The 112,246-nt window shown below is 67.2% G+C and carries 106 protein-coding genes and 1 tRNA gene (2 of these 107 cut by a window edge); 34 read left to right on the top strand and 73 right to left on the bottom strand.

Annotated elements, in window-relative coordinates:
* Window positions 1-371: the 3' portion of a 3-keto-disaccharide hydrolase gene (locus tag PSQ40_RS01730; protein ID WP_273948266.1), read on the top strand. 226 nt of this gene lie to the left of the window's left edge; 371 of the gene's 597 nt are visible here — the last part of the coding sequence; its start codon lies beyond the left edge, outside the window; the stop codon is at window positions 369-371.
* A gap of 60 nt (window positions 372-431) precedes the next feature.
* On the opposite strand, the gene PSQ40_RS01725 is transcribed toward PSQ40_RS01730, so the two are convergent.
* Window positions 432-1,595: an acyl-CoA dehydrogenase family protein gene (locus tag PSQ40_RS01725; RefSeq protein ID WP_273948264.1), complete on the bottom strand. Its 1,164-nt coding sequence runs from the start codon at window positions 1,593-1,595 to the stop codon at window positions 432-434.
* A 225-nt stretch (window positions 1,596-1,820) separates the two neighbouring features.
* Window positions 1,821-4,115 carry a putative bifunctional diguanylate cyclase/phosphodiesterase gene (locus PSQ40_RS01720; protein WP_273948262.1) on the bottom strand — a complete coding sequence of 765 codons (2,295 nt, stop codon included), beginning with the start codon at window positions 4,113-4,115 and terminating at the stop codon, window positions 1,821-1,823.
* Between the two features lie 178 nt (window positions 4,116-4,293).
* On the opposite strand from PSQ40_RS01720, the gene PSQ40_RS01715 reads away from it, so the two are divergent.
* The 5 genes from PSQ40_RS01715 (at window position 4,294) to PSQ40_RS01695 (ending at window position 9,462) form a co-directional block, all read left to right on the top strand.
* Window positions 4,294-4,500 carry a putative motility protein gene (locus tag PSQ40_RS01715; RefSeq protein WP_273948261.1) on the top strand — a complete coding sequence of 69 codons (207 nt, stop codon included), beginning with the start codon at window positions 4,294-4,296 and terminating at the stop codon, window positions 4,498-4,500.
* Between the two features lie 253 nt (window positions 4,501-4,753).
* Window positions 4,754-5,959, top strand: coding sequence for an acetyl-CoA C-acetyltransferase (locus PSQ40_RS01710; RefSeq protein WP_273948259.1), 1,206 nt, complete (start codon window positions 4,754-4,756; stop codon window positions 5,957-5,959).
* Window positions 5,960-6,004: 45 nt separating this feature from the next.
* Window positions 6,005-8,146 (top strand): 3-hydroxyacyl-CoA dehydrogenase NAD-binding domain-containing protein, encoded by a 2,142-nt coding sequence (locus tag PSQ40_RS01705; RefSeq protein ID WP_273948258.1) that lies wholly within the window; start codon window positions 6,005-6,007, stop codon window positions 8,144-8,146.
* A gap of 96 nt (window positions 8,147-8,242) precedes the next feature.
* Window positions 8,243-8,860, top strand: a complete 618-nt coding sequence (locus tag PSQ40_RS01700) for a chromate transporter (protein ID WP_273948255.1) — start codon at window positions 8,243-8,245, stop codon at window positions 8,858-8,860.
* Window positions 8,857-9,462, top strand: coding sequence for a chromate transporter (locus tag PSQ40_RS01695; RefSeq protein ID WP_273948254.1), 606 nt, complete (start codon window positions 8,857-8,859; stop codon window positions 9,460-9,462). Before PSQ40_RS01700 ends, PSQ40_RS01695 begins: the two co-directional genes overlap by 4 nt.
* A gap of 182 nt (window positions 9,463-9,644) precedes the next feature.
* On the opposite strand, the gene PSQ40_RS01690 is transcribed toward PSQ40_RS01695, so the two are convergent.
* Window positions 9,645-10,565: a helix-turn-helix transcriptional regulator gene (locus PSQ40_RS01690; RefSeq protein WP_273948253.1), complete on the bottom strand. Its 921-nt coding sequence runs from the start codon at window positions 10,563-10,565 to the stop codon at window positions 9,645-9,647.
* Window positions 10,566-10,654: 89 nt separating this feature from the next.
* Between PSQ40_RS01690 and PSQ40_RS01685 the strand changes: the two genes are divergently transcribed.
* Together PSQ40_RS01685 and PSQ40_RS01680 are read left to right on the top strand one after the other, a co-directional pair.
* Window positions 10,655-11,122, top strand: coding sequence for a DUF3237 domain-containing protein (locus PSQ40_RS01685; RefSeq protein WP_273948252.1), 468 nt, complete (start codon window positions 10,655-10,657; stop codon window positions 11,120-11,122).
* Between the two features lie 46 nt (window positions 11,123-11,168).
* Window positions 11,169-12,182: a Bug family tripartite tricarboxylate transporter substrate binding protein gene (locus tag PSQ40_RS01680; protein ID WP_273948251.1), complete on the top strand. Its 1,014-nt coding sequence runs from the start codon at window positions 11,169-11,171 to the stop codon at window positions 12,180-12,182.
* Between the two features lie 82 nt (window positions 12,183-12,264).
* On the opposite strand, the gene PSQ40_RS01675 is transcribed toward PSQ40_RS01680, so the two are convergent.
* Window positions 12,265-12,435, bottom strand: a complete 171-nt coding sequence (locus tag PSQ40_RS01675) for an oxidoreductase-like domain-containing protein (protein ID WP_273948249.1) — start codon at window positions 12,433-12,435, stop codon at window positions 12,265-12,267.
* A 258-nt stretch (window positions 12,436-12,693) separates the two neighbouring features.
* Here PSQ40_RS01675 and PSQ40_RS01670 point away from each other — a divergent pair, with 258 nt between their 5' ends.
* Window positions 12,694-12,948 carry an HNH endonuclease gene (locus PSQ40_RS01670; RefSeq protein ID WP_273948248.1) on the top strand — a complete coding sequence of 85 codons (255 nt, stop codon included), beginning with the start codon at window positions 12,694-12,696 and terminating at the stop codon, window positions 12,946-12,948.
* 115 nt (window positions 12,949-13,063) lie between these two features.
* On the opposite strand, the gene PSQ40_RS01665 is transcribed toward PSQ40_RS01670, so the two are convergent.
* From PSQ40_RS01665 to PSQ40_RS01655, 3 genes are all read right to left on the bottom strand, one after another.
* Window positions 13,064-13,882, bottom strand: a complete 819-nt coding sequence (locus tag PSQ40_RS01665; protein WP_273948246.1) for an SIR2 family NAD-dependent protein deacylase — start codon at window positions 13,880-13,882, stop codon at window positions 13,064-13,066.
* Window positions 13,883-13,905: 23 nt separating this feature from the next.
* Window positions 13,906-14,640, bottom strand: coding sequence for a 23S rRNA (guanosine(2251)-2'-O)-methyltransferase RlmB (gene rlmB, locus PSQ40_RS01660; RefSeq protein WP_273948244.1), 735 nt, complete (start codon window positions 14,638-14,640; stop codon window positions 13,906-13,908).
* 82 nt (window positions 14,641-14,722) lie between these two features.
* Window positions 14,723-15,430 (bottom strand): ABC transporter ATP-binding protein, encoded by a 708-nt coding sequence (locus PSQ40_RS01655; protein WP_273948242.1) that lies wholly within the window; start codon window positions 15,428-15,430, stop codon window positions 14,723-14,725.
* Window positions 15,431-15,547: 117 nt separating this feature from the next.
* On the opposite strand from PSQ40_RS01655, the gene PSQ40_RS01650 reads away from it, so the two are divergent.
* The gene (locus PSQ40_RS01650) at window positions 15,548-16,132 is read left to right on the top strand and encodes an arylesterase (protein ID WP_273948241.1); all 585 of its coding nucleotides are present in this window, start codon (window positions 15,548-15,550) and stop codon (window positions 16,130-16,132) included.
* 124 nt (window positions 16,133-16,256) lie between these two features.
* On the opposite strand, the gene PSQ40_RS01645 is transcribed toward PSQ40_RS01650, so the two are convergent.
* The 3 genes from PSQ40_RS01645 to PSQ40_RS01635 all read right to left on the bottom strand — a co-directional run bounded on the left by PSQ40_RS01645 (window position 16,257) and on the right by PSQ40_RS01635 (window position 18,865).
* Complete coding sequence (locus tag PSQ40_RS01645) at window positions 16,257-16,466, bottom strand: hypothetical protein (RefSeq protein ID WP_273948240.1); 210 nt, start codon at window positions 16,464-16,466, stop codon at window positions 16,257-16,259.
* Window positions 16,467-16,518: 52 nt separating this feature from the next.
* Complete coding sequence (locus tag PSQ40_RS01640; protein ID WP_273948238.1) at window positions 16,519-17,451, bottom strand: DUF2189 domain-containing protein; 933 nt, start codon at window positions 17,449-17,451, stop codon at window positions 16,519-16,521.
* A 181-nt stretch (window positions 17,452-17,632) separates the two neighbouring features.
* Complete coding sequence (locus tag PSQ40_RS01635) at window positions 17,633-18,865, bottom strand: PLP-dependent transferase (RefSeq protein ID WP_273948237.1); 1,233 nt, start codon at window positions 18,863-18,865, stop codon at window positions 17,633-17,635.
* Between the two features lie 134 nt (window positions 18,866-18,999).
* Here PSQ40_RS01635 and PSQ40_RS01630 point away from each other — a divergent pair, with 134 nt between their 5' ends.
* From PSQ40_RS01630 to PSQ40_RS01620, 3 genes are all read left to right on the top strand, one after another.
* Window positions 19,000-20,667, top strand: coding sequence for a SulP family inorganic anion transporter (locus PSQ40_RS01630; protein ID WP_273948235.1), 1,668 nt, complete (start codon window positions 19,000-19,002; stop codon window positions 20,665-20,667).
* Window positions 20,668-20,751: 84 nt separating this feature from the next.
* Window positions 20,752-21,525, top strand: a complete 774-nt coding sequence (locus PSQ40_RS01625) for a GGDEF domain-containing protein (RefSeq protein WP_273948233.1) — start codon at window positions 20,752-20,754, stop codon at window positions 21,523-21,525.
* Window positions 21,526-21,529: 4 nt separating this feature from the next.
* Window positions 21,530-22,342: a MinD/ParA family protein gene (locus PSQ40_RS01620; RefSeq protein ID WP_273948232.1), complete on the top strand. Its 813-nt coding sequence runs from the start codon at window positions 21,530-21,532 to the stop codon at window positions 22,340-22,342.
* Between the two features lie 195 nt (window positions 22,343-22,537).
* On the opposite strand, the gene PSQ40_RS01615 is transcribed toward PSQ40_RS01620, so the two are convergent.
* From PSQ40_RS01615 to PSQ40_RS01520, 20 genes are all read right to left on the bottom strand, one after another.
* Window positions 22,538-23,062 (bottom strand): phosphoribosyltransferase, encoded by a 525-nt coding sequence (locus PSQ40_RS01615; protein ID WP_273948231.1) that lies wholly within the window; start codon window positions 23,060-23,062, stop codon window positions 22,538-22,540.
* 92 nt (window positions 23,063-23,154) lie between these two features.
* Entirely contained in the window at window positions 23,155-24,528 is a 1,374-nt protein-coding gene (locus tag PSQ40_RS01610; protein ID WP_273948230.1) for an adenylosuccinate synthase, read from the bottom strand.
* A 13-nt stretch (window positions 24,529-24,541) separates the two neighbouring features.
* Window positions 24,542-25,690 (bottom strand): ATP phosphoribosyltransferase regulatory subunit, encoded by a 1,149-nt coding sequence (locus PSQ40_RS01605; RefSeq protein WP_273948228.1) that lies wholly within the window; start codon window positions 25,688-25,690, stop codon window positions 24,542-24,544.
* A gap of 52 nt (window positions 25,691-25,742) precedes the next feature.
* The gene (locus PSQ40_RS01600; RefSeq protein WP_273948226.1) at window positions 25,743-25,931 is read right to left on the bottom strand and encodes a DUF2065 domain-containing protein; all 189 of its coding nucleotides are present in this window, start codon (window positions 25,929-25,931) and stop codon (window positions 25,743-25,745) included.
* 9 nt (window positions 25,932-25,940) lie between these two features.
* Window positions 25,941-26,852 (bottom strand): protease modulator HflC, encoded by a 912-nt coding sequence (hflC, locus tag PSQ40_RS01595; RefSeq protein WP_273948225.1) that lies wholly within the window; start codon window positions 26,850-26,852, stop codon window positions 25,941-25,943.
* A gap of 11 nt (window positions 26,853-26,863) precedes the next feature.
* Complete coding sequence (gene hflK, locus PSQ40_RS01590; protein ID WP_273948223.1) at window positions 26,864-28,207, bottom strand: FtsH protease activity modulator HflK; 1,344 nt, start codon at window positions 28,205-28,207, stop codon at window positions 26,864-26,866.
* A gap of 40 nt (window positions 28,208-28,247) precedes the next feature.
* Complete coding sequence (hflX, locus tag PSQ40_RS01585) at window positions 28,248-29,420, bottom strand: GTPase HflX (protein ID WP_273948222.1); 1,173 nt, start codon at window positions 29,418-29,420, stop codon at window positions 28,248-28,250.
* A 60-nt stretch (window positions 29,421-29,480) separates the two neighbouring features.
* Window positions 29,481-29,732, bottom strand: a complete 252-nt coding sequence (gene hfq, locus PSQ40_RS01580; RefSeq protein WP_273948221.1) for an RNA chaperone Hfq — start codon at window positions 29,730-29,732, stop codon at window positions 29,481-29,483.
* 183 nt (window positions 29,733-29,915) lie between these two features.
* A complete protein-coding gene (der, locus tag PSQ40_RS01575) occupies window positions 29,916-31,259 on the bottom strand; it encodes a ribosome biogenesis GTPase Der (protein WP_273948220.1) in 1,344 nt (447 codons plus the stop codon).
* Window positions 31,260-31,276: 17 nt separating this feature from the next.
* On the bottom strand, window positions 31,277-32,419 hold the full coding sequence (gene bamB / locus PSQ40_RS01570; protein WP_273948219.1) for an outer membrane protein assembly factor BamB: 1,143 nt from the start codon (window positions 32,417-32,419) through the stop codon (window positions 31,277-31,279).
* Complete coding sequence (locus PSQ40_RS01565) at window positions 32,419-33,099, bottom strand: YfgM family protein (RefSeq protein WP_273948218.1); 681 nt, start codon at window positions 33,097-33,099, stop codon at window positions 32,419-32,421. Before PSQ40_RS01565 ends, bamB begins: the two co-directional genes overlap by 1 nt.
* A 12-nt stretch (window positions 33,100-33,111) precedes the next feature.
* Complete coding sequence (gene hisS / locus PSQ40_RS01560; RefSeq protein WP_273948217.1) at window positions 33,112-34,449, bottom strand: histidine--tRNA ligase; 1,338 nt, start codon at window positions 34,447-34,449, stop codon at window positions 33,112-33,114.
* A 7-nt stretch (window positions 34,450-34,456) separates the two neighbouring features.
* Window positions 34,457-35,761: a flavodoxin-dependent (E)-4-hydroxy-3-methylbut-2-enyl-diphosphate synthase gene (gene ispG, locus PSQ40_RS01555; protein ID WP_273948216.1), complete on the bottom strand. Its 1,305-nt coding sequence runs from the start codon at window positions 35,759-35,761 to the stop codon at window positions 34,457-34,459.
* A 2-nt stretch (window positions 35,762-35,763) separates the two neighbouring features.
* Window positions 35,764-36,816 (bottom strand): helix-turn-helix domain-containing protein, encoded by a 1,053-nt coding sequence (locus PSQ40_RS01550; protein ID WP_273948215.1) that lies wholly within the window; start codon window positions 36,814-36,816, stop codon window positions 35,764-35,766.
* Between the two features lie 55 nt (window positions 36,817-36,871).
* Window positions 36,872-37,699 carry a type IV pilus biogenesis/stability protein PilW gene (gene pilW, locus PSQ40_RS01545; RefSeq protein WP_273948214.1) on the bottom strand — a complete coding sequence of 276 codons (828 nt, stop codon included), beginning with the start codon at window positions 37,697-37,699 and terminating at the stop codon, window positions 36,872-36,874.
* Complete coding sequence (rlmN, locus tag PSQ40_RS01540) at window positions 37,699-38,850, bottom strand: 23S rRNA (adenine(2503)-C(2))-methyltransferase RlmN (RefSeq protein WP_273948213.1); 1,152 nt, start codon at window positions 38,848-38,850, stop codon at window positions 37,699-37,701. Before rlmN ends, pilW begins: the two co-directional genes overlap by 1 nt.
* A 17-nt stretch (window positions 38,851-38,867) precedes the next feature.
* Window positions 38,868-39,293, bottom strand: coding sequence for a nucleoside-diphosphate kinase (gene ndk, locus PSQ40_RS01535; protein WP_273948211.1), 426 nt, complete (start codon window positions 39,291-39,293; stop codon window positions 38,868-38,870).
* 104 nt (window positions 39,294-39,397) lie between these two features.
* Complete coding sequence (locus PSQ40_RS01530) at window positions 39,398-40,807, bottom strand: pseudouridine synthase (protein WP_273948210.1); 1,410 nt, start codon at window positions 40,805-40,807, stop codon at window positions 39,398-39,400.
* Complete coding sequence (gene scpB, locus PSQ40_RS01525) at window positions 40,800-41,537, bottom strand: SMC-Scp complex subunit ScpB (RefSeq protein ID WP_273948207.1); 738 nt, start codon at window positions 41,535-41,537, stop codon at window positions 40,800-40,802. The genes PSQ40_RS01530 and scpB overlap by 8 nt, the downstream gene beginning before the upstream one ends.
* Before the next feature lie 141 nt (window positions 41,538-41,678).
* Window positions 41,679-42,692 (bottom strand): RluA family pseudouridine synthase, encoded by a 1,014-nt coding sequence (locus PSQ40_RS01520; RefSeq protein WP_273948819.1) that lies wholly within the window; start codon window positions 42,690-42,692, stop codon window positions 41,679-41,681.
* A gap of 94 nt (window positions 42,693-42,786) precedes the next feature.
* Here PSQ40_RS01520 and PSQ40_RS01515 point away from each other — a divergent pair, with 94 nt between their 5' ends.
* Window positions 42,787-43,605 (top strand): outer membrane protein assembly factor BamD, encoded by an 819-nt coding sequence (locus tag PSQ40_RS01515; RefSeq protein ID WP_273948206.1) that lies wholly within the window; start codon window positions 42,787-42,789, stop codon window positions 43,603-43,605.
* On the opposite strand, the gene PSQ40_RS01510 is transcribed toward PSQ40_RS01515, so the two are convergent.
* Window positions 43,565-45,640 (bottom strand): ATP-dependent DNA helicase, encoded by a 2,076-nt coding sequence (locus tag PSQ40_RS01510; protein WP_273948204.1) that lies wholly within the window; start codon window positions 45,638-45,640, stop codon window positions 43,565-43,567. The genes PSQ40_RS01515 and PSQ40_RS01510 overlap by 41 nt on opposite strands.
* A 157-nt stretch (window positions 45,641-45,797) precedes the next feature.
* Here PSQ40_RS01510 and PSQ40_RS01505 point away from each other — a divergent pair, with 157 nt between their 5' ends.
* Window positions 45,798-46,601: a PP2C family protein-serine/threonine phosphatase gene (locus PSQ40_RS01505; protein WP_273948202.1), complete on the top strand. Its 804-nt coding sequence runs from the start codon at window positions 45,798-45,800 to the stop codon at window positions 46,599-46,601.
* A 198-nt stretch (window positions 46,602-46,799) separates the two neighbouring features.
* Here the strand turns inward: PSQ40_RS01505 and PSQ40_RS01500 are convergent, their stop codons facing one another.
* From PSQ40_RS01500 to PSQ40_RS01375, 26 genes are all read right to left on the bottom strand, one after another.
* Entirely contained in the window at window positions 46,800-47,489 is a 690-nt protein-coding gene (locus tag PSQ40_RS01500) for a hypothetical protein (RefSeq protein WP_273948201.1), read from the bottom strand.
* The gene (zapE, locus tag PSQ40_RS01495) at window positions 47,486-48,595 is read right to left on the bottom strand and encodes a cell division protein ZapE (protein ID WP_273948199.1); all 1,110 of its coding nucleotides are present in this window, start codon (window positions 48,593-48,595) and stop codon (window positions 47,486-47,488) included. Before zapE ends, PSQ40_RS01500 begins: the two co-directional genes overlap by 4 nt.
* A gap of 5 nt (window positions 48,596-48,600) precedes the next feature.
* Window positions 48,601-50,028 (bottom strand): dihydrolipoyl dehydrogenase, encoded by a 1,428-nt coding sequence (lpdA, locus tag PSQ40_RS01490; RefSeq protein WP_273948198.1) that lies wholly within the window; start codon window positions 50,026-50,028, stop codon window positions 48,601-48,603.
* 117 nt (window positions 50,029-50,145) lie between these two features.
* Window positions 50,146-51,405, bottom strand: coding sequence for a 2-oxoglutarate dehydrogenase complex dihydrolipoyllysine-residue succinyltransferase (gene odhB, locus PSQ40_RS01485; RefSeq protein WP_273948197.1), 1,260 nt, complete (start codon window positions 51,403-51,405; stop codon window positions 50,146-50,148).
* A 48-nt stretch (window positions 51,406-51,453) separates the two neighbouring features.
* Window positions 51,454-54,330, bottom strand: a complete 2,877-nt coding sequence (locus tag PSQ40_RS01480) for a 2-oxoglutarate dehydrogenase E1 component (RefSeq protein WP_273948196.1) — start codon at window positions 54,328-54,330, stop codon at window positions 51,454-51,456.
* Window positions 54,331-54,648: 318 nt separating this feature from the next.
* Entirely contained in the window at window positions 54,649-55,917 is a 1,269-nt protein-coding gene (locus PSQ40_RS01475) for a GNAT family N-acetyltransferase (RefSeq protein WP_273948195.1), read from the bottom strand.
* Window positions 55,914-57,758, bottom strand: coding sequence for an alpha/beta hydrolase family protein (locus tag PSQ40_RS01470; RefSeq protein ID WP_273948193.1), 1,845 nt, complete (start codon window positions 57,756-57,758; stop codon window positions 55,914-55,916). Before PSQ40_RS01470 ends, PSQ40_RS01475 begins: the two co-directional genes overlap by 4 nt.
* Complete coding sequence (locus PSQ40_RS01465; RefSeq protein WP_273948190.1) at window positions 57,755-60,292, bottom strand: glycoside hydrolase family 2 protein; 2,538 nt, start codon at window positions 60,290-60,292, stop codon at window positions 57,755-57,757. Before PSQ40_RS01465 ends, PSQ40_RS01470 begins: the two co-directional genes overlap by 4 nt.
* A 3-nt stretch (window positions 60,293-60,295) precedes the next feature.
* Window positions 60,296-61,252 carry a DUF1839 family protein gene (locus PSQ40_RS01460; RefSeq protein ID WP_273948188.1) on the bottom strand — a complete coding sequence of 319 codons (957 nt, stop codon included), beginning with the start codon at window positions 61,250-61,252 and terminating at the stop codon, window positions 60,296-60,298.
* Complete coding sequence (locus PSQ40_RS01455; RefSeq protein WP_273948186.1) at window positions 61,252-62,163, bottom strand: amino acid--[acyl-carrier-protein] ligase; 912 nt, start codon at window positions 62,161-62,163, stop codon at window positions 61,252-61,254. The genes PSQ40_RS01460 and PSQ40_RS01455 overlap by 1 nt, the downstream gene beginning before the upstream one ends.
* A 1-nt stretch (window position 62,164) precedes the next feature.
* Window positions 62,165-63,373: an acyl-CoA dehydrogenase family protein gene (locus PSQ40_RS01450; RefSeq protein WP_273948184.1), complete on the bottom strand. Its 1,209-nt coding sequence runs from the start codon at window positions 63,371-63,373 to the stop codon at window positions 62,165-62,167.
* Window positions 63,370-63,621, bottom strand: a complete 252-nt coding sequence (locus PSQ40_RS01445) for an acyl carrier protein (RefSeq protein WP_273948183.1) — start codon at window positions 63,619-63,621, stop codon at window positions 63,370-63,372. Before PSQ40_RS01445 ends, PSQ40_RS01450 begins: the two co-directional genes overlap by 4 nt.
* Window positions 63,622-63,895: 274 nt before the next feature.
* Complete coding sequence (locus tag PSQ40_RS01440; RefSeq protein ID WP_273948182.1) at window positions 63,896-65,374, bottom strand: FAD-binding domain-containing protein; 1,479 nt, start codon at window positions 65,372-65,374, stop codon at window positions 63,896-63,898.
* A gap of 8 nt (window positions 65,375-65,382) precedes the next feature.
* On the bottom strand, window positions 65,383-66,585 hold the full coding sequence (locus PSQ40_RS01435; RefSeq protein ID WP_273948179.1) for an FAD-binding domain-containing protein: 1,203 nt from the start codon (window positions 66,583-66,585) through the stop codon (window positions 65,383-65,385).
* Window positions 66,582-66,746 (bottom strand): DUF2256 domain-containing protein, encoded by a 165-nt coding sequence (locus tag PSQ40_RS01430; RefSeq protein ID WP_273948178.1) that lies wholly within the window; start codon window positions 66,744-66,746, stop codon window positions 66,582-66,584. The genes PSQ40_RS01435 and PSQ40_RS01430 overlap by 4 nt, the downstream gene beginning before the upstream one ends.
* 299 nt (window positions 66,747-67,045) lie before the next feature.
* A tRNA-Pro gene (locus PSQ40_RS01425) sits at window positions 67,046-67,122 on the bottom strand.
* 26 nt (window positions 67,123-67,148) lie between these two features.
* Complete coding sequence (locus PSQ40_RS01420) at window positions 67,149-67,589, bottom strand: MerR family transcriptional regulator (RefSeq protein ID WP_273948176.1); 441 nt, start codon at window positions 67,587-67,589, stop codon at window positions 67,149-67,151.
* A 389-nt stretch (window positions 67,590-67,978) separates the two neighbouring features.
* Window positions 67,979-68,314, bottom strand: coding sequence for an integration host factor subunit alpha (locus PSQ40_RS01415; RefSeq protein WP_273948175.1), 336 nt, complete (start codon window positions 68,312-68,314; stop codon window positions 67,979-67,981).
* A gap of 16 nt (window positions 68,315-68,330) precedes the next feature.
* Window positions 68,331-70,766 (bottom strand): phenylalanine--tRNA ligase subunit beta, encoded by a 2,436-nt coding sequence (gene pheT / locus PSQ40_RS01410; RefSeq protein ID WP_273948174.1) that lies wholly within the window; start codon window positions 70,764-70,766, stop codon window positions 68,331-68,333.
* 81 nt (window positions 70,767-70,847) lie between these two features.
* The gene (pheS, locus tag PSQ40_RS01405; RefSeq protein WP_273948172.1) at window positions 70,848-71,900 is read right to left on the bottom strand and encodes a phenylalanine--tRNA ligase subunit alpha; all 1,053 of its coding nucleotides are present in this window, start codon (window positions 71,898-71,900) and stop codon (window positions 70,848-70,850) included.
* A gap of 104 nt (window positions 71,901-72,004) precedes the next feature.
* On the bottom strand, window positions 72,005-72,364 hold the full coding sequence (gene rplT / locus PSQ40_RS01400) for a 50S ribosomal protein L20 (RefSeq protein ID WP_027475500.1): 360 nt from the start codon (window positions 72,362-72,364) through the stop codon (window positions 72,005-72,007).
* A 26-nt stretch (window positions 72,365-72,390) separates the two neighbouring features.
* Entirely contained in the window at window positions 72,391-72,594 is a 204-nt protein-coding gene (gene rpmI / locus PSQ40_RS01395; RefSeq protein WP_027475501.1) for a 50S ribosomal protein L35, read from the bottom strand.
* A gap of 179 nt (window positions 72,595-72,773) precedes the next feature.
* Window positions 72,774-73,379, bottom strand: a complete 606-nt coding sequence (gene infC / locus PSQ40_RS01390; protein WP_273948818.1) for a translation initiation factor IF-3 — start codon at window positions 73,377-73,379, stop codon at window positions 72,774-72,776.
* Between the two features lie 75 nt (window positions 73,380-73,454).
* Window positions 73,455-75,362 (bottom strand): threonine--tRNA ligase, encoded by a 1,908-nt coding sequence (thrS, locus tag PSQ40_RS01385; protein WP_273948171.1) that lies wholly within the window; start codon window positions 75,360-75,362, stop codon window positions 73,455-73,457.
* Between the two features lie 299 nt (window positions 75,363-75,661).
* A complete protein-coding gene (gene aceA / locus PSQ40_RS01380) occupies window positions 75,662-76,981 on the bottom strand; it encodes an isocitrate lyase (RefSeq protein WP_273948168.1) in 1,320 nt (439 codons plus the stop codon).
* 281 nt (window positions 76,982-77,262) lie between these two features.
* Window positions 77,263-77,724 (bottom strand): gamma-glutamylcyclotransferase family protein, encoded by a 462-nt coding sequence (locus PSQ40_RS01375; RefSeq protein ID WP_337961812.1) that lies wholly within the window; start codon window positions 77,722-77,724, stop codon window positions 77,263-77,265.
* On the opposite strand from PSQ40_RS01375, the gene PSQ40_RS01370 reads away from it, so the two are divergent.
* A complete protein-coding gene (locus PSQ40_RS01370) occupies window positions 77,719-78,666 on the top strand; it encodes a DMT family transporter (protein ID WP_273948167.1) in 948 nt (315 codons plus the stop codon). The genes PSQ40_RS01375 and PSQ40_RS01370 overlap by 6 nt on opposite strands.
* 56 nt (window positions 78,667-78,722) lie before the next feature.
* Here the strand turns inward: PSQ40_RS01370 and rraA are convergent, their stop codons facing one another.
* A complete protein-coding gene (rraA, locus tag PSQ40_RS01365; protein ID WP_273948166.1) occupies window positions 78,723-79,229 on the bottom strand; it encodes a ribonuclease E activity regulator RraA in 507 nt (168 codons plus the stop codon).
* Between the two features lie 380 nt (window positions 79,230-79,609).
* Here rraA and PSQ40_RS01360 point away from each other — a divergent pair, with 380 nt between their 5' ends.
* The 5 genes from PSQ40_RS01360 to PSQ40_RS01340 all read left to right on the top strand — a co-directional run bounded on the left by PSQ40_RS01360 (window position 79,610) and on the right by PSQ40_RS01340 (window position 82,548).
* Window positions 79,610-80,044, top strand: a complete 435-nt coding sequence (locus tag PSQ40_RS01360) for an SWIB/MDM2 domain-containing protein (protein WP_273948164.1) — start codon at window positions 79,610-79,612, stop codon at window positions 80,042-80,044.
* 276 nt (window positions 80,045-80,320) lie between these two features.
* The gene (locus tag PSQ40_RS01355) at window positions 80,321-80,593 is read left to right on the top strand and encodes a (2Fe-2S)-binding protein (protein WP_273948162.1); all 273 of its coding nucleotides are present in this window, start codon (window positions 80,321-80,323) and stop codon (window positions 80,591-80,593) included.
* 105 nt (window positions 80,594-80,698) lie between these two features.
* Window positions 80,699-81,400: an energy transducer TonB gene (locus tag PSQ40_RS01350; protein ID WP_273948160.1), complete on the top strand. Its 702-nt coding sequence runs from the start codon at window positions 80,699-80,701 to the stop codon at window positions 81,398-81,400.
* Between the two features lie 15 nt (window positions 81,401-81,415).
* Window positions 81,416-82,135 (top strand): MotA/TolQ/ExbB proton channel family protein, encoded by a 720-nt coding sequence (locus PSQ40_RS01345; protein ID WP_273948158.1) that lies wholly within the window; start codon window positions 81,416-81,418, stop codon window positions 82,133-82,135.
* A 2-nt stretch (window positions 82,136-82,137) separates the two neighbouring features.
* Window positions 82,138-82,548, top strand: a complete 411-nt coding sequence (locus PSQ40_RS01340; protein WP_273948156.1) for an ExbD/TolR family protein — start codon at window positions 82,138-82,140, stop codon at window positions 82,546-82,548.
* A 113-nt stretch (window positions 82,549-82,661) separates the two neighbouring features.
* On the opposite strand, the gene PSQ40_RS01335 is transcribed toward PSQ40_RS01340, so the two are convergent.
* A complete protein-coding gene (locus tag PSQ40_RS01335; RefSeq protein WP_273948154.1) occupies window positions 82,662-83,069 on the bottom strand; it encodes a GlcG/HbpS family heme-binding protein in 408 nt (135 codons plus the stop codon).
* Between the two features lie 206 nt (window positions 83,070-83,275).
* Here PSQ40_RS01335 and PSQ40_RS01330 point away from each other — a divergent pair, with 206 nt between their 5' ends.
* Window positions 83,276-83,977 carry a Bax inhibitor-1/YccA family protein gene (locus PSQ40_RS01330; protein WP_273948152.1) on the top strand — a complete coding sequence of 234 codons (702 nt, stop codon included), beginning with the start codon at window positions 83,276-83,278 and terminating at the stop codon, window positions 83,975-83,977.
* A gap of 129 nt (window positions 83,978-84,106) precedes the next feature.
* Window positions 84,107-84,463, top strand: a complete 357-nt coding sequence (locus tag PSQ40_RS01325) for a hypothetical protein (protein ID WP_273948150.1) — start codon at window positions 84,107-84,109, stop codon at window positions 84,461-84,463.
* 180 nt (window positions 84,464-84,643) lie between these two features.
* Here PSQ40_RS01325 and rlmD read toward each other — a convergent pair whose 3' ends face one another.
* The 5 genes from rlmD to surE form a co-directional block, all read right to left on the bottom strand.
* Window positions 84,644-86,179, bottom strand: a complete 1,536-nt coding sequence (rlmD, locus tag PSQ40_RS01320) for a 23S rRNA (uracil(1939)-C(5))-methyltransferase RlmD (protein ID WP_273948148.1) — start codon at window positions 86,177-86,179, stop codon at window positions 84,644-84,646.
* A gap of 261 nt (window positions 86,180-86,440) precedes the next feature.
* Window positions 86,441-87,478, bottom strand: a complete 1,038-nt coding sequence (gene rpoS, locus PSQ40_RS01315; protein WP_273948146.1) for an RNA polymerase sigma factor RpoS — start codon at window positions 87,476-87,478, stop codon at window positions 86,441-86,443.
* A 21-nt stretch (window positions 87,479-87,499) separates the two neighbouring features.
* Entirely contained in the window at window positions 87,500-88,375 is an 876-nt protein-coding gene (locus PSQ40_RS01310; protein WP_273948144.1) for a peptidoglycan DD-metalloendopeptidase family protein, read from the bottom strand.
* Window positions 88,376-88,388: 13 nt separating this feature from the next.
* The gene (locus PSQ40_RS01305; protein WP_273948142.1) at window positions 88,389-89,222 is read right to left on the bottom strand and encodes a protein-L-isoaspartate(D-aspartate) O-methyltransferase; all 834 of its coding nucleotides are present in this window, start codon (window positions 89,220-89,222) and stop codon (window positions 88,389-88,391) included.
* Complete coding sequence (surE, locus tag PSQ40_RS01300; protein WP_273948140.1) at window positions 89,219-89,989, bottom strand: 5'/3'-nucleotidase SurE; 771 nt, start codon at window positions 89,987-89,989, stop codon at window positions 89,219-89,221. The genes PSQ40_RS01305 and surE overlap by 4 nt, the downstream gene beginning before the upstream one ends.
* Window positions 89,990-90,127: 138 nt before the next feature.
* Here surE and PSQ40_RS01295 point away from each other — a divergent pair, with 138 nt between their 5' ends.
* Window positions 90,128-91,117: an NADPH:quinone oxidoreductase family protein gene (locus PSQ40_RS01295; RefSeq protein ID WP_273948138.1), complete on the top strand. Its 990-nt coding sequence runs from the start codon at window positions 90,128-90,130 to the stop codon at window positions 91,115-91,117.
* 42 nt (window positions 91,118-91,159) lie between these two features.
* On the opposite strand, the gene PSQ40_RS01290 is transcribed toward PSQ40_RS01295, so the two are convergent.
* From PSQ40_RS01290 to PSQ40_RS01265, 6 genes are all read right to left on the bottom strand, one after another.
* On the bottom strand, window positions 91,160-93,817 hold the full coding sequence (locus PSQ40_RS01290) for a sensor domain-containing protein (RefSeq protein WP_273948136.1): 2,658 nt from the start codon (window positions 93,815-93,817) through the stop codon (window positions 91,160-91,162).
* Between the two features lie 110 nt (window positions 93,818-93,927).
* Window positions 93,928-95,235 carry a voltage-gated chloride channel family protein gene (locus PSQ40_RS01285; protein ID WP_273948134.1) on the bottom strand — a complete coding sequence of 436 codons (1,308 nt, stop codon included), beginning with the start codon at window positions 95,233-95,235 and terminating at the stop codon, window positions 93,928-93,930.
* Between the two features lie 136 nt (window positions 95,236-95,371).
* A complete protein-coding gene (locus tag PSQ40_RS01280; RefSeq protein WP_273948133.1) occupies window positions 95,372-96,775 on the bottom strand; it encodes a PepSY-associated TM helix domain-containing protein in 1,404 nt (467 codons plus the stop codon).
* A complete protein-coding gene (locus PSQ40_RS01275; protein WP_273948131.1) occupies window positions 96,775-98,862 on the bottom strand; it encodes a TonB-dependent receptor in 2,088 nt (695 codons plus the stop codon). The genes PSQ40_RS01280 and PSQ40_RS01275 overlap by 1 nt, the downstream gene beginning before the upstream one ends.
* Window positions 98,863-99,072: 210 nt before the next feature.
* Entirely contained in the window at window positions 99,073-99,453 is a 381-nt protein-coding gene (locus PSQ40_RS01270; protein WP_273948130.1) for a hypothetical protein, read from the bottom strand.
* 290 nt (window positions 99,454-99,743) lie between these two features.
* Window positions 99,744-101,717, bottom strand: a complete 1,974-nt coding sequence (locus tag PSQ40_RS01265; RefSeq protein WP_273948128.1) for a PhoX family protein — start codon at window positions 101,715-101,717, stop codon at window positions 99,744-99,746.
* Window positions 101,718-102,077: 360 nt separating this feature from the next.
* On the opposite strand from PSQ40_RS01265, the gene PSQ40_RS01260 reads away from it, so the two are divergent.
* Window positions 102,078-102,311, top strand: coding sequence for a hypothetical protein (locus tag PSQ40_RS01260; RefSeq protein ID WP_273948126.1), 234 nt, complete (start codon window positions 102,078-102,080; stop codon window positions 102,309-102,311).
* A 157-nt stretch (window positions 102,312-102,468) separates the two neighbouring features.
* Here PSQ40_RS01260 and PSQ40_RS01255 read toward each other — a convergent pair whose 3' ends face one another.
* On the bottom strand, window positions 102,469-103,260 hold the full coding sequence (locus PSQ40_RS01255) for an IclR family transcriptional regulator (RefSeq protein ID WP_273948124.1): 792 nt from the start codon (window positions 103,258-103,260) through the stop codon (window positions 102,469-102,471).
* Window positions 103,261-103,422: 162 nt separating this feature from the next.
* On the opposite strand from PSQ40_RS01255, the gene PSQ40_RS01250 reads away from it, so the two are divergent.
* The 3 genes from PSQ40_RS01250 to PSQ40_RS01240 all read left to right on the top strand — a co-directional run bounded on the left by PSQ40_RS01250 (window position 103,423) and on the right by PSQ40_RS01240 (window position 105,709).
* Window positions 103,423-103,878 (top strand): type II 3-dehydroquinate dehydratase, encoded by a 456-nt coding sequence (locus tag PSQ40_RS01250; RefSeq protein ID WP_273948122.1) that lies wholly within the window; start codon window positions 103,423-103,425, stop codon window positions 103,876-103,878.
* Window positions 103,879-103,946: 68 nt separating this feature from the next.
* Entirely contained in the window at window positions 103,947-104,627 is a 681-nt protein-coding gene (locus PSQ40_RS01245; RefSeq protein WP_273948121.1) for a hypothetical protein, read from the top strand.
* A gap of 71 nt (window positions 104,628-104,698) precedes the next feature.
* Window positions 104,699-105,709, top strand: coding sequence for a TRAP transporter substrate-binding protein (locus PSQ40_RS01240; protein WP_273948119.1), 1,011 nt, complete (start codon window positions 104,699-104,701; stop codon window positions 105,707-105,709).
* A gap of 151 nt (window positions 105,710-105,860) precedes the next feature.
* On the opposite strand, the gene icd is transcribed toward PSQ40_RS01240, so the two are convergent.
* Window positions 105,861-107,126 carry an NADP-dependent isocitrate dehydrogenase gene (gene icd / locus PSQ40_RS01235; RefSeq protein WP_273948117.1) on the bottom strand — a complete coding sequence of 422 codons (1,266 nt, stop codon included), beginning with the start codon at window positions 107,124-107,126 and terminating at the stop codon, window positions 105,861-105,863.
* Window positions 107,127-107,429: 303 nt separating this feature from the next.
* On the opposite strand from icd, the gene PSQ40_RS01230 reads away from it, so the two are divergent.
* The gene (locus tag PSQ40_RS01230; RefSeq protein WP_273948115.1) at window positions 107,430-107,909 is read left to right on the top strand and encodes a DUF192 domain-containing protein; all 480 of its coding nucleotides are present in this window, start codon (window positions 107,430-107,432) and stop codon (window positions 107,907-107,909) included.
* Between the two features lie 236 nt (window positions 107,910-108,145).
* On the opposite strand, the gene PSQ40_RS01225 is transcribed toward PSQ40_RS01230, so the two are convergent.
* Complete coding sequence (locus tag PSQ40_RS01225) at window positions 108,146-108,727, bottom strand: superoxide dismutase (RefSeq protein ID WP_273948114.1); 582 nt, start codon at window positions 108,725-108,727, stop codon at window positions 108,146-108,148.
* A 722-nt stretch (window positions 108,728-109,449) separates the two neighbouring features.
* On the opposite strand from PSQ40_RS01225, the gene PSQ40_RS01220 reads away from it, so the two are divergent.
* The 5 genes in view from PSQ40_RS01220 to kdsB are tightly spaced (at most 19 nt apart) and all read left to right on the top strand, a layout consistent with a single transcriptional unit that may run on beyond the window.
* On the top strand, window positions 109,450-110,085 hold the full coding sequence (locus tag PSQ40_RS01220) for a MotA/TolQ/ExbB proton channel family protein (protein ID WP_273948113.1): 636 nt from the start codon (window positions 109,450-109,452) through the stop codon (window positions 110,083-110,085).
* A 7-nt stretch (window positions 110,086-110,092) separates the two neighbouring features.
* Complete coding sequence (locus tag PSQ40_RS01215) at window positions 110,093-110,518, top strand: ExbD/TolR family protein (RefSeq protein ID WP_273948111.1); 426 nt, start codon at window positions 110,093-110,095, stop codon at window positions 110,516-110,518.
* 19 nt (window positions 110,519-110,537) lie between these two features.
* Window positions 110,538-111,605, top strand: coding sequence for a tetraacyldisaccharide 4'-kinase (gene lpxK, locus PSQ40_RS01210; RefSeq protein ID WP_273948109.1), 1,068 nt, complete (start codon window positions 110,538-110,540; stop codon window positions 111,603-111,605).
* Window positions 111,586-111,768 (top strand): Trm112 family protein, encoded by a 183-nt coding sequence (locus PSQ40_RS01205; protein WP_273948107.1) that lies wholly within the window; start codon window positions 111,586-111,588, stop codon window positions 111,766-111,768. Before lpxK ends, PSQ40_RS01205 begins: the two co-directional genes overlap by 20 nt.
* Window positions 111,765-112,246 carry the 5' portion of a 3-deoxy-manno-octulosonate cytidylyltransferase gene (gene kdsB / locus PSQ40_RS01200; RefSeq protein ID WP_273948104.1) on the top strand. The gene runs 298 nt beyond the window's last position, so 482 of the gene's 780 nt are visible here — the first part of the coding sequence; it begins with the start codon at window positions 111,765-111,767; its stop codon lies off the right edge, out of view. The genes PSQ40_RS01205 and kdsB overlap by 4 nt, the downstream gene beginning before the upstream one ends.

Genomic DNA, 112,246 nt, shown 5'->3' with positions numbered 1-112,246 from the left:
ACCGGGACTTTGTGATCCGCGCCGAGGTGTGGGTCAGCGACGACGCCAACAGCGGCATCTTCTTCCGCTGCGCCGAGCCCAAGAACATCAACGACAAGACCTGCTACGAAGCCAACTTCTTCGACCAGCGCCCCGACCCCAGCTACGGCACCGGGGCCATCGTCAATGTGGCCAAGGTCAACCCGATGCCCAAAGCCGGTGGCCGCTGGAACACCATGGTGGTGACGGCCAAGGGCCCGCAGCTGACCGTGGTGCTGAACGGGCAGACCACCGCCGATGTGCAGGATCGCCAGCTCAGCCAAGGCCCCATCGCCTTGCAATGGGGCCGCGGCACGGTGAAGTTCCGCAAAGTCGAGATTCAACGCCTCTGAACCCGGTCGGCGCCTGGCCGTCCGCGGTCAGGCGCCGTGCTCAGGTCGCGCGACCCGGCCTCAGCGCCCGCCAAGGCCCATGGCGCGGGAAATGACCTCTTTCATGATCTCGTTGGTGCCGCCGTAGATGCGCTGCACCCGCGCGTCGGCGTAGGCACGCGTGATCGGGTACTCCCACATGTAGCCATAGCCGCCGTGCAGTTGCACGCACTCGTCCATGACCTTGCACTGCAGGTCCGAGCACCAGTACTTGGCCATGCTGGCGGTGGCGGTGTCCAGCGTCCCGGCCTCGAGCAACTCCACGCATTTGTCGACAAACACCTGGGCCACCTGCACTTCGGTCTGCAATTCCGCCAGGGTGTAGCGGGTGTTCTGAAACGCCGCCACGCTCTGGCCAAACACCTGGCGTTGCTTGACGTAATCGAGCGTCCAGCCGATCGCGGCCTGGGCTGCGGCCACCGCACCGATGGCGATTTGCAGGCGCTCCCAGGGCAGTTGCTCCATCAGGCAGATGAAGCCCCGGTTCAGCTGGGCCTCGCCACCGAGCAGGCTGTCCGCCGGCAGGCGCACGTTGTTGAAGAACAGCTCCGAGGTGTCCTGGGCCTTCATGCCGAGTTTCTTGAGGCGCTGGCCTTTGTCGAAGCCGGGCATGCCGCGCTCGACCAGGAACAGGCTGGTGCCCTTGGCCCCCGCTGCGGGCTGGGTCTTGGCCACCACGATCACCAGATCGGCATGCCAGCCATTGGTGATGAAGGTCTTGCTGCCGTTGAGCAGGTAGCTGCCGTCGTCCTGCCGCAGCGCGGTGGTCTTGATGCCTTGCAGGTCGCTGCCCGCAGCCGGCTCGCTCATGGCGATGGCGCCCACCATCTCGCCGCGCGCCAGCCGAGGCAGGTAATGCTGCTTCTGGGCTTCGGTGCCGTAATGCAGCAAGTAAGGCGCGACGATCTCGCTGTGCAGCCCAAAGCCAATGCCGCTGTAACCGCCCGCAGACAGCACCTCCATCTGGGCCACCGAGTACAGGCGGTCGGCCCCGGCGCCGCCGTAGGCCTCGGGCAACGACATGCACAGAAAACCGTTCTCGCCCGCCCGGCGCCAGACCTCGCGATCGACGTAGCCCTGCTCTTCCCAGGCGGCGTGGTGGGGGGCGATCTCCTGCGTGCAAAAGCGCCGGAAACTGTCGCGGAAAGCCTCGTGCTCGGGGCTGAAAAGGGTGCGTTCAATCATGGTTTTGTCTCCTGTTGAGGCGGCGGCGGAGCCCGCGCCAAAGGCTTGGGTCTATTTTTAAAAAGCAAATGCTTTTCTAAATTATGCCAAGCCTCGGCCCGGCTGGGTTGCCCGCGCCCGCGCCCGCCCCGGCGGGCGGCGGCGGGCGGCGGCGGGCGGCGGCGGGCGGCGGCGGGCGGCGGGCGGCGGCGGGACTCGGCCCGCCCAGTCTGCGCGCGCCCGGGTTCAGTGACGGGGCGTTGGGTTCAACCCAGCCAGCCACTGGTCTGCGGGCTGCGGCCGCCCCAGCCAGTAGCCCTGGTAGAGGACCGAGGGCAGGCGCTGCCCCATGAAATCGGCCTGGGCCTGCGTCTCCACGCCTTCGGCCACCACGCGAAGGCGCAGCCGCTCGGCCACCAGCAAGATGCTGTCGACCAGCGAGGCGTCGTCCGGGCTGTCGGGCGCGCACTGCACAAAGCTCTTGTCGATCTTCAGTTCATGGATCGGCAAGCGCTTGAGGTAGGCCAACGAGGAATAGCCGGTGCCAAAGTCATCGAGCGAAAACTCGATGCCCAGCGCCGCCAACTGGCGCATCTTGGCCACCGCGTCTTCGAAGTCGCCAATCACCACGCCCTCGGTGACCTCGAGCGTCAGCTGGGCCGGGTTGACACCGGTGTCACGCAGACAGGCCTGCAGGTGCTCCACAAAGCCGGGCCGGGCAAACTGGCGCGGGCTGAGATTGACCGACAGGCGAAAGCCCGGCAGGTCCGGGGCATGGCGGGCCAACCACTGGCAAGCCCGCAGCAGCACCCAGTCGCCCACGGCGACGATGAGGCCCGACTCCTCGGCCACGGGGATGAACTCGCCCGGCGGCACCAAGCCGCGCTGTGGGTGCTGCCAGCGCACCAGCACCTCGGCGCCGCACAGGGTGCCCTGGGTGTTGACCTGGGACTGCAGGTAGATCACCAGCTCGTCGCCGGCCACCGCCTGGCGCAGTTCGCGCTCCAGCACGAAACGGCGCTCGGCGGCCTCGGCCATGCCGGGCTCGTAAAAGCGGCTGTGCCCCGGGCCACGCGCCCGGGCGTCGTGCAGCGCGGTGCCGCACCGGCGCAGGCCGTCCTGGGGCGCGTCGTCACCGCGCTGCGGGTAGAGGGTGATGCCCAGGCAGCAGGCCACGCGGCAGCTGTCCTCGGACGCCCCACCCTCCGCCGCGGCCGCCCCCTCGCCCAGTGACAGCGGCTCTTGCAGCGCCGCGTGCAGGCGCTCGGCAAAGGCCAGTGCACGCGCGGCCGCCACGGTCTCGTCGCGCTCCTGTCCGGGCAGCAGGATGGCAAACTCGTCGGCGCCCAAGCGGTAGGTGCGGCCGCCCTCGGGCAGGCCCTGGCCCAGGCGCTGCGCCACCGCGCGCAACAGGCGGTCACCCACCTCCTGGCCTCGCGCCTCGTTGAAGGTGCGAAAGCGCGCCAGGTTGAGCTGCAGCAGCGCCTGCGGTGGGGTGTCGCGCCAACTCAGCATCTGCAGCCGTTCCAGCAAGGCGGCGCGGTTGGGCAGACCGGTGAGGCTGTCGAAATAGGCCAGGCGGTGGATCTCGGCCGCGGCGCGGCGGCGCTCGGTGATGTCGTGCTTGATCTCCACCCAGTGCGTGACCGCGCCATCGGGCTGGCGGATCGGCGCCACCACCAGCCATTCCACACAGCTTTGCCCGTCGCGGCGGCGGCGCGACAGCTCACCGCTCCAGCCTTCGCCCTGCAAGCGGGCCTGCTGCAGTTCGCCTTGCTGCTGCGCACTCAAACCCAGGGTGGACAGTTCGCCCGACAAGCGCCCCAGCGCCTCACCGGGGCTCAGGCCCAGGCTGCGCTCCAGGGCCGGGTTGGCGTACTCGATGCGCTGGGCCAGGTCGGTGATGACGATGCATTCGGGGCTCTGTTCGACCGCCAGTTGCAGCTTGCGCAACTCCCGCTCGCGGCCGGCCAGGTCGGCCGCGATGCGCTGGGCCTCGCGCAACTGCCCCAGGTAACTGCGCCGCGACATCAGCGTCATGTAGGCCGTCAGGCTCAGGATGCCGGCCAGGTAGATGCCGTAGGCGACACGGTTCTCAAAGTGGGCCGGTGGGATCAGGTCCTGGGTGTCGCCCCACAGCAAGCCAACGAACAGCACGGAGGTACAAGCCGTCAGCGCCAGGGTGGCCCGCGTGCCCAGCACCCAGCCCGCAAACACCACCATCACCAGAAAATTGAGCAGGTTGGGCCCGCGCACCCCGCCGTTGTTGACGGTGACCAGGGTGGCCAGCACCCACATGCCCCACACCACGGTGCGCGCTGCAAACACCACCCGCCCGCGCGCCACCCCCCAGACCGTGACCGCCCCCAGCAGCACCGCGCCCACATGCAGCCACACATGCAGCCAGGGCACGTCGTCCTGGGCCAACAGGGCCAGCAGGATGCCGAACGCCACCACCAGCACCGTCCACCCGGCCGTCTTGACCAGGGCGATCAGCGTGACATCGTCGTCCATCGGGCGCGGAAACAGCGCATCGGGCATGGTCGCTCACTGAAGCCGTAAAGCCCCATGCTAGCGCCACTGTTTCGAGATGTGAATATCCAAAGTGCTAGTGCTGGTCCGGGCCGTGTGTTGTGTCGCAAAGCGCCAAATAATTTCCCACGAGGCGCGCGAGTCCGCTAAAGTGCGGCCCATCTGCCCCCGCCGCCCTGGAGCCACCATGAACATCAGCAGCACCCCCGCCGTGCAGTCCGCCACCGCCGCCACCCAAAGTGGCAGCCCGGACGCCGTCAATGTCCTGGTGCTGCGCAAGGCGCTGGACACCCAGGCCAGCGCGGCGGCGGACCTGATCCAAAGCCTGCCCCAGGTGCCCCCTGCCCTGGCCACGTCGGGCTCGCTGGGCACCCAGCTCAACACCTACGCCTGACAGGGCCCCGGCGCTCAGTCAGCACCAAGCCGCCCCACCCGCCGTCCCAAGCCCCCGCCCGCGCGCCGCGCCGGCGGGTTTTTTTGCGCCCGGCGCCAGCGCCCGGGCCCCTGATCGTGTCGCCCGGGGGGCCGCATCGGGGGCTGTCTCGATTTTTACAGAGCAAATGCTTTTCAAAATATATACTGCGCAGGCAAACCGGCGCTGCAGCGTCCCCGGGCGCCCGGCCGCCCCACCCAGTTGGAGACTTGTCATGACCGAAGCCTATGTGTTCGACGCCCTTCGCACGCCCCGCGGCAAGGGCAAAAAGGAGGGAAGCCTGCACGAGGTCAAGCCCATCAACCTGCTGGCGGGCCTGCTGCGAGACCTGCAAGCCCGCCATGGCTTTGACACCGCGCGGGTCGACGATGTGGTGATGGGCATCGTGTCGCCGATTGGCGAGCAGGGCTCGGTGCTGCCCAAGGTGGCGGCGCTCAAAGCCGGTTGGGACTTCCGCTGCGCCGGCGTGCAGGTGAACCGTTTTTGTGCCTCGGGCCTCGAGGCCGTCAACCTGGCCGCGCAAAAAGTGCGCTCGGGCTGGGAGGACCTGGTGGTGGCGGGTGGTGTCGAGAGCATGAGCCGCGTGCCCATTGGCTCGGACGGGGGCGCCTGGGCCCAGGACCCTGAGACCAACTCAGCCACCCTGTTCGTGCCCCAGGGCATTGGTGCCGACCTGATCGCCACCCTGGACGGTTACAGCCGCCAGGACGTCGACGCCTTCGCCCTGACGTCGCAGCGCCGTGCCAGCTCGGCGCAGGCCGCGGGCTACTTTGCGCGCTCGGTGGTGCCAGTGCGCGACGCGCTGGGCCAAACCATCCTGGCGCAGGACGAGTTCATCAAGCCGCACACCACGATGGAGGGCCTGGCAGCCCTCAAGCCCTCGTTCGAGCAACTCGGCGCCATGGGTTTCGACGCGGTCGCCCTGCAACGCTACCCACAGGTGGAACGCATCCACCATGTGCACCATGCGGGCAACGCCTCGGGCATCGTGGATGGCGCGGCAGCGGTGTTGATCGGGTCCGATGCCGCAGCGCGCGAGCATGGCCTGACCCCGCGCGCGCGCATTGTCGCCACCGCGCTGAGCGGCGCCGACCCCACCATCATGCTGACCGGGCCCGTGCCCGCCACGCTGAAGGCCCTGGCGCGGGCCGGCCTCGGCGTGCACGACATCGATCTGTTTGAAGTCAACGAGGCCTTTGCCGCCGTGCCCATGCGCTTCATGAAGGAGTTGGGCGTGCCGCACGACAAGGTCAACGTCAACGGTGGTGCCATCGCCATGGGCCACCCGCTGGGTGCCACGGGCGCCATGATCCTGGGCACCCTGATCGACGAGCTCGAGCGCCGGCAGCTGCGCTACGGCCTGGCCACGCTGTGCGTCGGCGGCGGCATGGGCATTGCCACCATCGTCGAGCGCCTCTGAACCGCCACGCGCCCGCCCTCCCCCCAGAACGACGGAGACATTGCCTTGAACACCATTCGCTACGAACTCGCCGACGGCATCGCCACCCTGACCTTTGACGAGCCCGGCTCGGCCGTCAACACCATGTGCCAGGCCTGGCAGCAGGACCTCACCGAGGTCACCGCACGCGTGCTGGCCGACCGCACCCAACTCAAGGGCCTGATCCTCGCGTCGGCCAAAACCACGTTCTTTGCCGGGGCCGACCTCAAGGCCACCATGCGCCTGCAGCCCGAGGACGCCCAGCGCGTGTTTGCCGACATCGAGCAAACCAAAAAGAACTTCCGCACCCTCGAGACCCTGGGCATCCCGGTGGTCAGCTGCCTCAACGGCACGGCGCTGGGCGGCGGCTGGGAGGTGGCGCTGATCGGTCACCACCGCATCGCGGTGGACCACCCGAAGATCCAGTTTGGTCTGCCCGAGGTGACGCTGGGCTTGATCCCTGGCGCCAGCGGCATCACCAAAATGACGCGCCTGCTGGGCCTCATGGGCGCCCAGCCCTACCTGCTCGAGGGCAAGCTGTTCAACCCGCGCCAGGCACTCGAACTGCAGCTGGTGCACGCCCTGGTCAACCGCCCCGAAGACCTGCGCCCGGCCGCGCTGGCCTGGATCGCCAGCCACCCCGAGTCGCGCCAACCCTGGGACGACAAGCACTACAAGATCCCCGGGGGCACCCCCAGCCACCCGAAGATCGCCAGCGCCCTGACCGTGGCGCCCGCGGTGCTCAAGAAGACCACGCGCGGCCTCTACCCCGCACCGGAAGCGGCGCTGGCCGCGATGGTCGAAGGCGCCCAGGTCGACTTTGACACCGCCCTGCGCATCGAAAGCCGTTACCTGGCCCAGCTGATCGTCAGCCCGGTGGCCAAGAACATGATCAACACCTTCTTCCACAACCTCAACGCCATCAAGAGCGGCCAATCCCGCCCGGGCACCAGCCCGCGCTACCAGCCGCAAAAAGTGGGCGTGCTGGGGGCCGGCATGATGGGCGCCGGCATCGCCTACGTGCAGGCCAGCCGGGGCATCCAGACCGTGCTAAAGGACGTCAGCCTGGAGCGGGCCGAGGCGGGCAAGGGCTACAGCCGACAGCTGACCCAGGCCAAGGTCGAGCAAGGCAAGCTCAGCGCCGAAGCGCAGCAAGCGCTGCTGGACCGCATCGAAACCACCGACCAGAGCGCCGCCTTGCAAGGCTGTGACCTGATCATCGAGGCGGTGTTCGAGAACCGCGAGCTCAAGGCCCAGGTGACCCAGGAGGCCGAGCCGCAACTGGCGCCCGACGGCTTCTGGGCCAGCAACACCTCGACCCTGCCCATCAGTGGCCTGGCCCAGGCCAGCGCCCGGCCCGAGCGCTTTGTCGGGATTCACTTTTTCAGCCCGGTCGACAAAATGAAACTGGTCGAGATCATCCGCGGCCAGCAAACCGACGACGCCACCGTGGCGCGCGCCTACGACTACGTGCAGGCGCTGGGCAAGGTGCCGATCGTGGTCAACGACGCTCGGGGTTTCTACACCAGCCGCACCTTTGGCACCTACGTCATGGAAGGCGCGGCCCTGCTGGGCGAAGGGGTCCCGGCGCCCGTGATCGAGAACGCGGCCATGCAGGCCGGCATGCCGGTCGGCCCGCTCGCGGTGCTCGACGAAACCGCCTTGAGCCTGAGTGTGCACGTGCTGGAGCAAACCCGGGCCGACCTGGCGGCCCTGGGCCAAACCTACACCGCCAGCCCCGGCGAGTTGCTGGTCGAACGCATGGTCAAGGAACTCAAACGCCCCGGCCGGGCCGGTGGCGGCGGCTTCTACGACTACCCCGCCGGCCAGAAAAAGCGGCTCTGGCCCGAACTGCGCCTGCTGTTTGAAAAGCCCGACCAGCCCTGGGACCTGCAGGACATCAAGGACCGCCTGCTCTACCGCCAGGCCATCGAGACCGCACGCTGCCTGGCCGAGAGGGTGCTGACCAGCGTGCACGACGGCAACGTGGGCTCGATCTTCGGCATCGGCTTCCCCGCCTGGACCGGGGGGGCGCTGCAGTTCATTTACGGCATGGGTCTGCCCGCGTTCCTGCAGCGCGCCGAACAACTCGCGCAGCGCTTTGGCCCGGGCTTCGCCGTCGACGCCACCACGCGCGCAGCCCTCGAGGCCCACCGCCCGGTGTACTGAGCCCACGCCAGTCGCGCCGCCAGGGGCCGCGAAAACGGCCCCTTTTTTGCGGGTGCCCAGCCCCGAGCGCGGCGTTGGCATGGCGATAATCGGACCATGTCCACGCCCCGTCCCCAGCCCGAGCGGCCCAGCGAGCCCTGCGCGGCGGCCGCTGCTGCGCCGCGCCCGCAACCCCGCTCGTTGAGCGACCTGTTTTTCTCGTTCAGCATCCTGGCCCTGCAGGGCTTTGGTGGCGTGCTGGCAGTGGTGCAGCGCGAGCTGGTCGAGAAAAAGCAGTGGATGACCAACGAGGAATTCGCCGAAGAATGGGCGGTGGCGCAGATCATGCCCGGCCCCAATGTGGTGAACCTGTCGGTCATGATTGGCGAGCGCTATTTCGGCTGGCGTGGCGCCGTGGCCGCGCTGGCAGGCATGCTGACCTTCCCGACCCTGGTGGTGCTGGGGGCTGCGCTGTTCTATGCCCAACACGCCCAGGACCCCCACCTGGCCGGCGCCCTGCGCGGCATGGCGGCCGTGGCCGCAGGCATGGTCGGCGCCACCGCCCTCAAACTGGCCGCCCCCCTGCGCAAACACCCCCTGGGGCAGGCCTTGTGCGCCCTGTTGGCGGCCCTGTGCTTTGGCATGGTGGGCCTGATGCACTGGCCCCTGGGCTGGGTGATTCCGGGCCTGGGTCTGGTGGCCTGCGCCCTGACCTGGCGAAAGATCGCGCCATGACCTTGCACCTGAGCGCACTCGATTGGCTGCACCTGATGCTGCATTACATGGCGCTGTCGCTGCTGGCGGTGGGCGGCGCCATCACCCTGGTGCCGGACATGCACCGCTACCTGGTGTTGCAACAGCGCTGGCTGACCGAAGCCCAGTTCAACGCCTCGATCGCCATCGCCCAGGCCGCGCCGGGTCCGAATGTGCTGTTCATCGGGCTGATGGGCTGGAACGTGGGCCTGAACGCCGCCGGCGCCAGCAGCGCAGGGGGCCTGAGCACCCAGGGCGCCGTGCTGGGCCTGCTGGGCATGGGCCTGACCCTGTTTGGCATGTTGCTGCCCAGCACCGTGCTGACCTGGCTGGCGACCCGCTGGGCCGCCCGCAACCGCGGCCTGCGCAGTGTGCGCGCCTTCAAGCAAGGCATGGCGCCCTTGGTGGTGGGCCTGCTGCTGGCCACGGCCTGGACCCTGGGCAGCGCCAGCGGCGACCCGGCCCAGGACGGGCGGCTCTGGGCCCTCAGCGGCGTGGCGGGCCTGGTGGTGTGGCGCACGCGCATCCACCTGCTGTGGCTGCTGGCCGTTGGGGCCGTGCTGGGCGCATTCGGCTGGGTCTGAGGCGCACGGGCGGGTCGGCTGCGGGGGGCGCAGCGAAGCGACCGTCCGCGGGAGCGGGCCCCCTGGTCTGACGCCAGAGCGCGCCGCCGGGGGCACGGAAGCCGCGCTCCTGGTGCACGCAAGACCGCCGTTGGTGAGGCGTCCAAGTGAAGGGACGACGCAGACCGCGCTTGGCCCCGCCCTCAGGTGGGGCGCTGCAACACACGCGCAAACAACTCGTTGCGGAAATGGATGCCCAGGCGCGCAAAAGCGCGGTTGCGGTAGGTTTTGACGGTGGGCAGGCTCAGGCCCAGGTCGGCAGCGATGCCTTCCTGGGTCAAGCCTTGCAGCAGGCGCTCGCAGACCTCGAGTTCGCGCGCGGTCAGGCTGGCGCACAGGCCCCGCAAACGCTGCCGCAACTCGGCCGGCCCCACGGCACCGGCCACGGCCCCGGTGCTGGGGTCGGCCGGCTGGGGCCCGGAGCTCGGCGCAGCGGCCCAGGGCTCGGCCGCCCGCTGGGCCACCTGCAGGTGCTTGCGCACCAGGGCCAGCAAGGCCGGTGACAAGGCCTCGAAGTCGCCCACCTGGGCGTCGGTGAAGGCCCGCTGGTGCTGGTGGCGGTAGAAGTTGACGGCGAACAGGTGGTCAGGCCCCTCGGTCTGCACAATCGACAAGCGCTCGGCCACACCATGGGCCTCGTAGATGCAGGCGCGGTGTTCCTGGGCCACCTCCCGCGCGGTGATGTGGCACAGCTGCAGGCTGCCCGGTGGCGCCGCGGGTGAGTCAGCGTGCAGGCTGCGGTCCACGCGGTAGGGGCCGGCCAGGTACGCCTGCCAGCAGTCGCGTGTGGTGTCGGGCACCCCGTGGCTGCCCGACATGAACAGCGCCGGTCGGCACCCCAGGCCCGTGCGGTAGACCGCCCAGGACGCCGCCGGCAGCACAGGTCCCAGGCTGCGCAACAGGTCGGCCTGGAAGTCGGGCTCGCCCAGGTGGTCAATGGCCTCAGCCAGCACACCCCCCGCCGCGGCCAGCGCGGACGCGCCGCCCCCCGCACCGGCGTGGCCCGTCCGGGCGCCCGCCAGCGCCCCACGCCCTTCGGCCCCAGGGGGAACCCACTTTCTCATCGGCTGTACTCCATGGCTGTCATCTTCAGGGATGACAGCCCCCGGGCGCCACGGGACTTACGCTAGGGCTCCCTGCCCTCGGAGAGCCCATGCCCGATTTCGCCCAGCCTTCTTTTCGCCCCTTTGCCGACCTGCAGGTGCAGGTGGGTGCCCCCCAGGAAGTGGGCGCCACCCCGCGCGGCCGGCGGCGCGTGATCCCCATCCTGGGCGGCCAGGTGCAGGGCCCGGGCTGGACCGCCCGCGTGCTGCCCGGGGGCGCCGACTTTCAGCTGCTGGTCAGCGACACCCTGGCCGAACTGGACGCCCGCTATGTGCTGGAGACCGACGCCGGTGAGCTGATCTACGTGCAGAACCACGCCCTGCGCAGCGGCCCGCCCGAGGCCATGGCCCGCCTGGTGCGCGGCGAACCCGTTGACCCGGCGCTGATCTACTTCCGCTGCAGCCCCCGCTTTGAGACCGCCGCCCCGGCGCTGCAATGGATCACCGAGCGCCTGTTCATCGGCGTGGGCCAGCGCGAGCCCAGCCAGGTGCTGATGCGTTTCCACGAGCTGCTTTGAACGCCGCAGCACCGCTTGATTTGCCCCTAGAACCCAAGGAGACACCATGACCTCGAACCTGCCCAAGCCCCTGCGCCGTCACACCCTGGCCCTCGCTCTGATCGGTAGCACCCTCAGCGCCCTGAGCCTGGGCGCGCAGGCCCAGACCGCGCCCGCCCCCTACCCCAACAAGCCGGTGCGCATCATCGTGGGCTTTCCGGCCGGCACCGGGCCCGACATCGTGGCGCGCCAACTGGCGCAAAAGCTGTCGGAGGCCTGGGGCAATGCGGGCGTGGTGGTCGACAACAAACCCGGTGCCGGTGGCCTGATCGCCGCGGGCGAAGCGGCACGCGCCCCCGCCGACGGCTACACCCTGATGCTGGCGGAGACCGGCCAAATGAGCATTGCCCCCAACAGCTACAGCAAGCTGCCTTACGACCCGGCCAAGGACTTTGCACCGGTCAGCCAGGTGGTGACCGCCGACTTCGTGCTGCTGGTCAACCCGCAGAAAGTGCCGTCTCGCAACGCGCGCGAATTCGTTGAGTGGACCCGCAGCCAGAAAGGCATGTTCATGGCGACCTTTGGCGCGGGCACACCGGGCCACTTTGGCGCCTTCATGTTCGGTGACGCCGTCGGCATCAAACCCGAGGCCGTGCACTACAAGAACACCACCGACGCACTCGGCGGCCTGTTCGGCGGCGACGTCCAGGGCGTGTTCGCCAGCGTGGGCCTGGCCGCGCCGAACGTGAAAGCCGGCAAGCTGGTCGCCTTGGGCAGCACCGGCGGCACCCGCACCCAGGCGCTGCCCGACGTGCCCACGCTGCGCGAGCAGGGTTACAGCAGCCTGGAGTTCAACTCCTGGTTCGGCATCGTGGCCCCGGCCAAGACGCCCCCCGAACTGCTGGCCCGCCTGAACGCCGACATCACCAAGGCGGTGCGCTCGCCCGATGGCAAGCAAAAGCTCGAGGACGCGGGCTTCAAGGTCACCGGCACCAGCCGCGAGGAGTTCGCGCGCATCATCGCCGCCGACACCGTGACTTGGGGCAAGGCCGTGGCCGCCACAGGCTTCAAGGCCGACTGAGGCCGCGCAGCGCCCCGGCCGCCGGGAAGCGGCGCCCCGCCCGGGCGCTTGATCACGCCATGCCCCCGCGGCCTGTCGGCGGTCAGGCGGCGGGCTGCCGCGCGCGCCAGGCCCGCAAGGCCTGGCGGTACTCGTCCATGGCCAGGTCGTGCAGGTCCACCACACAGGGGTCGCAGCCATTGCCGCAGCAACTGTCCAAGTCCAAGGGCGGGGGCGGTTGGGGTGGGGGATCGGTGTCGAGGAGGTCGCTCATGGCGCCGCATTGTCGCGCACCGCCAAAGCCCGCAAAGGACTCGGTGCCTTGCCGGGCCCCGGCCCCGAGCCGCCTGGGCGTGATGCGGTTCAGGCCCAACCCTCGCCGAGCTGGCCCGGCGGGTCGCCCGACACGGCCCCCGGTTCGGCAGCCCCTGCCCCGCCGCGGTTCGAAAGCGGCCCCCGCGCATCCACTATGCTTGGCACCTGGCTGGCCCGCGCCAGCCCCTGTCACCCCGATTCCACGCCGACCTGACCGATGAGCAGCCTGAGCCTCGCCCGCGAAAAAATCTACCGAACCGTGGCCCGTCAACTGCACGGCCAGGTGCCCTGCTGGGTCTGTGGTGAGCATGTGCCCCACGCCGAAGCGACCCTGGAGCACATCCGACCGCGCGCCGAAGGCGGCAGCGGGCACCAGGACAACCTGGCGATCAGCCACGCACGCTGCAACCACCAGCGGCACCACCTCAGCGCCCGGACCTCAGCCCCCAACGCCAGCGCGCCGACCGACTGACACGCCGATTCCGCAGCGGCTGCGCCGCGGCCTCCGGTGGCACCACGCCGGGCTGACGCCGAGCCACCAACGGCCACGCCCCGGCCGCCCCCGGGCCGGGTTGGCCAGGCCGCGCTCAAAGCCCGTCGAGCAGGGCCGGCAGGCCCGCGGCCGCCCCCGCGTGCAGGCACAGCGATGCCAAGGGGTCCAGCTCGGTGGGCTGCGGGTTGAGCACCACCACCCGGGCACCGGCGCTGTGCGCCAGCAGCACCAGGCCGGCGGCGGGGTGCACGGCACCGGCCGTGCCCACCACCAGCATCAGGTCGCAGCGTTGGGCCGCTTGTTCGGCCTCGCGCAACACGGCCTCAGGCAAGGGCTCGCCAAACCACACCACCCCAGGGCGCACCCACACGCCACAGTCGGGACAGCGGGGAACGCTGTCCAGCACCGCGGGATCCGCCGCTCCCCCCCACTGCCGGGCCACCGAATCGGCCGAGCGTTCGGCCCCGGGGCAGGCCGGCGCATGGGGCGACAGCCAGCGGTTGCGCATGAGTTCGCCATGCAAGGCCAACACGCCAGGGCTGCCGGCCTGCTGGTGCAGGCCGTCCACGTTTTGGGTGATGAGGGTCAGGCGCCCCGGGTGGCGCTGTGCAAAGTCGGCCAGGGCCCGGTGTCCCGCATTGGGCTGGGCCCGGGCCACGCCTTCCCGGCGCTGTTGGTACCAGGACCAGACCAGGGCCGGGTCGGCCCTGAAGCCCTGCTCGGTCGCCAGCTGCTGGGGGTCGTGACGCGACCACCAGCCGGTCAACGCGTCGCGGAAAGTGGGCACACCAGATTCGGCACTGGCCCCGGCCCCGGTCAGCACCGCGACGCGTTGCGCCTCGGCCAACCAGGTCCGGGCCAGGGCCCACAGCAGCGGATCACCCGGCAGCGGGTGGGCGGGGGTGTCGGGCATGGCCTGGCGTCCGAGGGGGCCGGTCAGCTGCGCTGACGCAGGGCCTCGTACAGGCACACGCCGCTGGCGACCGACACGTTGAGGCTCTCCACCGCGCCCGCCATCGGGATGCTGACCAGCTCGTCGCAGGTCTTGCGGGTCAGCTGGCGCATGCCGTCGCCCTCGGCGCCCAGCACCAGGGCGGTGGGGCCTTTGAGGTCGACCTGGTAGAGGGTCTTGGGGGCGTCACCGCTGGTGCCGATGCACCAGATGTTGCGCTCCTTGAGCTCGCCCAGCGTGCGGGCCAGGTTGGTGACCATGAAATACGGCATGGTCTCGGCGGCCCCGCTGGCCACCTTGGCCACCGTGGCATTGATGCCCGCCGCGTGGTCCTTGGGGGCGATCACGGCATGGGCGCCAGCGCCATCGGCCACCCGCAGGCAGGCGCCGAGGTTGTGCGGGTCGGTGATGCCATCCAGCACCAGCAGCAGCGGCGGGCCCTTCACCTGGTCCAGCAGGTCGTCCAGGGACTTGACCTGGGCGGTGGGTTCGACGCGGGCGGCCACCCCCTGGTGGCCATGGCTGCCGGCGAGCTTGGCCAGGCGCAGGCCGTCGGCCTCGATCAGGCGCACACCGGCTTCGCGCACGCGCTCCAGGAACTGGCGCATGCGCGCATCGCGGCGCGTGGGCTCGAAATAGATTTCGATGATGGTCTGGGGCGCGGTCTTGAGCCGCACGCCCACGGCATGGAAGCCGAACAGCACTTTGGGGGATGACATCACCCGATTATCGGGCATCCGCCTGGGGCCCCTGCCCCAGCGCCGGGCTGGCCCCTCCCGGGCAAGCCGCTGGGGTCACGCCTCAGAGGCTGTCGCCCAGGCCACTTTCGGCGCGGACCTGCCCCGCCTCGATCACGATGCGGTGCTCGCAACGCGCCGCGATACCGCGGTCGTGGGTGACCAACACCAGGGTGGTGCCGAACTCGCGGTTGAGTTCGAACATCAGCGACATGATGTTGTCGCCGGTGGCAAAGTCCAGACTGCCCGTGGGTTCGTCGGCCAGCAGCAAGGCGGGTTGCACCACAAAGGCCCGTGCCAGGGCCACGCGCTGCTGCTCACCGCCCGACAGCACGCGCGGGTAATGGCCCAGGCGTTGCCCCAGGCCGACCCGCTTCAGCATCTCGGTGGCGGCCTGACGCGCGTCGCGGCGGCCCGACAGCTCGAGCGGCAGCATGACGTTCTCCAACGCGCTGAGGTTGCCCATCAGCTGGAAGCTCTGGAACACAAACCCCACCTGGCGCGCGCGCAAGGCGGCCCGCGCGTCCTCGTCGAGCGCAAACAGGTCCACGCCCCCCAGGTGCACCGTGCCCTGGGTGGGAGTGTCCAGGCCCGCCATGATGGACAGCAAGGTACTTTTGCCCGAGCCCGAGGCGCCCACGATGGCCGCGGTTTCCCGCGCCGCCAGCCGGAAATCGATATCGCGCAAAATGTCCAGCGTGCCGGTGGAATCGGTGACCGACTTGAACACATGGTCCACCGAGATGATCGCGGGCGTGAGGGATTCGGACATGAAAGGCTTTGCGTTTTGAAGCAGTTGAATGATCAAGAAAATCCGGGGCCCCGCTGGGGCCACCGCCGCCACTTTATCCGCAGCGGCTTGCTTGGCATCGTTGCAGGGTCATGTGGCATGGCTGTGAAGGCCCAGACACCGGGCCGCCGCACCGTGCTGGTGGTCGGTGACTCGATGAGTGCCGAGTATGGCCTGCGCCGCGGCAGCGGCTGGGTGGCCTTGCTGGCCCAGAAGGTCAGCAGCGAGGCCCCGCGCTTCGAGGTGCAGAACGCCAGCATCAGTGGCGACACCACCTCGGGCGGGCGCTCGCGGCTGCCGGCCCTGCTGAACCAGCACAAGCCGCAGGTGGTGGTGATCGAGTTGGGCGGCAATGACGCCCTGCGCGGGCTGCCGCTGAAGATGACCGAGGACAACCTGACGCAGATGGTGCAGGCCAGCCAGGCGGTGGGGGCCAAGGTGCTGCTGGTGGGCATGCAGGTGCCCCCGAACTACGGCGCCGCTTACAGCGAGGACTTCAGCCGCACGTTTGCGCGCGTAGCCACGGCCCAAAAAACCGCGCTGGTGCCGTTCTTGTTGAAGGGGGTGGCCGATGGTCCGGATGCGATGCGCCTGTTCCAGGCCGACCGCATCCACCCGACCGAGGCGGCCCAGGCGCAAATGCTGGCCAATGTGTGGCCCGAGTTGAAACGCCTGCTCAAGTGAGGTCATCGCCCGGGGGCCTGGGCCTGTTCGGCGCCAGGGCCGCCGCGGCGGGGGCCGCCAGCACGGCGCGTACTGCTTGTGCAGCTTGTGCGAGGCGAGGCGAGGCGCGGCGCGGCTGCAGACCTCAGGCCGTGGCCTGAGGCGGGGGCGGCAGGTCGCCCTGCGGAGCGGCATCAGCGGGGCGGTCGTCCGGGGCCAACGACCCGTCCTGCGAGTCCAGGAACTCCCCACCAGGCGCCTTCCGATCCGCTTTGGCTTTCAGTTTCTCTTCTTTTTTTCGTTTCTTCGCCAGTTCCTTCTGACGCTTTTCGTAGCCATAGTTCGGTGTTGCCAAGTTGGGTTCTCCTTATCCAGTTGAAGTCCACTGTAACACCCGGTCTCTTTTTTCAGCCCAGGGGCTCGCTGGGCGGGGCCACTGGTGCAGCGGCTTCAGGGGCGGGCCACAGCACGGCCCCCCGGTAGGCGTGCCAGCTGGCGTGCCCCAGCCAGGGCCCCAACAGCACCAAACCCAGTCCCCAAGGCCACAGGGCCAAAGCGACCAGCACGGTGATGATCGCCGCCCACAAGAGCATCACCCCGGTGTGGCCCAACACCACCCGCAGGCTGGTGATGGCGGCGGTGATGGCATCGGTGTCGCGGTCCAGGATCATGGGGATCGACACCACGGCGATCGAGTACACCAGGCTCGCAAAGAGGCCCCCCACCACGGTGTAGACGGCCACGAACTCCCAGTTCTCGGGGTTGAAGACGGCCTGGATCACCCCGGTGGTCGACGGCATGCCCGTGTTGAAGAACACCGCAAACACCACCAGGGAGGCGCGGCCCCAGATCAGCTCCAGCACCAGCAGCACCAGGACCAGCATCGCCATGCTGCCCATGTGGCGGTCCCAGCAGACCAGCGACAGCCCCAGCTCGGGCTTCTGGCCCCGCTCACGTCGGCGGCTCGCGTCGTAGAGGCCCATCGCTAAAAACGGGCCCAGCAGCAGGCAGCCCGAGGCGATGGACATGGTGTATTCGGGGTTGCTGCGGAACACCCAGCCCAGCAGCAGGGCCATGCCCCAGAAGCAAACGCCGTAAAACAGCGCCAGACCCGGGGCGGCCATCAGGTCGGCGCCCCCCCGCGCCAGCCAGCGCCAGGGGTCGGCGAAGGTAAGAGGCGCCAAGCGCAGCCGATTGGCCTCGGCACTGTCGGGGGCCCGGTCCGCCGCCGGGCTGCCTGGGGCCGCCGCGTTGGCTGAGGGCGTGGGGCCTGGGTCAACCGATGCGGCCGGCTTCACCGGCTGAACCGAACCGGGGACTTGTGCAAGAGGAGCTGCCATGGGGTGCCTGTGCCTTTGCGCAGTGGTGGGGACCGAAGAAGCCCCCACAGGCTAACCCCAGCCCCGCCTGGCGGGTACTCAGGAAACTACCAAGCCCCCCGCCAGGGCCCGCAACGGTCGCTGCGTGGGACCGGACGGTCAGTGCCCCCCCTGCCCAGCGGCGCTGAGGCCCCGCGCGGGATCAGAGCGCAGGCAAGGCGTGGGCCAGGGCCTGGGCCAAATCGGCCTGCAGGTCAGCGACCGCCTCGAGACCGACCGAGAAACGCACCAGGTGCCCCGGCTGCAGGTGCGGGGTGGGCTGCTGCCGCATGCTGGCCAGGTCATAGGGCACCACCAGGCTGATCGGCCCGCCCCAGCTGTAGCCCAGCTTGAACAACTGCAGGGCGTCGCAGAAAGCGTCCACCTGGGCCGGGCTGTAGCGCGGATCCAGCAGCACGCTGAACAAGCCCGCGGCGGCCCCGGTGCCGCCCTCCACGTGGCCGCACAGTGCCTGCCAATGGGCATGCCCCGGCGCACCGGGCAAGGCAGGGTGCAGCACCTGCACCACCTCCGAACGCTGCTGCAGCCAGCGCGCCAGCGTGCGCGCCGCCTGGTCATGGGCCCGGTACCGCAGCGCGATGCTGGGCAGCGAACGCAGCACGGTTTCGACGTCGTTGGCCCCCACCCCCAGGCCCAGCCGCATGTGGCAGCCTTTCAGGCGCAGGTGCAAGGCCTCGTCGCGGGTGATGACGCTGCCCATCAGCACGTCGCCGCCCCCACTGGGGTACTTGGTCAGGGCGTGGGCGCTGATGTCCACGCCCCAGCCCTCGCCCAAATCGAACGGGTTGAAGGCCAGGCCGGCGCCCCAGGTGTTGTCCAGCGCCACCAGGGCCCCGTGTTCGCGGCAGACCCGGGTCAGGGCCGGCAGGTCGGGGAACTCCATCGTGACCGAGCCCGGGGCTTCGAGCCACACCAGGCGGGTGCGCGGGCCCAGGCGGCGGGCCAGGTCGTCCACCGACAACGGGTCGTACCACTGGTGGGTGATGCCCCAGCGCGCCAGTTCGCCCTCGGCCAGGGCCTTGTTGGGGCCGTAGGCGTTGTCGGGCATCAGCACCTCGTCGCCCGTCTTGAGCAAGGCCAACGCCACATTGGCCAGCGCGGCCAGGCCGCTGGGCACCAGCAGGCACTGCAGGCCGCCTTCGAGGTGGCACAGGCGCTCTTCCAGCGTGAACGTGGTGGGCGTGCCGTGCAGGCCATAGGTGTAGCCCTGGCGGCTGCGCCAGTCGCGCGAGCGCATGGCCGCCGTGTTGGCAAACACGACCGTGGAGGCCTTGTGCACCGCTGGCTGGGGGGCCTGGAAGCCCGGGGGCGGCTGGTAGGGGTGGTGGATCAGCTCGGTGAGCGGCTGGCGCGGGGTCGGTTGGGGCTCGTTCATGGCCCAATGGTATCGCCGCCCCGGCCCCGTGCGCCCCCAAACCAAGCCCCGCGGCCGGGGGGCGGACAGGCACCGCACTTTGGCGTCAAAATCCAGGGCACCCCCGCCGCCCCGCCGCGCCACCGGACTCTGCTTTGAAAAACGACCGCCTGCACCGCCTGTTCCCTTTTCTCAACTGGCCCCGCCCGTCCAAAAGCCTGCTGCTCAATGAATTCGCGGCCGGCATGACGGTGGGCCTGATGCTGCTGCCACAGGGCGTGGCCTACGCGGCGCTCGCCGGGATGCCCTTGATCACTGGCATCTATGCCTCGATCGTGCCCGCCGTGGTGGCGGTGCTGTGGAGTTCATCGACCCGGCTGGGCGTGGGCCCGACGGCGCTGAGCAGCCTGTTGATCGGGGCCTCGCTGTCGGGCCTGGCCGAGCCCGGCAGCGACACCTGGGTCTCGCTGGCGGTGTGGCTGGCCCTGTTCTCGGGTGGGCTGCAACTGCTGCTGGGCCTGGGGCGCTTTGGCTGGCTGCTGAACCTGGTCAGCTCGCCCGTGCTGTCGGGCTTCACCCAGGCCGCGGCGCTGCTGATCTTGGGCTCACAGATGCGGGCCCTGACCGGGCTGCGCGCCGACGCCACCGACTGGCTGTCGCTGCCGTCCCACGACCTGACGGCGCTCGGGTTTGGCCTGGGCTCCCTCGCCCTGCTGCTGGCCGCCAAACGCTGGGTGCCGCGCTGGCCGGCCGCCATCATGGTGGTGGCCGCGGCCGGCGCGCTGAGCGCCTGGACCGGCTTCGCCGACCAGGGCGGGGCCGTGGTCGGCGCCCTGCCCGCCGGCCTGCCCCATTTCTACTGGCCCGACAGCCTGCCGCTGAACGCCTTTGGGCAGTTGGTGATGCCGGCGTTGGTCATCACCCTGATCAGCTTCCTGGAAACCGCCTCCAGCGCCAAGGTCGAAAACCAGCGCGGCGGCACCCAGTGGAACGAGAACCAGGACCTGATTGGCCAGGGCCTGGCCAAGATCGCCTCGGGCCTCAGCGGCTCCTTTCCGATCAGCGCCTCGTTTTCGCGCTCGGCCGTCAACCTGTACGCAGGGGCCAAAACCGGCTGGGCCACCCTGTTCTCCGTGCTGCTGGTGGTGGTGGTGCTGCTGTTCCTGACCCCCTACATGTTCCATGTACCGCAGGCGGTGCTGGCGGCCATCGTGGTGGCTGCGGTGCTCAACCTGATCAAACCACTGCAACTGCTGGGGCTGTGGAAGATCTCGCGCGTGGAGGCCATCACGGCCTTTGCCACCTTTGGCCTGACGCTGCTGACGGCGCCCCAGCTTTATTGGGGCGTGCTGGCCGGTCTGGTGGCCAGCCTGACCCATTTTCTGTACCAGCGCCTGCACCCCCGCATCATCGAGGTCGGCCTGCACCCCGACGGCAGCCTGCGCGACCGCCACCTTTGGCAGCTGCCCCTGCTGGCCCCCAAGGTGCTGGCCTTGCGCATGGACGCCGAGCTGGACTTTGCCTCCGCCAGCACGCTGGAGCGCCACCTGGTGGACCAGCTGAGCCAGCGACCGGACACACAAGCCGTCTGCCTGTTCGCCCAACCCATCAACCGCATCGATGTGACCGGGGTTGAAGCCTTCCAGCAGATCACCCAGATGTTGCGGGAGCGCAGCATTCCGCTGTTCATCAGCGGGCTGAAGTTGCCCGTGGACACCGTGCTGCGCCGCGCGGGCTGCCTGCAGGAAAGCCCCTGGTTGTTCACAGCCCGCACCGATGTGGAAACTTTGGCCTTGTTGAAGAATTTCACAATTCAACGGTAAAGGCGGGCAGAAGGCCGGCTTTTCTCGGCGGAGCAAGACAAACGGTACTGTTAAACTCGCCCAAACTCTTGCCCCAGACCCTTCGTGTCCTCTTCCCCGGCCTCTGCAACGATCGAACTGAGCAAACTGCGCCTCGATACCGCACAGGCCCTGTTGGCCCAGGACGAGGAACACGCGCTCCCTGAAGCTGACTCGCCCACCGGCTACCTGCAGAACCTGATTGACGGTTTGTGTGAGCTGTCCCTCAAAGACCCACTGACGGGGCTGGCCAACCGGCGACAGTTCCGCGCGGTGCTGGAGCGCGAGGTGGACCGCGTCACGCGCACCGGCGAATCGGCCTTGCTGCTGATGCTGGACATCGACCACTTCAAGGCCGTCAACGACAACCATGGCCACCCCGCGGGTGACTTGGTGCTGCAAGCGGTGGCCCAAACCCTGGCCGGCTGTGTGCGTCCCATGGACACCCTGGCCCGCTACGGGGGCGAAGAGTTCGCTGTCGTCCTGCCAGGTTGCCAAGCGGCGTTTGGCGAGGCGGTCGCAGAACGGATTCGCAGCATCGTCGAAAGCACGCCGATCACGATTGAACCGGGGCTGCAGATTCATGTGACGGTGAGCATCGGAGGCTCCTTCACCCTGCCCTGGGTCAAGGCCAGCATCCCGGCCTGGATCGACCGGGCCGATCACCAGTTGTACCGTGCCAAGTCCGAGGGTCGAAACCGGGTCTGCCTCGACTTCCCCCCCGACAGCACGGTCAGTGCCGAGGAGAAAGGCTTGTTGTTCAACCACCTGCCCGACCCCGTCACCGACGACATGGACCCCTACCTCAGCGACCCGGCCGACAGCGCCAACCGAAAGTGAATAGATGAGCGAAGCGCTGAAACCCACCCTCCACCCGGCCGCCGTCTCGGCCAAGGTCATGGCCATCACCAGTGGCAAAGGCGGCGTCGGTAAAACCTTTGTGGCGGCCAACCTGGCGGCGGCGCTGACGCGCCGTGGTCAGCGCGTGCTGGTGCTCGACGCCGACCTGGGCCTGGCCAACCTAGACGTGGTGCTGAACCTGCACCCCAAGGTCACGCTGCACGATGTCTTCACCGGCAAGGCCACCGTGGACCAGGCCATCGTGAAGGCGCCAGGCGGCTTCTCGGTGCTGCTCGCGGGCTCGGGCATGGTCGAGTATTCGCGCCTCACCCCCGAGGTGCGGGATGAGTTCGTGCGGGTGCTCAAGGGCCTGCTGCCACGGTTTGATGTGGTGCTGCTGGACACCGGCGCAGGCATCTCGGACGTGGTGCTGTTCGCCATCTCGCTGGCCGGCGAAGTGCTGATCGTGGCCACCCCGGAGCCCACCTCGCTGACCGATGCTTACGCGGCCATCAAGGTGCTGTCGATGCAGCAAAAGCGCCGCCATGTGCGCATGATCATCAACCAGACCGTGCGCCCCGGCGACGGCCGCGCCATCACGGGTCAGCTGCAGCAGGTGCTGGACCGTTTTGTCAGCACCGACACGGGCCGCCCGGTGCGCCTGATCCACCTGGGCGACATCCCGGCCGACCCGTCGGTGCGCGACGCTGTCATGCGGCGCCAGCTGCTGTCGCTGCACAACCCCAACAGCCCGGCCGCGCTGGCGATTGCCCAGCTGGCCAACAAGATCGACGAAACCGTGCTGATGCAGGGCTGAGCCCGGCCCCCCAGGGGCACTGAAGCGCCGACAAAAAAGCCCTGCTGGCGAACGCCAACAGGGCTTTTTTGATGCGGGCTTGTGGGCCATGCCTGGCGGCGGCTCAGCGCGCGTCCGGGTGGCTTCAGGGGCGGCTGAATCGCCCGATCATGGCGACCCGGCCGCCAGGGCCAAAGCAGGGACTGGCGGGCGCGCTCAGATCTTCCACTTCTCCAGCAGCTTCTCGGGGCGCAGGCTGTCGTAGCTCTCGAAGGGCTGGTGGATCCAGGGGTTGGTCGGCAGGTATTCCACCGAGTAGTCGGGGCTGAAAATCGAGACCTGCTTGGTCCAGATGACCGCGCTGCGCAGCTCGGTGATCGGGCTGTAGTTGGTCTTCAGCATGTTGATCACGGCGTTCAGGGTGTGGCCCGAATCCGCCAGGTCATCGACCAGCAGCACGCGGCCGGCGATCTCCCCCTTGGGGGTGGTGATGAAGCGGGCGATGTCGAGGTGGCCCTGCACCGTGCCGGCTTCGGCGCGGTAGGAGCTGGTCGACATGATGGCCAGGGGCTTGTCGAAAATGCGGCTCAGGATGTCGCCGGGGCGCATGCCGCCACGGGCCAGACACAGGATGGTGTCAAACTGCCAGCCCGACTGGTGGATCTTGATGGCCAGTTTTTCAATGAGGCTGTGGTACTCGTCGTAGCTCACGTACAGGTGTTTGCCGTCTTCGGTCAGCATCGGATAGCTCCTGGGTGGGTCACCAAAAAAGCCCGCTGCGCCAGGGCAGCGGGCTCATTATTGTTGAAATTGTCGGGAAAAGTAAAAACCAATCAGGCCAGGTATGGGTGGCGCATCATGATGGTGTGGTCGCGGTCCGGGCTGGTCGAGATGACGTGGATGGGCACCCCGGTCACTTGCTCGATGCGCTGCAGGTACAGGCGCGCGTTGACCGGCAACTTGTCGTAGTCGGTCACGCCCACGGTGCTGTCGGTCCAGCCTTCGATGGTTTCGTAGATCGGCTTGCAACGGGCGATGTCGTCTGCGCCCATCGGCAGTATGTCGATCACTTCGCCGTCGAGTTCATAGCCGGTGCACAGCTTGAGTTCCGACAGGCCGTCGAGCACGTCGAGCTTGGTGATGCACAGGCCCGTCAGGCCGTTGACTTGCGCACTGCGCTTGAGCAGCGCGGCGTCGAACCAACCGCAACGGCGGCTGCGACCCGTGGTCACGCCCTTCTCGGCGCCGATGGTGCTCATGTGCCAGCCCGGCGTGCCTTCTTTTTCCCACTCGAGTTCGGTCGGGAACGGACCACCGCCCACGCGGGTGCAGTAGGCCTTGGTGATGCCCAGGATGTAGTGCAGCATGCCCGGGCCCACGCCCGAACCCGCAGCGGCGTTGCCCGCCACGCAGTTGCTCGAGGTGACGTACGGGTAGGTGCCGTGGTCCACGTCCAGCAGCGTGCCCTGTGCGCCTTCGAACAGCAGGTTGGCGCCCTTTTGGTGCGCGTCATTGAGTTCACGCGAGACGTCGGCCATCATGGGCTTGAGCAGCTCGGCGTGGCGCATGGCTTCGTCAAACACCGGCTGGAACTGCACCTCGCCGTCCACGATGTAGGGCTTGAGCGCGTCGCCAAACACAAACTTACCCGACCCCAGGAAGGTGGTCAGAACGTGGTTGTGCAAGGCCAGCAGCTCGCGCAGCTTGGCGGCAAAGCGCTCGGGGTACTTGAGGTCTTGCACGCGCAGGGCGCGGCGCGCGATCTTGTCTTCGTAAGCCGGGCCGATGCCGCGGCCGGTGGTGCCGATCTTCTCGGTGCCGCCTTGTTCGCGGGCCGCCTCGCGGGCCACGTCCAGCGCAGCATGGAACGGCAGGATCAGCGGGCAAGCCTCGCTGATGCGCAGGCGCGAGCGCACTTCAACACCGGCCTTCTCAAGGCCTTCGATTTCTTCGAACAGCTTGGCCGCCGACAGCACCACACCGTTGCCGATGTAGCACTTGACGCCGGGACGCATGATGCCGCTGGGGATCAGGTGCAGGGCGGTCTTGACGCCATTGATCACCAAGGTGTGGCCCGCGTTGTGGCCGCCCTGGAAGCGGACCACGCCCTGGGCGCTTTCGGTCAGCCAGTCCACGAGCTTGCCCTTGCCTTCGTCGCCCCATTGGGTACCGACGACCACCACATTACGACCGCTTGTCTTATTCATCACTGTATCTATATCAAAGGGATTTCACGACCCACTGGCCGGCACTGGAAACCAGTTGGCGATCGCAATGGAACTCATCGACTTCACTCTCATGGCCAGGCAGGACACAGACCACGGTTTCGCCTTGCTCACGCAAGGCGGCGACCGCCGCGCGCAAGGCCGGATCCAGGCCCCAGGGCGCGCGGATGGCGGCCTTGAGGGCACGCGGCGCCACCACCCCGACCAGCTCGCGCAGGTCCAGGCTGAAGCCCGCCGCGGGGCGGTTGCGGCCAAACACCGCCCCCACCTCGTCGTAGCGACCACCGCGCACCAGGGCATCGCTGGCACCGGGCACGAAGATCGAGAAACGGGCGCCGCTGTAGTAAGCGTAGCCTCGCATGTCGGCCAGATCGAAAGTGACGTTGACGTCACCGAGCTGGGCGGCCAGCCAGCGCAATTGCGCCAGCGCCGCCAGCAAATCGGGGTGGGCCGCGAACACGCGCTGGGCCTCGTCGAGCACCGACGCATCGCCATACAGACCCGGCAGGGCCTGCAGCAGCTCGCGCACCGGCTGGGGCAGCGCGGCGGTGATCTGACGCAGCTCGCTGCCCGCCTTGGCCGCCAAGGCCTGTTGCAGGTCGTGCAGGCGCGCGGGCTCGATCGCCAGGCCGTTGAGGATGCCGCGCAGGATGCGCGCATCGGCCAGGTCGACGCTGACCCCGTTCACACGGGCGGCATGCAGGCACTGCAATGCCAGCTGCACCGCTTCGAGGTCGGCCTCGGGGCCGGCATGGCCGTAGATTTCGGCGCCAAACTGAAGCGGCTCGCGGGTCGCATGCGGGCGGTCCGGGCGCGTGTGCAACACCGGCCCGCAGTAGCACAGGCGGGTCACGCCTTGGCGGTTCAGCAGGTGGGCATCGATGCGGGCCACCTGGGAGGTGGTGTCCGCGCGCAGACCCATGGTGCGGCCTGAGAGCTGATCCACCAACTTGAAGGTCAGCAGGTCAAGCGCTTCGCCGGTACCGGTCAGCAGCGATTCAAGGTGCTCGAGCAGGGGCGGCATGACCAGCTCATAGCCGTGGCCGCGCGCCGTGTCGAGCAGGGCGCGGCGCAGTTCTTCGATGTGCCGGGCCTCAGAGGGCAGGACATCGGCAATGTGATCCGGCAGGACCCAAGCAGACATGGATGAAGGGGGGCTGTTAAAAACGCGATTTTACAGATGTTGGCGGGACCACTCAGAAGAGGGTCCACACCAGGGCCAAACCAGCGAGGATGCTGAGCAGGCCCACGAAGCGAATCTGGCCGTCTTGCAGCTGCAAAAGACGGCTGAAGGTCTGGCGCCAGCCGCCCGGTGAGATGAAGGGGAACAGCCCCTCAATCACCAGGACGAAGGCCAGGGCCAGCCACAGGGCATCCAGCGCCAAAACGGGGACTCACTTCTTGGCGGCTGCGGCGGCCGCTGCACCGCTGGCACCGCCGCGGAAGACCCGGAAGAACTCGGAGCTGGCGGGATCCACCACGACCACATCGCTCTTCTTGTTGAGCGTGGCCTTGTAGGCGTCGAGGCTGCGGTAGAACTGCGCGAAGGCCGGGTCCTTGCCAAAGGCTTCGGCGTAGATGCGGGCCGCCTCGGCATCGCCCTCACCCTTGATCTGCTGGGCTTCGCGGTAGGCGTTGGCGATGGTGACTTCACGCTGGCGATCGGCATCGGCGCGGATCTTTTCGCCCTCGGCGCCCCCGGTGGAGCGCAGTTCATTGGCCACGCGCTTGCGCTCGGCTTCCATGCGGCGGTACACCGATTCGGTGATCGCATCCACATAGTCCACGCGCGTGATGCGCACGTCGACCACGTCCACCCCCCAGGGCTTGGCGCCCTTGACCACGGCCAGCACTTCACGGCGCACGTCGGTCATCAGGGCATCGCGCTTGAGCGACAGCAGCTCTTTCACGGTGCGCTTGTTGACTTCTTCCTGGAAGGCGTTGCGCACCACTCGGTTCAGCTGGTTGGCACCAGCGCTTTCGTCCAGACCCACGTTGCGGATGTACTCGCTCGGGTCGGTGATGCGCCAGCGCACGTACCAGTCGATCACCACGCGCTGCTTCTCAGCGGTCAGCATGGGCTCGATGTCGTTGCCGTCCAGCGTCAGCAGGCGCTTGTCGATGTAGGACACGTTCTGGAACGGCGGCGGCAGCTTGAAGTTCAGGCCGGGCTCGGTGATGACTTCCTTGATCTGACCCAAGGCATAGACCACGCCAAACTGGCGCTGGTCCACCACGAACAGGGTGGAGCTGGCCAGGGCCAGCAGCACCAGCAGGGAGGAAATGAAAAATCCGATTCGATTCACGAAGCTACTCCCTAGCGCGAGTCACGATCACGCGAGCGGCCGTTGTCACGGGCCCGGGCGTCGCTGGAAAAATTGGAAGGACCCGTCGCCGGCGTTTGCGCTGCGGGCACGGTCGCGGCAGGCGCCGCGTCAGCCGGTGCGCCGGTGGCCGGCATCTGCAGCAGCTTGTCCAGCGGCATGTAGAGCATGCTGCCCCCCTGGCGGGACTCGATCAGCACCTTGCTGACGTTGCCGTAGATCTGCTGCATGGTGTCGATGTACATGCGGTCGCGGGTCACCTGCGGCGCCTTCTGGTACTCGGCCAGCACCGACTTGAAGCGCTGGGCATCACCCTGGGCCTGTGCCACGATGCGGGCCTTGTAGGCGTCGGCTTCTTCCTTGAGGCGCGAGGCCGAACCGACCGCGCGCGGCACCACGTCGTTGGCGTAGGCCTGCGCTTCGTTCTTGGCGCGCTCGCGTTCCTGACCGGCCTTGAGCACATCGTCAAAAGCCGACTGCACTTGCTCGGGCGGACGCACGCCGCCTTGCTGCAGGTTGATGCCCACGACCTCGACGCCCACCTTGTAGCGGTCGAGGATGCTTTGCATCAGGGTGCGCACGCGCGGTGCGATCTGGTCGCGCTCGTCGGCCAGGGCCGTGTCCATGCGCATCTTGCCCACCACCTCGCGCACCGCCGTCTCGGCGGCCTGCACCACGGCCTCGCCGGGGTTCTTGGATTCGAACAGCCAGGCACGGGCATCGTTCAGGCGGTACTGCACCGCGAACTTGATCTCGACGATGTTCTCGTCCTCGGTCAGCATCGCCGACTCGCGCAGACCGGTGCTCTTGATCACCGTGTCACGGCCGACGTCAACCGAGCGGATCTGGGTCACAAACACCAGCTCATGGCGCTGGATCGGGTACGGCAGGCGCCAGTTGAAACCCGCCCCCACGGTCGACTTGTAGCGACCGAACTGGGTGATCACGGCCTGCTGGCCTTCTTGCACGATGAAGAAACCCGTGCCCAGCCAGATCAGCAGGGCCACCGCGGCCACCAGGCCCAGGCCCAGGCCGGCGTTCTTGAAGTCGGGCTGGTACCCGCCGCCCGAACCGTTGCTGCCCGAGCCACCGCCCTGACCGCCGCCATTGCCACCAAAGAGCTTGCCCAACTTGCGGTTGAGGTCACGCCACAACTCGTCCAGGTCAGGCGGCTGAGCGCCCTGCCCTTTGCGGGGATCCTGGGGGTCTTTTTCAGGCCGCCCCCGATCGCCAGACGAATCGTCACCGCGCCCCCAGCGGGGATCGTTGAGATTGAACATCCCCCTGATACGGCCAGACACCGATGTCCAGCCCAAGGCCTTGGTATTGAAGTTCATTAGCGTTGCTCTTTTCTTGTTCGTTCCCGATTGTGCCCAATCAGAAGGGGACCGGGGCCAATTCCGGTCCAGGGTCTCCGGGTTCTCCAGGCTGAGCGTGGGCCAGGGCCAACGCTGCCAGTTGTTGTCGCAGGACGGGCAAGCCTTTGCCGCTGCGCGCACTCAGAAACACCCGCGTCACCTGCCGTCCTTCGAGCTCAAAAGTGTCTTGAAGGTTCAACGGTTGTTGTTCGGCCTCGATCGCGTCGAGCTTGTTGAAGACCAGCAGCTGCGGCACGTCCGCCGCCCCGATCTCGGCCAACACCCGCTGCACTTCCTGCAGCTGTTCGGGGTAGTCGGGGTTGGCGGCATCGACCACGTGCAGCAGCAGGTCGGCATCGGCCGCCTCCTGCAGCGTGGCCTGGAAGGCATCGATCAGACCGTGCGGCAGGTCGCGGATGAACCCCACGGTGTCGGACAGCGACACCGAGCGCCCGGCCTCCCCCAGGTAGAGCTGGCGGGTTGTTGTGTCGAGCGTGGCAAACAGCTGGTCGGCCGCATAGGCACGGGCCTTGACCAGTGCATTGAACAAGGTCGATTTGCCCGCGTTGGTGTAGCCCACCAGGGAGATGTTGAAGGTGTCGCGGCGCTCGCGCTGGCGGCGCTGGGTGTTGCGCTGGCGCTTGACCTTCTCGAGCCGCTCCTTGGTGCGCTTGATGGCCTCACCAATCATGCGGCGGTCCAGTTCGATCTGGGTTTCGCCAGGGCCGCCCCGGGTGCCAATGCCCCCGCGCTGCCGCTCCAAGTGGGACCAACGGCGGACCAGGCGGGTGCTGATGTACTGCAGCCGGGCCAGTTCGACCTGCAACTTGCCCTCGAAGCTGCGCGCGCGCTGGGCAAAGATCTCGAGGATGAGCAAGGTCCGGTCGTTGACCGGCAAGCCGAGGTGACGCTCCAGGTTGCGCTGTTGCGCGGGGCTCAGGGATTGGTCAAACAGCACCTCGACGGCGCCGTGCTGCTCGGCCATGAAACGGATCTCATCGGCCTTGCCGCTGCCCACGAACAGCGCGGCATCGGGTGCGCGGCGCTTGCAGGTGATGCGGGCCACGGGCGCCAAGCCCGCGGTCTGGGCCAGCAAGCCCAATTCTTCGAGGTCCGCATCAAAATGGGGACCACCCAGGTCCACCCCCACAAGGATGACCGGGGTGGGTGCTGGTGAATTCTTGTCAGTCAAATGAACGTAGCCTGTAAAAAAGCCGGCCGCCCCCCTCGCGGGGGACGGCCGGCTTCCGGTTCACTGAGCGGCTGCGGAGTCTGCAGCTTCGGCAGTGGAGAAGTTCACAGCACGACCCGGCACGATGGTCGAGATGGCATGCTTGTAAACCATTTGGGTCACGGTGTTGCGCAGCAACACCACGTACTGGTCGAACGACTCGATCTGACCTTGAAGCTTGATGCCGTTGACGAGGTAAATCGACACCGGCACATGCTCGCGGCGCAGTGCGTTCAGGAATGGGTCTTGAAGAAGCTGCCCTTTGTTGCTCACGATATTCTCCGTGTTCAAGATGTTGTTGGAAAGCGCCACCTTACCACAGGCCTTGACCCGCACAAGACACAAGGCTTATTTAGACCCACGCCAGGCCCCCAAGCGGGGGCTCGCCAGGTCCGCCGCCTGGCGGCGGGGGTTGGGCATGCACCACGGCGCAGCAGCGCGCGCCGCCCGGGGAGCTCAGTCGCCGTCTTTGTCGGCGTAGGGGTTGGCCGAGGTCTTGAGCTCGATGCGCAGCGGGGTGCCGACCAGGTTGAACTCCTTGCGGAATCGCCCTTCCAGGAAGCGCTTGTACGCCTCGGTGACGTGTTCCAGCGAATTGCCGTGGATCACGATCACCGGCGGGTTCATGCCGCCCTGGTGCGCGTAGCGCAGCTTGGGGCGGTACATGCCGGTCTTCTTGGGGGTCTGGAACTGCACGGCTTCCAGCAGCAGGCGCGTCAGCACCGGCGTGGGCATCTTGCAGGTGGCCGCCTTGTGGGCCTGCGCGATGGCCGACCACAGGGGCCCCAGGCCCTGGCGCTTGCGCGCCGAGATGTAGTGCAGGGAAGCGAACTTCAGGAAGGACAGGCGGGTTTCGATGGAACGCTCAACCAACTGGCGCTGGTACTCGTCCACCGCGTCCCATTTGTTGATGGCGATCACCACCGCCCGGCCGCTTTCCAGGATGTAGCCCGCGATGTGGGCGTCCTGGTCGGTCACGCCCTGGGTGGCGTCCAGCAGCAGCAGCACGACATGGGCCGACTCGATCGCTTGCAGGGTCTTGACGACCGAGAACTTCTCAATCGCTTCAAACACCTTGCCCTTGCGGCGCAAGCCTGCGGTGTCGACCAGCTCATAGCGCTGGCCCTGGCGCTCGAACGGCACCGAGATGGCATCGCGCGTGGTACCCGGCATGTCAAAGGCCACCAGGCGCTCTTCACCGAGCCAGGTGTTGATCAGGGTCGACTTGCCCACGTTGGGGCGGCCGGCCACGGCCAGCTTGATGACACCGGCATCGGCGTCTTCGGCATCGTCATCGGGGTCGGGCAGGTGCAAGGGCTCGAGGGCCAGCTCCACCAAACCGCGGATGCCCTGGCCGTGCGCGGCCGACACGGGGTAGACCTCGCCCAGACCCAGCTCATAGAACTCGGAGAGCTGAACGCCCTCTTTCATGCCTTCGGCCTTGTTGGCCACCAGCACGCAGGGCTTGCCCAGGCGGCGCAGGTAGTTGGCGATGTCGTGGTCCTGCGCCGACAGGCCGGCGCGCGCATCCACCACAAAGACCACCACGTCGGCTTCGGCGACGGCCTGCTGGGTTTGCTTGGCCATCTCCTTGTAGATGCCACTGGTGGCGTCGGGTTCGAAGCCCCCGGTGTCGATCACGATGTACTCGTGCTTGCCCTGGCGACCATTGCCATAGTGGCGGTCGCGGGTCAGACCGGCAAAGTCCGCGACGATGGCGTCACGGGTTTTGGTCAGTCGGTTGAATAACGTGGACTTGCCAACGTTGGGGCGCCCTACGAGCGCAATCACTGGTTTCATGAAGCATCACCGCCGCATCATTCCGGACGGAATGCAAACACGCCACCCTTGCGGGTGACGACAATCAAAACCCCATCCGCCAACACCGGCGCCACCATGATGGGCGAGCCGTCGGTGCTCAAGCGGTTGAGGGAACTACCATCCTCACGGGACAGCAAATGGACCCAACCGGTGTCATCGCCAATGGCGATCGACCGACCCAGCAACAAGGGGGCCGTCAGGCGGCGGTACTGCAGCCGGTCGCTGGACCACAGCCGCTCACCATCGGCACGGCGCCAGGCCACCAAGCGGCCATCGGCCTCGGTGCTGAACACCGTGGCGGCATCGCCGTGGACCCCGGCAAAGCCGTTGGACGGCTTGGTCCAGGTGACCGTGCCGCGGTTGGCCTGCACGCAACCCAGAGCCGCCTGGAAAGCCCGGGCACAGACGGAATCGTCCACCCGGCTCACGCGGCCCACCAGGTCCACCAGGCGCTCCACGTCATTGGTGCCGCGCGGGGTCGCCAGGGGCGCTTCCCAGCGGATGCTCCCATTGGCCGGGTTGAGGCCGGTCAGTCGCGCCGACAGGCCCACCACCAGGGTGTCGCGCACCGCGAGCAACACGCCGGGCTGCTGCAGCACCAGCGCTTCACCCGGGCGTTGCTGGCTCCAGAGCTTGCGCCCGGTCTGGCCGTCGAAGGCGTGCACCGAGCGGTCGCCCGCCAGCACGAACACGCGCCCACCGGCCACCAGCGGCGCGGTGAAGACCTGGGCCGGCAGCTTTTGGCGCCAGAGTTCGCGCCCCGAAGCCAGCACCACCAGCTCGTTGCCGGTGGTCACCACGGCAGCTTGCTGGCCATCGCCACCGACGCCGGCGGACAGCTCGGCCTTGGTGTCGGCGCGCCACAGCTCGCGCCCGGTGGCGGCGTCGAGCGCCGTCACCAGACCGCGCGAAGCGGCCACGGTGATCACCGAGCCCGTTACCTGGGCTTCAAACGGGGTGTCCACATTGCCGATCTGGGCTGACCAGGCCGGCTTGACGCCCACCAGCGCCACCACCGGCGGCAACTCGGCCGGCTTGGGGCGCGGCGAGTCCGAGCTGCACGCGGCCAGCACGGCCAGGGAGGTGACAAGGGCTGCGCTCAAGGCAGCGCGGGTCAGCAGCGGGCGGTTCGATCGCATCACTTCTTGTCCTCAGCGGCGGCCGACGTGGCCGTGTCCTGCGGGTTGACGCCCAGCGCATTGAGCTTGGCTTCCACCAGGCGGCGGTACTCGGTGCGCAGGTCCAGTTGTTTGTAGGCTTTGCGGTATTCGACCACCGCTTCGTCGGCCTTGCCTTGCAGCGACAGCACGTCGCCCTTGCGGTCAGCGACCAGGGCTTCGAACTCACGCGGCACGCTGGCCGACAGGGTCTTGAGCGCCTCGTCGTAGGCCTTGGCCTCGATCTGCAGGGCCGCCAGACGCACCCGCGCCACGGCCTTGATGCCGTCGTCGCTGCCGTCCGCCATGACCCAATTCAAGGCCGCGGTGGCGGCGTCGACGTTGCCCTTCTCGGCCAACACCTGAGCGGCCAACAGGCTGCCCTGCGCCGCGTAGGTGGTGCGGGCGTACTTGCTGCGCAGGTCTTCCTGCACGCGGGCGATCTTTTGCACGTCCTGGGCCTGAGCCGCGCGCTCGAGCTCGTCGTACAGGGCCGAGGCCTGGGCGGCCTGGGTGCGCTGCCAGTACTGGTAGCCGTTCCAGCCGCCGATGGCCGCGAGGATGACGATCAACACCCAGGTGATGGCATTGCCATAGCGGGTCCAGAAGTGCTTGAGCTGGTCGAGCTGTTCTTGTTCTTCGAGGTCGAGATGAGAGGCCATGGGGTTCGAGAGTTAATGTTGGGATTGTAGGGTGATCGCCCATTGCGCCAGGTTGGCCAGCGGCTGGGCCTGCTGGGCCCCACCCGCGCCGTCGCGCAGCGACTTGACCGTCACCTCGCCACGCGCCAACTCATCACTGCCAAAAATCAGCGCATGGCGTGCGCCGCTGGCATCGGCCTTCTTGAACTGCGACTTCATGCTGCCCCAGGACTCCGCCCCGCCGGCGTGCATCTGCACCGACACGCCCAGGGCCCGCAGTTGGGTCAGGGTGCTCAGCACCTGCGGCAAGGCCGAGGCGTCGGGCACGATGGCGTACACATCGGGGCTCGGGGCCTGGGTGGGCGCCTGCTCGCGCAGCAACTCCAGCACCCGCTCCACCCCCAGCGCCCAGCCTACCGCCGGGGCCGCCTTGCCGCCGATCTGCTCGATCAGGTAGTCGTAACGCCCGCCCCCGCAGATGGTGCCCTGCGAGCCCAGGCTTTCGGTGATGAACTCGAACACCGTCAGGTTGTAGTAGTCCATGCCGCGCACCAGGCGCGGGTTCAGGCTGTAGGCCACGCCGCAGGCGTCGAGGATGCTGCGCACCGAGTTGAAATGGGCCAGCGACGCCTCCCCCAGGAAGTCGATCAGGCGCGGGGCGGCCTCGACCACCTCGCGCATGGCGGGGTTCTTGGTGTCCAGAATGCGCAACGGGTTGCTGTAGAGGCGGCGCTTGGCGTCCTCGTCCAGCACGTCCTGGTGCTGCTCGAGGTAAGCGATCAAGGCAGCGCGGTGGGCGCGGCGCTCGTCGGGCTGACCCAGGCTGTTCAGTTCGAGGCGCACATCCTTGAGGCCGAGCTCCTGCCACAGGGCGTGGGCCAGCAGGATCAGTTCAGCATCGACTTCGGCACCAGCAAAGCCCAGCGCCTCGGCACCGATCTGGTGGAACTGGCGGTAGCGGCCGCGCTGCGGGCGCTCGTGGCGGAACATCGGGCCCATGTAGTACAGGCGCTTGCCACCGTCGTACAGCATCGAATGCTCGGCCACCGCGCGCACCACACCGGCGGTGTTCTCGGGGCGCAGCGTGAGCGCCTCGCCGTTGAGCTTGTCCTCAAAGGAGTACATCTCCTTCTCGACAATGTCGGTCACCTCGCCGAGGCCCCGCACGAACAGGGGCGTGGGCTCCACGATCGGGGTGCGGATGTTGCGGTAGGCGTGTCGCGCCATCAGTTGGCGCACCTTGTCCTCCAGCCATTCCCAGCGCGCCGATTCAGGCGGCAGGATGTCGTTCATGCCTTTGACGGCAGACAGTTTTTCAAATCGGGGCGCAGACGCCGCAGCCGCAGCGGCTGCCAGGGGTTTCTCGGACATAACTTTCTCAGACAGACGGGGCGGCCGACGCGTCAGCGGCGGCGCCGAAACGCTTTTCAATGTAGTTTTCAACGATCTGGTGGAACTCGGCCGCGATGTTCTCGCCGCGCAAGGTCAGGGCCTTCTCACCGTCGATGAAGACCGGCGCGGCCGGGGCTTCGCCAGTGCCGGGCAGGCTGATGCCAATGTCGGCGTGCTTGCTCTCGCCGGGGCCGTTGACGATGCAGCCCATGACGGCCACCTTGAGGTTCTCCACCCCGGGGTAGCGCGAACGCCAGACCGGCATTTGGCTGCGCAGGAAATCGTCGATTTGCTTGGCCAGTTCCTGGAAGGTGGTGCTGGTGGTGCGGCCGCAACCGGGACAGGCCGTGACGCTGGGCACAAACACGCGCAGGCCCAGGGCCTGCAGGATCTCAGAAGCGATCACCACCTCCTGGGTGCGCGCCTCGCCCGGCTGCGGGGTCAGGGACACCCGGATGGTGTCGCCAATGCCTTCTTGCAGCAGGATGGACAGCGCCGTGGTCGAGGCCACCGTGCCCTTGGTGCCCATGCCGGCTTCGGTCAGGCCCAGGTGCAAGGCGTAATCGCTGCGCCGGGCCAGTTCACGGTAGACCGCGATCAGGTCCTGCACACCGCTGACCTTGCACGAGAGGATGATCTGCTCGCCAGGCAAGCCCATTTCTTCGGCCCGGCGGGCCGAGGTGATGGCCGAGGTGATCAGCGCCTCGTACATGACCTGGCGCGCGCTCCAGGGCTGCGCGCGCTGGCTGTTGGTGTCCATCAGGCTGGCCAGCAGCTCCTGGTCGAGGCTGCCCCAATTGACGCCGATGCGCACGGGCTTGTTCCAGCGGATGGCCGCGTCGATCATCTGGCCGAACTGGCGGTCGTGCTTGTCGCCCTTGCCCACATTGCCGGGGTTGATGCGGTACTTGGACAGCGCCTCGGCGCAGGCCGGGTGCTCGGTCAGCAGGCGGTGGCCGTTGTAATGGAAGTCGCCGATCAAGGGCACCGAGATGCCCATGCGGTCCAGTTGCTCACGGATGTGCGGCACCGCGGCCGCGGCCTCGGGGGTATTGACCGTGATGCGCACCATCTCGGAGCCGGCCAAGGCCAGCTCTTTGACCTGGATGGCGGTGCCGATCACGTCGACCGTGTCGGTGTTGGTCATCGACTGCACGCGCACCGGCGCATTGCCGCCCACGGTGACGTGGTTCGACCCCCAGGACGTCACCGCCTGGCGCGAGCGCCGGGGGCGCGGCTCGGAGGTCGCAATCGGTTCCTGTCCCCAGACCGGGGCTTGGCTGTCTCGCATCTTCACTTCACCTCAAATCGGGCCACGTTCTCACGCGCCACCGACTGCAAATCAAACGCCTTGCCCCGCACCTGCAACTGGGTCACGTCGACCTTGCCCACGACCACGGCAAACGGCGGCTGACCCGAGGCCGAGGCGGTTTCGCCAGCGTTCAAGGTTTTCTGCAAGGCCACCACACCACGCGCATCGGTGACCTTGATCCAGGATGTGCCCGAGGCACTGAAACTCAGCACCGAGGCAGCGGAATCGACCGCCGCGGTGGCGGGGGCGGCAGGCGTGGCAGGCGCGGCAGCCGTTGCGGCCGGGCTGGCGGCCGAGGTCGTGGCTGCCCCGGGCGCCGGGGCCACGGCCGCCACCGCCGGCGGGATGACCACCGACTTGCTGGCCTGGACCGACGTGGCGGCCAGCCCTGGCGCAGCCGCCGCAGGGGCAGTCACCGCAGGGGCTACAGGGGCAGTCACCGCAGGGGCTACAGGGGCTACAGGGGCCACCGATGTTGCGGCCGGCGCCGCCGCCGCCAGCGCGGGCGAACTCACCACCTCGGTGCGCGTGCCAGCGGGCAGGGCCACGGTGCCGGTGGACGCCACCGGCGCGGACGCCGGGCTGTCGGCCACCGGCGGGGTGGACTCAGGGGCGGCGACGCCCGGTGCGGTCTGGGTGGGCTCGGCCACCGCCACCACCTCCGGGGCTCGGGGCCACAGGTACAGGGCCAGCGCGCCGACGCACAACAGGGGCACGGCCAGCAAGGTGGGACTGAACCACTGCTCGGGCACCAGGCGCAGGCGACGCTCGTTCGGGGCCCGAAACGGTGTGTTGATGCCCGAGTCGTCCGCCTTCAGGTGCGGGCGCTGGGTCTGGGGCAACAGGGCCAGGATCGGTGCAGCGTCGACGCGCAGCGTGCGGCAGACGCTCGAGGCCAGCGCGCGCACAAACACGGCGTCAGGCAGGTCGTCTAGGCGGTCGGCCTCCAGCGCTTCCAGCTTGCTGACCGGCACCTTCAGGGCCACCGCGAGGGCCGCCACATGCATGCCGGCGGCTTCGCGGGCCTGTTTCAAAAGCTGGCCTGCCGAAGCCTGCGGGACGGGGGGAGTGCCCGCCCCTGGTTCCAACTCACTCATCAAACGCTCCCCGCTCGTAGGACATCAGTTCCCGGGATTGTGGGAACCGCTTCTTCAACTGTTCGGCCAACTGTTGCATGGCCACGCGATCACCCAGTCGACGCTCGACGCGAATGCCCAGCCACAGCGACTCGGCGTTGGCGAATTCACTGTTGTTGAGCCGGCGAATGTAGAACTGGGCACGGGTCAGGTCGCTGCGCTGGTAGAGCAGCACCGACAGATTGAAACTGGTGATGGGGTTGGCCGCGTCGAGCTCAAAGGCCTTCGACAGGCTGCGCTCGGCTTCGGCCTTTTGCCCCGCCCGGGCCTGGCACAGGCCCTGGGCCATGTAGGTTTTGGCCTTGTCCCCGTACAGCGGGCTGCTCAGCGCCTGGGTGAAGGCGTCGTTGGCTTCGCTGTAACGCTTGCGCTGGCACATCAACCAGCCGTAGTTGTGCAGCACATTGGGGTCGCGCGGGCTCAGGGCCAGCGCGCGGCGGAAACCTTCTTCGGCCTGGCGCTCGTCATCGAGCCGCATGTAGATCAGGCCACGCAGGTTGTAGGCCTCGGCAAAGCCGGGATCGGCCGCCAGCACCTGACGCACCTCGTCCAGGGCCACCACGGTCTTGCCCTGCTCGAAATAGCTGGCGGCAAGCTCCAGCCGGATGCGGGCGCGGCGACGCGCCTCGGTTTCTTCGACCTGGGCCTGGGCGGCCTCAGCGGCCTCCTGGGCCGTCGGCACGGCGGGGTTGCTGGTGCAAGCGCTCAGTCCACAACACAGGGCCACCACGCCGCCCAACGCGGTCCAGCGAAGCCAGTGCCAGTCCATGGCAGTCCCCATCAAGCCTCCTTGTTGTTGGCAGTCAAATCGGTCACGGGTTTGAGCACGATGGTGCGCTGCTGAGCGATGCGCTCTGCCACCCGCGTGCGGTCGCGCACATCACCGGCCAACTGGCCACAGGCGGCGTCGATGTCGTCGCCCCGGGTTTTGCGCACCGTCGTGACGATACCAGCATCAAGCAGAATTTTGGCAAAGGCCTGCACCCGGGGTGTTGGCGAACGCAACAAACCGGAGGCCGGGAACGGGTTGAAAGGAATCAGGTTGAATTTGCACCACACGCCCTTGCCGGTGGCATGCTGACGCACCAACTGCACCAGTTGCTGGGCGTGTTCAGGCGTGTCGTTGACGCCGTCGAGCATGCAGTACTCGAAGGTGATGAAGTCGCGCGGGGCAAATTCGAGGTATTGGTTGCAAGCCGCCAGCAGCTCGGCGATCGGGTACTTGCGGTTGAGCGGCACCAGGTTGTCGCGCAGCGGGTCGTTGGGGGCATGCAGCGACACCGCCAGGGCCACCGGGCAGTCCTGCGACAGGCGCTCCATCATGGGCACCACACCCGAGGTCGACACCGTGACGCGCCGACGCGACAGGCCATAGCCGTGGTCGTCGAGCATGGTCTTGAGGGCCGGCACCAGGGCGCTGTAGTTTTGCAGCGGTTCGCCCATGCCCATCATCACCACATTGGAGATCACGCGGTCCGGGGTGTTGAGGTGGCGGCGCAGAAAATGCTCGGCATACCAGAGCTGGGCAACGATTTCGCCCGTGCTCAGGTTGCGGCTGAAACCTTGGTGTCCGGTGGAGCAGAACCGGCATCCCACGGCACAACCGGCCTGGGACGAAATGCACAGCGTGCCGCGGTCGTCTTCGGGGATGAAGACCGCCTCGACCGCATTGCCATCACCGACGTTGAACAGCCACTTGATCGTGCCGTCCGCCGAATCATGGCGACTCAGGACCGACAGGCCCTGCACATGGGCGTGGACCTTGAGCTTCTCGCGAAGCGATTTGGCCAGATCGGTCATCTGGTCAAAGTTGGACTCGCCGCGCTGGTGAATCCAACGGAAAAGCTGGGTGGCGCGGAACCGCTTCTCACCCAGCTGGTCGCAGAACGCAGCCAACCCGTCAAGGTCGAAATCAAGCAGATTGGCTGTCATTGCATGCGCGCGCCGAATTAACGGGCGTAAACGTTCAGGCCAGCGAAGAAGAAGGCGATTTCAACGGCGGCGGTTTCCGGAGCGTCCGAACCGTGCACGGCGTTGGCGTCGATGCTGTCAGCGAAGTCAGCGCGGATGGTGCCGGGTTCAGCCTTCTTGGGGTCGGTGGCGCCCATCAGTTCACGGTTCTTCAGGATGGCGTTTTCGCCTTCCAGCACTTGGATCATGACGGGGCCGGAGATCATGAAGTCCACCAGGTCCTTGAAGAAAGGACGGGCAGCGTGGACAGCGTAGAACTGCTCGGCTTCAGCGCGCGACAGTTGGGCCAGGCGAGCAGCAGCGATCTTCAGACCGGCAGCTTCGAAGCGGGCCAGGATTTGACCGACGACGTTCTTGGCAACGGCGTCAGGCTTGATGATGGAGAGGGTACGTTCGATGGCCATGATGATTTCCTGAAACTGGTTTTTGTAATTTTTGCCACTTGGCAAAACCTCGGATTCTAACCCGGTCCCATGCAAGCGCCTTGACACCGAGTTTTGTGGGGGCATCAGCGGCTGCGGCCGCCGCCTCCGCTGCGACGACCACCGCCACCGGTGCCGCCGAAGTTACCGCGCCCACCACCGCCACGAGGCCCACCGCCACTGGGCTTGTTCTGACGGGCCCGCGAGAAGCTGTCCGCCCCGATGTAACCCACCGAGGTCTTCATGGGGTCGGGCTGGCCACCGGCCGGCGCCTGGCGCGGGCCGCGCTCGGCACGGCGACCCGCGGTCACCCCGGTGGTCAGCGGGTCCGGCTGGCCGCCGCGCTTGAAGTCGGTGTTGCCGCGCGGCCCCGGGCCGGCGGGGCGCCGACGCGCCGAGTTGCTGGGGCGCTTGCCACGGGCGGCAGCGCCCTCCCCGGCTTCACGGACCGGCGCATCCTCGCGCACCCCGGCGGCCTGCACCAGGCCCCGGATGTCGCGGTCGTCGAGCTCCACCCAGGCGCCACGGCGCAAACCGCGCGGCAACACCATGGCGCCATAGCGGATGCGGATCAGGCGGCTGACCGCGTGGCCAACGGCTTCAAGCATGCGACGCACTTCGCGGTTGCGGCCTTCCGAGATGGTGACGCGATACCAGCAGTTGGAGCCTTCGCCACCCCCATCTTCGATGGAGCCGAACTGGGCCATGCCGTCATCGAGTTGCACGCCGTTGAGCAGGCGTTCTTTTTCTTCCTTGCTGAGGGCCCCCAGCACGCGCACCGCGTACTCACGCTCCAGACCAAAGCGCGGGTGCATCAGCTGGTTGGCCAGCTCGCCGGAGCTGGTCAGCAGCAGCAGGCCTTCGGTGTTCAAGTCCAGGCGACCGACCGATTGCCACTTGCCCTGTTGCAGGCGCGGCAAGCGGCGGAACACCGTCGGGCGGTTCTGCGGGTCGTCGTGGGTCACCACCTCGCCAACCGGCTTGTGGTAGGCGATCACGCGCGGCGGCGGCGGGTCGATGCGGTAGCGGATCGGCTTGCCGTTGACCTTGACCTGGTCGCCGTACTGCACGCGCTGGCCGATGTGGGCCGGCTCGTTGTTGACCGAAATGCGCCCCTCCAGGATCAACTGCTCCATTTCAAGGCGCGAACCCAGGCCCGCCTGGGCCAGCACCTTGTGCAGCTTGGGGGTTTCGACCTGGGGCGCCAGCACGCGCTTGAGCGGGGCGGCCTCGGGGGCCTCGGACGCTTCATCGGCGTCGAACTGGCCGGACACCACGTCTTCAAAGCGAATCGCCGGGGCCTCCGGGGCCGGGGCTGCCGCGCGGGGCGCTCGCGGCCCGCGTGGCGCGCGCTCGGCGGGCGCCGCGCCACCTTCGGCGGGGGCGCGGCGCGGCTTGGCCGAGCGGGGGCGCGGGGCGGCGCTGGGCGCGTCCTCGCGCGCCGCGGTTTCGGGACTCACATCGGCATCCGACGGGGGCTTGACTTGATCATTCATGGCTTGGGCCTGTCCCGGGGACAGTGAAAAGATCGCCCTCGAGTCCCGGGAGCTCGGAGGCGGTGGAAGAAGGGCCAGCCTCGGGGCTGGCGGCCGGCAGCTCGGCAGTGAGCACCGGGGGTTCAAGGGCGGGCTCGGCGAGACCGCCCTCCAAGGGCAGTTCAGGCTCGTCGAGGCTGGGGCTCGATTGCAGGGACTGGAGGATGCGGGCCTGGTGCTCGGCGTCGTCCAGCGCGGGCAACTGGTCGAGCGAGGCCAGGCCCAGGTCATCGAGGAACTGACGCGTGGTGGCGAACAAGGAGGGGCGACCGACGGTTTCGCGGTGACCGATGACCTCGACCCAGCCGCGGTCCTCCAGTTGCTTGAGCACCAGCGAATTGACGGTCACGCCGCGGATGTCCTCGATGTCGCCGCGGGTCACGGGCTGGCGGTAGGCAATGATGGCCAGGGTCTCCAGCGCGGCACGGGTGTAGCGCGGGGGTTTTTCGGGGTTCAGTCGATCCAGGTAGGGGCGCATCTCGGGCCGGCTCTGGAACCGCCAGCCACTGGACACGCACACCAACTCGACGCCGCGCTGCGACCACTCGGCCTGCAGCTCCAGCAGCAGCGACTTGAGGGTGTCCGCGCCCAACACATCGTCGAACAGCACCCGCAGCTCGCGCACCGACAGCGGCTGCGTCGCACAGATCAGGGCGGTTTCGAGGATACGCCGGGCATCCGTCGTGTTCATGGTCAAAAAATTCCGGGGTAGGCGCCCGGGAGGGCCGGGGGCCGTCACGGGGGCAAGGAGCAACAAGGCGGTCGAGAAGCCAACCGAGGGTCGGGGACGAAGCCCCAGACCGGGGTCCGGGCGTCGAAGGCGGGGCGGTGATCAGCCCTGGGGCGCGCTGGACGCAGTGGGCGGATTGTAACGCAGACCCCAATCGGCGAGCGCTGCCTGCAGATCCGCCGGCAGCGCGGTTTCAAACGCCAGCGGCGCCTCGGTCACCGGGTGGGTGAACGCCAGCCGCCAAGCATGCAGCGCCTGGCGCGCCATGCCGGCCGCCGGGGCACCGCCGTACAGGCCGTCGGCCAGCAAGGGGTGACCCAGGTGGGCCATGTGCACCCGGATCTGGTGGGTGCGCCCGGTGTGCAATTTGCAGCGCACCCAGCAGCCCTGGTCGGTGGAGGCCAGCAGCTCGATGTCGGTGCGGGCCGTCTTGCCCGACTGGTGGTCCAGGTCGACCACCGCCATGCGCAGGCGGTTGCGAGGGTCGCGCCCGATCGGCGCTTCGACGGTGACCGAGCGCGACCCCGTCCAGGGCCGGTGCGCCAGGGCCAGGTACTGGCGGCTGACCTCGCGCGCGGCGATCAACTGCACCAGGCGGTCCATGGTCTGACGCGTCTTGGCCACCACCATCAGGCCGCTGGTGTCGCGGTCCAGACGGTGCACGATGCCGGCACGCGGCAGCATCTGTGCCCCCGCGTGGTGGGCCAGCAGGCCGTTCAGCAAGGTGCCGCTCCAGTGGCCCGGTGCCGGGTGCACCACCAGCCCCGCGGGCTTGTTGACGACCAGCAGGTCGTCGTCCTCGTGCACCACCACCAAGGCCATCGGCTCGGGCTTGAAGGCCTGGCTTTGCGGCGTGGGCCGCAACTCGACCTGGAGCCGGTCGCCCACTTTGACCTTTTGCGACGCCTTGCGCACGGGCTGGCCATTGAGCTGGACGGCGCCCTCCTCGATCAACTGCTGCAGGTAACTGCGCGAGAACTCGTTGACCAGTTCGGTCAGGGCCTTGTCCAGCCGCGAGCCGTGACCGCTGAGGGGCACTTCCCCCTGGCGCAGCTCGCTGCCGACGTCTTCTGCGCCCTCTTCGGCCGCCTCCAGCAGGTCCGGTGCCTCGGCCATGACCTCGGCAGGGGCCGGCTGATGGGGATCCTGGGCCGCGGGCACGGGACCCGCCGATATAATCAATTTGCTTTGCTTCAAGAGGTTTCCAGTGATGCTACGTGCCAAATTATCCGTGGTCCCCGCGCTCGCGCTGGTCACCTCCCTGTCCGCGCTGATGGTGGGCTGCTCCAGCACCCCTGCGGTGGACAAGACTGCCAGCTGGAGTCCCAACCGGATCTACAGCGAAGCCAAGGACGAGGTGAGCGCCGGGGCTTACGACAAGGCCGTGCCGCTGTTTGAAAAGCTCGAAGGCCGTGCCGCAGGCACGCCGCTGGCCCAACAGGCCGAGCTTGAAAAAGCCTACGCCCAGTACAAGGCCAGCGAACCCGCCCAGGCCCTGGCCACGCTGGACCGCTTCATCCGCCTGCACCCCGCCAGCCCGGGCATGGACTATGCACTCTACATGAAGGGCATCGTCAACTTCAACGACAACCTGGGCCTGTTCGCCAACATCACGCGCCAGGATTTGTCGGAGCGTGACCAGAAAGCGGCCAAGGATTCGTTCGAGTCCTTCCGCGAGCTGAGCACCCGTTTCCCCGACTCGCGCTACACCCCTGACGCGCGCCAGCGCATGATCTACATCGTGAACTCGCTGGCCCAGTACGAGGTGCACGTGGCGCGCTACTACTACTCGCGCGGCGCCTATGTGGCGGCCATCAACCGCGCCCAGATCGCGGTCACCGAGTACCGCGACGTGCCCGCCGCACAAGAAGCCCTGGTGATCCTGGCCAAGTCCTACGATGCCTTGGGCATGACCCAGCTGCGCGACGACACCCGCCGGGTGCTCGATAAGAACTACCCGGACGGCGCCGACCTGAGCGCCCGCGGCCTCAGGAGCAAGGCCTCGGATCCGTGGTGGAAGATCTGGTGAGCCAGGCCTGCGGGCTCGACAGCGCCGCCAACGCGTCCATCAGCGCGGCCTGATCGGCCAGGCAAGGCATGGCCGGCAAGGCGGCCATCAGGCGCCGGCCGTAGCTGCGCTGGTGCAGGCGTTCGTCGGCCAGGATCAGCACCCCGCGGTCGTGCTCGCTGCGGATCAGGCGCCCCACCCCCTGCTTCAAGGCCATGGCGGTCTCGGGCAGGACGTAGTCCTGAAACGGCGTGCGCCCCTGGGCTTTCAATTCGGCGCTGCGAGCCAGCACCAAGGGGTCATCAGGCACCGGGAACGGCAGCTTGTCGATGACCAGCATCTGCAAGGCCTCGCCCGGCACATCCACCCCCTCCCAAAACGCGCCTGACGCGACCAGCACACAGGGCGTGCCCGTGGCCCCCTGGCGAAAGCGCTCCAGCAAGCGCCGCCGCGAACCTTGTCCCTGCACCAGCACCTCGATGCCCGTCCCCTGCAGGCCCTCCTGCAGGCCCCGCGCCAACTCGCCCAGCGCGCGCAGCGAGGTGGCCAACACCAGCGTGCGGCCGCGCAGCAGGCGCACGGGTGACAGCAACCACTGGGACAAGGCCCAGGCGTGCTCGGGGTCCTGAGCGTCGGGCAGCCCTTCGGGCACATGCCAGGCCGCCTGGCGCGCGTAGTCAAAGGGGCTGTCCACCCGCAGCACGGTAGCCAGGTCGGCCAGGCCGCAAGGCTGGGTGAACCAGCTCAAGCCCTCGTCCACCCCCAGCGTCGCCGAGGTGAACACCCAGGCCGGGGGAGGCCTGCCGCCCACGCTGACCGGGCCGGACGCGGGTCCCCCACCCGGCGCAGCGACCTCGGGCTTCAGCAGGTCGGACAACTTGGCACCGATGTTCAGCGGCACCTCCAGCAGCCGGGTGTGGCGACCGGTCTCCAGCCAGCGCACCGCGGGCCCCTGGCCGTCGTCCATGAAGCCCCGCAGGCGTTGCCGCGTCTCCAGCACCCGCTGGGCCAGGCGGCGCAGTTCGGGGGCGGCCTCCTGGGTCAATTGCAAGGCCTGTTCGGCGCGCGCCAGCAAGGCGTCCAGACCCAGCAGGCGCTGACGCCAGGCGGCAGGGTCCAGGCCCTCGGGGCTGGCGCCCAGCCAGAGCAGGCGCGCCTCGGGGCGGCGTGCGGCGGCGCCCACCCAGGCCTCGAAATCACGCACCTGACGCTCCATCAGGGAGGCCAGCTCAGGCCAGGGCTGGAACCCCCGCGCCCAACGCGTGCCCTCCTCCAGCAGGGCCGCGCTGAGCTGACGCCAGCCGCGGGTGCTGAACTGGCGCCCCATGAACTGCACCCCGATCTCATTGAGCCGGTGTGCCTCGTCAAAAATGACCGCCTGCACCTGCGGCAACAGCTCGGCCACGCCCGTGTCGCGCAACTGCTGATCGGCAAAGAACAGGTGGTGGTTGACCACCACCACCTCAGCCGCCAGCGCCAGGCGGCGGGCCTCATTGACGTGACAGCCCTGCCAGCCCGCACAGCGGGCGCCCAGGCAGTTGTCACGCGTCGAGGTGACCAGCGGGATCAGCGGCGACGCGTCATCGAGCTCCGGCAGCTCGGCCAGGTCGCCACTGCGGGTGCCCAGGGCCCAGCGCTCGACCTGGGCCAGCTGACGCAGCGCGGCGTCGTCGAGGTAATGCCCTTCACGGCGGGCCTGCGAGAGCCGGTGGGTGCACAGGTAGCTGTTGCGGCCCTTGAGCACCGCCACGCGGCGCGACAGGCCCAGCCAGCCCATCAGGCGAGGCAGATCGCGCGTGGACAGCTGATCCTGCAGGTTGCGTGTGGCGGTGGACAAGAGCACCCGCTGGCCACTGAGCAGGGCCGGCAGCAGGTAGGCGTAGGTCTTGCCCACCCCGGTGCCGGCCTCGGCCACCAGCACCCCCCCGTGGCGCAGCACCTGGGCCACGGCCTCTGCGAGCTGCAGCTGCCCGGCACGGGGCTGGAAACCCGGCTCCAGCTGTTGCAAGGTACCGCCAGGCCCGAGCAGGCCGGCCAGCGAGTCAAGCCCGGTCATGTGTGCCCCATGCCCAGCCCAACAGGCCATCCGCGCCCTGGTCATGCCGCGTTCGCAGCGGACCCAACCGGTGCCGACCCGCGACGGAAATACATTTCTTCACACGATAATAGACAGCTCTGTTCACCGAAATTCCTGCTGGTTGGCGCCCCACATCATGACCCAAGGTTACCGACTTACTGCCTCAACGGGCATTCACAAGGGCGATCGCGAGTACCAGCAAGACCAGGTGGCCCTGCTGAGTCACCCGCGGGTCAATGGCTGCGTGCTGGCTGTGGTGGCCGACGGCATGGGCGGCCGCAGCGGTGGCCGCAAGGCCTCCGACCAGGTGATGATGAGCGCGCGCCAACTGTTCGAGCGCTTCGCACCGGAGAACGATTCGCCCACCGTGCTGCTCGAGCAGCTGGTGCGCGAGGCCCACCTGGTGATCAAGCTCACCGCCATCTCGGCTGAGCAGGAGCCGCACAGCACCCTGGCGGCCTTTCTGATCATGCCGCACGGCGAGTGCCACTGGATGCACACCGGTGATTCGCGCATCTACCACTTCCACGAAGGCCAGCTGATCAAGCGCACGCTGGACCATTCGTATGTGCAGGCCCTGGTCGAGCGCGGCGAGATCAGTGAGGACGAGGCCAATAACCACCCGCAGTCCAACATCCTGGTGGGTTGCCTGGGCACCGAGGCCGAGCCCCCCATGGGTCGCCACCAGATCGGGCGACTGCGCCCCGGCGACGCCCTGATGGCCTGCAGCGATGGGGTCTGGCATTACTTCACCCCGGCCGAACTGGGCTCGGTGCTGGCCGGCCTGTCACCACGCGAAGCCACCGAGTTCCTGATCGACAAGGCCCGCCAACGGGCCCGGGGGGGTGGGGACAACCTGTCGCTGGTGATCGTGCGGGTGGAAGCCCTGGCGGCCCCCAGCGCGTCGCCCCTGGCCAAAGGGCTGGCCGGCAAGGCCTGAGGTCAAGGCCGCCGGAGGGCGATCAAAGCTGGTTGATCAAAGCAAGTCGATAGGAGTCAGGTCGGTCAGGGCCAAGGTCGCCTTCTGAGCACGCCAAGCCGCGCCCCGCAGCGGACCGAAGCGCGCACGGCATGGACGAGGCCCCAGCGGACGCCAACAGCGGCCCGATGCGCTTCGGGGTTCCGCAGGTGAAGCGCTTCAGGGCTTGCTGGCGGGGGCGCCAGCAGGGTCGGGCAAGGGCGCGGCGCGGGCCCCGGACCGGTTCTTGATGTCCTGCTGCAGTTGCTGGCGGTGCTGGGCGGCATCGCGCAGTTTTTCATCGTAACGCTTGCGCTCATCGGCCGCCGCCTGGGCCTTTTGTGCCCGCTCGGCGTCTTCCTTTTGCGCTTGCTCGAGGCGACGCTGTTGCTCCTGGCGCCGGCCGGCGCGCTCTTGCGTCTGGTTGACGCTGTCGACGGCCTTCTTTTCGGCGTTGAGCTGGCGGTCCTGCTCGGTGCGCTGGGCCTGCTGCTGGCGGTTCAACAGGTCGATGTCGCGCTCGGGCGAGGACACCTTTTCCTCGATGCGGCGCAGCTGCTCACCGGCACGCAAACGGCGCTCGCGGTCATTGAGCTGGACTTCCTGGCGTTTCAGATCGGACAGCACTTCGCGGTGCTTGACACGCGCCTCGGCCAGACAATCGTTGACCGCAAAGCGCTGGTAGCAAGCCGACTCGACGGCCTGCTGGCGGCCCATCTCGGCGGCCCGCTCGCGCTCGATGCGGCTGCGCTCCTGCTCGACCGTCGGGGCCTGAGGCGCCAGCGGCGCCACGGTGGGGGTGGCGGCCACAGCCGAGGCAGCGGCCACCCACAGCAGTGCCAGTCCCCCGTGACGGAGCCAGCCGATCATGTGAGTCGCGTGTCGACCACGCGCCGTTCCAGGGCCAGGAACTCGGCCGAACGCATTTCGTTGAGGCGCGACACGGTGCGGGGAAACTCGTGCGACATCGGGCCTTCGGTGTACAGCTCCTCGGGCGGCACCGCGGCCGACATGATGAGCTTGACGCGGCGGTCGTACAACACGTCCACCAGCCAGGTGAAGCGCCGCGCCTCCGAGGCCATGCGCACAGGCATGTGGGGCACGCTGCTGAGCAGCACGGTGTGGAACTGGGTCGCGATCTCGAGGTAGTCGTTCTGCGAACGCGGCCCGCCGCACAGGGTCTTGAAGTCGAACCAGACCACGCCACCCGCTTTGCGCAGTGCGTGGATCTCACGCGACTCGATGCGCATGATCGGGTCTTCTTCCTTGACCTCGGCCAGGCGCTCAAAGGCCTCGCGCATGTCGGCATCGGCCTTGGCCCCCAGCGGGGTCATGTAGGCGTTGACCTGTTCGAGGGTGCGGCGGCGGTAGTCGGTGCCGTTGTCCACATTGACCACGTCCATGCGCTCGTTGAGCAGCGCAATCGCGGGCAGGATGCGGTCCCGGTGCAGCCCGTCGGGGTAGAGCTCGTCGGGCTTGAAATTGGAGGTGGTGACAAACCCCACGCCATTGTCGAACAGGGCGACCAGCAGGCGGTGCAGGATCATGGCGTCGGTGATGTCCGCCACGTGGAATTCGTCAAAACAAATCAGCTTGTAGCGCTTGGCAATGCGGGCCCCCAGCACATCCAGGGGGTTCACCGTGCCTTGCAGGCCCACCAGTTCGCGGTGCACCTCGCGCATGAACTCATGGAAGTGCAGGCGCACCTTGCGGCGCAGTGGGACGGCATTGAAAAAGCAATCCATCAGGAAGCTCTTGCCCCGCCCCACCCCGCCGTACATGTACACACCACGCGGGATCTGAGGCCGGTTGATCAGCTTCTTGAGCGAGTTCGAGCGCTTTTCCTTGTACTCGGTCCACTCATTGGCGCAACGCTGCAGGGCCTCGACGGCCCGCAACTGCGCGGGGTCGCTTTTGAAACCCCGCGCCTGGATCTCCGCCGCGTAGGCGGAGCGAACGGCATCAGTTCCCGTCATGCGTGTCAGAAGTTCAGCGTGCGCTTGTCAACGGCCAGCGCAGCTTCCTTGGTCGCTTCGGACAGCGACGGGTGAGCGTGGCAGATGCGGGCGATGTCTTCGGCGCTGGCCTTGAACTCCATGGCCACCACGGCTTCGGCGATCAGCTCGCTGGCCATCGGACCCACGATGTGCACGCCGAGGATCTCGTCGGTGGTGGCGTCAGCCAGGAACTTGACCATGCCGGTGGTGTCGCCCAGGGCGCGTGCACGGCCGTTGGCCAGGAATGGGAAGGTGCCGGCCTTGTACTTGACGCCGTCGGCCTTGAGCTGCTGCTCGGTGCGGCCCACCCAGGCGATTTCCGGGCTGGTGTAGATGACCCAGGGGATGGTGTTGAAGTTGACGTGACCATGTTGGCCGGCGATGCGCTCAGCCACGGCCACACCTTCTTCTTCGGCCTTGTGCGCCAGCATCGGGCCACGCACCACGTCACCCACGGCCCACACGCCCGGCAGGTTGGTCTTGCAGTCGCCGTCCACCACGATGGCACCGCGCTCGTCGAGTTGCAGGCCCACGGCTTCGACATTGAGGCCGATGGTGTTGGGCACGCGGCCGATCGAGACGATCAGCTTGTCCACGTCCAGCGACAGGGCTTCGCCCTTGGCGTTGGTGTAGGCCACGCTGACGCCCGCGTCGGTGGTCTTGATCTCGCCGACCTTGACGCCGAGTTCGATCTTCAGGCCTTGCTTGTCGAAAGCCTTCTTGGCTTCCTTGGCGATCTGTTCGTCGACCGCGCCCAGGAAGGTCGGCAGACCTTCGAGGATGGTGACTTCAGAGCCCAGGCGACGCCAGACCGAACCCATTTCGAGGCCGATCACGCCCGAGCCAATCAGTGCCAGCTTCTTGGGCACGGCGTTGATGCGCAGGGCGCCGTCGTTCGACAGCACCTTGACTTCGTCGAACGGGGTGCCCGGCAGGGCGCGTGCGTTGGAGCCGGTGGCGATGATGATCTGCTTGCCGGTCAGGGTTTCGTTGGCGCTGCCAGCGACCTGGATTTCATAGCCGCCGTCCACCGCCTTGACGAAGGAGCCACGGCCGTGGAAGAAGCTGACCTTGTTCTTCTTGAACAGGTACAGGATGCCGTCGTTGTTCTGCTTCACAACGGTGTCCTTGCGACCGATCATCTTGGCCACGTCGATGCTGACGTCCGACACCTTGATGCCGTGGTCGGCAAAGTGGTGGTTGGCGTGCTCGAAGTGCTCCGACGATTGCAGCAGGGCCTTGGACGGGATGCAACCGACGTTGGTGCAGGTACCGCCGGGGGCCGGGCCACCCTTGTCGTTCTTCCACTCGTCAATGCAGGCGACCTGGAAGCCCAGTTGGGCCGCGCGGATGGCGGCGATGTAACCACCGGGGCCGCCGCCGATCACGATGACGTCAAATTGTTTGCTCATAAAAATCTCTTGAATCAGTTGAAACAAAACCCACCCGGCTGCGCGTCAGCCGAGGCGACAACCGGAGTGGGTTAGGCGGACCGGTCAGGCCGGTCCGCTGGGTTCACTCAAACCCGCTCAGATGTCGAACAGCAGGCGCGACGGGTCTTCCAGCGCTTCCTTCATGGCGACCAGGCCCAGCACGGCTTCGCGGCCGTCGATGATGCGGTGGTCATAGGACATGGCCAGGTAGTTGATCGGACGAACCACCACTTGACCGTTTTCGACCACGGCGCGGTCCTTGGTCGCGTGCACGCCCAGGATGGCCGATTGCGGCGGGTTGATGATGGGGGTCGACAGCATGGAGCCGAAGGTACCACCGTTGGAGATCGAGAAAGTGCCACCGGTCATCTCTTCGATGCCCAGCTTGCCGTCCTTGGCCTTCTGGCCGAATTCAGCGATCTTCTTCTCGATGTCGGCGAAGCTCATTTGGTCGGCGTTGCGCAGGATCGGCACCACCAGGCCACGCGGCGAACCGACAGCGATACCGATGTCGAAGTAGCCGTGGTAGACGATGTCATTGCCGTCGACCGAGGCGTTCAGCACCGGGTACTTCTTCAGGGCGTGCACCGCTGCCTTGACGAAGAAGCTCATGAAGCCGATCTTCACGCCGTGTTCCTTGGTGAACGCGTCCTGGAACTTCTTGCGCATCTCCATGACCGGGGCCATGTTGACTTCGTTGAAGGTGGTCAGGATGGCGTTGGTCGACTGCGATTGCAGCAGACGCTCGGCCACGCGGGCACGCAGGCGGCTCATCGGCACGCGTTGTTCCGGACGGTCGCCCAGGTTCGGGGCAGCCGGAGCGGCCACTTGCGGCAGCGACTTGGTGGGCGCGCCGGTCGGGATCACCGACGGAGCGGCAGCAGGCTTCACGCCTGCGGCGACGGCACCCAGCACATCACCCTTGGTGACGCGGCCGTCCTTGCCGGTACCGGTCACGGCACCGACCGACAGGCCGTTGTCGGCCAGCAGCTTGGCGGCGGCGGGCATGGCCACGTCGGCCTTGGAAGCCGAAGCCGCAGCGGCCGGGGCGGCCGCGGGGGCGGCAGCAGCGGCCGGAGCCGCGGCGGCGGCGGGCGCCGCAGCGCCGGCCTTGCCTTCGGTGTCGATGCGAGCGATCAGCTGATCGGCGGCGACGGTGGCACCGTCGCCTTGCACGATTTCAGCCAGCACGCCCGAGGCGGGCGCCGGCACTTCGAGCACGACCTTGTCGGTTTCGATCTCGATCAGGATTTCGTCGGCGGTCACGGCTTCGCCGGCCTTCTTCTTCCAAGTCAGCATGGTGGCTTCGGCCACGGATTCAGACAGCTGGGGGACTTTGACTTCTACGATTGCCATTTCAATTCTTTCAGTATCTTGTTCTGGTTCGAGGGGGCAGAGACGACCTTACTTGGTCAGCACAAAACCCTTGAGCTTGGCGAAAGCGCCGTCGACCAGCGCCTTTTGCTGTTCCTGGTGCAGGTGCGAGTAACCCACGGCCGGCGAAGCAGACGCTGCGCGGCCCGAGTAACCCAGCTTCTGGCCGTCCAGCATGTTTTCGTGGATGTAGTGCTGCACGAAGAACCAGGCACCTTGGTTTTGCGGCTCGTCCTGGCACCACACGATGTCGGTGGCGTTCGGGAACTTCTTCAGTTCGGCGGCAAAAGCCTTGTGCGGGAACGGGTAGAGCTGTTCGACGCGGATGATGGCCACGTCGTCGGCGCCCTTTTCTTCGCGCTTCTTGGCCAGGTCGTAGTACACCTTGCCCGAGCAGGCGATGACGCGCTTGACCTTATCGGCCTTCTTGAGCACGTCTTCCTTGTGCTCGCCAATGACGGTCTGGAAGCTGCCCTTGGTGAATTCGACCAGCGGCGAAGTGGCGTCCTTGTTACGCAGCAGCGACTTGGGCGTCATGATCACCAGCGGCTTGCGCAGGTTGCGCACCATCTGGCGGCGCAGCACGTGGAAGATCTGGCTGGCGGTCGTCGGTTGCACCACTTGCATGTTGGTGTCGGCCGACAGCTGCATGAAGCGCTCCAGGCGGGCCGAGCTGTGCTCAGGGCCTTGGCCTTCGTAGCCGTGCGGCAGCATCAGGGTCAGGCCGTTGACGCGGCCCCACTTGACTTCACCCGAGGCGATGAACTGGTCGATCACGACCTGAGCGCCGTTGGCGAAGTCGCCGAACTGGGCTTCCCAGATCACCAGGGTGTTGGGGTCGTTCGAGGCGTAGCCGTACTCGAAGCCCAGCACGGCTTCTTCGGACAGGATCGAGTCGATGACCACGAACGGAGCCTGGTTCTCGGCCACGTTTTGCAGCGGCACGTAGGTGCCGGTGTCCCACTTCTCACGGTTTTGGTCGTGGATCACCGCGTGGCGGTGTGTGAACGTGCCGCGACCGCAGTCTTCGCCCGACAGACGGACCGGGTAGCCGCTGGCCACCAGGGAGGCGAAGGCCATGGTTTCACCCATGCCCCAATCCACCGGGATGTCGCCACGGCCCATGGCGGCGCGGTCGTCGTAGACCTTCTTGACCAGTTGGTGCGGGGTGACGGTGGCCGGGATCTTGGTGATCTTTTCAGCCAGACGGTGCCATTCAGCGGCCGGGATGGCGGTGTCGCCCGCGTCAGTCCACTTCTTGCCCAGGTAGGGGCTCCAGTCCACAGCGAACTTGCTCTTGAAGTTGGTCAGCACCGGATCGACCGTGTGACGACCCGCGTCCATGGCCGCGCGGTATTCCTTGACCATTTCGTCGCCCAGGGTCGCGCCCAGGCCTTGGGCCGCCAGCTTGTCGGCGTACAGCTTGCGCGTGCCGGGGTGGGCAGCGATCTTCTTGTACATCAGCGGCTGGGTCAGGCTCGGGGTGTCCTGCTCGTTGTGGCCCAGCTTGCGGAAGCAGGTGATGTCGACCACCACGTCTTGGCGGAACTCCATGCGGAACTCGAGCGCCAGTTGCATGGCCAGCACGACGGCTTCAGGATCGTCACCGTTGACGTGCAGCACCGGGGCCTCGACCATCTTGACGATGTCGGTGCAGAAGGCGCTGGAGCGCATGTCGCGCGGGTCGCTGGTGGTGAAACCGATCTGGTTGTTGATGATGATGTGCACCGTGCCGCCCGTGGTGTAACCACGGGTCTGGGCCAGGGCCAGGGTTTCCTGGTTCACGCCTTGGCCGCCGAAGGCCGCGTCGCCGTGCACCAGCACCGGCAGCACTTGGTTGCCCAGCGGGTCGTTGCGGCGGTCCATGCGGGCGCGCACCGAACCTTCGACCACCGGGTTGACGATTTCCAGGTGCGAGGGGTTGAAGGCCAGCGACAGGTGAACCGGGCCGCCAGGGGTGGTCACGTCGGAGCTGAAGCCTTGGTGGTACTTCACGTCACCGGCCGGCAGGTCTTCCGGGGCGGTGTGGTCGAACTCGGCGAACAGGTCCTTGGGCATCTTGCCCAGGGTGTTGACCAGCACGTTCAGGCGACCGCGGTGGGCCATGCCGATCACGATTTCTTGCACGCCCTTGGCGCCAGCCGACTGGATCAGTTCGTCCATCGCGGCGATGAAGCTCTCACCGCCTTCGAGCGAGAAGCGCTTCTGACCCACGTACTTGGTGTGCAGGTAGCGCTCGAGGCCTTCGGCTGCGGTCAGGCGGTCGAGGATGTGCTTCTTCTTCTCAGCGCCGAAGTTCGGCTTGCTGCGAATGGTTTCAAGCTTCTTTTGCCACCAGGCCTTTTGGTCCTGGTCGGTGGTGTGCATGTACTCGGCGCCGATGGTGCCGCAGTAGGTTTCACGCAGCGCGTTCAGCAACTCGCGCAGAGACATGGTCTCCTTGCCGAAGAAGGTGTTGCTGATGTTGAAGACGGTTTCCTGGTCAGCGTCAGTGAAGCCGTAGTAGGAGGTCTCGAGTTGCGGAATGTGAGCGCGTTCGGTGCGCTTGAGCGGATCCAGGTCGGCCCAGCGTGCGCCGACATTGCGGTAGGCAGCGATCAGCTGCTGGACCGCGGTGCGCTTGCGGCCCATTTCGGCGTCGGCGCTGGCCAGGACGACCTTGGTCTGACCTTGCTTGGCGCGCTCGGCGAAGGCGTTGATGACGGGCAGGTGGGGCACGTCGCGGGCGTTGGAGCCGTCGACAGCAGGCACGTGCTGCAGGGCGTCGAAGTAATCGCGCCAGGTGTCGGGGACGCTACCGGGGTTGGCCAGGTAGTTTTCGTACATCTCTTCGACGTAGGGCGCGTTGCCCCCGAAGAGATAGGTGTTGCCTTGGTAGGCTTGGTAGACAGACGAAGAATCGCTCATATTCCGCTGACCTCCGCTTCCCTGAGGGAAACATTAGCTGGTTAGTAAACCTTCCGCGACACGGCTGAACCGGTTGGCGGATGCGACAGTGGCTGGGGAAGGGCCTTAATGCGGACGCGATTGTGCCACTAATCCCGAGGCAGGGACAGGACTGTCGGTTCGGTCTTGGTGCGGGGAAGTACGTAGAGGACGCCACCCAGGTGCACCCAAGGCCCTGCCCCACCGCCTCTTGGACGGCCTTGCACAGGGCTGGGGCAGCGGCACCGGGTCGGGGCATGACGGGGGTCAAGCCGCCCCCGAAGCAAGGTGTGGCAGGGCTCAGCGCGAGGCGGCAGGCGGTGCGTCGGGCGCCGGGCCAGCCTGCGCGGGGGCCTGCGCCAAGGCTTCGGCACGGGCCTCGGCGGATGCGGCCTCAGCGGCCTCGGCGGCTTGCTCGACGGTCAGGTAACCAGCACTCAAGCCACGCTGACGCACCAGCGTGCGCATCAACCAGCGGTTAAAGGCCCCACCACCGGCCAGGTAATGGTCGGTGAACTGCCGCTCCTCGGGGCCCCAGCGGGTTTTGGACACGTCACGGCCCACCGACAGGTTGACCTGCTTCAGGCCCTGGGCCTGGGCCCACTGAATGGCCTCGCTGACCAGGGTGGTCATCACGCTGAAGCGGCCCCAGGCCGGCTCGTAGCCCGAGTAGTACAGGTACAGCGACTGCTGGGTCACAAAAGCCAGGCGCATGGCCACCGCCTGTTCGCCCACCCGCAGCACCAGCAGACGCAGGCCGAGGGCGCCACCGGCTGACGCCTGCGACAGCAAGCCGTCGATGAAACGCCGGTGTTGCGGGGCCTCAAAGTAGTCGGGGTGTGCGATGGTGTCGGCCTGATCGGCCCGCAGGCCATGCAGGCGGTAGTAGTCGGGCAGCAATGCGCGCAGCTGGTCGGGCTCGCTGAGCACCTCCAACCGAGCCGACAGCCCCTCACGCGCCAGCGAGTTGTAACAACGGCGCAGCGATTCCTTGATGTTGCGCTTGAGGCCTGTTTTGAAGGTCGGCCAGTCGCTGCCCGGGGTCAACACGTAGTTGGGCACCTCGCGCAGCCCGAGTCGGGCCAGCTGGGGGCGGCGCGCCAGCTCCTGCATCAGCAGCTCGGTGGGCAGGATCACCTGGTGCATGCCGGCGTGCTGGGCCACCCAGTCCAGCCATTGACGGGCGACCGCGGCCTCGTGGCCGGGCAAGACCAGCGGCGCGCGCAGCTCGGTGAGGTTGGGGTCAGCCCCCAGCGGACGCCATTGGGTCAGCAAGGCCAGCGGGCCCCAGCCCGACACCGAGCGCACCAGGGGCAACACGCCCACCAGACGCCCGCGATCACGCCAGACAAACAGCGTCAGGTGGTCACGGCGCCAGCGTGTCTGCACCGCAAAGGTGTCCCACCAGGCCAGGCACCACTCAGGGGTCTGAAAAGGCAAGGCGCTGGGGACCTGGGCCAGCAGGCCCAGCCAGTCGGCGCGGATCGGCGCCAGATCGGCGGGGCCGGTCACGGTCAGGCGCTGCAGCGTCAGGCCTGCAGCGGGGTCAGGAGAGGGCGAAAAGCTCATGCAGACGGGGCGTTGGAGAGGCTCAAAGTATCGCCCACGTATTGAATCAAAGTTTGCAAGGATGGCGGATCGATGAACATGTGATCCGCCCCGGGCACCAGCTGCAGGGCCACGCCTGGCTGGCGCGTCAGGCGCTGGCCCTGGCGGCCGAACAGGGTCTCGAGCTCGTTGAGGCCCGCGTCGGTGTCGCCATAAATGAGGTCGATGGGCAGGGCCCGCTGTGTCAGACAGGCCACCCGCGACTGCACCGCGGCCTGCTGGGGCAGCAGCACCCAGCCGGTGGGCAGGCTGGCCTGGACCCGGCTGGCCAGGCGCAGGGCCAGCTTGGCAGCCAGGCGCCGGGTCACCCCCCAGACGTGCACCTCGCCCGCGAACAGGCGGCGCCAAAAGTCCCGCGTGAAGATGATTTGTTTGTAGCGGCCCAGGTGCTTGAGTTGCACGCCATCGCCCGAGGCGGGCGCTGCGGCCGCCCCGCCCCCTGGCGCCGGGGCTTCGAGCTCGGCGCCGAACGGCGCGCCCTGCCACAGAAAGCTCTGCAGGTTGACCAGCAGCAAACGCCCCGGGCGCGGGTCCTGCACCGCCGCCTGCAGCGCCAGGTAGGCCCCGGAGCACAGGCCGAACACGGCGGGCTGGGCCCAGCCCTGCTGCTGCAACCAGTCCAGCGCGGCCACCACGTCGTCGGTCGGGGCCTCGGTGTACATGGCCCAGTTGCGGGCCCGCTGCACCGGCAGGCTGTTGCCGTTGCCGCGCACATCGACACGCAGCGAAGCGACGCCACGCTGCGCCAGCGCCCGGGCCAGTCGCACCGCACTGCGGCTTTGCCCCGCACTGGGGTTGCCCGCGGTGCTGAGGATCAGCAGGCAGGGGGTGGCCGGGTGGCCCGCTTGCGGCTGCGTGCGGGCCCCCGGCGGGGTGCACAGCACCCCCGCAAGGCGCTGCTGCGGCCCCAGGCGCAGGGCACGCTCCGCGGCCCCGGGCAGGCTCAGCGTGGCCGAGCACACGGCGTCCGCCAGCGCCACGGTCTGGTGCGGCGCCGCAGTGATCCCGGTGTTCTCGGTATTCGCTGCACCCGCCGGATCAGCCGTCCCGGCGACGGGTGTCAGACCGGCCAACCACGCCACCAGCGCCGAAAAGGTGGCCTCCGGCACCGTGACCAAATGCGAGTACGCCCGCAACGACACCAAGTCTTCTGCGGGCTCGACGCGCCAGTCACCGGCGCCAGCCAGTTGCAGGCTGCTCACCAGCTTCTCGGCGGCACGCAGCCCCGTGTCACTGAACACACGGCCCTGCGCCGGCGGGGCTGCCAGCAAGGCCTGGGCGTCCAGTCGGGCCAGGGTCTCACGCGAGGCGGGCGACAGGTGCCAACCGTCCTGCACCAGGGCCTGGTCGGCGGCCACGGCCTGACCGCTCTTGAGGGCCAGTTCGCGCAGCGCAATCCGCCCCGACAAGACCGGTGCCAACAAGGCCAGCGCGCCCACACCCGGGCTGCGCGCCGCGGCCTCGGCCGCCAGCAAGGCACCCAGACGGTAGCCGCACAGGCTGATGGCCACACCAGGCCACTGCTGCTGCACCCAGGCCAGCAGGTCCAGCACGGTGTCCAGCGACGCCTGCAGGGCATCGGCCTCGGGGGCCAGGTCCACGCCGTCGTCCTGGTCGGGGAAGCTGAAACGCAGCACCCCCAGGCCCGCCTGGGCCAGGTCTTCGGCCAGCGCCACCAGCGGACGGTAGGCATAAAGCCCTTCGTCACCGAGGGTGTTGCACAGCAGCACCACATGGCGCAAGGCCCCGCGGGCCGGCGCGTGCCATTGCACGGGGGTGTTGTGGACCACGCCCGGCGTCATGCTGAAGACTCCGAGGGGGCGCTGGCAGCAGGCCGCGGCTGCGACGGAGCGGCCGGCTGGCCCCCCCCGTGCGCGGCGCCGCCACCGACCTCGACCGCGTCGCTGAAGCGGACCCAGCGCTCGCTGAGGCTGTTCAAGGCCCGCAGGCTGCCCCCCGCCAAGGCGGGCGCCACAGTCACCCCGTCACGGGCCTGCAGGCGAATGCACTGCTCGACCCCTGGCGGCAGGTGGAACCAGTCCACACAGGGTCGATGGCTGGCACTGTTGAAATGCAGGTACTGGCTGAAACGCGTGCCCGTGACGTACAGGGCCAACCCCTGGGCGTCGCGCTCGAGCCGGGTCTGCCAACCCAGCTCGGTGCGGGGCAAGGCGCGCTGCGGCAGGTGCACGGCCCAGCCCAACAGGGCCTGGCTGTGGGCATCGCGCAGGGTGGCGATGCTGACGTCGTGCGCCGGCGGGCCAAAGCGGTAGGCGTAGGTACTGTCAAAAAAGCGCCCCAGCAAGTCGGTGCTGCTGAAGCGGCGGCGGCCGCGCCCGGGCAGGCTGAAGCGGGCGTGCCCCTCGATGACCACGCGCTGGCCATCTCGCAAGGCCTGCAGTTCCAGCACCAGGTCCCGCGGCTCGGCGCCCTCGTGCACCACATGCAGGTCCAGGCCATTGAGCCCCTCGTCGGTGATGAGCAATTGCAGTGGCTGCCAGTGCCGGGCCAAAGCCTGCCAGACCGGCTTGGGTTGGCCGGCCTCGTCCAGCAGGCCCCAACCGGCCCCCGGACGCAGGTCACGCCACTGCCAGACCAAGCCCCCCGCGCAGGGGCTGCCGTCGCGGCGCCATTCGGAGAACACGGCCTCGGCCAGGTCGCAAGAGACGGCGCGGCCCAGGTCCAGGTAGCGCACCGGGTCTTCGCGGCGCAAGCGGGCGGGGTCGACCCCGTAGAGCGCCTGCACGTAGTGGTCGCGCACATCGTCAAAGTCCCAGGAGGCGCCCAGATCGCGCGGCGTGCCGCGCTTCCAGCGGCTGTCGAGCGGGTGGCGCGCCAACTCGGCCGACAACTCCGCCTCGGCGGGCACATGGGCGAGGGCCAGGCATTCGCTGGCAAAGCGCACCTGGGACCGCCGCGCGTCGTCCAGACCCCGCATGTAGGCCCCCACACCGTAGTAATGGCTGACGCCGTGGGCCGTGTTGAAGACCGGCGCGCCGCCCCAGGGCGTGTTGGCCACATAGGGCACATCGGGGCGTGACTCGGTGCTCAGGCGCGCCAGCAGGCCGCTGTAAATCGGGTCGTCTTCGGGCCAGTCCACGCCCAGCATCTCGGCCTGCTGCCGCACTTCGCTACCGCCGCACAGCAGGGCCAGGCACGGATGCTGACGGGTGCGGTCCAAAAAGCAGCGGGCCTCGGCCTCGAGTTCGGCCAGGAAAGTCGCATCGCGCCCCGGGTAGTCAAAATTGGCCAGCATGAAGTCCTGCCAGACCAACAGCCCTGCCCGGTCGCAGGCGCGGTAAAAAGCCTCGTCCTCGTACCACAGGGTGCCGCCGACGCGGACCATGTTCGCGCCCCCGTGCACCAGGTGATGCACCTGCGCCGACAGCTGCACCGGGTCGGAACGCAGGCGCAGCAAGTCGGTCGGGGTCCAACACACGCCGCGGCAGAACACCGGCACGCCGTTGACCTGCAGGCTGAAAGCGCCGCCCTGCTGGTCCAGGGTGAGGTGGCGAAAACCCACCTCGCCCAGGTCCTGGCTCAGCCCCGGCTGCCCCGGCACCGCCACACGCAAGGCATGGCACACCGGCACGCCATGGGTGTGCGGCCACCACAGCGCCGCCCCAGGCACCGGGCCATCGAACCCGTGCGACCCATCGGCTTGAAGCACCAAGGGCAGGGACTGCCCGGCACAGGCCAAGGCCGCGCCCTGCCCTTCGGCCGGGCCGCGAAGGCGCACCGACAGCCAGGCCTGGCCGGCCCGGACATCGGCTTGCAGGCTTTGCACCGCCCATGCGGCGTCTGCCGCGCCCTGGGCCTGGAAGTGCACGGGCCGATACGGCCCCAGCGGCGTCCATTCGGGGCACCACCCAGGCATGTGGCCCAGCAGGGTCTGGCGCGCGTCGCGCAGGCTGGCGGGTTGGATCATGCGCGGGCGCCAGCGCGCGCGCCCGCTGCGCTTGGGCCAGGCGGCGCCGCCGCGCACCGCGAGGTACAGCTGGGTGTCCGGCTGCGCCGCGACGGCCAGCGTCAGGGGCTGCCCCATTTGCTGGTGGCGGGCCAGGCACTCGGCGCCCAGCCAAACCTCGACCGTGCCCGCCAGCCCCTCCAGGTGCAAGGTGCCCGCGGGGCTGGCAGGCCAGTCGCAGCGGTACCAAAAATCGCGCCCATCGAGCGCACGCGGGGCTTGCAAATCCAATTGCCCCGCCGCGGCCAGGGCTTCGCACACCGTGCCTGGCACGCTGGCCGGCCACCAGGGCCCCGCGCCAGTCGGCGGTGCCGGCCATTCACCTGCTGCGGTTTCCAGCAAGACCCAATCGGACAACTGCGGGGCCATGGTTCAGTGCACGTGGGCGCGCAAGCCCGCCATCACGGCATCCCAGTGGGCGGCGATGTCGTTGAGGATCAGGCCCGAGTCATCGGGCCGCTGCCGCGCCACCGCTCGCACCACGCGGAACTGCATCAGCTTGGCTTTGGCCGCGATCTGGTCGCAGTGCGCGGCCAGGGGCTGCAGCGCGGGATCGCCGAGCCACTGCAGGAACGCCTCCAGCAGACCGAACACCGCACCGAACTGGCGAAAGTGGTTGAAGGCGTAGAGGTGAAAGTAGTCGTTGCCCCGCGCGATGACGCGGGCCAGATCGGCGTCGTATTGGCGCTGGTAGACCCGGAAGGGGTTCTCCACCGGGGCCCCAGCGAGGTGACGCGCCAAGGCCTCGCGCGCAGCTGCTTTGAGCGCCTCGCCCTGCAGCGCGGGCTGCTTGCGCAGCAGGTACTCGGTGTACGGCAGCAGGGCCCCTGTGGCCTGACGGTCCTGCGCATCGACCGCGAACAGGGCCGCGTAGTCGGCCCCCTCCAGCGTGTAGAAGCCCGAGTTGTGGAAGTAGCTCAGGGTCTGGCGCTCGGGGTCGATGGCCTGGATGCCCACCGTGGTCTTGCTATGCTCGCGGTGGTACGAGGTGCCCGCCGTGTCCGGCAGGTGGTAGCCGTCCAGCTCCACCAGCACCAGATGGCCGCGCGCGACCTGGGTCACGATGTGGTCCTGCAAACGGTCGTACAGGGCCAGTTCGCGCAGCACCAGCCCGTACAGGCGGCTCAGGTCGGTGGCGTCGAACTTGCAGAAGCTGAACTGGTCGCCCTCAAAGTCGAGCTGCACCAGGGCGCCCATCAGCGCCTCCGGGGCCAGGCCCAGGCTGTGCAGGTAGCCGATCCACAGGTCCAGACTGCAGTTGGACTGGGGCCAGTGGCGCTCGGCGGCGTGAACAGGGTGCGGGGTGAAAACAGGCGCGACCGCGGGCATCAAAACCCTCCGAGCACCGCTTGCACCTCGGCCGGCCAGGCCTTGGGGTCGAAACCGTGGTGGCGGAACAAGGCCAGGGTGATGCGCTCCAGGCCGAAGCCCACGCAGGCGGTGTGGGCCACTTCGTCGCCCGGGGTGCGCAGCGCCCAGATCAGGCCGAAATGGTCCATGTGGTAATTGAAGCTCAGGCAGGCGGTCGGGTTCTCTTCGCTGTTGACCGGCACCAGCAGTTCGAACTTCAGCTTTTGCTCGCGCTGGCTGGCGGCCAGCACGCGGCCCGCCCGGCCAAAGAAGGGGTCGTTGGCGACGTCGATGATCAGCGGCAGCGCCAGCGAACGCATCATCTTCTCGCCCTCTTCGAGCCAATGCTGGCGGAAGGCCAAGACCTGCTCGGGCGTGCCCATGCGCACGTACTCACGCATGCGGAACAGTTGCAGGCGGGTCGGCTCGAGCGAGGGCTCATGGCGGAAGCAATACGACAGCAGATCCAGCGTCACCCCCTGCTCGCTCAAGGGGCCACGGCGCGCGATCACCGGGTACGAGGGGTAGCAGGCGGCCGGCGTCAGCACCACGCCCGAGGCTTTCTGGCCCTCGGTCCAGTCCTTGCCCTCGGCCACGCAGTCCAGCACGCGGCGGTGCTCGCGCTCGTCGCCACAAAAGCAATGCACGGTGCCGGCAAAGTGCGGGAAGGTCTTGAGGTATTCGCTTTCTTCGAAGTTCTGCTGCGAAATCGCCGGCGGGAAGCGCATCACCTCGGCCTGCTGGGCCGCACCGTGGCGGCTGATCAGGCGGTCGAGCTTGTCGAGGATGTCCTCAAACACGCCACTCTTGCCATACAGGCCATCGACCCCCATGGGGATCAGGTGGCCGGCGGCAATCAATTGCTCCAGGAAAGTGGGGGTGGCATCCATGTCAGGCAAGTCCAAACTGCAAAGGGTCCAGCAGCAGGAAGCTGCTCATGGTTTCGATCAGGCGAGCGTTGTTGATCATCAGGGGCGCGGAATGCAGGTCACGCAGGTGGCGACCCAAAGCGGCCGGGCTTTCGGTGCGGTAGCCCGCAAAGCCAACCGTGCTCAGCGATTGCTGAACCACGGCCAGGCAGCCCTCCGACATGGTGCTCTTGAGCAGCGTCAGGTCCGTCGTCAACGACATCGGCAACGGCCCGTTGCCCGTGGCCAGTGCGGCCTCGAAGCGGCTGATGGCCGATTGCAAGCGCGCATGCAGCAACTGCATCTGCGCCACCAGGTCAGGCAACTGGGTCGCAGCGGCGGGCAGGTTGCCGCCGGCGGCCTTCATGGCGGCACGCAGGTGGGCGCGCACCCGCAGGAGCGCGCTGTTGGCAATGCCAAACCAAACGCTGGCCCACAGGATGTGCGAGACCGGCAGCATGGTGTTGGCGATGATGTCGGCAAACGGGGCCTCGAAGATCTGCTCGGCCGGGGCCTCGGCGCGGATCATGAAGGCATCACTGCAGGTGCCGCGCATGCCCATCGCATCCCACTGCCCCGTGCGCTCCAGCTGGTACTGGTCCTTGAGCACGGTGACCATGACCTGCCCATTGGGCGGCGCCTGTTCATCGGCACGCGCGGTGATCAGCAAGGCGTCGGCATAGGCGCCATACGACACCACCGAGCCGTGCTTTTGCAAGGTGAAGCGGTCACCGTCGCGCTGCACCGCTGCGATGGAGCGGCGGATGTCGCCCCCCACCCCGACTTCGGAGGTCACCGAGCCCAGCAGCAGCGCCTCTTTGACCACGCGTTGCTGGAACGCGCGGTACCAGGCGGACGAGCCCGCGTGGTGCACCACCGAGGACAGCTTGATCTGGTGCATGGCGAAGATCATGCCGCTGGCGCCGCAAGCGGCGCCAATCTGTGCGCACATGGCCGCGATCTCGCGCAGGCTGTGGCCGGGACCGCCGAGCTCGGTCGGCACCCACGCCCCCAGCAGGCCGGAGTCTCGCATGGCTTGCACGGCCTCCGCGGGGAAGCGGCCCTCGCGGTCCACTTCGTCCGCATGGCGGGCTGCCGCGGTCGCGATGGCCGTGGCCGCAGCCCGCCAGTCGGACGCAGGCCGCTGGCCCGACGTGGGCGACGTCAGGTCGCGCTCCATGACGGCGCTCATGCCGAATGCTGCTCGGCCTGCAGCTTTTGCAGCACGGCGGCCAAGGCAGAGATGCTGGAGAAAGTGGCGCGGTTGAGGTGCTCGTCGGGGATCTCGACGTCAAAGCTGTCCTCCACGGCCAGCATCACGTTGACGATGGCCAGGCTGTCCAGGCCGGCGGCGAAGAGGTCCGCGTCATCACTGAGCCCCTCGAGGGCTTGAGCCAAGCGGCCTTGCTTGGCGAAAATTTCACGCAATGTGTTGTTCATGATTTATTGGGGGAAATCGGGGTCGCGATTCAGCAGGGCGGTCTGCGGAAGCCTGCTGCTGAAAAGTACAACATGCCGCCACATTGGTAACAAAATGCTTCGGCGATCATAGCGCCATCCCCCCCCCCTTACAACCGAAGGCCAGGGCGGCCGCGCCCTGCGCAGACAGCGTTTGGTGAACTAATTGACGCCGCGCAGAAGGGATACAAAAGTGATACTTTTCAACCCCAACGCCGGTGGCGTTTCAGATGGGTCGCGCGGGTCCCGCCCCACTTCAGAACAGACTGCCTTGCGTGCTGTCGGGCCGCGCGCTGCGGGATCGCCTCGCGGTCGGTGGCAGACCGCTCGTGCGCGATCCGTGCTGCTGTTGGATCGCCGCCGCCTCGGCCCGCGATTCGGGCTGCTGGCGCAAGGTGTACAGCTGCTGCTTGATGGCCGCCACCGCCTGGCGCTCATCCACCAAGGGCGACGGGTAAGCCGGCGTGCCCCACTCGGGCAACCACTGCCGGCGGTAGTGACCCAGGGGGTCCTGGTCCAGCGCCTGCTTGGCGGGCGAGTAGATGCGCAAGGTGTTGATGCCCGTGGTGCCCGACTGCATCTGCATCTGACACCAGTGGATGCCAGGCTCAAAGTCCAGGAACTGCCGCGCCAAAAACAGGCCCGGCGCACGCCAATGCAGGCCCAGGTGGTAGGCCGCAAAGCTGACCAACATGGCACGCATGCGAAAGTTGAGCCAACCGGTGGCGCGCAACTGGCGCATGCAGGCGTCGACCATGGGGTAACCGGTTCGCCCTTCGCACCAGGCCTGCAGGCGCTCCTGGTCCACGCCGTCGGGATGCACACCGTCGCCCGCGCGCAGCCCGTCCACCGAACGGGCCAGGTTGCGCCATTCGAGGTTGGGCTGGTCCTCCAGCTTCTGCATGAAGTGGCAATGCCAGCGCAGGCGCGAGGCAAAGCCCCGCAGGCCATAGGCCAGCGCCCGGTCCGGCGTGCCGAGCATTGCGGCCTCGGTGGCCTGGTGCACACAGCGCATGGACAGCGTGCCAAAGGCCAGGTGGGCACTGAGGCGGCTGCAGCCCGACTCGGCTGTCAGGGGGCTGGACAAGGCACGCCGGTAATCGCGCCCGCGGCCACCGAGAAAGCTGTGCAGGGTTTCCCAAGCCACCGCCTCGCCCGCGGGCGGAGGCGTCAGCAGGGGCGGTGACAGCCCCAGGGTGGACCAGGTCGGCAAAGGGTCAGGCCAAAGCCCCGGCGGGCCCTTGAAGCCGCGCACTGGCGCCGCCTCGGGGGCGTCCATGCGCTGCGCCCAGCGGCGGGCCCAGCCGGCACGCGAGCGCAGGCGCCGCACCACCCCGGTTTGGGTCCACTCGCGCCAGAGCACGCCTTGTTGACGGCTCCAGGCCGCCACCGCGAGGTCGCGCGCGTAGCTCCAGCCCGGACCGGTCTCCTCGTGGCTGAACAGGTGGGTGATGCCGTGCTCACGGCGCAAGGCCTCCAGCACCGACACCGCCTCGCCCACGCGCACCAGCAAGGGCAGACCCAAGGCAGCGAGTTCGTCCTGCAGCGAGCGCACCGCATCGAGCAGGAACGCCACATGGCGCGGGTCGCATTCAGGGCTGCCCAACCAATCGGGCTCGATCAGGACCAGCCCGATGGCACGCTCGAAATGCTGCGCCTGCGCCAGCGGCGCGTGGTCACGCAGCCGCAGGTCGCGCTTGAACCAGACCAAGGCCGTCGGGCCAGCGTCAGCCACCACAGCGCTCACCCCGACTGCAGCAGGGTGTCCTGCACCGAACCGCGCGCTGGCACCGCCTGCTTCCACCACGCCGAAAACGAGTCACAGCGGCGCGCCACCGTCAGGAACACCGACGGGGCCGGTGCCCACTCGACCCCCGCGGCCTCCTCGGGCAGCCAGGGCACCAGGTGTGGATCGGCCACACAGCGCACCCGACGGGCTCCGCCCAGGGCGTGCGCGAGTTCGGCCGCGCTGCCAAACCAACGCAGCGCAGCCAACTCCGCGAGGCGCTGCCCCACAAAGTGCCAGCGCCGCTCGCTCCAGGGGTGCTGGCGGTGAAAATCAGCCACCGCCACCCCGACCACCACAGCGTCGGCGGGCAGGTCCGCAGGCAACGTCCCCAGCTGCCACGGGTGCACCAACCACACCTCGCGCCCCGCCACCAAGTCGGGCTGCGGCGCTGTGAAACCCAGCGCCTCGGGCGGGTGGCTGCACAAGGGGGGTTCGCTCAGACCCGGTGCCACCCCGGGCGGCGCCTGTGGCGCACGCCATGCCGGATCTCGGGCGCGACGGTCCAGGGTCTCGTAGTCGGTGTCGAGCAGCGTGCCGGGGCTGTGCCAGGCCTCGGGAGCAAAACGGGCGACGTTCTCGGCATTGAACACATAGGGCTTGTGGCTGCCGGTGCCGGCCACCCACTGCCAGCTCATGAAATTGCTGGCCAGGTCGCCATCCAGCAGATGGCCATACAGCCAGTCGGCCCCGACCCGCCAATGCACCTTGCACTGGTGCACCACATGGCTGGCCAGCCACAAGCGCGCATGGTTGTGCAGGTAGCCGGTCTCGTAGAGGGCACGCACCGCCTGGTCCACCACCGGCACGCCCGTGCGCCCCTGCCGCAGGTCCTCAGGCAAAGCCCGGCGGTAGGCCTCGTCAGGCAAGGGCCCGGCATGCAGGGACACCCCAATGCCCGCGCCCCGATGGGCCCAGACATGGCGGTAGTACGCGCGCCAACCGAGTTCAAACACCAGTTTGTCCTGCACTTGCAGGGGCTGGCGCGAAGCCACCGAGGCCAGCACGTCGGCACTGCTCAGCAGGCCGTGCGTGAGGTACGGCCCCAACCCTGTGGCACCGGCCCCCAGGTGGTTGCGGGTGCGTGCGTAGACCTCGGCATCGACCGCGTCGAGCCGCGCCCAGGCGGCGGACAAGGTGGGCTCAAACACCGTGCTCATGCAGCCCCTTTGGCGCGCCGGCAGGCATCGGAACAGTACTTGACGTCTTCCCAGGTTTTGGCCCAACGCCGACGCCAGGTCATGGGGCGACCGCAGACCGTGCAGGGCTTGCTGGGCAAGGTGGATTTGTTGCCACGGAAGGTGGAGGGTTTGTCGGGCATGGCTCCGGTCCTGAGGCGCCGGTTCAGGCAAAGTAGCCCCGGCGACGGCGCTGATGGTAGCGGCGCTCTGCACACGGTGCAGCCCAGGGCGCAATAACCCCTGGCACGCGACCCGGTCACCCGCAGCGGTGGTACCAGCCGCCACACCGGCGCCAGTGACGTGCCTTGCCTTGCCTTGCCTTGCCTGCTGAGGCCCAGCCCGGAGTCGACCGAACATCACGTCCGAAGATCGTTTTCGGACCAGGCAAAGAAAAACGGGCCTCAGCTTTTGGCTGAGACCCGTTGGTCTTCGAATAAAATGGTCGGCGTGGCGGGATTCGAACTCGCGACCCCTTGCACCCCATGCAAGTGCGCTACCAGGCTGCGCTACACGCCGACAAGAATTAAATTATATATCGGTTTTCAGGCCTCTTCGGCGAGAAGCTCAAAAATCTCAACTAATTCTTGCCGCAGGCCTTGCAGCTCATGCGGCGGCACAGCGAGCAGGACCGCCGAGGCGTCGTCGCTCAGCGCGGGCGCACGCACCAATGCCCCTTCGCCTTCGCCTCCCGCCAGCCCCCCAGCCGCCGCGCTCCCTCCCCCGGCAGCGGCGCCCTCTTGCAATTTGTTGCGAGCGCCACTGATGGTGAACCCCTGGTCGTACAGCAGGTCACGGATGCGGCGGATCATCAGCACCTCGTGGTGCTGGTAGTAACGCCGGTTGCCGCGCCGCTTCATGGGGCGCAGCTGGGTGAATTCCTGCTCCCAATAGCGAAGCACATGCGGCTTGACGCCACAGAGTTCGCCCACCTCACCGATGGTGAAGTAGCGTTTGACCGGAATGGGGGGCAAGGCGTTTGCCATGGGAATCTCTGACGACACGGAAAGCTTTTAGGGTACTTCAGCGGGGCCGCAAACACCAGCCAGCTGACGGGGACATTCGAGAGTTATTTACGGATTGACGAAGTGGCCCGGGCTCATTCCGGGCGGTCAATTTTGCAGCACAGACGGCTTGGTGAAGCCAGACAGCGCTGGGCGCCAACCCAACCACAGGGTGGGCCCCGCCCGGGTGCACGCACAGACTGGCAGCCAACAGGCCTGGCCGGGCCACCGCAGCACCCGGCCGAGATCAGCCGCACACCCTGCGCGGACCAGGCCGCACAGGCGCTTGCAGCGGTGCCGGGGGCCTCAGACCTCAGGGCGGGCGGTGACGCGCATCGCCCAGACTGCCGAGCGGCACCCAGCCCGCCCCATCAGCTGGACTCGCCCTGGATCTGCTCTTTGAGCTTGTGGCTGGCGTGGAAAGTCACGACGCGGCGAGCCCGGATCGGGATCGCCTCGCCAGTGCGCGGGTTGCGCCCGGGCCGGGGGGCTTTGGTGCGGATCTGGAAGTTGCCAAAACCAGAAATCTTGACGTCCTCACCACGCACCAGGCTCTCCGACACCAGGTCGAAGAAGGCGTCCACCATGTCCTTGGACTCCCGCTTGTTCAGGCCGATTTGCTCGAACAAGAGGTCGGCCAGCTGCGCCTTGGTCAGCGCCGGGGTTTCCAGGTCGTCGACCGCAAATTCGATTTCGGGGCTCACCATGGCACTGTTCACCTGGTCAAACACGCAAACGTGCACCGGTGTCGGCAGCCAGCTGCTGCAACACGGCCTGCACGGCGGACTCAATTTGCTCGTCGGTCAGGCTGGCCTCACCACCATGCAGCGTCAGGCGAATGGCCAGGCTCTTCTCACCCGCAGCCAGCCCCGTCGAGGCCGGTGCACCGTCCTTCTGGGGTTTGGGGCGGTACAGGTCGAACAGGGTCACATCGCGCAGCAAGCCACCGGTCGCGGCAGCGCGGATCGATTGCTCGATGGCACCGAAACTCACCTGGTCGGCCGCCACCACCGCGATGTCGCGCGTCACCGGTTGCAGACGCGACACCGACTCAAAGGCCGGCACCTGACGCGCCAACACGGGGTCCAGGGCCAGTTCAAACAGCACCGGCGAGGACGCGAAGCCCCACTTCTGGCGCCAACGCGGGTGCAGTTCACCGACATGGCCAATCACTTCGCCATTCAGGTGCACGGCAGCCGTGCGCCCCGGGTGCAAAGCGGGGTGTTCGGCCGCGACAAACGAGGGCTTGAACGGGGCCAGCAAGGCTTCCAGATCCCCCTTCACGTCATAGAAGTCCACCGGACGTTCGGCCAGGCCCCACTGGGTGCCAGCCTGGGCACCCCAGGCGGCGCCTGCCACGCGCATCGGCTGGTGAAAACCCGCCACCGTGGTGATGGAGTCCACCACCGAGGCATCGCGCAGGAACACGCGGCCGAGTTCAAACACGCGCACGCGCGGGGCCTTGCGGTCGATGTTGAACTTCAACACCTGCAGCAGCGAACCGATCAGCGAAGAGCGCATGACACTCATCTGGCTGGCAATCGGGTTGAGCAGTTTGATGGGCGTCGGATTGCCCGCCAACTCGTGCTCCCAGGCTTCTTCCACAAAGCTGAAGTTGATGGTTTCCTGGTAGCCCAGGCCCGCCAGTTGGCGGCGCACCGCGAAGGGGCTGCGCTGGTTCTCGGCCCGCAGCTTGGGGGTGATCGGGGCCAGAGGCGGCGTGGTCGGCAGGTTGTTGTAACCCACCATGCGCGCCACTTCTTCGATCAGGTCTTCTTCAAGCGTCAGGTCAAAACGGTAGGACGGCGGGGTCACGGTCAACGTGCCCTCACCTTCGGCCACGTCCAGACCCAGGCGACGCAGCGCCAGGGCGCAACGCTCCTGGGTCAGCGGCATGCCGATCACCTTGACCGCCCGCGCCACGCGCAGGGTCACCGGCTGCGGGGCCGGTACATTGACGCGCACGTCGTCCACTGGACCGGCCTCGCCGCCGCAGATCTCGAGGATCAGCTGGGTGATGCGTTCGATGTGCTCCACCGTCAGCTCGGGGTCCACCCCGCGCTCAAAGCGGTGCCCCGCATCGGTGGAGAAGTTGTAGCGGCGCGAACGGCCTGCCACCGCCTTGGGCCACCAGAAGGCGGCTTCGACGTAGACGTTGCGGGTGTCGTCGGAGACGGCGGTCGAATCACCCCCCATGATGCCGGCCAGTGATTCGACCTGCTCGGCGTCAGCGATCACGCCCACCTCTTCGTCCACCGTGATGGTGTTGCCGTTGAGCAGCTTGAGCGATTCGCCCGCGCGACCCCAGCGCACATCGAGGCCACCGTGGATCTTGTCGAGGTCAAAAATGTGCGAAGGACGGCCCAGCTCGAACATCACGTAGTTGGAGATGTCGACCAGGGGGGCCACGCTGCGCTGACCACAGCGGGCCAGTCGGTCCACCATCCATTGCGGGGTGGCGGCGCGCGGGTTCACATGGCGCACCACGCGGCCCGAGAAGCGACCGCACAGGCCCGGCGCGCTGATGCTGACCGGCAGACGCTGGTCGTGCACCGCGGTGACGGCGGGGAAGCTGGGGCTTTTGAGCGGCGCACCGGTCAAGGCCGACACCTCGCGCGCAATGCCATACACGCTCAGGCAGTGCGCCAGGTTGGGCGTGAGCTTGAGGGTGAACAGGGTGTCGTCGAGGTTCAGGTACTCGCGGATGTTCTGGCCCAGCGGCGCGTCGGCCGGCAACTCGAGCAGGCCGCCGTGGTCGTCGGAGAGCTTTAGTTCGCGCGCCGAGCACAGCATGCCCTGGCTTTCGACACCGCGCAGCTTGCCCACCTTGATCAGGAAGGGCTTGCCATCGTCACCGGGCGGGAGTTCTGCCCCCACCAGAGCGCAGGGAATGCGGATGCCAACGCGCGCGTTCGGCGCACCGCAGACGATGTTGAGCAACTCAGGCTGACCCACGTCGACCTGGCACACGCGCAGGCGGTCAGCGTTGGGGTGTTGCTCGGCTTGCTTGATCTCGCCCACGACGATCTTGGTGAAGGGCGGCGCCACGGGCGTCAGCTCTTCCACCTCGAGGCCCGCCATGGTCAGGGCTTCGGACAGCTCGGCTGTCGTCAGCGGCGGGTTGCAGAACTCGCGCAACCAGGATTCAGGAAATTGCATAGTCAGAACTCGGTGAATGAGAGGCTGGGCCGACCTCGCCGCGATCGCGCGACGCCCCCGGCAGACCCGCCCCGAAAAAACTTACTGGAACTGGGACAGGAAACGGATGTCGCCGTCAAAGAACAGGCGCAAGTCGTTCACCCCGTAACGCAGCATGGTCAGGCGATCGGGGCCCATGCCAAAGGCAAAGCCAATGTATTTTTCGGGGTCCAGGCCCATGTTGCGCACCACGTTCGGGTGCACCTGGCCCGAGCCGGCCACCTCAAGCCAGCGCCCGGCCAAGGGGCCGCTCTGGAACTGAATGTCGATCTCAGCGCTGGGCTCGGTGAAGGGGAAGAAGCTGGGACGGAAGCGCAGCACCAGGTCGTCGGACTCGAAGAAAGTGCGGCAGAAATCAGTGAAGACGACCTTCAGGTCCTTGAAGCTCACGTTGGCGCCGATCCACAGGCCTTCGCACTGGTGGAACATCGGCGAGTGCGTGGCGTCGCTGTCCACGCGGTAGGTGCGCCCCGGGGCGATGACGCGGATCTCGGGCATGGTCTCGCCGGCATCGAGCAAGGCACGGTGGCGGTTCACATGCTGCACCGCGTGGCGGATCTGCATCGGGCTGGTGTGGGTGCGCAGCAGGTTGGGCGCCTTGTCCGAACCACCTTCCACATAGAAGGTGTCGTGCATCGAGCGCGCCGGGTGGTCCTCGGGCGTGTTGAGCGCCGTGAAGTTGAACCAGTCGGATTCGATTTCGGGGCCCTGGGCCACATCGAAGCCCATCGAGCCAAAGATGCCCTCGATGCGCTCGAGGGTCAGCGACACCGGGTGCAAACCACCCTGCCCGGCCTGGCGGCCCGGCAGGCTGACATCCAGCGCCTCGGCCTTGAGTTGGGCGTCCAGTTCGGCATCGGCCAGGGCCTGGCGGCGCGCGTTCAAAGCAGCCTCGATGGCTTGCTTGGCCTGGTTGATGACGGCACCACGGGCCTTCTTTTCATCAATCGACAGGCTGGCCAGCCCCTTCATCAGCTCGGTGATGCGGCCCGATTTGCCCAGGAAAACAGCCTTGGCGTTCTCCAGGTCCGCCGGGGTGGCAGCTTGCTCAAAACCTTGTCTGGCGCTGTCGACCAGTGCGTCCAACTCGTTCATAAATTCTCTTGTCAATGAAAAAGGGCTAAAGCTTTCAAAAAGCCCTAGCCCTTGTTTCTTGTTCGCAGCGCCCCACCGAACGGCGGGGCGTAGCCGTGAAAAAATCAAGCAGCCAGCTTGGCCTTGACTTGGTTCACGATGCTGCCGAAGGCAGCCTTGTCATGCACAGCGAGGTCGGCCAGCATCTTGCGGTCGATCTCGATGGAAGCCTTCTTCAGGCCGTTGGCGAACTGGCTGTAGGTCAGGCCCAATTCACGCGCAGCGGCGTTGATACGGGCGATCCACAGCTGACGGAACACACGCTTCTTGGTACGACGGTCACGGTAGGCATATTGCCCAGCCTTCATGACCGCTTGTTTGGCGATCCGGAAGACATTACCGCGGCGACCACGGAAACCCTTAGCAAGGGCCAGAACTTTTTTGTGACGGGCACGGGCCGTTACACCACGTTTGACGCGAGGCATTGAATTACTCCTTGTTCGTCAGTTGATTACAGGCCAGCACCAGGCAGCATCTGCGCCATGTGACCCATGTTGGTCTCATGCACAGCCACTGCACCGCGGAGGTGACGCTTGTTCTTGGTGGTCTTCTTGGTCAAGATGTGACGCTTGAAGGCTTGACCGCGCTTGACGGTGCCACCCGGACGAACTCGAAAGCGCTTCTTTGCGCTGCTCTTGGTCTTCATTTTGGGCATGTGAATGCTCCTTTTCATTGTGCTCGTGAGGCGTCTGCAAACTCCTTGCAGCCTTGATGGCCCCGAGCCACTTGGTCGGTCAGGCGCTTTTCGGCACCCGACCTGGGCCGCAGGCCGAAACCTGCACCCTGCCGCAGGCCCCCCGAAGGTGGCCCGCAGTGTTTCTCAAACTGTCAATGTCACGCGGCGCTGGAGGCGGCCGGCGCAGCGTCGGGCTTGGCAGCCACCGACTTGCGCTTGCCTGGGGCGATCATCATGACCATCTGACGCCCTTCCAGCTTCGGGAACTGCTCGACCACAATGAGGTCGGCCAGTTCATCGCGAATCCGCTGCAGCAAGGCCATGCCGATTTCCTGGTGGGTGATTTCCCGACCGCGGAACCGCAGGGTGATCTTGCACTTGTCGCCATCGTCCAGGAAGCGCTTGATGTTGCGCATCTTGATGTTGTAGTCGCCGTCATCCGTTCCGGGACGGAACTTGATTTCCTTGACTTCGATGACTTTTTGCTTGGACTTCGCTTCAGCAGCCTTTTTTTGCTCCTGATACTTGAACTTACCGTAGTCCATCAGACGACAGACCGGCGGGTTCGCTGTGGCCGCAATTTCAACCAGATCCACATCCAGTTCACCCGCCATGCGGAGTGCTTCCGCGAGGCTGACGATGCCGATAGGCTCATTCTCAGGGCCGGAAAGACGAACTTCCGGGGCCATGATTTCACGGTTCAGACGGTGCTTGCGCTCTTCCCGCTGGCGGCGATCACGAAATTCAGTAGCGATGGCTCGAATCCTTAAAACAATATGCTACAAAAAACGTAGCTTCAACCGACGAGGTGCGCCGGCTAAAGCTGGTTTCACAAAAAATCAGACTTTAGAAGCGATGTCCGAGGCGATCAGTGAAGAGAACGCTTCGACGGACATCACACCGAGGTCTTTGTTGCCCCGGGCGCGCACTGCGACGGCGCCGGCTGCCTTCTCTTTGTCACCCACGACAAGGATGTACGGCAGCTTTTGCAACGAATGCTCCCGTATTTTATACGTAATTTTCTCGTTGCGCAGATCCAATTGCACCCTAAGCCCTTGATTCTCAAGCGATTTGGCCAAATCGCGGCAGTAATCGGCCTGGGAATCGGTGATGTTGAGCACCGAAACATGCACCGGCGCGAGCCAAGTGGGCAGCGCGCCCGCATGTTGCTCGATCAAAATGCCGATGAAACGCTCGAGGCTGCCCACGATGGCACGGTGCAGCATGATGGGGCGGTGGCGCGAACCATCCTCGCCCACGAACTCGGCATCCAAGCGCTCCGGCAGGTTGGGGTCGACCTGGATGGTGCCGCATTGCCAGGGGCGACCCAGCGCGTCCTTGAGCGTGTACTCGATCTTGGGCCCATAGAACGCGCCCTCGCCCGGCAGGTACTCGAACTCGCAACCCGAAGCCCGCAGGCCTTCGGCCAGCGCGCTCTCGGCGCGGTCCCAGCTTTCTTCGGAGCCAATGCGCTTTTCAGGGCGGGTCGACAACTTGTAGATGATGTCGGTGAAGCCGAAGTCCTTGTAGACCTTCTGCAGCAAGGTGGTGAAGGCAATCACTTCCGACTGGATCTGGTCTTCGGTGCAGAAGATGTGACCATCATCCTGGGTGAAGGCACGCACGCGCATGATGCCGTGCAGGCCGCCGGTGGGCTCGTTGCGGTGGCACTGACCAAACTCGCCGAAGCGCAAGGGCAGGTCACGGTAGCTCTTGATGCCCTGCTTGAAGATCAGGATGTGACCCGGGCAGTTCATCGGCTTGAGCGCGTAGTCGCGCTTTTCGCTTTCGGTCGTGAACATGTTTTCACGGTACTTGTCCCAGTGACCGGTCTTCTCCCACAGCGACTTGTCGATGATCTGCGGGCCCTTCACCTCCTGGTAACCGTTCTCGCGGTAGACGCGGCGCATGTACTGCTCCACCTCCTGCCACAAGGTCCAGCCCTTGGGGTGCCAGAACACCGTGCCCGGCGAGTGCTCATCGATGTGGAACAGGTCCAGCTCACGGCCCAGCTTGCGGTGGTCGCGCTTTTCGGCCTCTTCGAGCATGGTCAGGTACTGCTGCAACTCGTCCTTGGTGGCCCAGGCCGTGCCGTAGACACGCTGCAGCATCTCGTTGCGGTGGTCACCACGCCAGTAGGCACCGGCCACCTTCATGAGCTTGAAGAACTTGAGCTTGCCGGTGCTGGGCACGTGGGGGCCACGGCACAGGTCTTCGAAATTGCCTTCGCGGTACAGCGACACGTCTTCATTGGACGGGATGCTGGCGATGATCTCGGCCTTGTAGTGCTCGCCCAAGCCCTTGAAATAGGCCACAGCCTCATCGCGCGGCAGCACGCGACGCACCACGGGTTCGTCCTTGGCAGCCAGCTCGCTCATGCGCTTCTCGATCGCCGCCAGGTCCTCGGGCGTGAAGGGGCGCTTGTAGGCAAAGTCGTAGTAGAAGCCATGCTCGATCACCGGGCCGATGGTGACCTGGGCATCGGGAAACAGTTCCTTGACGGCGTAGGCCAGCAAGTGGGCGGTGGAGTGGCGGATCACCTCCAGACCATCGGCGTCCTTGGCGGTGACGATGGACAGCGGGCTGTCGGCGGTGATGGTGTAGCTGGTGTCCACCACCTTGCCATCAATCTTGCCAGCCAGGGCGGCCTTGGCCAGGCCCGTGCCGATGGAGGCAGCCACTTCGGCCACGGTCACCGGACCGGGAAATTCGCGTTTGGAGCCGTCAGGAAGCGTGATCTGAATCATGTTGTCTGTGGGTTGAGCCGAGAAAAACGGACAAGAAAAAAGCGCGGTGGAGGCCGCGCTTTGATCTGGAGTGCAAGGAAAGGGAAGCAGGCGCGAACCTGGGGCCTCATGGGGCCTGGAGGGTCTCCGGGGGAGTTCGCGGTGTCATAACCAGTCTTGCCTTTCTCGCTCTTGCAGGTTGAGATCTCGCCATTTTAACGGCATGGGCGAACCCTGCCAACGCCAGGCGCCCCAAGCCGTGCGCAAGCACCCAGAAAAAACCCGGCCGAAGCCGGGTTTTCAGAGGCACTTCAGAGCGCTCAGTGGAACTGCTCTTCTTCGGTCGAGCCGGTCAGCGCGGTCACGCTGGACTTGCCGCCCTGGATCACGGTGGTCACGTCATCGAAGTAACCGGTGCCCACTTCTTGCTGGTGCGACACGAAGGTGTAGCCACGGTCGCGGGCAGCGAACTCGGGCTCTTGCACCTTCTCGACATAAGCCGACATGCCGCGGGCCACGTAGTCCTGGGCCAGGTCGAACATGCCGTACCACATGTTGTGGATGCCTGCCAGCGTGATGAACTGGTACTTGTAGCCCATGGCGCCCAGCTCGCGCTGGAACTTGGCGATGGTGGCGTCGTCCAGATTCTTCTTCCAGTTGAAGGACGGCGAGCAGTTGTAAGCCAGCAGCTTGCCGGGGTGCTTGGCATGCACGGCGTCCGCGAACTTCTTGGCGAAGGCCAGGTCCGGCGTGCCGGTTTCGCACCACACCAGGTCAGCGTAGTCGGCGTAGGCCACAGCGCGGGAGATGGCTTGGTCGATGCCCTTCTTGGTCTTGTAGAAGCCTTCGGCGGTGCGCTCACCGGTCAGGAACGGCTTGTCGTTTTCGTCGTAGTCGCTGGTCAGCAGGTCAGCGGCTTCGGCATCGGTGCGGGCGATCACCAGGGTGGGCACGCCGTAGACGTCAGCGGCCATGCGGGCAGCGATCAGCTTTTGCACCGCTTCCTGGGTCGGCACCAGCACCTTGCCACCCATGTGGCCGCACTTCTTCACCGAAGCCAGTTGGTCTTCAAAGTGAACGCCACCGGCGCCAGCGCGGATCATGGCCTTCATCAGTTCGTAGGCGTTCAGCACGCCGCCGAAACCGGCTTCGGCATCGGCCACGATCGGCGCGTGGTAGTCGATGTAGCCCGCGTCGCCAGGGTTCAGGCCCTTGGACCATTGGATTTCGTCTGCGCGGGTGAAAGCGTTGTTGATGCGCTCGACCACCTTCGGCACCGAATCCACCGGGTACAGCGACTGGTCGGGGTACATGGCCGAGTATTCGTTGTTGTCGGCAGCGACTTGCCAGCCCGACAGGTAGATGGCCTTGATGCCAGCCTTGACCTGCTGCATGGCTTGACCACCGGTCAGCGCGCCCAGGCAGTTGACGTAGGGCTCGTTGTTGACCAGGTTCCACAGCTTCTCGGCACCACGGCGGGCCAGGGTGTGCTCGACTTGGAACGAACCGCGCAGACGCACCACGTCAGCGGCGGTGTAACCACGCTTGATGCCCTTCCAACGGGGGTTTTGGGCCCAGTCTTTTTCGAGGGCGGCAATTTGCTGTTCGCGGCTCAGTTGCTCGGTGAGGGATTGCGGCATGTGTTCACTCCTGGTTGATTGAAAGGGGCCGGCTTCGTTGCGGATGCAATTGCGATGCCGTTGGACTAACTTTAAGTCTTCTATAAGAGTTAAGAACAATCTTATGTCTTATACAAGACATTTTTTTAATCGTTATAAATCAACAACTTGCTTCATTGATATCTCAATGCGAAATTCAATTTCTCATATCGAGAAAAATGTCGCGCCGCAGCAATAGCAATTTTTCACATTAAGAAATCAATGAATGCCTGATGAAATCACACCGTGCGGGACCCGGGACCTCAGCGCCCCAGCACGTGGCGCATCCAGTCGCCATGCCCAATTTCAGGGCGCCCATGCACCCGATCGGGGTGGATTTCATACACCAGGCAAGTGAGAGCATGCGCCCCCAGCATGACGGTGATCTGACGCCGCTGGTACTCGTCATCAGGCCGCCCGGAAATGTCCTCGATGGCGTCCAACACGGCTTCCAGTTCAGGTGCCACCCGGTACACCTCGCCCCACACCGGGCGGGCCAGCGCCTCACCCTCGGCCAGGAGGCGCAGGCCGGGGTACGGCCCCAGGTCAAACAAGCGCCCCCACACCTGGGCCGGCCCCAGGCAGCGCGGCGCCGGTCGCAGGCGGTTGATGTCATTGCTGCCGCCGGCCCGCAAGGTGCCGTAGACGAAGACGTCGATCCCGGGGCCCGCATCGGCCGCTTCGGGCATCATGGCGGGCGTCATTGCTTCGGTGAATTCATGCACGTTGATTCCTTGTCAAAAACCCTGTCACCCAGTCGCCCCGTGGCCTGCCTGTGCCTGGCAGCCAGCATGGCGTTGGTGGGCAGTTATGTGGCGCTGTCCAAACCACTGACCCTGATCTTGCCCGTGTTCCTGCTGGCCTGGCTGCGCTTTGGCATCGGCGCACTGGCCATGGCGCATTGGACGCGCCGCCCCGCCCACGAAGCCCCCATGAGCAGCAGCACCCGCAAGCTGGTGTTCCTGGAGTCGCTGTTTGGCAATTTCTTGTTCTCGATCTTGATGCTGACCGGCGTCAGCCTGACCACCGTGGTGGCCACCGGCGTGATCATGTCGGCGATCCCCGCCTGCGTGGCCTTGATGAGCTGGCTGTTCCTCAAGGAGCGCATCACGCCGCGCGTCATGCTGTCGATCGGTCTCGCGGTGGTGGGCATCGCCATGTTCACCCTCAACAAACCCGAAGCCCAGGCCGGCAGCCCGGTGGGCCCCCAGGTCTGGCTGGGCAACCTGCTGGTGATGGGCGCCGTGCTGTGCGAGAGCGCCTACGCGGTGATTGGCAAGCGCCTGACCGGCGCCCTGGGCGCGCGACGCATCAGCGCCCTGATCAACCTGTGGGGCCTCGCGTTGACCACGCCCTTCGGGATCTACCAAGCCCTGTCGTTTGACTTTGGCAGCGTGGACCTGCGCTATTGGATGCTGCTGGTGTTCTACGCCTTGGCCGCCAGCGTCTGGACCGTGTGGCTCTGGATGACCGGGCTGCGCACAGTGCCGGCCGCGCAGGCGGGCCTGTTCACGGTGATGCTGCCGCTGACCGCGGCCGCGGTCGGGGTGCTGTTCCTGGGCGAACCCATGAACGGCCAGCAAATGCTGGCCTTCGGCATCGCCTTGGCGGGGGTCGTGCTGGCCACCCTGCCCGATCGAGCAAGCACACCTCGAGCACCCCACTGAGGGGCGAGGGCAAAGGCAAGGCAAAGGCAGCGCGGTCCGCGCCGCGTGCCCAGGCCTCAGATCAGGGCCTGATGGCTGATCACGATGCCATCGGCGTCGGCGTACAGCCAGTCGCCCGGCTGCACCCAGACCCCCTGGATTTGCACGGGCAGGTTGCGTTGGCCTTCGTTGCGCTTTTCGGTTGGCAGCGGGATCAAGGCCAGGGCCCGGATGCCGATGGCCTCGGCGTTCAGCTCGGCGATGTCGCGCACGCAGCCATCAACCACGACACCCGCCCAGCCGTTGCGGGCGGCCGCTTTGGCGATGTTGCCGCCCACGAGGGCGCGGCGCAGCGACCCGCCACCGTCCACCACCAGCACTCGGCCTTCGCCTGGCGTGTCCAACACCTCTTTGACCAGGGTGTTGTCCTCGAAGACCTTGAGCGTCACCACCGGGCCCGCGAAGGCGGGCACGCCGCCGTAGGCCTGAAAAACAGGGGGCACAACACGAAAGCGCCCGGAGCCGTCGCTCTTGTGCTCATCGCACAGATCGCAGGTGCTGAAAGGGGTGGAGAAAACCGCCATGGTAAGAACAACTTTCTGATGGAATGGTTGAAGCCTGCCCGCCGGGTCAGCGCCAAGGCATGGGCCTCGCGGGCTGGGCCATCAAGCATACAAAACAATGCCGCGCACCCGCAGCAACGGGGCCCCGCGCGGCGCCACGAACCGGGCCGGTGCCCCGCCGCCCGCCCTGCCCTCGCCACCCGCACTGCACCGTGTGCCCTGCCCCAGCCCCCAGCAAGACACACAGGCGACGCACAGACGACACATGGGCGCCACACTGCAGGGCGAAAAATATGTGTTTCCACTTGGAAAGGCGTTTTTTCTCCTTTAGCATCCGGTATGCCAGCGAGAACGCAGTGTTTGGCTGGTGATTAGTCAACTTCCAAAAGGAAAATTCAATCATGGCAACTGCAAAGAAAGCCCCGGCAAAGAAAGCGCCTGCCAAAAAGGCCGCGCCGGCAACCAAAGCTGCGACGCCTGCCAAGAAGGCAGCGGCTCCGGCTGCCAAGAAAGTAGCTGCCAAGGCGCCCGCCAAGGCAGCCGCTGCGCCCGCCAAGAAGGCCGCAGCCAAGGCACCCGCGACCAAGCGCACGCCGAACGCGGCTTTCATGAAGGCATTGACCCCCAGCGCCGCCCTGGCCGCCGTGGTTGGCAGCACGCCCCTGCCCCGCACCGAGATCGTCAGCAAGCTGTGGGTCTACATCAAGAAGCACGACCTTCAAGACAAGACCAACAAGCGCCTGATCAACGGCGACGCCAAGCTCAAGGAAATCTTTGGCAAGCCGCAGGTGTCGATGTTTGAACTCGCCGCCCTGATCGGCAAGCACGTCAAATAAAGACCTGCCCCTTTGGAAGAAGCCACCTCGCGGTGGCTTTTTTCATGGTGCGCCCGCCGGGTGAGCCCCCCACCTCGCGCACCGCAGTCCCGGCACCCGCCCCCCCCGCCTTCTACCAGTCTCAGCACCAAGCCACCGAACCCATCAACCCACCCCGGCGCATGGGTCGGTTCTGCCCCCCAAAACCACCCCGCACAAAGAACTTATTGCAAATGCGATAGATTCGCATTTATACTGACGTTCCTTTCAACAGCCAGCCTAACCTGCCTGTCCGCCATGATTGTCTGTGTCTGCCGCCGAGTGTCTGACCGCGAAATCGCCCGCCATGCGCGCGCCGGCATGAGCTTTGATGACATCCAGTTCGAACTGGGTGTGGCCACCCAGTGTGGCCGCTGCGAAGGCTGCGCACGCGACGTGGTGCAACAGTGCAATGCCACCCACCCGATGGCTGCCATTCATGCGCAGCCGCAGGGCCAGGTGATCCAGCTCGCCAGCCACATCACGGAAAGCAGAGCATGGAACTCCTCACCTCAATCGGCGGCAGCCTGATCCTGGTCATTGGTTCGGCCTGGTGGATCTTTCGCAAGTAAGCTTCTGGCTGGGCTGGCCGTTCCAACCGCGGCCCCCGACCCCTCTTCCCCTTTCATGACTGCCATGCCATCCCCCTCTTCGCAGGCGCGCGTGCCCCTGCCGGCCCTGAGCCGCAACACGGTCATCGTGGTCGGTGTGGTGCTGTTCCACGTCGGCGCCCTCTGGGCACTGCAATCCGGCCTGATCCGGCGTGCAGCCGAGGTCATCGTGCCGGCCGAGATCCTCAGCGAACTCATCGAGCCGCCCAAGCCCAAGGCCCCGCCGCCGCCGCCCGCACCGCAGCCCAAGGCCGTGCCGCAAAAGGCCATCACACCGCGCCCCAGCCCGCTGCCGCCCGCACCACAACCGGTGGCCATTGCCGACCCGACACCCGCTCCCAACGCCCCCACGGGCGTGGTCGCGCCCCAACCGCCGGCACCACCGGTAGCGGCCCCCGTGGCCTCGGCACCGCCGGCGCCCCCCGCGCCGCCGGCCCCGGTCAAGGTCGAGCTGCCGTCCAGCGACGCCGACTACCTGCAAAACCCGAAGCCAACCTACCCCGCGATCAGCAAGCGCCTGGGCGAACAGGGCAAGGTGATCGTGCGGGTGCTGATTGGCGCGGATGGGCTGCCGCAAAAGGCCGAACTCAAACAATCGAGCGGTTTCGACCGGCTCGACCAAGCGGCACTCACCACGGTCATGCGCTGGCGCTATGTGCCCGGTAAACGCGGAGGGGTGGCTGAAACCATGTGGTTCCAGGTCCCGCTCAATTTTGTTCTTGAATAAATCACGGAGTTTTGAATGGAAACCGAATTCGGATTGGCCCACGTCTGGGCGCAAGGTGATCTGGTCACCAAAGGGGTGGCGGTACTGCTGCTGGGCATGTCGCTGGCCTCGTGGATCGTGATCATCCTCAAGGCCCTGGACATCATCAAGTACAAGAAGCACGCCAGCAACGCCGAAGACTTTTGGCACAACCCCGACTTCTCGAGCGGCTTGAACAGCCTGGGCACCGACAACGACAACCCCTTCCGCCAACTGGCGCTGGCGGGCCGCGATGCCACCGACCACCATAGCAACACCAAAGTGCACCTGCACGACAGCCTGGACGTCAGCGACTGGGTGACCCGATGCCTGCGCAATGGCATTGACGAGTTCACGGCCCGCCTGCAAGGGGGCCTCGCCGTGCTGGCCTCGGTCGGCTCGACGGCTCCTTTCGTCGGCCTGTTTGGCACGGTCTGGGGCATCTACCACGCCCTGCTGGGCATCGGCGCCAGCGGCCAGGCGACCATCGACAAGGTGGCTGGCCCGGTGGGTGAAGCGCTGATCATGACGGCCCTGGGCCTGGCAGTGGCCATCCCGGCGGTGCTGGGCTACAACGCCCTGGTGCGCGGCAACAAAGCCATCCTCAACAAGCTCAACAGCTTTGCCCACGACCTGCACGCCTTCTTTGTGACCGGTGCCCGTGTCCACGCTGGTGGCGCGGCGACCACCGTGGTGCCGCTCAAGAAAGGCAGCTGAGCATGGCATTCGGACGTCAGGAAGATTCCGATGAGGTGATGAGCGAAATCAACATGACCCCGCTGGTGGACGTCATGCTGGTGCTGCTGATCATCTTCATCATCACCATCCCGGTGATGAAGCACTCGGTCAACGTGGACCTGCCACGCGCCAGCAACCAGCCGCAGGACGCCAAGCCCGAAACCATCCGCCTCTCGGTGGCCGCCGATGGCAGCTACTACTGGAACGAGAACCGCATCGACGACGCAGCCTTGAAGCCGCTGCTCGACACCGCCGCCGCCCAGCAGCCGCAGCCCGAGCTGCACCTGCGCGGTGACCGCGAGGTGCGCTACGAGCGCGTGGCCCAGGCCATGGCGGCGGCCCAGTCGGCCGGCGTGCGCAAGATCGGCTTCATCACCGAACCCGCGCGCTGACCCGCCCGCAGGCCGGCCACCCGGCCGCGAGCGCCCACAAAAAAGCCGCCCTGATCGGGGCGGCTTTTTCGCTTGAGGGAGCCGGGGCTTGCCCCCCGGCCACCCGCCTCACCTCACAGGCCGATGGCGGCGATGCCTGCCTTGGCGATCTGAGCGTCTTCGCTCGACTTCACGCCGCTCACGCCGACCGCGCCAATGCACTGACCGTCCTTGATGATGGCGACGCCACCTTCGAGCAGGCCCTTGATCTCGGGCACGCTCAGGAAGGAGTAACGGCCGCCGTTGACGATGTCTTCGTAGACCTTGGTTTCGCGGCGACCCAGCGCCGCCGTGTGGGCCTTGGCAGGTGCAATGTGCGAGGAAATCGCGGCGGCACCGTCCAGGCGCTGCAGCCACAGCAGGTGACCACCATCGTCCACGATGGCAATGGTCACGGCCCAGTTGTTCTTCAGGGCTTCCGCTTCAGCGGCGGCCGCGATGGCTTTGACGTCGGACAGTTCGAGGACAGACTTGGTTTTCATGGATGACCCTTCTTGACAAATCAATTCAACACAGCCCTCAAGGATAACGGCGCCCGCTGCCACCGATCCGCTTGCGGGATGAAAAACAACTTTCACTTTCTTGATCATCATGTCCCTTCAACCCTTCGGCTCTCTTGAAAATCAGAGCGCACTCACCACATAGAATGCCAAGACCGCTGTCGCGGTGCTTCAATGGAGATTCCGTCATGAACCAACCTTTCCAACACGTCGATCTGTCTGTCGGCTACGGTCAGGCGCTGTCACAAGAACAACGTCACCGCGTGCTGCGCAACACCTACTGGCTGCTGGCCTTGAGCCTGGTTCCCACCGTGCTGGGCGCCTGGGTCGGTGTCGCCACCAACCTCGCCTCGGTCCTCAGTGGCGGTGTCGGCCTGGTGGTCTTCCTGGCGGGGGCCTTTGGCTTCATGTTCGCCATCGAGAAGACCAAGCACTCGGCCACCGGTGTGCCGGTGCTGCTGGGCTTCACCTTCTTCATGGGCCTGATGCTGTCGCGCCTGATTTCGATGGTGCTGGGCTTCAAGAACGGCCCTGAGTTGATCATGACCGCCTTTGGCGGCACCGCAGGCGTGTTCTTTGCCATGGCCAGCCTGGCCACGGTGATCAAGCGCGACCTGTCCGGCATGGGCAAGTGGCTGTTTGTCGGCGTGCTGGTGCTGCTGGTGGGTGGCCTGGTGAATGCCTTTGTGGGCTCCACGGCCGGCATGCTGGCCCTGTCGGTGGCCGCGATCGGCATCTTCAGCGCCTACATGCTGTACGACATCAAGCAGATCATCGACGGCGGCGAGACCAACTACATCTCGGCCACCCTGTCGCTGTACCTGGACATCTACAACGTGTTCCAGAGCCTGCTGTCGCTGCTCGGCATCTTTGGTGGCGAACGCGACTGAGCGCCACACCACCCCACTGCCAAAGGCCCTTCGGGGCCTTTTTTCATGGGCCGGCGACGGTTCGCTGCCAACTCATTCAACTCGGCGCCCCGAATGTCGATAATGAATTCAGTACCAACGTCGGGTCGAATGATGCTTTCTCGCTTGCTTCTCCTTGTTCCCCTCCTGCTGCTGGCCGGCTGTGAGATCCCGGGTCTGGGCCCCGACCCCAAAGTGCTGCAACGTGAAGCCGACGCCAAAGCCACCGGCGGGGCCTGCCGCTACGCCCAGCGCGGCATCGAGGACTGCTACACCCTGAACCCCAAGGCCCCCAAGGCGTCGGTGTTTGAGGGCTGGAAGGAGATGGACGCCTACATGCGTGAGAACAAGATCGAAGGCGCCCCGTCGGTGATCCCCGTGCCCGTGGCCCCGCCACCGGAAGCGGCCAAGCCCAAGGAAGAAGTCGAGGAAGCCAAGCCCAAGAAGGGCAAGGCCGACAAGCACTGAGCGCCGGGCGAAAGGCCCGCCCGCCGTCCGGCGTCACGACCGGGCATGTCCCCCCGTCGCTGGGCCTCGGGCCGCGGCGCTCGGCCTGAAGGGCCCCACCCCAGGCTGGCTGGCAGCGGGGCCTGGGGGCGCCCCTGGGCACGCCCTGGCCCACGACCCCAGACCACCCCAGGCTCAGGCTCAGAGCCAGGCGTCGGTGCGCTCGAATACCGCCATGCTCTCGACGTGGGCGGTGTGCGGGAACATGTTGACCGCGCCGGCCGAGACACAGCGGTAGCCCCCCTGGTGCACCAGCAGGCCCGCATCGCGCGCCAGTGTGGCGGGGTTGCAGCTGACGTAGACGATGCGCTTCGGGGCGTTCCAGCCCGTAGGCAGGCTGCCGGGCTGCGCCAGGTGCTGCTGGTGCAGGTCGCTCAAGGCCTTGGCGAGCGCAAAGGCGCCCTCGCGCGGCGGGTCCACCAGCCAGCGGTCGGCATAGCCGTCGGCCACCAGCATCTCGGGGGTCATCTCAAACAGGTTGCGGGCCACAAAGCCCGTCGGGCACAGGGCCTCGCCGGCCGAGCGCGTGGCCTGGTTGGCGCTGTAGTTCTCACGCGAGCGGGCCACCAGGGTTTCGCTGCCCTCGATGCCCAGCACCTCGCGCGCCTGGGTGGCCAGCGGCAGGGTGAAGTTGCCCAGGCCACAGAACCAGTCGATCACGCGCTCGTCGCGTTGCACGTCCAGCAGGCGCAACGCGCGCGTCACCAGCACGCGGTTGATGTGCGGGTTGACCTGGGTGAAGTCGGTGGGCTTGAACGGCATGGTGATGCCGAACTCGGGCAACGCATACGACAGCACCGGGCCGCCCGGCTTCATCAGGCGCACCGTGTCGGGCCCCTTGGACTGCAGCCACCATTGCACGCCGTGCTGGTTGGCAAAGGCCTCCAGGCGGTCCAGGTCGCCTTGGCTCAGCGGCTCCAGGTGGCGCAGCACCAGGGCCGTGACGCTGTCGCCGCAGGCCAGTTCAATTTGCGGACAGGTGTCGCGTGCCGCCATGCCGGCGATCAACTCGCGCAGTGGCATGAGCATGGCGTTGACGTGCGGGGGCAGCACCGGGCATTCCTGCATGTCGGCCACATAGCGGCTCTTGCGCTCATGGAAACCCACCAGCACGGTGCCCTTCTTGACCACGTGGCGCACCGACAGGCGCGCGCGGTAGCGGTAGCCCCAGGCCGGGCCCTCGATGGGGCGTAGCAGGTTCTCGGGCTTGACCTTGCCCAGGTGCCAGAGGTTGTCTTCGAGCACGCGCTGCTTGACCGCCACCTGCGCACTGACCTGCAGGTGCTGCATCTTGCAGCCCCCACAGGCGCCGGCATGCAGCCCAAAGTGGGCGCAGCCCGGGCGCACCCGCTGCGAGGACTCGCGGTGGATCTCGGTCAGCGTAGCCTGCTCCCAGTTGTTCTTCTTGCGGTTCACCTGAGCGCTGACGATCTCAAACGGCAGCGCACCGTCGATGAACACCACCTTGCCGTCGGGCCGACGGGCCACGCCCTGGGCCTCCAGGTCCAGCGCATTCACGGCCAGCCAACCCGGTGGCAGATCGGCCGCCGGCAGGCCGCCGTCCAGGGGCAACTCGGCAGCGTCAACGGGGGTGTCGGAGGCCGACGGGGCGGCAGACTGGCTCAGACCGGTGGCATTGGTCTCGGTGGGGTGGGAATGCAAAGAATCGGTTGTCATCCCCCGATTGTCTCAGGAGCCGCGGGCGCCACGCCGCCCAGCGGCTCAGAACAAGCCGAATCGGCTCCCCATCGAATGATCGGGCACACAAGCACCAGAGCACTCCAGAGCACTCCAGCGCAAACATCCGAGCACTCCGGCGCGGGCTCGGCCTGCGCCCCAGGCGCCTCAGCCCCCACCGAGGCCGCCGCACGAGCCCCTGTCAGCCGGTCGGCCCGGTCCAGGGGCGCCAGGGGCCGCTCGGGCCCCAGCGCCCCCCGGTCACAGCAGGGCGTCGCGCGTGATGCCCTGGCGCACCAGGTGCCGCTTGAGCTTGAACAGGGCCTCGTTCTGGATCTGACGCACGCGCTCGCGGGTCAGGCCCAGCCGCTCGCTGAGCACTTCGAGGGTTTCGGGTTCGCGGTCGTGCAGGCCAAAGCGCCCCGTCAGCACCTCTTTTTCGCGCGCTGAAAGGTTGTCGACCCATTGGTCCAGCAGGGTCTCGACCTGGTGGTCCTGGGTGATGCCGCTGGGGTCGAGGTTGTGTTCATCGACCAGGGTGGCCCCCAAGGTGTGCTCCTCGCCAGACCGGTCGAGCGAGGCGTCGAGCGAACGCGGTGCCTCGGCCAGCGCCAGCAGTTCAGCGACCTCCTGCACCTCGCGACCCAGGAAGGCGGCCACGTCCTCGACCCGCACCCCGTCGGGGCGTTGGGCGGCAAAACCGGGGTCGTTCTCGAGCGAGCGCCGGGCCCGCAGCACCTGCTGCAACTCACGCACCACATGCACCGGCAGGCGCACCACGCGGCTTTGGTTCATCACCGCACGCTCCACCGCCTGGCGAATCCACCAGGTGGCGTAGGTGGAGAAGCGAAAGCCCCGCTCGGGCTCGAACTTGTCGATCGCGTGCATCAGGCCCAGGTTGCCCTCCTCGATCAGGTCGGACATGGGCACGCCGCGGGCCGAATAGGCTTTGGCGATGCTCACCACCAGGCGCAGGTTGTGCTCGATCATCGACTGGCGCGCCTCGAAGTCCCCCGCGCGGGCCCGGGTGGCGACCTCGAACTCCTCTTGCGGCGAGAACAAACGGGTGCGACGCACTTCGCGCAGGTAGAGGGTCAGCGCGTCGCCCCCCTCGGCATCGGCCGCCAGCGGCTCGATGGCGACCGCCCCATCCGCGTCCCCGTCGGCCGCGCCGTCGGAGCGGTCCACGGGGTCGTCTGCGCCCAAGAAAAAGCCGGCAGACGCCGGCTCGGCAGCCGGCCCCTCGGGCTGCAGCGCATCGGTTGAACCGGAGAAACGATCACCGTTGCGCTTTTTCATGGGGCTGACCTTGGTTGAGGGCTAGCGGGCAGGCAGGTAGCGGGTTGGATCCACCGGCTTGCCCTGGCGGCGGATCTCGAAGTGCAGCTTCACGCGGTCGGCATCGCTGTTGCCCATTTCCGCGATCTTCTGGCCCTTGCGCACCGCCTGGTCTTCCTTGACCAGCAGCAGCTGGTTGTGGGCGTAGGCGGTGAGGAAGGTGTTGTTGTGCTTCAGGATGATCAGGTTGCCGTAGCCCCGCAGGCCCGCGCCCGCGTAGACCACCCGGCCATCGGCCGCGGCCAGCACCGGGTCACCGGCCTTGCCAGCCAGGTCCAGGCCCTTGTTCTTGGCCTCGTCAAAGCCCGCCAACAAGGCCCCCGAGGTGGGCCACATGAAGCCGGGGTCGTCATCCGACGGCGCTGCGGCCGCCGGTGCCGGGGCCGGAGCGGGCGTGACGGTGGCGGTGGCAGTGCCGTTGGCGCGCGTGCTGCCCGCAGGCACCGGGGTCACCACGGCGGCCCCCACCGGGCGCGTGACAGCCCCACTCTCGGTGACCGTGGCCCCAGGCGGGACCACGCGCAACACCTGGCCGACTTCGATCAGGTTGGGGTTGTCAAGGTTGTTCCAGCGCACCAGATCGCGCCAGTTTTGGCCGGTTTCGAGGCCGATGCGGATCAGGGTGTCGCCGGGCTTGACGGTGTAGTAACCAGGCTTTCCAGCGTTCTCGGCGCCCGGCAGGGGTTTGGCGGGCGCGACCGGCGCCGCTGCGGACGAGGTCACGGCCTCCCCCGTCGAGGTTTGAGCGCCCCGTTCTTCGACCGGTGCCCGGTTTGTGGTCTTGGAGGCGCAGCCAGCCAACAGCAGCGCCAACACCACCGCAGACCCCAGAGCACCCCGACCTTGCCAACCCCACATAGATATCTTCCCTTCAAGCAATGCCCGATTTTAGAGGGACAAAGTGCACTGCCTCCAAAACCGTCTGCTGCAAACCGTGATGGGTTTTGTCAATCACGACCAAAGCTTGCCGCCCACCCGCCATCACGGTGGGGGCCACCAGGCGCCCGCCCACCGCCAGCTGCTGGCACCAGGCCTCGGGCACGGCCTCGCCACCGGCGGCGGCCACGATGCCTGCGTAGGGAGCGCCTTTGTCGTAGCCCAGCATGCCATCGCCGAGCAGCAGGTGCACGTTGGCCAGGCGCATAGGGCGCAGGTTGTCTCGGGCTTTCTCATGCAGGCCGCGCAGGCGCTCGATGCTGTAGACCTCGCGTGCCAGGTGACTGAGCACCGCGGCCTGGTAGCCGCAGCCGGTGCCGATCTCCAGCACCCGCCCCAACCCGGCCCCGCCCTGGGCCCCGGGGGCCTGGGTCAGCAACTCAAGCATGCGGGCCACCACATTGGGCTTGGAGATGGTCTGCCCCAGACCGATTGGCAGGCTGGTGTCCTCGTAAGCTTGGTTGACCAGGGCACTGTCGACAAAGCGGTGCCGCTCCACCGTGCCCATGGCCGTCAGCACCGCGGCCGATTGCACCCCTTGGGCCGCGAGCTTTTGCACCATGCGCTGGCGCACCGCCGCCGAGTCCATGCCCAGGCCGGTGGGTATGGCCAGGCCCGGGGGCCGGTCACCCGCGCCGGGCCGCTGGGGTTTGACGGGCGCCGGGCGCTGGGCCGTCGCCGTGGCCGGGCCGGACGCCGCACTGCGCGAGCCTGGCGGGGCCACCGCCTGGTCGAGTCGGGCCGGGAAACCGGGACGGCGTTGGTTCATGAGCCGGCCCCGGCGCTGAGCTTGGCCGCGGTCTGGCTCCAATAGCCCAGGTGCGCGTGGTCGGTCAGGTCGACCTTGAGCGGCGTGATGGCCACATGGCCCTGGGCCGTGGCATGAAAATCGGTGCCCTCGGCGTCATCCATGGCCGGGCCAGCGCTGCCGATCCAGTACATGGTCTCGCCGCGCGGGCTTTGCTGCGTGATCACCGGTTCGGCGGCGTGGCGGCGCCCCAGTCGGCACACCCGTGCGGGCTTGAGTTGGTCGAACGGCAGGTTGGGCAGGTTCACATTGAGCAGCCAGGGCGCGCCGCCCAGCATCGACTGCGACTGCACCTGCTGCACGATCTCACGCGCCTTGCGGGCGGCGGAGGCCAGCTCGCCCCAGCCCTTGTCGACCTGCGAAAAGGCGATGGACGGAATGCCGAACAAGTAGCCCTCCATGGCCGCCCCCACCGTGCCTGAATAAATGGTGTCGTCGCCCATGTTGGCGCCATTGTTGATGCCCGACACCACCAGGTCCGGGCGGTAGCCCAGCAGGCCGGTCAGGGCGATGTGCACACAATCGGCAGGCGTGCCGTTCACATAGCGGAACCCATTGGCCGCGCGGTGCACGTACAGCGGCGAATGCAAGGTCAGGGCGTTGGATTTGGCGCTGTTGTTGTGCTCGGGCGCCACCACCTCGACATCGGCCAGGGTTTTCAGGGCTTCGTACAAGGCCACGATGCCGGGCGCCTGGAAGCCGTCGTCGTTGGAGATGAGGATTTTCATGTTCGATCGGATGGACAGCGGATTGTAGGGTGAGCCCCCCCGATCCGGGGCCCGCCAAACCCCACCGTCGCTACAGCGACACAAGTGCCGCCGAGGCGCCGCCTATGATTTGCCCACTGATTTTCTGGAGACAAAAGAATGCATGCATGGCTGTGTGAGAACCCGGTGGGCGTTGACGCCCTCAACTGGAAGGAACTGCCCACCCCGACGCCGCAGGCCGGTGAGGTGCTGATCGAGATCAAGGCCGCCAGCCTGAACTTTCCCGACCTGCTGATCGTGCAGAACAAGTACCAGATGAAGCCGCCCCTGCCCTTTGTGCCGGGCTCGGAGTACGCGGGCGTGGTGGCGGCCGCGGGCGACGGGGTGACCCACCTGAAGGTGGGGGACAGCGTGGCCTGCCTGTCGGGCACCGGGGGCTTTGGCACCCACACCCTCGCCAAGGCCGCGCTGTGCATGCCGCTGCCGGCGGGCTTCTCGCATGTGGACGCCGCCGCCTTCATCATGATCTACGCCACCTCCTGGCACGCACTGATCGACCGCGCCCAACTCAAGGCCGGCGAAACCGTGCTGGTGCTGGGCGCCGCCGGTGGCGTGGGCACGGCCGCGATCCAGATTGCCAAGGCCGCCGGCGCGCGCGTGATCGCAGCCGCCTCGACCGACGAAAAATGCGCGCTGTGCCGCCAGATCGGTGCCGACGAGACCCTCAACTACAGCCAGGACGCAGTGCCCAACGCCTTCCGTGAACGCATCAAGGCCCTGACCGACGGCAAGGGCCCCGACGTGATCTACGACCCGGTGGGGGGCGACTTTGCCGAGCCGGCCTTCCGCTCCATCGCCTGGCGCGGGCGCTACCTGGTGGTGGGCTTCGCCTCGGGCCCCATCCCCAACCTGCCACTGAACCTGCCGCTGCTCAAGGGCGCATCGCTGGTGGGCGTGTTCTGGGGCGACTTTGCACGCCGCGAGCCCAAGGCCAATGCCGCCATGATGGCCGAACTGGCCCAGTGGTACGGCCAGGGCAAGATCAAGCCGGTGATCGACCGCACCATGCCGATGGCCGAGTTAAAGGCCGCCTACGCCCACATGGGCTCGCGCGGGGTGATGGGCAAACTGGTGATGACCAACCCCTGACGTGCCGGGCGGTCGGCCCTGGACGGGGACGGCCGCCGCGGTTCAGGCGGAGGCTGGGGGCGGGTTCAGGAAGCGCTCGGCCAGCACCTCGGGCCGCAGCGGGCGCGCGAAGTGGTAGCCCTGCGCATAGGTGCACTTGAGGTGGCGCAGGCGCTGCGCAATTGACTCGGTCTCCACCCCTTCGGCCAGCACATGCAGGCCCAGGCTCAGCGCCAGCGAGATGATGCCGCGCACGATGGCCGCGTCTTCGGGGTCGTCGATCACGTCGCGGACAAAGGACTGATCGATCTTGATCTTGTCGAACTTGAAACGGCGCAGGTAGGCGAAGCTCGAGTACCCGGTGCCAAAGTCGTCAATGGACAGCGCCACGCCCAAGGCCTTGAGCTGGCGCAGGGTGTTCATCACCGCCTCACCGTCGTGCAGCAGCACGCTCTCGGTCAGCTCCAGCTCCAGGCGGGCCGGGTTGACGCCCGAGACCATCAAGGCCTCCTCGACCTGCTCCAGCACCACTCCGCGCTGGAACTGGCGTGCCGACAGGTTGACCGCCAGCATCAGGTCCCCATGCCCGGCCTCGTGCCAGCGCTGCAGTTGCTGGGTGGCCGTGAGCAGCACCCAGCGCCCCAGCGATTCGATCAGGCCCGAGTCCTCGGCCAGCGGGATGAACACCCCGGGCGGGATCGCGCCGCGCTCCGGGTCGTCCCAGCGGCACAAGGCCTCCACACCAACCATGCGGCCGGTGGCCAGCTCGATCAGGGGCTGGTATTCCAGGCGCAAGGCCTCGCGCTCGATGGCCAGGCGCAGCGAGGCCTCGAGCTGCAGGCGCTCGAGTGCGGCCTCGTTCATGCTGGCGGTGGCGAACTGGTAGGCCGCGCGCCCTTCGCGCTTGGCCGCGTACATGGCGGCGTCGGCGCGACCAAACAAGGTGTCAAAACTGTCGCCGTCCGAGGGGTACATGGCGACCCCGATGGAAATCGACACATTGACCGGCAAGCCCCCAAAGGTGACCGGCTGGGCCACCGCGTCCATGGTGGCCTGCGCCAGGTGCGCGGCGTCGGCCGTGCCTTTGATGCCGGACTGCAGCAGCACGAACTCATCGCCACTGAGGCGGCCCACCACGGCCTGCCCGCCCGCGAACTGGGACAGGCGCTGCCCCACCTCACGCAGCAGGAAGTCGCCGGCCGCGTGGCCCAGCGAGTCGTTGAGGGTCTTGAAGTTGTCGATGTCCACCACCAGCAGGGCCAGGCCGTCGGTGTTGGCGCGTGCGCGCTCCAGTGCGGCCTGCGCATGCAGGGCCACCTGCGTGCGGTTGGGCAGGCCGGTGACGATGTCCTGGGTCGACAGGTAGGCGATTTTTTCCTCGGCCGCCTTGCTGGAGCTGAGGTCGGAAATCGCCGCCACGTAATGGGTGATCTCGCCGCTGGCCCGGTGGCGCAGCGCCGACAGGGTCAGGCGCTGCGGGAACACCTCGCCGTTCTTGCGCCGGTTCCAGACCTCGCCGGTCCAGCGCCCCTGCTCGTGCACCTCGCTCCAGATGTGGGCCTGGAACTGGGCGTCGTGCTGACCATCGGCCAGCAGCGTGACCTGGTGCCCCACCAGCTCATCGCTGCGGTAGCCCGTGATCTCACAGAAGGCCACATTGGCCATCATGACCTCATGCTGGGCGTCGCTGATCAGGATGCCGTCCGAGCTTTGGTCCAGCACGCGGCCGGCCAGCTCCAGCTTGGTGGCGGCCGTGCGTTGGTCGGTAACGTCGCGGCGGATCACCAGCATGTGCAGGCGCTCGTCATTGGCCCCGAAGGTGGGCACCCGCACCACGTCGAAGGAGCGCTGGGCCCCGTGCAGGTCCACCGCCACCTCCTGCACATGCGAGACCCGACCCGACTGCCAGGTGGCCTCTTCGTTCAGGGCACTGAGGCGCAGCGACTCGGCCATCGGCAGCCCGAGGTTGGACAGGTCGAGGTTGGTCTTGCCGATGGCGTCCTTTTCGGTCAGGCCCAGCACGGCCAGCGACGCCGGGTTGGTCAGCAGCCAGCGGCCCTGGCCGTCCTTGAGGTAGACCATGTCGGGCAGGTGACGGAACACCGAGCGCAGCAGGCGGTCGCGGCCGCGCAAGACCTGTTCGGTGGCCAGGCGGCGGCTGACGTCCGCCCCGGTGAGCCAGAAGATGCGCTCGCCCGAACTGGCGGGCGGCAAGGGGATGCTGGTCCACGAAAAGCGGCGCTTCTGACCATTGCGGCAGGTGAAGGTCCACTCGAAATCACGGCACTGGGTGCCCAGCGGTGCCAGCTCCTCCAGCTTGCGGCTCAAATAGTCTGGGTCGGGGCACAGCAGGGTCAGGCCCACCGGGCTGCTCAGCAGGTCGGCCGACTGGTAGCCCAGGGCCTGCTCGGCGGCCCGGTTCCAGAACAGCAGGCGCGGCGAGCGGTCAATCAGCAGCGCCATCACCGGTTGTGGCCACTGGGCCAGCAGCGCCTGGTGCAGCACGCCAACGCTGGCCACATCGGACATCGCGTCGGCCGCCACGGCCGCGGGCGGTGGATCGGGCAGCTCGAACGCCAGGAAATCAGGTTGGGTTTCGGCCCCTTCGCCGTCGGGCAAGGGCGACAGCGATTGCGGCAGCGTGGCCTCGGCAAAGTCCGCCTGCTCGCCCAGGAAAGGGTCGTCGGAGTAGGACCTGGATGACTTGGGAGGGTGCCGCATGGTGTTACGTACTGTAATGTACGCCGGGGCCTCTGAAAACGGGAAGCCGGCGATTCAGTGCGCCGCCTGTGGCGGATTTCACCACGGTGGGCCGCCTCGCCGGCCTGGCCTCAGCGGGCGTCCCGGTCGGGGGGCGCGGGCGGGCTGGGCGGGCGGGCGCTGAGCTGCCCCAGCGTCCAGCCCGATGGGTCTTGTCCCAAGGGCGTGGGATCGACCCGCTGCGACCGGTAGATGCCACTCCAGCCCGAGACCCGAAAGCTGATCGAGCACGCCAGCAAGGCATACATGCCGATTTCCACCCCAAACACCTCCATCGCCATCAGCGTGCAGGCCAGCGGGGTGTTGGCAGCGCCGGCGAACACGGCGACAAAGCCCAGGGCCGCCATCATGCCCATGGGCATGTGCAGCCACGGTGCCAAGGCGTTGCCCAAGGTGGCACCGATGTAGAACAGCGGCGTCACCTCGCCCCCCTTGAAGCCGGCGGCCAGAGAAAACACGGTGAAGCCCATCTTGCCGACAAAGTCCCAGGGGGACAGCGGCTGCTGAAAGGCCTCGACCAGCACCGGGATGCCCAAGCCCGCGTAGCGCCAGGCCCCACCCCACCAGAACAAGACCGCCAGCACGGCGCCCCCCAGCGCGGTGCGCCACGGCGCATCAGGCACCCATTGCTTGAAGCGGGCTCCCAGCCACTGGGTGCCCTGGGCAAAGCCGCGCGCCACCAGGCCAAACAGCACCGCGGCCAGCACCACCGCCAGCACCGACCCCACGCCCAGGGGCGCCACGGGGCCCAGTGTGTAATGCGTGTGGTGCGCGCCCCAGGCCGTGCACACCTGGTCGCCCACCAGGGCTGCCACGGTGCAGACCAGCAAGGCGTCGTGGCGCAAACGCCCCAGCACCAGCAACTCGAGCGCGAACACCGCGCCCGCCAGCGGGGTGCCAAACACCGAGGCAAAGCCCGCGCTGATGCCTGCCAGCAACAAGAGGCGGCGCTCGCGCGGGTCCAGACGCAGGCGTTGGCTCAGTTGGTCGGCCAGCGCACCGCCCATCTGAACGGCGGTGCCCTCGCGCCCCACCGACGCGCCCCCAAGGTGCGAGGCCCAGGTGCTGAGCAGCACCAGCGGCGCCATGCGCAGGGGCACCGGGCGCTGAGCCTCCTGCTGCACCTCGTCGATCAGCAGGTTGATGCCGGGCTCGACCGACTGCCCCCAGCGCAGGTACACCCAGGCCGTGACAAAGCCCAGCACCGGCAGGCTGAAGACCAGCCACCGGTGCGACTCCCGCAGGCCCGTGACTTGGTCCAGGCCCCAGAGGAACAAGGCCGAGGCCGAACCCGCCAAGGCCCCGGCCAGACAGGCCAGGAGCAGGCCCTTGATCAGGACGGGGAGCTGGGACAGCGGTGCGGGAGGCTGAGGGGGCATCTGGGCTCCAGGGCAGGCAACGGGGGCGGTTTGGCGTCGGAATTCTCACACGGATGACCCGGGCCGTGCGCCCTGCCCCGGACCGTGCAGTCACCCAGGCCCGCCGCCGCCACGCGACGGCGCCACCGTCAGCGCGTCAGGCCCCCGAGGCTTGGGCGCGTTCGCGGCGCAGCCACAGCCCATCCAGCCCCATCATCAGCAGCACCGACAAGCCCGTCAACGGCATCAGCACGCCGCCCAGCAGCATCAGCCCCGCCAGGCCCAGCGTGGCGCCCGGGGTCCGGGGCCGGGGCGGCACGCCCAATTGGCCGCGTGGCCGGCGCCACCACCACATGGGCAGGGCCGCCAGACACAGCAACACGGTCAGGGCGCACACCGCGGCCAGACCCCAGCGGTTCACCGCGCCGAACTCTTGCCCCAGGTGCACGTTGATGCCCCACTCCAGCGCCCGCGCCGCGGCGCCGTAGTCCGACCAACGCATGTCGATCAGGACCCGGCCGTCGTAGGCATCCAGGTGGACCACGCGCTGCTGCGCCAGGTCGGCGGGGTAGACCGACGCGGTCCAGACCCCGCTGGGGCCGCGCGGGGCGCTGAGGTGCCAGCCCGGCGCCAGGCCCAGGACTTCCACCCGGGGCCAGAGCTGGTCCAGTGTCAGCGGCGGCAGCAGGCGCTCCACCCCGGGCGCAGGCGCCGACTGAGGCAACTGCGCCAGCGAGGTGCTCCAACTGGCCTCGGTCACATCGGCCAGGCGTTCGGTCGACAGGGGCAGGTTCACGCGCAGGCCGCTGGGATAACCCCAGTGGCTGCTGTTGGCCCACTGGTTGATCTGGGCTCCCAAGAACACCGACCACGGCAGGCCGGTGAGCGCCAGCAACAACAGCACCCCACCCACCCCCAGGCCGGTGAGCGCATGCAGGTCACGCCAGAACACCCGCTGTCCGGGCCGCCCGCGCACCGACCACACGCCCTGTCGGCGGCCACGCGGCCACCACAGGTACAGCCCCGTCAACACCAGCAACACCGTCCAGCCCGCGGTGATCTCGATCAGCGCACGCGCCCACGGGCCGACCAACTTGAGGCTGTGCAGGCGCCGCAAGGTCCAGCCCAGGGTGCTGCGCTCGGGCAGAGCCCCCAGCACACGGGCGTCGCGGGGGTCCAGGTAGACCCACCGTTTGGCGCCGTCTGCGGTCTTCAGCTCCACCCGGGCCGACTGGCCTGGCGCGGTGGGCCCGGTCACGCCCAGCAACGTGCCGGGGTGGGCCTGCTGGGCGGCCCGCACCCAGTCTGCCGGTCCCGCCGACGCCGCGCCGTCGTGCGGGGCCGTGGTGCCAGGCACCCGCATCAGGTCGGCGTGAAAACGGTCGTCGAGCGCCTGATGGAACAGGTACAGGCCACCCGTCAGCGCCAGCCAGAGCACCCAGGGCAGCGCCAACAGGCCCGCATAGAAATGCCAGCGCCACACGACCCGGTAGAGATCGCCTTGCCGGGTCGGCGCGGGGCTGTCGGCGCCCCCGGGCGCTGAAGGTGCGGCCGCCGCCATCAGTAGGTCCAGGCCAAGGTGGCGTAGAAGGCCCGACCATCGCCCGGCGCAAAGCCCCAGGAGCCGCTGTCGTACCAGACGTAGTCGTAGCGGCGGTTGGCCAGGTTGCGCACCTGCAGCTGCAGGTTCAGGCCACGCTGGATCTGCCAGCGCGCGCTGAGGTTGAGCAGCACGTTGCCCCCGTACTTGCCCAGGGTGTTGGTGCGCTCCACGTAGTAGCTGCCTTGCGCCGTGCCCCAGGCGGACAACTTCCAGTCTGGACTCAGCTGGTAGTCAGCCCCCACCGAGGCCAGGTAGTGCGGGACGTTCTCGACCTCCTTGCCCAGGGTCGTCGGGGCACTGGGGTCGGGCGCGGTGATGCGGGCTTCCTGGTGCGCGTAATTGGCCCAAACCGAGCCACGGCTGTCCGGCCGCCATTGGGCCTGCAGGTCGTAGCCGCGTCGCTGGGTGCGGCCGATGTTGCCCAGCCCGCCCGGATCGGGCAAACCGTCCACCCCCAGGGTGCGAGCCACCTCACCAGAGGCCTTCTGTTCCCAATAAGCCACCCGCCCTTCCATGCCGGGCGCGGGGCTGAACTTCAAGCCCAGCTCCCAGCCGTCGTTGAGCGAAGCCTGCAGGTCACGGCTTTGGGTGGTGGCTCGGTAGCTGTCGATGCCCGTGCCTATCTGGAAGCTGCGCCCCAGGTTGGCGTACACGCTGGCCTGCTGCCAGGGCGCATACACCACACTGAGCTTGGGCTGCGGGATGGTGCCGTACGCGTTGATCGGTAGCGTGGTGCCCGCCAGGCGATCGCGGAACTGACCACTGAACTGGTCCACGCGCAGGGCGGGCACGATCTTCAGGGTGTCGGTGGGCCGCACCACGGCCTGCACGTAAGCGCCTGTGCTGTTGAGGCTGAAATCCCAGTCGCGGAACTGCGAGGTGCGCACCCGCTCCACGGTGCGGTAACGCTGGCTGACATTGGTCTGGCGCTGGTAGTCCACCCCGCCTTCCAGCACGAACTCGCGGGCCCAGGTCACGCTGGGGCGCCAGGTCAGGGTGCTGATGATCCCGGTCTGAGCCTCTTCCGAGTCACGCTCCTGCTGCACGCCCGCCTGGGTGAAGCGCACCCAACGTTGGTTGCTGTACTCGTTGCGGTAGGCCCGTGTGCTCGAGGACAACTGACGCCCCAGCTCGGAATCAAAGTACAGACCAAGCTGGTTGGTGTGGCGCGTGCTGCGGTCTGCCGCGGCGTAGCTGGGCGACGAGCGCGGCGCGCTGGCGGCCGCCGACGCGCTGAGGTAGCCCGCCTCCAGGGCGTCGTTCTCGTAGTGGCGCAGGCTCATGCCCAGGCGCTGCGCACCGTCCTCGGTGGTGTAGAACCATTTGCCGGCCACGGCCAGCTTGCGCGCCTGGGCGTGGTCGCGGTAACCGTCGGATTCGCGCGAGGCGACCAGGTAGTTCTGCGTCCAGCCCCCCGACTCAATCCCCTTGGCCAGCTGCACTTCGCGCGTGCCAAAGCTGCCCACCGTGGTGTTGAGCTGGGTCTCGTTGCCGCCCTGGCGCGTGAACACCTGGGCATTGCCGGCGATGTTGTGCAGGCCATAGCGCGGATCGTTGGTGCCCCGCACGATCTCGATGCGCTCGATGTCGAGCGGAAACACCGCGTCCAGAAAGGGCATGCCGCCCGCGTTGTCGTTCGACGGAATGCCGTCGATCAGCAGCTTGACCGCGTTGATGCGGCCCTCACCATTGAAGCCGCGGAACGAAAAACGCCCCGCGTCCGTGCCCTGGCGAAACGGTGTCACCAGCACGCCGGGCGCGCGCTGCATCAGCTCCCAGCTGAAGTCGACCGACTGGTCTTGCACCTCGGGGCCGCCCAGGACGTCAACCGAACTCAGCACATTGCGCGACGGCAAGGGGCCTTGGGCCCGATCCGAAACCTCGACCGTGCCCAGGGTGAGCGTGGAATCTCCGGCGGCCACCGATTGGGCCCAGGCCGACAGGCCCGGCAGGGCCAGCAGCAGCGCCCCGACCAGAGGGCGCAGTTGCCCCCGTGGGCTGCGGTGAACAGAAACCGAACAAGAAAAAGAAACGCGTTGAATCATGGTTCAGAAAACAGTGCGGGTCGCCGCCAGGGCGGCGCACCCTGCCCCGCAGCCCAGGCCGAGGGGCGTTGTGTGGGACTGCGCAGCGAGCAAGGGCGGGCACCGCCAGGGGGCGAGCCTCAGCCGACAGCACAGCGCAGCCAGGAACAAGAGGAGGAAGCAACACGCGCCCCAGCCCTGCGGGCAGCACACCGCCAGGGCCGTGGTCGCTCAGGCCAAGGTGGGGGGGCCGCGGGGCGGCAGCGGGGCCGCGGTGAGCAGGGCCATCCGGGCCGCCGGGATGCTCTGCAGCCGGTACGCCAGGGGCGACGCCAACCGCGGCAGCCAGGGCGCGGGCACCGGGGGCAGTCCCGGGCTGATGCACAGCGGGCAATCCAGGCTGTGCGCAGCCCCCGCCAGCGCGGTGGGCTCGGCGCCGTCCACCGCCCCCGGGTCATCGAGGGGCAGGAGCTTCAAGGCACCATTGGCCGCACAGACCAACTGCAGGGTCTGCGGCGCCACCCAAGGTGAGGACACCGCCACCCCGAAGGCGCCAACGAACCACAGCAGAAGAAGCCGGGTCAAAAAGCGGGCGCTGCGCAGACGGTGCATACCGAAGATTATCCACTCAACACGCGCGTTCGTCGGATCCCGCCCCATACCCTGCGCTGACCCAGTCCGGTCAACGCACGCCGGCCAACCGGGCCGGCCCACACAGCCAAGCGGCTGCGCAGTGCCCCCTGCCAGCCTGGGTGCCCGGCGAAGCCAAGGGCCGCCTGCAGTCGAAAAAAAGCCCGGCCCTGCTGCCAGGTCCGGGCTCTGAAACAGCCGCCTCAGCGCTCGCGCGCCTGGGCCGTGCCGTGCCGATCAAGGGCTGGGGCCGCCCCGCGGCCCCGCCTCACTCAACCCTTCAGCTTGATCTGCGAAGGAGCGGCGGTCAGGTAGCCGACCGCGGCGCTGAAGCGGTTGTTGTAGTTGGCGCGCACCAGCGGGTCCAGCGTGGTCTTGACCTTGTCGTGCAGACCGGTGCCGCTGGCGTTGGTGATCCAGTCACCCGGGTGCTGGAAGTTGGCCGTGATGTAGGTCCAGCCGTTGAGGTCATCGACCACGCCCAGGCCGGTCGACTCAGCGCCCGAGGGCATCGAGGCGAGGCGGCTCAGCACCTTGGTGTCGACGTTATAGGCCCACAGGAAGTTGTTGACGTGGTAGGAGCTGTCTTCACCGATGAACAGGGTGCGCAGCTTCTCGGAGAACTTGATGTTGTCCGGGGCACCGATCTTGTCGGGGTTGGCCAGGTTGCCCAGGGCGTCCGCCGTGGCCAGGTCCTCACCGACCAGCAGGGTCTTGGTCACCGACGGCACCCATTCGCTGTTGATGGCGCCACCGGCGGTGTCCTTTTGGCTGCCCGTCAGGGTGTGGGCCAGGATGCCACCCGCGTTCAAGGCCTTTTCGATGGTGATGTTGAAGGCGCCGTCCCAGGCGGCGTTGTTGCGCACCATCGAGCTCTGCATGTTTTGCAGGGCCGAGTAGGCGACCTTGTCCTTGATGTTGACGGTCGTGCCTTCCATCTTGGTGAAAGCCATCGAACCGCCCTTCAGGGCCGCGTAGCGGTGGGTTTCCAGGAAAGCCGCGGCCTTGTCCATGCCGGCCTTCAGGCGCACCCACTCGACCTTGCCGCCGATGCGGATCTGGGTGTACGTGGCGTCCTTGGGATCGGTGGTGGCGCGGTCAAAGATGTCGGTGGGCTTGACGGTGTTGGCCAAGGCCAGGATCTCGGCGCTGGTGGCCGAGCCCAGCTTGATCCAGCTCACGGCAGCGCCGGCGCCAGCGGGGTCCAGCGACCAGCCCGTGCCGTACTTGGCCACATACAGCGTGCCCGAGGACAGGTCTTTTTCGCGGTCGGCCACGAACATGAACAAGCCGCTGTTGGTGGCGTCATCGCCCATCAGCGCCGTGCGGTTGTCCGGCATCACCTGGATCAGCTCGTGCGAGATGCGGCCCATGCAGTAATGCTTCTTGATGCTGCCGGTGCCGTCGGGGTTGACCGTCACTTCGGGCATGTGGCCGTAGTGGTAGGGGTTGGCCTTGGTGGCGTCACCATACAGGTTCTTGCTGTAGGCCTGGAACATGGTGTTGCTGGCGATCGTGAAGGCGTCCGGCTCGTACTCTTCGCTCGACAGGTGGGTGTCCCAGGGCGAGAGGCTGCTGGCGCAGGTGATCCACAGGCCATTGACGCTGGAGGTGTCCACATTGCTGTACTTCAGCAGGGTCAGCTTGCCGGTGGCCGGGTCCTGGTCGAGGGTCAGCACGGCGATCGGCGACGGCAGCTTGCCGTACATGTCGGTCACGCCGTCTTGCGCCCAGGTGGTGTATTCAAACTGCACCACGGCGTAGACCACATTGCCCTTGGCACCCGAGACGGTCGACGCGGCGCTGAGCTTGAGCAGCGACATGCCATCCGGCGAATCGGAGAAGAACTGGCGCTCTTTGCCCGCCACCGTGGTGTCGATGATGGCCTTGTTGTTGATGTCGAAATACGCACCGGCCAGCACTGTGCCGCCCTTGCCGTCCGGCACTTGGGTACCGGTCAGGAAGAAGGGTTGGTAGGCCAGGGTGTAGACGCGCTCTTCACCATTGGTCAGGCTGACCTTGAGGGTCGAGCCCACCTTGGTGGTGGCCATGTCGGCCGGGTTGGCCAGGCTGGGGGCCGCCATGCCGGTGAAGCTGGCGCTGAGCATGGAAACAATCGACGACGTGCCGCCGCTGCCGCCACCGCAGGCGGTCAGCATGGAGGCCATGCTGGCCCCAGCCAGGGGCAGCATGGGCGCACTGGCAAACATCTTGAGCAGGTGACGACGCGAAGAGGTGTGGGACATGTTCTAGGACTTCCTGATGACTGCCAGAGCGTGGCAATTTGTTAAAACAACGTAAAGAGATTGTTGGGTCTGTTGATGAAAGTTCAGTGACAAAGGGGCGGGACATGGGCGTGAAATCCAAACTCGCCCGGGCTGGGACGCGCAAGGTGGTCCCTCTCGCAACACAGCGCGCCGAGCCCCGAGGCGGGCCGAGGGCACGCCCTGGGCCGACCTGCTGGCGCCCCCCCACCGGCGAGGGCCCCGCGCAGCCACCGGGGGCACCGGTGGTCTGCATGAAAATCAACCCGCCTGATCCGGTTCGCCGGTAGCAGCCTGTCGACAATAGAGGCCGTCAACACCTCGCCAGAAGCAAGCCCCACCATGGAATGGACCCCCGTCGTATTTGTGACCTTCAAGCTGCTCGTGCTTGGGATCGGGATGTTTTTTGCCATCAAGTGGCATTACGACCAAGGCAAGAAGCGTGAGAACGAGCGCCGGGTGGTGCTGCGCGCCAGTGTGCAGGTGGTGGTGGTCTTTCTGATCTCGCTGCTGGCCCTGGCCGCCCTGACCTGGGACCTGGCCAAGACCCTGGGCCTCGACCTGACCTGGCCCTGAGCACCGGCATGGGCACCGGCATGGGCACAGGCCTGGGCACAGGCCTGGGCACCGGTCTGGGCACCGGTCTGGGCACAACATCGCAGGTTCGGCCGGCGACCGTGGCCGCCTGGCTGCCCCAGCCCCTGCTTTCAAGCCTCCGGCCCAGACCAGCGCCTCAAGACCGTCCCAGCTGAGGCTTGCCCGACAGCGTGGAGAAGCGGCTCAACGGCCCCAGCTCGGCGGTGGCGGCCAGCACCGCGGGGGCCAGTTGGTGCAGGCGGTCCAGGGTCAGGCGCTGCTTGGGGCCGGCGATGCTGACCACGCCCACGGTTTCCTGGCCCCGCACCACGGGGGCGGCCAGGGCGGTCATGCCGGGGGCAAACACCTCGTCGATCACCGCGTAACCGCGTACCCGCGCCACCTGCAGCATCGCCAGCAAGGCCTGCACCGTGGTGGGGGCGTTGGGGCCATAGGCTTTGGGGCTGCCAAAACCTTGCTGACTGACCAGGGCCAGCGCACGTTCGTCACTGAGCGTGAGCAGCCAGGCATGGCCCGAGGCCGTGCAGGACAAGCGCGCATCCATGCCCATGTCGGGGTCGTAACGCAGGCCCATGCGGGTGCCCTGCGACTTGGCCACCCAGACCAAGCGGTCGTCATCGACGATCGACAGCCGCACCAGTTCGCCCGACGCCTTGGCCAGCCGCTCAAGGATGGGTTCGGCAATGTCCACGATGCCCTTGCTGCTGAGCAGCTCCAGCCCCATCGAGGCGATCTTGGCCGTCAGCACATAGGCCCCCTGTTGGCGCACCTGGCGCACATAGCCGCGGCGGCACAGCTCGCTCAACAGCCGGTGGCAGGCACTGTGCGGCAGGTCCAGCTCGTCGGCCAGCGCCGTCAAGGCCATGCCCTCGGGCTGGCCACACAGGTGTTCCAGCAAGGCGAGTCCGCGGTCCAGGGCCAGGGTCATGGGGCAATTCCTGCAGGTCAGGGGTGGCGGCGGCGGCCCGAGGGGCTGCGGTTTGAACGCCGGGGCGCTTTTGATTTTCCATTATATGAAAAGCGTTTCCAGTTTGGAATGGGGGATGGGCGGGCTCCCCACAATCGGCGCCATTCCCCCCCAAAGGTCACCATGACGCACCCTCTCTTCATCCTCAACGGGTCCAACCTCAACATGCTGGGCACGCGTGAGCCGAGCCTGTACGGCACCACCACCCTGCCTCAAATTGAAGCCGCCTCGCGCCGCCTGGCCGACTCGCTGGGCCTGGCGCTGGACTTCCGCCAGACCAACCACGAGGGCGTGATGGTGGATTGGATTCAAGAAGCCGCGCAGCAAGAGGCGGCCGTGATCATCAACCCGGCGGGCTTCTCGTTTGGTTGCGTCCCGGTGCTGGACGCACTGAAACTGCTGCGCCAACCCCTGATTGAGGTGCACCTGACCAACATCCACCAGCGGCCCGCGCCGTACACACATTCATTGGTGTCGCAAGCGGCCCAAGGTGTGATTTGTGGGCTGGGTCCTCAGGGCTACTTGCTGGCGGTGCGCGCGGTGGCCGAAAAACTGGGCCTCGTGCCCGCCTCGTTCTGATCCAACCGAGGCCCACCGATGCCAGCGCCCTGGTTCCACAGCCCCACGGCCCCCCAGGAGGACCTGCCATGGCCCTGCTAGGTCACGCCGCCCTCGCCATGTGGTGGGAGGTCGCACACAGTGTGCGCGACGAACTGACCGACTGGCATGCCCACGAACACTGGCCCGAGCGCCTCGCGATCCCGGGCTTCCTGCGCGCCTCGCGCTGGACCGAGGTCGGCGGTGACTGCTTCTTCGTGCTGTACGAACTGGCCGACCCTGCGGTGCTGGCCTCGGCCCCGTATGTGGCACGCCTGAAAGCCCCCACGCCTTGGTCCACCCGCATGATGCCCCTGCACCGGCACATGGTCAGGAGCCAGTGCCGGGTGCTGGTGAGCCGGGGGGCCATGACGGGCGCGCACGCGGTGACCCTGCGTTGCTCAGCCGCCACGGCCCAGGCCGAGGTGCTGACAGGGCAACTCAGCGCCCTGGCAGAACGGGCCGCCCGGCAGCCGGGCACCGTGGGCCTGCACGTGTTGCGCCACGAGGCCCCCGCCCTGGCCGCCACCACCGAACAAAAGATCCGGGGCCTGGCCGACGGCGCCGCCGACTGGGTGATCATGGTCAGTGGCTACGACCCGGCGGCGTTGCAGCGCTGGGCCGAGACCGAGCTGGCCGACCCGGCGCTGGCGGCCCTGGGCTTCGGGCCCGCCCCCCTGCGGCAGGCCTTCACGCTGGCCTACACCGCCAGCGCGGCCGACCTGCGCTGAACCGAGCCCCCGTTTGGCCCCATCCGGACACCCCGCTTTTCCATTCCACCATGACTTCAGGAGACAAGCCCATGAAAAAGACCCTCATCCAACTGGCCGCCGCGTGCAGCCTCGTGCTAGCCAGCACCGCCGCCCTGGCGCAGGATTTTCAAGACCGCACCCTCAAACTGGGCCACCTCAACAACACCGACCACCCCACCAGCCTGGGCGTGAAGAAGTTTGCCGAATTGGTCAGCAGCCGCAGTGGCGGCAAGATCAAGGTGACTGAGTTCGCCAGCAGCCAATTGGGCAACGAACTGCAGCAACAGTCCGCCTTGATGGGCGGCGTGCAGGAGATGCTGGTGGCCTCCACCACCTCGCTGGCGGGCATCGTCAAAGAGTTCGGCCTGCTGGATTTTCCGTTCCTGTTCAGCCACCCGCGGCAGGCCGACGCGATGGTGGACGGGCCGCTGGGCGCCCTGCTCAAGAGCCGGCTGAACGACAAAGGCATCGTGGTGCTGGGCTTCTTTGACCTGGGCTTTCGCAACGTGACCAACAGCAAGCGCCCCATCACGCGGGGCGAAGACCTCGACGGCCTGAAACTGCGGGTGATCCCCAACCCCGTGTTTGTGGAGACCTTCAAGACCTTCAAGGCCAACCCCCTGCCCTTGCCTTTTGCCGAGCTCTACGGCGCCCTGGAGAGCAAGACCGTGGACGGCCAGGAGAACCCCTACGCGGTGATCCTCTCGAGCAAGCTCTACGAGGTGAACAAATACGTCAGCGAGACCAACCACGTCTACGCGACCAACCCGATCCAGGTCAGCAAGAAGTTCTGGGACAAGCTGAATCCGGCCGAGCAAAAGCTGCTGCAGGAGGCGGCCACCGAGGCGCAGAACTACCAGCGCGGGGTCAGCCGCGAGGTGTCGGCCAAGGCGGTCAACGAACTCAAGGCCAAGGGCATGGTGTTCAACACCCTCTCCGAGCCCGAACAGCAGCGCATGCGCAACGAGGTGCGGCCCGTGCACGACAAGTTCGCCGCCTCGTACGACCCGGCTGTGGTGAAGCTGTTCAAGAGCGAACTGGAGCGCGTCTCCAAGCTCTGAACCCGGCGCAGGGGGCGGCGTGCCGCCCCCGCCGCTCAAGCGGCCGCACGCTGCCCACCAAAAAAACACCCCGCCTTGCGGTGCAAGCGGGGTGTCGGCGGGGTCGGGCTAGGCGAGGCTGGGCCGGCGGCCGCGGCCGCTCAGGCCGTGCTCAGGCGTCCATCTGGGCGATCATGACGTCGCCAAAGCCCGAGCAGCTGACCTGGATCGCGCCTTCCATGAGGCGGGCAAAGTCATACGTCACGCGCTTGCTCTGCACCGCGCCTTCGAGCGCGCGGATGATCAAATCAGCGGCCTCGGTCCAGCCCAGGTGGCGCAGCATCATCTCGGCCGACAGGATCTCGGAGCCCGGGTTGACGTAGTCCTTGCCTGCGTAGCGCGGCGAGGTGCCATGGGTGGCTTCAAACATCGCCAGGGTCTCGGACAGGTTGGCGCCGGGGGCGATGCCCATGCCGCCCACCTGGGCCGCCAGGGCGTCCGAAATATAGTCGCCGTTGAGGTTCAGCGTGGCCACCACGCTGTATTCGGCCGGGCGCATCAGGATCTGCTGCAGGAAGGCATCGGCGATGCTGTCCTTGATGACGATGTCCTTGCCGTTCTTGGGGTTCTTGACACGCACCCACGGGCCGCCGTCGATCAGCTCGCCACCGAACTCCTTGACCGCCAGGTCATAGGCCCAGTCGCGGAAGGCGCCTTCGGTGAACTTCATGATGTTGCCCTTGTGCACGATGGTCACGCTGGGCTTGTGGTTGTCGATGGCGTACTGGATCGCCTTGCGCATCAGGCGCTCGGTGCCTTCGCGCGACACCGGTTTCAGGCCAATGCCCGAGGTGTTGGGGAAGCGGATCTTGTTGATGCCGAACTCATCGTGCAGGAACTTGATGAGGCGCTTGGCCTTGTCGCTTTCGGCCTCGAACTCGATGCCGGCGTAAATGTCTTCCGAGTTCTCGCGGAAGATCACCATGTTGGTCTTTTCGGGCTCCTTGAGCGGCGACGGCACGCCCTTGAAGTACTGGATGGGGCGCAGGCAGACGTACAGGTCCAACTCCTGGCGCAGCGTCACGTTGAGCGACCGGATGCCCCCGCCCACCGGCGTGGTCAGCGGGCCCTTGATCGACACCACGTAATCGCGCACCGCGTGCAGGGTTTCGTCGGGCAGCCAAACGTCGGGGCCGTAGAGCTGGGTGGATTTCTCACCCGCGTAGACCTCCATCCAGTGGATCTTGCGCTGACCGCCATAGGCCTTGGCCACGGCGGCATCCACCACCTTGATCATCACGGGCGTGATGTCGCGGCCGGTGCCATCGCCTTCGATGAAGGGGATGATGGGCTGGTCGGGCACGTTCAGGGTTTTGTCCGCATTGACCGTGATCTTCTGGCCTTGCGCGGGAACCTGGATGTGCTGGTAGCTGGACATGAACTTGCGACTCCGATGGAAGCTGATGCGAGGGGCTCAGCAGGTGTGAAAAAACCTCAAAGATTCTAGCGGTAAAACCTTTCCCGCTCCGGGGCCCGAGTGGCCCGCCGGGGTCGCCCACGGGACGCGCCGCAGGCCCGCCCGCCCACACCGTCGCCCGAAGGACGCAGGCCACCGGTGGCGGCAGCGCACGGCCCGGCTGCCCCCTTCGAATTGGGCCAAAATGCGGCGTCGGGGCCCCGCCGCGCTGCCGCCTCGAGGCCCTGTTGCTGCCCTTTGCTTGTCCGACCAGGAACCCTGCCCATGCTGCCGATTCGCCGCGCCCTGCGCCACGCCTTCCTTGCTGCCACCCTGACCGCCCTGCTGCCGCTGGGCGGCGCCAGCGCCTGGGCGCAGGAAGGGCCCCAACTCAACCTGCCACGCCTCAAGCTCGGTGCGGGCATGTACCAGATCGATGTGCAGGTGGCGAGCAGCGCGCTCGAGCGCCAGATCGGCCTCATGAACCGCAAAGACATGCCGCAGCACGAAGGCATGCTGTTCGTTTTTGAAGTGCCTGCGGTGCAGTGCTTCTGGATGAAGAACACCCTGCTGCCGCTGACCGCGGCGTTCGTGGCCGACGATGGCACCATTGTCAACTTGGCAGACATGAAGCCGCAGACCACCGACTCGCACTGCAGCAGCCAGCCAGTGCGCTACGTGCTGGAAATGAACCAGGGCTGGTTCGCCAAAAAGGGCATCAAGGCCGGCCAGAAGCTGCGCGGCGCGCCTTTCGACGGCCGCTGAGTCGAGGCGGCCCGCGCACGCCCTGCCCCCTGCGGCGGCACCCACCCCATCGCCGGCCCGGCGCCCAGGCCGGGACCTGGCCCGGCCACAGCACCGCGGCCCGCGGCCGACAGGCCAGCCCCCGGTGCCCAGCCCCTAGCGCCGAGCCCCCGCGCCGAGCGCCGAGCGCCAAGCGGGCATGAAAAAACGGCCCGAAGGCCGTTTTCTGGGGCAGGCGACGCGTCAGCGTCGTCGCATCAGGCGAAGTTGGCTTCGGCGAATTCCCAGTTGACCAGCTTGTCCAGGAAGGTTTCCACGAACTTCGGACGCAGGTTGCGGTAGTCGATGTAGTAGGCGTGTTCCCACACGTCCACGGTCAACAGGGCCTTGTCGGCGGTGGTCAGGGGGGTGCCAGCGGCGCCGGTGTTGACGATGTCCACCGAACCGTCGGCCTTCTTCACCAGCCAGGTCCAGCCCGAACCGAAGTTGCCCACGGCGGACTTCACGAAGGCTTCCTTGAAAGCGGCGTAGCTGCCCCACTTGGCGTTGATGGCAGCGGCCAGGGCGCCCGAAGGTTCACCACCACCGGCGGGCTTCATGCAGCTCCAGAAGAAGGTGTGGTTCCAGATTTGGGCTGCGTTGTTGTAGATGCCGCCGCTGGAGGTCTTGACGATCTCTTCCAGGGTCTTGTTTTCGAACTCGGTGCCCTTTTGCAGGTTGTTCAGGTTCACCACATAGGCGTTGTGGTGCTTGCCGTGGTGGAACTCCAGGGTTTCCTTAGAGTAGTGGGGTGCCAGAGCGTCGATGGCATAGGGCAATGCGGGCAGGGTATGTTCCATGGTTTCCTCGTGTGGTTTATCGTGAAAAAACAACTTTGCTGGCGCATTGTAGGAACTAAATCGCCCAGCGATGCGACAGCGGCGCATCAACCTCGCACCGGGTCGGGTTGAGCGTCGACAGCCCCCGCGCCCAGGCCGCCCGGGCATGCCGGCGATCGCCACCAGCCCACCGTCCAAAGCCCACCCGCGGGCTTGGGACCCCACAACCCAGCCCCCCGCCCGCCGTGCCGCAGGCCCGCATCGAACCGGGCCTGCGGGTCGATCTGCGGCCGGGCCGCGCACCCCGCCTGGGTTCTCCCCCAGCGTGCCAGACCGCAAGCCCTCAGCACGGCCAAGTGCCGTGACAAGCGGCGCCAAATGGGGCTTTGGGCGCTCAAAGCCTTGTGTTTCAAGGCTTGGCGCCGGGTTGGCGACCAAGACTACTCCACAGGCCAGGCGCAGCGGCTGGCGCACGCCCCCGGGGCCAAAATCGCCCTCAAAGCCAAGGCCTGCGTTGTAAGTCCATGATTTCATTGACTATTTCATTGGTCATTTTTTAGTCAATCTGTTGAAACGCCCATTTGGCGCCGCTTCCCGGGGGGGCACAGTGGAGTTCTTCACAAAGTTATCCACAGATTCTGTGGGTGACTTGAGGGGCACAGCACCTGGCACCGCCTGTCGCGGCGGACGGGCAAAGCTCCGCCATAATCCGGGGCGAATCCTTACCCCGTGGGAGAGACGTTTTGTTGTCGATCATTCAAGCTGCAGGCTGGCCCATCTGGCCCCTCCTCGCCTGCTCCGTGCTGGCCGTGGCGCTCATCCTCGAGCGCTTCGTGAGCCTGAAAGTCTCCCGCGTGGCGCCGCCCAACCTGCTGGACGAAGCCCTGACGGTGTCGTCGCAAGGCATCCCGACCGCCGACGTGGTGCTGCAGCTGGAGCAGAACTCGGCGCTCGGCGAAGTGCTGGCCAGTGGCTTCAAGGCGCTGCACCAGAACCCGCATTGCAGCGAGGCCGATCTGCGGGCCGCCCTCGAAGGCACGGGGCGCAGCGTGGCCGCACGGCTGGAGAAGTACCTCAGCGCCCTCGGCACCATCGCCTCGGCGGCGCCGCTGCTGGGCCTGCTGGGCACGGTGATCGGCATGATCGAGATCTTTGGTTCCCAGGGCGGCAGCCCCGGTGTGGGCACGGGGGCCAGCAACCCTGCCCTGCTCGCCCACGGCATCTCGGTGGCGCTGTACAACACCGCGTTCGGGCTGATCGTGGCCATCCCGTCGCTGATTTTCTGGCGCTACTTCCGCAGCCGCGTCGACGCCTACCTGTTGACCCTGGAGCTGGCGGCCGAACGCTTTGCACGCCACCTCAGCAGCCTGCGGAAGTGAAGCGGCCATGAACTTTCGCCCGCGCCGCCAGGAAGAGCCCGAGATCAACCTGATCCCCTTCATCGATGTGTTGCTGGTGGTGCTGATCTTCCTGATGCTCTCCACCACCTACAGCAAGTTCACCGAGCTGCAGCTGCGCCTGCCCGAGGCCGAGGCGGAAACCCAGCGTGACCACCCTAAGGAAGTGATCGTCAGCGTCACCAGCGACGGCCGCTACGCCATCAACAAGGTGCCGGCAGGGCCAGGCAGCGAGGCCCTGGGCATGGCCCTGGCCGAGGCCGCCAAAGGCGGGCGCGAGTCGGTCGTGATCATCAGCGCCGACGCCAATGCGAGCCACCAATCGGTGATCACGGTGATGGAGGCGGCACGCCGCATCGGCCTGAGCCAGGTCACCTTCGCCACCCAGACGCCCGCGGGCGCCAAAGCGCGCTGAGGCGCTGAAGCGCCGCCCCATGGCCGACACGCCCCCCCCACCGTCCGATCACGGCCAGGCCTTTTTGCTGCGCCAGTGGCAGCGGCGTGGTTGGGTGCCCCGCCTGCTGTGGCCGGTGTCGGCCGTGCTTGGCGGCCTGGTGGCGCTGCGGCGCGGGCTGTACCGGCGCGGCTGGCTGCGCAGCGAACGCGTGCCCGCCGTGGTGCTGGTGGTCGGCAATGTGGTGGCGGGCGGTGCCGGCAAGACGCCAACCGTGCTGGCCGTGGTGGAACGGCTGCGCCAGCAGGGCCTGGCGGTGGGCGTGGTGTCGCGTGGCCATGGTCGCCACACCCGGGACTGCCGCGAGGTGCAAGCCCACAGCCTGGCCACCGAGGTCGGCGACGAGCCGCTGCTGATCCAGCGCCGCACAGGGGCCCCGGTGTTTGTGGCGCGGCGCCGCGCCGAGGCCGCGCGCGCCTTGCTGGCCGCCTACCCCGCCACCCGGGTCATCGTGTGCGACGATGGGCTGCAACACCTGGCCCTGCAGCGCGACATCGAACTCTGTGTGTTCGACGACCGGGGGGTGGGCAATGGCTGGCTGCAGCCCGCCGGGCCGCTGCGCGAAGCCTGGCCCCGGCCGGTGGACCTGGTCCTGCACACCGGTGAGCAACCTGCCTTTGCTGGCTACCGCGCCCAACGCCGGCTGGCCGCGCAGGCGGTGAACCGGCTGGGTGAGCAACGCCCCTTGGCCTCGCTGCGCGGCCATCCGCTGCATGCGCTGGCGGGCATCGCCCAACCCAACCGCTTTTTTGACATGCTGCGCGCCGCCGGCCTGCCGCTGGCCCGCTGCACCGCGCTGCCCGACCACCACGACTTTGGCCAGGGCCTGCCCCCGGCCGGCGCGCCCGAAGAGCTGTGGCTGTGCACCGAAAAGGACGCCCACAAGCTCTGGCCGCACTGGCCACAGGCCTGGGCCGTGCCGCTGGTGTTCGAGCCCGAACCAGCTTTCTGGGCCGACTTGCAGCCGCGACTGGCCGCGGCGCTATCATCGCTGCCTCCGGCTCCCCCCTCACCTTCACCCACTCCGCATGGACAGCAAACTTCTTGAACTGCTGGTCTGCCCTGTCACCAAGGGCCCTCTGACCTTCGACCCGGTCCGCCAGGAACTGGTCTCGCACAGCGCACGGCTGGCCTACCCGGTGCGCGACGGCTTGCCGATCCTGCTTGAAAACGAGGCCCGCCCCCTGAGCGACGAGGAACTGGGTCTGTGAGCTACACGGTGTTGATCCCGGCGCGGATGGCCTCGAGCCGCCTGCCCGACAAGCCCCTGGCCGACCTCGCGGGGCGGCCCATGGTGGTGCGTGTGGCCCAGCAGGCAGCCCGCAGCCAGGCCCAACGCACCGTGGTGGCCGCGGACGATCCGCGCATCGTGCAGGCCTGCCAGGCCCATGGGGTCGAAGCGCTGCTGACCCGTGCCAACCACCCGTCCGGCAGCGACCGCCTGGCCGAGGCCTGCGACCTGCTGGGCTTGCCCGACGATGCCGTGGTGGTCAATGTGCAAGGCGATGAGCCGCTGATCCAGCCGGCGCTGATCGACGCCGTGGCCGGCTTGCTGGCCCGCCACCCGCACGCCAGCATGAGCACCGCGGCCCACCCGATTGAATCGCTGGCCGAGTTCAACAACCCGAACGTGGTCAAGGTGGTGCTGGACGCCCAAGGCCTGGCCCTGACCTTCAGCCGAGCCCCCAT

The sequence above is a fragment of the Curvibacter cyanobacteriorum genome, from assembly GCF_028649475.1.
Lineage (GTDB): Bacteria > Pseudomonadota > Gammaproteobacteria > Burkholderiales > Burkholderiaceae_C > Curvibacter > Curvibacter cyanobacteriorum.
This window is presented reverse-complemented; position numbering and strand designations above follow the sequence as displayed.

Coding starts and splice junctions, on each gene's coding strand:
- PSQ40_RS01270 (WP_273948130.1), bottom strand. CDS start 99,453: ATGCACCGTCTGCGCAGCGCCCGCTTTTTGACCCGGCTTCTTCTGCTG.
- PSQ40_RS01515 (WP_273948206.1), top strand. CDS start 42,787: ATGCTACGTGCCAAATTATCCGTGGTCCCCGCGCTCGCGCTGGTCACC.
- PSQ40_RS01310 (WP_273948144.1), bottom strand. CDS start 88,375: ATGTGGGGTTGGCAAGGTCGGGGTGCTCTGGGGTCTGCGGTGGTGTTG.
- PSQ40_RS01265 (WP_273948128.1), bottom strand. CDS start 101,717: ATGTCCCACACCTCTTCGCGTCGTCACCTGCTCAAGATGTTTGCCAGT.
- pheS (WP_273948172.1), bottom strand. CDS start 71,900: ATGAACGAGTTGGACGCACTGGTCGACAGCGCCAGACAAGGTTTTGAG.
- der (WP_273948220.1), bottom strand. CDS start 31,259: ATGAAACCAGTGATTGCGCTCGTAGGGCGCCCCAACGTTGGCAAGTCC.
- PSQ40_RS01680 (WP_273948251.1), top strand. CDS start 11,169: ATGACCTCGAACCTGCCCAAGCCCCTGCGCCGTCACACCCTGGCCCTC.
- PSQ40_RS01610 (WP_273948230.1), bottom strand. CDS start 24,528: ATGAATAAGACAAGCGGTCGTAATGTGGTGGTCGTCGGTACCCAATGG.
- lpdA (WP_273948198.1), bottom strand. CDS start 50,028: ATGAGCAAACAATTTGACGTCATCGTGATCGGCGGCGGCCCCGGTGGT.
- PSQ40_RS01530 (WP_273948210.1), bottom strand. CDS start 40,807: ATGAATGATCAAGTCAAGCCCCCGTCGGATGCCGATGTGAGTCCCGAA.
- rlmN (WP_273948213.1), bottom strand. CDS start 38,850: ATGACAGCCAATCTGCTTGATTTCGACCTTGACGGGTTGGCTGCGTTC.
- ndk (WP_273948211.1), bottom strand. CDS start 39,293: ATGGCCATCGAACGTACCCTCTCCATCATCAAGCCTGACGCCGTTGCC.
- PSQ40_RS01255 (WP_273948124.1), bottom strand. CDS start 103,260: ATGACCCTGGCCCTGGACCGCGGACTCGCCTTGCTGGAACACCTGTGT.
- PSQ40_RS01345 (WP_273948158.1), top strand. CDS start 81,416: ATGGAAACCGAATTCGGATTGGCCCACGTCTGGGCGCAAGGTGATCTG.
- PSQ40_RS01275 (WP_273948131.1), bottom strand. CDS start 98,862: ATGATTCAACGCGTTTCTTTTTCTTGTTCGGTTTCTGTTCACCGCAGC.
- bamB (WP_273948219.1), bottom strand. CDS start 32,419: ATGCGATCGAACCGCCCGCTGCTGACCCGCGCTGCCTTGAGCGCAGCC.
- PSQ40_RS01650 (WP_273948241.1), top strand. CDS start 15,548: ATGGCTGTGAAGGCCCAGACACCGGGCCGCCGCACCGTGCTGGTGGTC.
- PSQ40_RS01295 (WP_273948138.1), top strand. CDS start 90,128: ATGCATGCATGGCTGTGTGAGAACCCGGTGGGCGTTGACGCCCTCAAC.
- PSQ40_RS01230 (WP_273948115.1), top strand. CDS start 107,430: ATGCTGCCGATTCGCCGCGCCCTGCGCCACGCCTTCCTTGCTGCCACC.
- thrS (WP_273948171.1), bottom strand. CDS start 75,362: ATGATTCAGATCACGCTTCCTGACGGCTCCAAACGCGAATTTCCCGGT.
- PSQ40_RS01215 (WP_273948111.1), top strand. CDS start 110,093: ATGAACTTTCGCCCGCGCCGCCAGGAAGAGCCCGAGATCAACCTGATC.
- PSQ40_RS01710 (WP_273948259.1), top strand. CDS start 4,754: ATGACCGAAGCCTATGTGTTCGACGCCCTTCGCACGCCCCGCGGCAAG.
- PSQ40_RS01435 (WP_273948179.1), bottom strand. CDS start 66,585: ATGAGCACGGTGTTTGAGCCCACCTTGTCCGCCGCCTGGGCGCGGCTC.
- PSQ40_RS01250 (WP_273948122.1), top strand. CDS start 103,423: ATGACGCACCCTCTCTTCATCCTCAACGGGTCCAACCTCAACATGCTG.
- lpxK (WP_273948109.1), top strand. CDS start 110,538: ATGGCCGACACGCCCCCCCCACCGTCCGATCACGGCCAGGCCTTTTTG.
- PSQ40_RS01510 (WP_273948204.1), bottom strand. CDS start 45,640: ATGACCGGGCTTGACTCGCTGGCCGGCCTGCTCGGGCCTGGCGGTACC.
- PSQ40_RS01690 (WP_273948253.1), bottom strand. CDS start 10,565: ATGAGAAAGTGGGTTCCCCCTGGGGCCGAAGGGCGTGGGGCGCTGGCG.
- aceA (WP_273948168.1), bottom strand. CDS start 76,981: ATGCCGCAATCCCTCACCGAGCAACTGAGCCGCGAACAGCAAATTGCC.
- zapE (WP_273948199.1), bottom strand. CDS start 48,595: ATGACGGGAACTGATGCCGTTCGCTCCGCCTACGCGGCGGAGATCCAG.
- PSQ40_RS01725 (WP_273948264.1), bottom strand. CDS start 1,595: ATGATTGAACGCACCCTTTTCAGCCCCGAGCACGAGGCTTTCCGCGAC.
- PSQ40_RS01500 (WP_273948201.1), bottom strand. CDS start 47,489: ATGATCGGCTGGCTCCGTCACGGGGGACTGGCACTGCTGTGGGTGGCC.
- rraA (WP_273948166.1), bottom strand. CDS start 79,229: ATGGCGGTTTTCTCCACCCCTTTCAGCACCTGCGATCTGTGCGATGAG.
- PSQ40_RS01465 (WP_273948190.1), bottom strand. CDS start 60,292: ATGGCCCCGCAGTTGTCCGATTGGGTCTTGCTGGAAACCGCAGCAGGT.
- hflK (WP_273948223.1), bottom strand. CDS start 28,207: ATGAACTTCAATACCAAGGCCTTGGGCTGGACATCGGTGTCTGGCCGT.
- PSQ40_RS01460 (WP_273948188.1), bottom strand. CDS start 61,252: ATGCCCGCGGTCGCGCCTGTTTTCACCCCGCACCCTGTTCACGCCGCC.
- hisS (WP_273948217.1), bottom strand. CDS start 34,449: ATGTCCGAGAAACCCCTGGCAGCCGCTGCGGCTGCGGCGTCTGCGCCC.
- PSQ40_RS01565 (WP_273948218.1), bottom strand. CDS start 33,099: ATGGCCTCTCATCTCGACCTCGAAGAACAAGAACAGCTCGACCAGCTC.
- PSQ40_RS01430 (WP_273948178.1), bottom strand. CDS start 66,746: ATGCCCGACAAACCCTCCACCTTCCGTGGCAACAAATCCACCTTGCCC.
- PSQ40_RS01420 (WP_273948176.1), bottom strand. CDS start 67,589: ATGGCAAACGCCTTGCCCCCCATTCCGGTCAAACGCTACTTCACCATC.
- PSQ40_RS01260 (WP_273948126.1), top strand. CDS start 102,078: ATGGAATGGACCCCCGTCGTATTTGTGACCTTCAAGCTGCTCGTGCTT.
- PSQ40_RS01480 (WP_273948196.1), bottom strand. CDS start 54,330: ATGAGCGATTCTTCGTCTGTCTACCAAGCCTACCAAGGCAACACCTAT.
- PSQ40_RS01505 (WP_273948202.1), top strand. CDS start 45,798: ATGACCCAAGGTTACCGACTTACTGCCTCAACGGGCATTCACAAGGGC.
- PSQ40_RS01700 (WP_273948255.1), top strand. CDS start 8,243: ATGTCCACGCCCCGTCCCCAGCCCGAGCGGCCCAGCGAGCCCTGCGCG.
- PSQ40_RS01655 (WP_273948242.1), bottom strand. CDS start 15,430: ATGTCCGAATCCCTCACGCCCGCGATCATCTCGGTGGACCATGTGTTC.
- PSQ40_RS01290 (WP_273948136.1), bottom strand. CDS start 93,817: ATGCGGCACCCTCCCAAGTCATCCAGGTCCTACTCCGACGACCCTTTC.
- PSQ40_RS01670 (WP_273948248.1), top strand. CDS start 12,694: ATGAGCAGCCTGAGCCTCGCCCGCGAAAAAATCTACCGAACCGTGGCC.
- PSQ40_RS01450 (WP_273948184.1), bottom strand. CDS start 63,373: ATGAGCGCCGTCATGGAGCGCGACCTGACGTCGCCCACGTCGGGCCAG.
- PSQ40_RS01665 (WP_273948246.1), bottom strand. CDS start 13,882: ATGCCCGACACCCCCGCCCACCCGCTGCCGGGTGATCCGCTGCTGTGG.
- PSQ40_RS01330 (WP_273948152.1), top strand. CDS start 83,276: ATGAACCAACCTTTCCAACACGTCGATCTGTCTGTCGGCTACGGTCAG.
- PSQ40_RS01355 (WP_273948162.1), top strand. CDS start 80,321: ATGATTGTCTGTGTCTGCCGCCGAGTGTCTGACCGCGAAATCGCCCGC.
- PSQ40_RS01470 (WP_273948193.1), bottom strand. CDS start 57,758: ATGACGCCGGGCGTGGTCCACAACACCCCCGTGCAATGGCACGCGCCG.
- PSQ40_RS01225 (WP_273948114.1), bottom strand. CDS start 108,727: ATGGAACATACCCTGCCCGCATTGCCCTATGCCATCGACGCTCTGGCA.
- rlmD (WP_273948148.1), bottom strand. CDS start 86,179: ATGACAACCGATTCTTTGCATTCCCACCCCACCGAGACCAATGCCACC.
- PSQ40_RS01605 (WP_273948228.1), bottom strand. CDS start 25,690: ATGTCTGCTTGGGTCCTGCCGGATCACATTGCCGATGTCCTGCCCTCT.
- PSQ40_RS01340 (WP_273948156.1), top strand. CDS start 82,138: ATGGCATTCGGACGTCAGGAAGATTCCGATGAGGTGATGAGCGAAATC.
- PSQ40_RS01455 (WP_273948186.1), bottom strand. CDS start 62,163: ATGGATGCCACCCCCACTTTCCTGGAGCAATTGATTGCCGCCGGCCAC.
- PSQ40_RS01240 (WP_273948119.1), top strand. CDS start 104,699: ATGAAAAAGACCCTCATCCAACTGGCCGCCGCGTGCAGCCTCGTGCTA.
- pheT (WP_273948174.1), bottom strand. CDS start 70,766: ATGCAATTTCCTGAATCCTGGTTGCGCGAGTTCTGCAACCCGCCGCTG.
- PSQ40_RS01615 (WP_273948231.1), bottom strand. CDS start 23,062: ATGCTGACCGAAGACGGCAAACACCTGTACGTGAGCTACGACGAGTAC.
- PSQ40_RS01245 (WP_273948121.1), top strand. CDS start 103,947: ATGGCCCTGCTAGGTCACGCCGCCCTCGCCATGTGGTGGGAGGTCGCA.
- PSQ40_RS01475 (WP_273948195.1), bottom strand. CDS start 55,917: ATGAGCTTTTCGCCCTCTCCTGACCCCGCTGCAGGCCTGACGCTGCAG.
- PSQ40_RS01205 (WP_273948107.1), top strand. CDS start 111,586: ATGGACAGCAAACTTCTTGAACTGCTGGTCTGCCCTGTCACCAAGGGC.
- scpB (WP_273948207.1), bottom strand. CDS start 41,537: ATGAACACGACGGATGCCCGGCGTATCCTCGAAACCGCCCTGATCTGT.
- PSQ40_RS01720 (WP_273948262.1), bottom strand. CDS start 4,115: ATGCCCGATGCGCTGTTTCCGCGCCCGATGGACGACGATGTCACGCTG.
- rplT (WP_027475500.1), bottom strand. CDS start 72,364: ATGCCTCGCGTCAAACGTGGTGTAACGGCCCGTGCCCGTCACAAAAAA.
- PSQ40_RS01675 (WP_273948249.1), bottom strand. CDS start 12,435: ATGAGCGACCTCCTCGACACCGATCCCCCACCCCAACCGCCCCCGCCC.
- PSQ40_RS01715 (WP_273948261.1), top strand. CDS start 4,294: ATGAACATCAGCAGCACCCCCGCCGTGCAGTCCGCCACCGCCGCCACC.
- rpoS (WP_273948146.1), bottom strand. CDS start 87,478: ATGAAAAAGCGCAACGGTGATCGTTTCTCCGGTTCAACCGATGCGCTG.
- pilW (WP_273948214.1), bottom strand. CDS start 37,699: ATGGGGACTGCCATGGACTGGCACTGGCTTCGCTGGACCGCGTTGGGC.
- PSQ40_RS01360 (WP_273948164.1), top strand. CDS start 79,610: ATGGCAACTGCAAAGAAAGCCCCGGCAAAGAAAGCGCCTGCCAAAAAG.
- PSQ40_RS01335 (WP_273948154.1), bottom strand. CDS start 83,069: ATGAAAACCAAGTCTGTCCTCGAACTGTCCGACGTCAAAGCCATCGCG.
- PSQ40_RS01635 (WP_273948237.1), bottom strand. CDS start 18,865: ATGAACGAGCCCCAACCGACCCCGCGCCAGCCGCTCACCGAGCTGATC.
- PSQ40_RS01640 (WP_273948238.1), bottom strand. CDS start 17,451: ATGGCAGCTCCTCTTGCACAAGTCCCCGGTTCGGTTCAGCCGGTGAAG.
- PSQ40_RS01280 (WP_273948133.1), bottom strand. CDS start 96,775: ATGGCGGCGGCCGCACCTTCAGCGCCCGGGGGCGCCGACAGCCCCGCG.
- PSQ40_RS01685 (WP_273948252.1), top strand. CDS start 10,655: ATGCCCGATTTCGCCCAGCCTTCTTTTCGCCCCTTTGCCGACCTGCAG.
- PSQ40_RS01370 (WP_273948167.1), top strand. CDS start 77,719: ATGCACGTTGATTCCTTGTCAAAAACCCTGTCACCCAGTCGCCCCGTG.
- rpmI (WP_027475501.1), bottom strand. CDS start 72,594: ATGCCCAAAATGAAGACCAAGAGCAGCGCAAAGAAGCGCTTTCGAGTT.
- PSQ40_RS01285 (WP_273948134.1), bottom strand. CDS start 95,235: ATGCCCCCTCAGCCTCCCGCACCGCTGTCCCAGCTCCCCGTCCTGATC.
- odhB (WP_273948197.1), bottom strand. CDS start 51,405: ATGGCAATCGTAGAAGTCAAAGTCCCCCAGCTGTCTGAATCCGTGGCC.
- PSQ40_RS01305 (WP_273948142.1), bottom strand. CDS start 89,222: ATGAACCAACGCCGTCCCGGTTTCCCGGCCCGACTCGACCAGGCGGTG.
- rlmB (WP_273948244.1), bottom strand. CDS start 14,640: ATGTCATCCCCCAAAGTGCTGTTCGGCTTCCATGCCGTGGGCGTGCGG.
- PSQ40_RS01325 (WP_273948150.1), top strand. CDS start 84,107: ATGATGCTTTCTCGCTTGCTTCTCCTTGTTCCCCTCCTGCTGCTGGCC.
- PSQ40_RS01415 (WP_273948175.1), bottom strand. CDS start 68,314: ATGGTGAGCCCCGAAATCGAATTTGCGGTCGACGACCTGGAAACCCCG.
- ispG (WP_273948216.1), bottom strand. CDS start 35,761: ATGCGAGACAGCCAAGCCCCGGTCTGGGGACAGGAACCGATTGCGACC.
- PSQ40_RS01350 (WP_273948160.1), top strand. CDS start 80,699: ATGCCATCCCCCTCTTCGCAGGCGCGCGTGCCCCTGCCGGCCCTGAGC.
- icd (WP_273948117.1), bottom strand. CDS start 107,126: ATGTCCAGCTACCAGCACATCCAGGTTCCCGCGCAAGGCCAGAAGATC.
- surE (WP_273948140.1), bottom strand. CDS start 89,989: ATGAAAATCCTCATCTCCAACGACGACGGCTTCCAGGCGCCCGGCATC.
- PSQ40_RS01445 (WP_273948183.1), bottom strand. CDS start 63,621: ATGAACAACACATTGCGTGAAATTTTCGCCAAGCAAGGCCGCTTGGCT.
- PSQ40_RS01695 (WP_273948254.1), top strand. CDS start 8,857: ATGACCTTGCACCTGAGCGCACTCGATTGGCTGCACCTGATGCTGCAT.
- PSQ40_RS01620 (WP_273948232.1), top strand. CDS start 21,530: ATGAGCGAAGCGCTGAAACCCACCCTCCACCCGGCCGCCGTCTCGGCC.
- PSQ40_RS01520 (WP_273948819.1), bottom strand. CDS start 42,692: ATGGCCGAGGCACCGGACCTGCTGGAGGCGGCCGAAGAGGGCGCAGAA.